The organism is Marinimicrobium sp. (assembly GCF_002695945.1).
GTDB lineage: Bacteria > Pseudomonadota > Gammaproteobacteria > Pseudomonadales > Cellvibrionaceae > Marinimicrobium > Marinimicrobium koreense.
In genome coordinates this window covers 1-115,343 of record NZ_NZQP01000050.1, presented here as the reverse complement: position 1 = coordinate 115,343, position 115,343 = coordinate 1, and the positions used below count along the sequence as shown (strand labels likewise).

62 protein-coding genes and 1 pseudogene (1 of these 63 running past the window's edge) are annotated in these 115,343 nt (G+C 59.5%); 25 read left to right on the top strand and 38 right to left on the bottom strand.

Annotation, left to right across the window (positions count from 1 at the left end):
* On the top strand, nt 1-2,323 hold the end of the coding sequence (uvrA, locus tag CMG77_RS15950) for an excinuclease ABC subunit UvrA (RefSeq protein ID WP_339619790.1). 3,320 nt of this gene lie to the left of the window's left edge; the window shows 2,323 of its 5,643 coding nt (coding positions 3,321-5,643); its start codon lies off the left edge, out of view; it ends in the stop codon at nt 2,321-2,323.
* 149 nt (nt 2,324-2,472) lie between these two features.
* Here the strand turns inward: uvrA and CMG77_RS11540 are convergent, their stop codons facing one another.
* The 6 genes from CMG77_RS11540 to CMG77_RS11515 form a co-directional block, all read right to left on the bottom strand.
* Nucleotides 2,473-2,799: a hypothetical protein gene (locus tag CMG77_RS11540; protein ID WP_286807480.1), complete on the bottom strand. Its 327-nt coding sequence runs from the start codon at nt 2,797-2,799 to the stop codon at nt 2,473-2,475.
* A gap of 24 nt (nt 2,800-2,823) precedes the next feature.
* Nucleotides 2,824-3,429 carry a hypothetical protein gene (locus CMG77_RS11535; protein ID WP_286807481.1) on the bottom strand — a complete coding sequence of 202 codons (606 nt, stop codon included), beginning with the start codon at nt 3,427-3,429 and terminating at the stop codon, nt 2,824-2,826.
* Nucleotides 3,430-3,725: 296 nt separating this feature from the next.
* The gene (locus tag CMG77_RS11530; protein WP_286807482.1) at nt 3,726-7,559 is read right to left on the bottom strand and encodes a DUF3427 domain-containing protein; all 3,834 of its coding nucleotides are present in this window, start codon (nt 7,557-7,559) and stop codon (nt 3,726-3,728) included.
* Nucleotides 7,560-7,761: 202 nt separating this feature from the next.
* Nucleotides 7,762-8,769, bottom strand: a complete 1,008-nt coding sequence (locus tag CMG77_RS11525) for a virulence RhuM family protein (RefSeq protein WP_286807483.1) — start codon at nt 8,767-8,769, stop codon at nt 7,762-7,764.
* Nucleotides 8,770-8,986: 217 nt separating this feature from the next.
* Nucleotides 8,987-9,274 (bottom strand): type II toxin-antitoxin system RelE/ParE family toxin, encoded by a 288-nt coding sequence (locus CMG77_RS11520; protein WP_286807485.1) that lies wholly within the window; start codon nt 9,272-9,274, stop codon nt 8,987-8,989.
* Complete coding sequence (locus tag CMG77_RS11515) at nt 9,237-9,560, bottom strand: type II toxin-antitoxin system RelB/DinJ family antitoxin (RefSeq protein WP_024462191.1); 324 nt, start codon at nt 9,558-9,560, stop codon at nt 9,237-9,239. The genes CMG77_RS11520 and CMG77_RS11515 overlap by 38 nt, the downstream gene beginning before the upstream one ends.
* A 286-nt stretch (nt 9,561-9,846) precedes the next feature.
* Here CMG77_RS11515 and CMG77_RS11510 point away from each other — a divergent pair, with 286 nt between their 5' ends.
* Together CMG77_RS11510 and CMG77_RS11505 are read left to right on the top strand one after the other, a co-directional pair.
* Nucleotides 9,847-11,298, top strand: a complete 1,452-nt coding sequence (locus tag CMG77_RS11510) for a UPF0149 family protein (protein WP_286876378.1) — start codon at nt 9,847-9,849, stop codon at nt 11,296-11,298.
* Nucleotides 11,299-11,369: 71 nt separating this feature from the next.
* Nucleotides 11,370-12,029 (top strand): DsbA family oxidoreductase, encoded by a 660-nt coding sequence (locus tag CMG77_RS11505; protein WP_286807489.1) that lies wholly within the window; start codon nt 11,370-11,372, stop codon nt 12,027-12,029.
* A gap of 18 nt (nt 12,030-12,047) precedes the next feature.
* Here the strand turns inward: CMG77_RS11505 and CMG77_RS11500 are convergent, their stop codons facing one another.
* The 4 genes from CMG77_RS11500 to CMG77_RS11485 all read right to left on the bottom strand — a co-directional run bounded on the left by CMG77_RS11500 (nt 12,048) and on the right by CMG77_RS11485 (nt 19,184).
* A complete protein-coding gene (locus CMG77_RS11500; RefSeq protein WP_286807491.1) occupies nt 12,048-12,920 on the bottom strand; it encodes an MOSC domain-containing protein in 873 nt (290 codons plus the stop codon).
* A 447-nt stretch (nt 12,921-13,367) separates the two neighbouring features.
* Nucleotides 13,368-16,937 (bottom strand): PVC-type heme-binding CxxCH protein, encoded by a 3,570-nt coding sequence (locus CMG77_RS11495; RefSeq protein ID WP_286904544.1) that lies wholly within the window; start codon nt 16,935-16,937, stop codon nt 13,368-13,370.
* 109 nt (nt 16,938-17,046) lie between these two features.
* Entirely contained in the window at nt 17,047-18,177 is a 1,131-nt protein-coding gene (locus CMG77_RS11490) for a Gfo/Idh/MocA family protein (RefSeq protein WP_024462186.1), read from the bottom strand.
* 155 nt (nt 18,178-18,332) lie between these two features.
* Nucleotides 18,333-19,184 (bottom strand): sugar phosphate isomerase/epimerase family protein, encoded by an 852-nt coding sequence (locus CMG77_RS11485; protein WP_286804475.1) that lies wholly within the window; start codon nt 19,182-19,184, stop codon nt 18,333-18,335.
* 102 nt (nt 19,185-19,286) lie between these two features.
* Between CMG77_RS11485 and CMG77_RS11480 the strand changes: the two genes are divergently transcribed.
* From CMG77_RS11480 to CMG77_RS11470, 3 genes are all read left to right on the top strand, one after another.
* Nucleotides 19,287-20,027, top strand: a complete 741-nt coding sequence (locus CMG77_RS11480) for an AraC family transcriptional regulator (RefSeq protein ID WP_170162940.1) — start codon at nt 19,287-19,289, stop codon at nt 20,025-20,027.
* A 159-nt stretch (nt 20,028-20,186) separates the two neighbouring features.
* Nucleotides 20,187-20,789, top strand: a complete 603-nt coding sequence (locus CMG77_RS11475) for an energy transducer TonB (RefSeq protein ID WP_123639153.1) — start codon at nt 20,187-20,189, stop codon at nt 20,787-20,789.
* A gap of 197 nt (nt 20,790-20,986) precedes the next feature.
* A complete protein-coding gene (locus tag CMG77_RS11470; protein WP_502691878.1) occupies nt 20,987-22,372 on the top strand; it encodes an exonuclease domain-containing protein in 1,386 nt (461 codons plus the stop codon).
* Nucleotides 22,373-22,400: 28 nt separating this feature from the next.
* Here CMG77_RS11470 and CMG77_RS11465 read toward each other — a convergent pair whose 3' ends face one another.
* From CMG77_RS11465 to CMG77_RS11455, 4 genes are all read right to left on the bottom strand, one after another.
* Complete coding sequence (locus CMG77_RS11465) at nt 22,401-23,342, bottom strand: GGDEF domain-containing protein (RefSeq protein WP_502691877.1); 942 nt, start codon at nt 23,340-23,342, stop codon at nt 22,401-22,403.
* 877 nt (nt 23,343-24,219) lie between these two features.
* On the bottom strand, nt 24,220-26,757 hold the full coding sequence (locus CMG77_RS16220; RefSeq protein ID WP_502691873.1) for a glycoside hydrolase family 95 protein: 2,538 nt from the start codon (nt 26,755-26,757) through the stop codon (nt 24,220-24,222).
* Nucleotides 26,758-26,905: 148 nt separating this feature from the next.
* Nucleotides 26,906-28,489 (bottom strand): glycoside hydrolase family 43 protein, encoded by a 1,584-nt coding sequence (locus tag CMG77_RS11460; protein ID WP_502691876.1) that lies wholly within the window; start codon nt 28,487-28,489, stop codon nt 26,906-26,908.
* Nucleotides 28,490-28,632: 143 nt separating this feature from the next.
* A complete protein-coding gene (locus CMG77_RS11455) occupies nt 28,633-32,046 on the bottom strand; it encodes a TonB-dependent receptor (protein ID WP_502691875.1) in 3,414 nt (1,137 codons plus the stop codon).
* A gap of 517 nt (nt 32,047-32,563) precedes the next feature.
* Here CMG77_RS11455 and CMG77_RS11450 point away from each other — a divergent pair.
* The 4 genes from CMG77_RS11450 (at nt 32,564) to nhaD (ending at nt 40,702) form a co-directional block, all read left to right on the top strand.
* Entirely contained in the window at nt 32,564-34,288 is a 1,725-nt protein-coding gene (locus CMG77_RS11450) for a glycoside hydrolase family 43 protein (RefSeq protein ID WP_286904537.1), read from the top strand.
* A 277-nt stretch (nt 34,289-34,565) separates the two neighbouring features.
* Nucleotides 34,566-36,227, top strand: coding sequence for an energy-dependent translational throttle protein EttA (gene ettA / locus CMG77_RS11445; protein ID WP_286904535.1), 1,662 nt, complete (start codon nt 34,566-34,568; stop codon nt 36,225-36,227).
* A gap of 1 nt (nt 36,228) precedes the next feature.
* Nucleotides 36,229-37,302, top strand: a complete 1,074-nt coding sequence (locus CMG77_RS11440) for a sulfite exporter TauE/SafE family protein (protein ID WP_286904534.1) — start codon at nt 36,229-36,231, stop codon at nt 37,300-37,302.
* A 1,948-nt stretch (nt 37,303-39,250) separates the two neighbouring features.
* Nucleotides 39,251-40,702 carry a sodium:proton antiporter NhaD gene (gene nhaD, locus CMG77_RS11435; RefSeq protein ID WP_353743484.1) on the top strand — a complete coding sequence of 484 codons (1,452 nt, stop codon included), beginning with the start codon at nt 39,251-39,253 and terminating at the stop codon, nt 40,700-40,702.
* Between the two features lie 68 nt (nt 40,703-40,770).
* Here nhaD and CMG77_RS11430 read toward each other — a convergent pair whose 3' ends face one another.
* Nucleotides 40,771-41,685 carry an ROK family protein gene (locus CMG77_RS11430; protein WP_286904533.1) on the bottom strand — a complete coding sequence of 305 codons (915 nt, stop codon included), beginning with the start codon at nt 41,683-41,685 and terminating at the stop codon, nt 40,771-40,773.
* Nucleotides 41,686-41,813: 128 nt separating this feature from the next.
* Between CMG77_RS11430 and CMG77_RS11425 the strand changes: the two genes are divergently transcribed.
* Together CMG77_RS11425 and CMG77_RS11420 are read left to right on the top strand one after the other, a co-directional pair.
* Nucleotides 41,814-42,191, top strand: coding sequence for a PilZ domain-containing protein (locus tag CMG77_RS11425; protein WP_123639165.1), 378 nt, complete (start codon nt 41,814-41,816; stop codon nt 42,189-42,191).
* A 27-nt stretch (nt 42,192-42,218) separates the two neighbouring features.
* The gene (locus CMG77_RS11420; RefSeq protein ID WP_286904531.1) at nt 42,219-42,599 is read left to right on the top strand and encodes a PilZ domain-containing protein; all 381 of its coding nucleotides are present in this window, start codon (nt 42,219-42,221) and stop codon (nt 42,597-42,599) included.
* Here the strand turns inward: CMG77_RS11420 and CMG77_RS11415 are convergent.
* The 4 genes from CMG77_RS11415 to radA all read right to left on the bottom strand — a co-directional run bounded on the left by CMG77_RS11415 (nt 42,544) and on the right by radA (nt 48,493).
* Nucleotides 42,544-43,557, bottom strand: a complete 1,014-nt coding sequence (locus tag CMG77_RS11415) for a DoxX family protein (protein ID WP_286804464.1) — start codon at nt 43,555-43,557, stop codon at nt 42,544-42,546. The two genes, CMG77_RS11420 and CMG77_RS11415, sit on opposite strands and share 56 nt — an antisense overlap.
* A gap of 199 nt (nt 43,558-43,756) precedes the next feature.
* Nucleotides 43,757-45,784 carry a BCCT family transporter gene (locus tag CMG77_RS11410; protein ID WP_286904530.1) on the bottom strand — a complete coding sequence of 676 codons (2,028 nt, stop codon included), beginning with the start codon at nt 45,782-45,784 and terminating at the stop codon, nt 43,757-43,759.
* 43 nt (nt 45,785-45,827) lie between these two features.
* Nucleotides 45,828-46,919, bottom strand: coding sequence for a porin (locus CMG77_RS11405; protein WP_286904529.1), 1,092 nt, complete (start codon nt 46,917-46,919; stop codon nt 45,828-45,830).
* Nucleotides 46,920-47,116: 197 nt separating this feature from the next.
* Nucleotides 47,117-48,493 (bottom strand): DNA repair protein RadA, encoded by a 1,377-nt coding sequence (gene radA / locus CMG77_RS11400; RefSeq protein ID WP_286904528.1) that lies wholly within the window; start codon nt 48,491-48,493, stop codon nt 47,117-47,119.
* A 243-nt stretch (nt 48,494-48,736) separates the two neighbouring features.
* Here radA and CMG77_RS11395 point away from each other — a divergent pair, with 243 nt between their 5' ends.
* Nucleotides 48,737-50,113: an MATE family efflux transporter gene (locus tag CMG77_RS11395; protein WP_286904527.1), complete on the top strand. Its 1,377-nt coding sequence runs from the start codon at nt 48,737-48,739 to the stop codon at nt 50,111-50,113.
* Between the two features lie 170 nt (nt 50,114-50,283).
* A complete protein-coding gene (locus tag CMG77_RS11390) occupies nt 50,284-51,894 on the top strand; it encodes a glycoside hydrolase family 28 protein (RefSeq protein WP_502691871.1) in 1,611 nt (536 codons plus the stop codon).
* Between the two features lie 96 nt (nt 51,895-51,990).
* Here the strand turns inward: CMG77_RS11390 and CMG77_RS11385 are convergent, their stop codons facing one another.
* The gene (locus CMG77_RS11385) at nt 51,991-52,779 is read right to left on the bottom strand and encodes a TatD family hydrolase (RefSeq protein WP_123639171.1); all 789 of its coding nucleotides are present in this window, start codon (nt 52,777-52,779) and stop codon (nt 51,991-51,993) included.
* A gap of 149 nt (nt 52,780-52,928) precedes the next feature.
* On the opposite strand from CMG77_RS11385, the gene CMG77_RS11380 reads away from it, so the two are divergent.
* On the top strand, nt 52,929-55,907 hold the full coding sequence (locus CMG77_RS11380) for an EAL domain-containing protein (RefSeq protein ID WP_286904523.1): 2,979 nt from the start codon (nt 52,929-52,931) through the stop codon (nt 55,905-55,907).
* An 18-nt stretch (nt 55,908-55,925) separates the two neighbouring features.
* Here CMG77_RS11380 and CMG77_RS11375 read toward each other — a convergent pair whose 3' ends face one another.
* From CMG77_RS11375 to CMG77_RS11330, 10 genes are all read right to left on the bottom strand, one after another.
* Nucleotides 55,926-59,471, bottom strand: coding sequence for a translocation/assembly module TamB domain-containing protein (locus CMG77_RS11375; RefSeq protein WP_286904521.1), 3,546 nt, complete (start codon nt 59,469-59,471; stop codon nt 55,926-55,928).
* Nucleotides 59,468-61,237, bottom strand: coding sequence for an autotransporter assembly complex protein TamA (locus tag CMG77_RS11370; protein ID WP_286805034.1), 1,770 nt, complete (start codon nt 61,235-61,237; stop codon nt 59,468-59,470). Before CMG77_RS11370 ends, CMG77_RS11375 begins: the two co-directional genes overlap by 4 nt.
* A 178-nt stretch (nt 61,238-61,415) precedes the next feature.
* On the bottom strand, nt 61,416-63,980 hold the full coding sequence (locus tag CMG77_RS11365; protein WP_286805035.1) for a glycoside hydrolase family 9 protein: 2,565 nt from the start codon (nt 63,978-63,980) through the stop codon (nt 61,416-61,418).
* A gap of 130 nt (nt 63,981-64,110) precedes the next feature.
* Entirely contained in the window at nt 64,111-65,979 is a 1,869-nt protein-coding gene (locus tag CMG77_RS11360; RefSeq protein ID WP_286805037.1) for a ShlB/FhaC/HecB family hemolysin secretion/activation protein, read from the bottom strand.
* A 47-nt stretch (nt 65,980-66,026) separates the two neighbouring features.
* Nucleotides 66,027-81,617, bottom strand: a complete 15,591-nt coding sequence (locus tag CMG77_RS11355; RefSeq protein WP_286805038.1) for a two-partner secretion domain-containing protein — start codon at nt 81,615-81,617, stop codon at nt 66,027-66,029.
* Nucleotides 81,618-81,690: 73 nt separating this feature from the next.
* Nucleotides 81,691-83,757, bottom strand: a complete 2,067-nt coding sequence (locus CMG77_RS11350) for a hypothetical protein (RefSeq protein WP_286805040.1) — start codon at nt 83,755-83,757, stop codon at nt 81,691-81,693.
* Between the two features lie 147 nt (nt 83,758-83,904).
* A complete protein-coding gene (locus tag CMG77_RS11345; protein WP_286805041.1) occupies nt 83,905-84,831 on the bottom strand; it encodes a hypothetical protein in 927 nt (308 codons plus the stop codon).
* A 61-nt stretch (nt 84,832-84,892) separates the two neighbouring features.
* Entirely contained in the window at nt 84,893-87,076 is a 2,184-nt protein-coding gene (locus tag CMG77_RS11340; protein ID WP_286805042.1) for a hypothetical protein, read from the bottom strand.
* Between the two features lie 80 nt (nt 87,077-87,156).
* Complete coding sequence (gene pbpC / locus CMG77_RS11335) at nt 87,157-89,505, bottom strand: penicillin-binding protein 1C (protein WP_286805043.1); 2,349 nt, start codon at nt 89,503-89,505, stop codon at nt 87,157-87,159.
* Nucleotides 89,506-89,512: 7 nt separating this feature from the next.
* The gene (locus CMG77_RS11330; protein WP_286805044.1) at nt 89,513-94,852 is read right to left on the bottom strand and encodes an MG2 domain-containing protein; all 5,340 of its coding nucleotides are present in this window, start codon (nt 94,850-94,852) and stop codon (nt 89,513-89,515) included.
* A 210-nt stretch (nt 94,853-95,062) separates the two neighbouring features.
* Here CMG77_RS11330 and CMG77_RS11325 point away from each other — a divergent pair, with 210 nt between their 5' ends.
* The 4 genes from CMG77_RS11325 (at nt 95,063) to CMG77_RS11310 (ending at nt 99,292) form a co-directional block, all read left to right on the top strand.
* Nucleotides 95,063-96,226 (top strand): TonB-dependent receptor plug domain-containing protein, encoded by a 1,164-nt coding sequence (locus CMG77_RS11325; protein ID WP_286904516.1) that lies wholly within the window; start codon nt 95,063-95,065, stop codon nt 96,224-96,226.
* A complete protein-coding gene (locus tag CMG77_RS11320; protein ID WP_286904514.1) occupies nt 96,123-97,037 on the top strand; it encodes a TonB-dependent receptor domain-containing protein in 915 nt (304 codons plus the stop codon). The genes CMG77_RS11325 and CMG77_RS11320 overlap by 104 nt, the downstream gene beginning before the upstream one ends.
* Before the next feature lie 322 nt (nt 97,038-97,359).
* Nucleotides 97,360-99,000, top strand: coding sequence for a PepSY-associated TM helix domain-containing protein (locus CMG77_RS11315; RefSeq protein ID WP_286904513.1), 1,641 nt, complete (start codon nt 97,360-97,362; stop codon nt 98,998-99,000).
* 1 nt (nt 99,001) lies between these two features.
* Nucleotides 99,002-99,292 (top strand): DUF3325 family protein, encoded by a 291-nt coding sequence (locus CMG77_RS11310; RefSeq protein WP_170162944.1) that lies wholly within the window; start codon nt 99,002-99,004, stop codon nt 99,290-99,292.
* 12 nt (nt 99,293-99,304) lie between these two features.
* Here CMG77_RS11310 and CMG77_RS11305 read toward each other — a convergent pair whose 3' ends face one another.
* The 8 genes and pseudogenes from CMG77_RS11305 to CMG77_RS11280 form a co-directional block, all read right to left on the bottom strand.
* Complete coding sequence (locus CMG77_RS11305; protein WP_502691874.1) at nt 99,305-100,135, bottom strand: sugar phosphate isomerase/epimerase family protein; 831 nt, start codon at nt 100,133-100,135, stop codon at nt 99,305-99,307.
* Nucleotides 100,135-101,400 (bottom strand): DUF6005 family protein, encoded by a 1,266-nt coding sequence (locus tag CMG77_RS11300; protein ID WP_286904509.1) that lies wholly within the window; start codon nt 101,398-101,400, stop codon nt 100,135-100,137. The genes CMG77_RS11305 and CMG77_RS11300 overlap by 1 nt, the downstream gene beginning before the upstream one ends.
* Nucleotide 101,401: 1 nt before the next feature.
* A complete protein-coding gene (locus CMG77_RS15930; protein WP_353743482.1) occupies nt 101,402-101,680 on the bottom strand; it encodes an AMP-binding enzyme in 279 nt (92 codons plus the stop codon).
* A gap of 40 nt (nt 101,681-101,720) precedes the next feature.
* Nucleotides 101,721-102,386, bottom strand: a pseudogene (locus tag CMG77_RS15925) (AMP-binding protein).
* A 280-nt stretch (nt 102,387-102,666) separates the two neighbouring features.
* Nucleotides 102,667-104,454, bottom strand: coding sequence for an IucA/IucC family protein (locus CMG77_RS11295; RefSeq protein WP_286904507.1), 1,788 nt, complete (start codon nt 104,452-104,454; stop codon nt 102,667-102,669).
* Entirely contained in the window at nt 104,447-106,264 is a 1,818-nt protein-coding gene (locus CMG77_RS11290) for an IucA/IucC family protein (RefSeq protein WP_286807170.1), read from the bottom strand. The genes CMG77_RS11295 and CMG77_RS11290 overlap by 8 nt, the downstream gene beginning before the upstream one ends.
* 109 nt (nt 106,265-106,373) lie before the next feature.
* A complete protein-coding gene (locus tag CMG77_RS11285; protein WP_286807169.1) occupies nt 106,374-107,714 on the bottom strand; it encodes an MATE family efflux transporter in 1,341 nt (446 codons plus the stop codon).
* Nucleotides 107,711-108,463 carry a response regulator transcription factor gene (locus tag CMG77_RS11280; protein ID WP_286807168.1) on the bottom strand — a complete coding sequence of 251 codons (753 nt, stop codon included), beginning with the start codon at nt 108,461-108,463 and terminating at the stop codon, nt 107,711-107,713. The genes CMG77_RS11285 and CMG77_RS11280 overlap by 4 nt, the downstream gene beginning before the upstream one ends.
* A gap of 416 nt (nt 108,464-108,879) precedes the next feature.
* Between CMG77_RS11280 and CMG77_RS11275 the strand changes: the two genes are divergently transcribed.
* From CMG77_RS11275 to CMG77_RS11250, 6 genes are all read left to right on the top strand, one after another.
* The gene (locus CMG77_RS11275) at nt 108,880-109,872 is read left to right on the top strand and encodes a retropepsin-like aspartic protease (protein WP_286876394.1); all 993 of its coding nucleotides are present in this window, start codon (nt 108,880-108,882) and stop codon (nt 109,870-109,872) included.
* 454 nt (nt 109,873-110,326) lie between these two features.
* Nucleotides 110,327-111,076 (top strand): bifunctional demethylmenaquinone methyltransferase/2-methoxy-6-polyprenyl-1,4-benzoquinol methylase UbiE, encoded by a 750-nt coding sequence (gene ubiE, locus CMG77_RS11270; RefSeq protein WP_286807166.1) that lies wholly within the window; start codon nt 110,327-110,329, stop codon nt 111,074-111,076.
* 1 nt (nt 111,077) lies between these two features.
* Entirely contained in the window at nt 111,078-111,701 is a 624-nt protein-coding gene (locus CMG77_RS11265) for a ubiquinone biosynthesis accessory factor UbiJ (RefSeq protein WP_286807165.1), read from the top strand.
* Between the two features lie 2 nt (nt 111,702-111,703).
* On the top strand, nt 111,704-113,368 hold the full coding sequence (gene ubiB / locus CMG77_RS11260; protein ID WP_286807164.1) for a ubiquinone biosynthesis regulatory protein kinase UbiB: 1,665 nt from the start codon (nt 111,704-111,706) through the stop codon (nt 113,366-113,368).
* A 125-nt stretch (nt 113,369-113,493) separates the two neighbouring features.
* The gene (locus CMG77_RS11255; RefSeq protein ID WP_286807163.1) at nt 113,494-114,468 is read left to right on the top strand and encodes a substrate-binding periplasmic protein; all 975 of its coding nucleotides are present in this window, start codon (nt 113,494-113,496) and stop codon (nt 114,466-114,468) included.
* A gap of 30 nt (nt 114,469-114,498) precedes the next feature.
* Nucleotides 114,499-115,343 (top strand): transporter substrate-binding domain-containing protein (locus CMG77_RS11250; protein WP_286904503.1); only part of this gene is annotated, 845 nt, incomplete at its 3' end.

The following is a 115,343-nucleotide window of genomic DNA, read 5'->3' as shown; positions in this document are numbered from 1 at the left end:
AAGCACCCTGGCGACCCTGACGGAAATCTACCACTACCTGCGGTTGCTCTACGTCAAGCTCGGTACCCAGCACTGCCCGGAGTGCGAAGTACCCATCGAACCGCAGACCCCAGCCGCCATTCTGGCGCGGGTGCAGAAAGATTACCGCAACCGGGAGGTCACGTTGCTCGCGCCCATGGTCGTCGCGCGCAAGGGCATATACCGCGAACTGGCCGAATGGGCCGCCGCCCGTGGTTACACCAGACTGCGTGTGGACGGCGAGTACCAACCCACCGACAACTGGCCCAAGCTGGACCGCTATCGCGAACACAACATCGAGCTACCGCTGACCGACGTGACCGTTTCCGCCAGGAACGAACGGGCCTTGATGGATGGCCTGGAGCAGGCACTGGATCTTGGGAACGGCATTGTGATTGTGGCGCCCGTCGACAAACGTACGGGCAAACAGGCCGCCAGTGAACGCCTGTTCTCCACCCAGCGCGCCTGCCCGAGCTGCGGCGACGGTTTCGATGAACTGGACCCGCGCCTGTTCTCCTACAACTCCAAACACGGCTGGTGCCAACGCTGCTACGGCACCGGGCAGATCATCAAGGGCTTTGACGAAGAACAGACCGGCGAGGAACGCACCTGGCTGCCGGACGACGAAGCGGGTACGGAAAAAATCTGCCCGGGCTGCAACGGCCAACGCCTGAACCCCACCGCCCTGGCCGTACGCTTCCGGGACCGCTCCATTGCCGAGCTGGCATCGCTACCCGTGGTCGCCGCCGAGCAGTGGTTCAAAACCCTCAAACTGAAAACCAATGAGCAGGCCATCGCCCGGGATCTGTTGGCCGAAATGCACAGCCGCCTCCAGTTCCTGCAGAAAGTCGGGCTCGACTACCTGAGCCTGGACCGCGCCGCACCCACCCTGAGCGGCGGCGAAGCCCAGCGCATCCGCCTGGCCGCACAGTTGGGCTCCAGCCTCCAGGGCGTGTGTTACGTACTGGACGAACCCACCATCGGCCTGCACACCCGGGACAACCGCAAACTGATCGAAACCCTGCGCGAGCTGCAACAACAGGGCAACACCGTGGTCGTGGTCGAGCACGACGAAGACACTATCCGCGAAGCCGACCACCTGATCGACATGGGCCCGCGCGCGGGCATCAACGGGGGCGAAGTCGTGGCCCACGGCAGCCTGAAACAGGTGATGGGCAACAAGCGCTCGCTCACCGGGCAGATGCTCTCCGAACCCCTGCGCCACCCCATGCCCGATTTGCGCAACGCTGAGATGCGCAAGCTCTGGGACAAGGAAAGTCTGCACATCGAGGGAGCAACTCAGAACAACCTGCGCAAGGTCAATGTGAGCGTGCCCCTGCGCCAACTGGTGACCATCACCGGCGTAAGCGGCAGCGGCAAAAGCACCCTGATACGCGGCGTACTCTACCCCAACCTCAAACAGGCCATCGCCCAGAAACGCAAAACCAAACAGACCTGGACCGGCGCCAGCCAAATCACCGGATGGGAAAACATTGACCGAATCCTGGAAGTCGATCAGACCCCCATCGGCAAAACCCCACGCTCCTGCCCCGCCACCTACATCGGCATCTGGGACACCATCCGCAAACTCTTTGCCGGCACCGTGGATGCGAGACTGCGCGGCTACACCCCCGCGCGCTTTTCCTTCAACGCCGGCGACGGCCGCTGCGAGGCCTGCGGCGGCCAGGGCGAACAGAAAATCGAAATGAACTTCCTGCCCGACGTACGTGTTCTCTGCGACGTGTGCCACGGCTGGCGTTTCAACGACGAAACCCTGAGCGTCACTTATAAGGGCAAACACATCGGCGACGTCCTCGCCATGAACATCGACGAGGCCGTCGAGTTCTTCGCCCCCATCAGCAAAGTCCACCACGCCCTGCGCCTACTGCAGGACGTGGGCCTGGGCTACCTGACCCTGGGCCAACAGAGCCCGACCCTGAGCGGCGGCGAAGCCCAGCGCATCAAACTGGTGGCCGAACTCAGCAAAGCCAACATGACCCCGGAAGACAACAAAGGAAGAAGATCAGCCCACAACCTCTACGTCCTCGACGAACCCACCGTCGGCCTGCATATGGCTGATGTGGATAAACTCCTGCACGTACTGCACCGGCTGGTGGATGCGGGCAATTCAGTGCTGGTGATCGAGCACAACCTGGATGTAATTGCCGAGGCGGATTGGGTGATTGATATGGGGCCTGAGGGTGGTAGCCAGGGTGGCAAGGTTATCGCTCAAGGTAAGCCCGACACTGTGATCAAACGAAAGAAGTCTTATACGGGGCAGTATTTAAGAGAAATACTGAACTAGAGCTAAAACAGGCAACGGCGGATGCGCTTCGCTTATCCGCCCTACCACGACTTCCCGTAGGGCGGATAAGCCTGCGCATCCGCCATCTTTCTTCAAACACCCAACAGCTCAGTACGGTGACCGTTGGGGCGTCAGCGAACTAAACATTCTTAGAGGCCTGACATATAAAAGTCAGTCCTCATAGACGCGGCGGACGCCTTCATGCAGGCAATATAATGTTTTCCACTGTTATCTTTCAATTTTCTGAGCACGGCTTGTCGTATCTGCTTCTGTCCCCACTTAATCACCGATCCACCGCCAAACGGCCTGGGCACTAAATCCATCATACTGTCACACGCCCGTGTTTTTTCAATCAGACGCCCCAGAACCTCTAGGGTCCTCACGGTAATCCGCCAGTTCTGTGTCTGCGCGCCGTAAAAATTTTGAAGGACATCCTTGGTATCTTGAACTTCGGATGCGGTGAGAGGTTCACTCATAGTGTTTCCTTACAGAGGTTGGTGTTAAAACGGTTTAATAGTTGAAAGCACGTCTTTGACGTCATCTCTCGTCAGACCGTAAAGGTCCAGCATTGTCCAGGACGTTGACTCCTTCCCGGACACAACATAGGCCTTGTGCTTCTTGTCTGTTTCAGAATAGAGGTAAATTGTAATATTATCGCCGGTGTAACGCACTGCTTCGTCACCGCTCATCGCATCTAGCTTTATTGACCGAATGACATGCCGCTCGGCCCGGCTAAGGCTGTTCGGTAGCGAACTGAACTTTTCCATTAACGACAGGTTTAGGAGCGAAGAAGCGGAAAGCTCACTGTCATTCAGGCCGAAATCGCTTAATGATAAGGTTGATGCGGCGATTTTCGTGTCGTCAGAGAAGATGATGAACAGCATATCCTGCTGATGAACAAGCTTCTTTGGTGTGCTACTGATATGGAACGATAAGTGACTATTGGTTACGACCTCTATTCCGTCCGAAGCACGGCTGGCCAGTGATTGTTCGGAGGCCTGTCGCTCGCACGCGGGCTGAGCACACTCAGTAATATAAGGCGACGGGGTCGTGGCACAAGCCTGCAGGAAAACGGCAAGGCCAATCACAAAAGAGGAATATTTCACTTGAATCTCCTTTCAATAGCTATGTGAACCTTAATTCGTCTTGAACGCGACTGTCAATTTCAAACATTGAGGCAACTGTCCATTTGTGAAGTCAATCACAAAAGTCCCCATGCCCCGCTAATGGCCCATCCCCCAAACCGAATATGCATAACGCCCGCCATAGCCCAGCCATACAGTGAGCGCGCCAGCTTGCGCGCGGTAAAATCTATCTCGCTCAACCCGCTCGGACTAGTCCCACCTGGGCCTAACCGAGCACACTTCTGGAAAACAAGAGCTCATTTCTTTTAACAGACTTGTCAATCTAATCGAAAAACGACACTCATAGGCGCACTTCCTTCGTGGCTCTCGTACGCTACCGGGCCGTGGTAAACGAAAGGTGCCGACTTACCATTCACAAGTTTATTCTTTCTAACAAACAAATGGACGGATAGACCCAACTTTTGGTGATGAATGAGTTCTTTACCCCTCTTTTTATCCGGGGTAGTAGAACGTTGGCTTTGCCAGTGAAAGTGGTTGTCGTCAACCCAATAATCTACATACCGATGATTATCGACCTTCCCCTGCTTGTTCAATGTGACCAGCAAAACATGAGCTTGTTTCTGCTCCAGGAACACATGACCGCTGTTCCAGTTTCCAGGGCTATAGCTCGCTCCGAACAACTCTGGAATCTCCTCTCGATAAAATGCTTCACCAACAGCTAATTCGACAGGATCCACAATCGCGATCAACCTAGCAAAGGTGCGCAACTCATCAGCCATTTCCGGTGTTACACGTATATCTTGATAGTCTGGGTTGGCCGCGCGCAAGGTGTATTCTCCTTGCTCATCTTTTAACACTTTCCGGAGTAAGTATTGTGTATCTCCGGCCTCATCTACGCGCTCAATAGCAAGGGTTTTACCTGTGATGCTACCCGCCTTCAATGGACTGACCTGCTCAAGTAGCAGATAATCGCCATCGCGGACGGGGTTCTTTCCACCATTCATGGACTCCCCAGAAGCACGGGCAATGAAATGCCGCGTCGGGTCCAGGCGTCCGTAAACATTAGGCAAATGCCGGTACTCTTCTGCATCGGCCCGACTGTTGCGGAAATGACCGCAGGCAATCTTCAACGTTGGAAAGTAAGGCAACTCAATACCTGATCGCTCCGGCAAGCTAGTTACTCGGCTCTCTGGTGCTTCCAATTTAACACTGGCCCGCGCCTCGTAAGAAGCCAGCCGGTAGTCCAGAAGCTCTTGAGCCATGAATTCAAGTTCGGGAATCACACTAGGGTCAACTGTGAACGCCGGGACAAAGCGATCGCCTTCTACCCGAAATATTGCGGGATTTTTGTTCGTCCAGTGATCAACGGGATTCTTCTTCCAGTATTTTTGCCATTCTTTCGAGCCACCGTCGGAATTCCGTACTGAATCGCTGATTTCGACAAATAAACGGGGACGGCGCTTCAGCGCTTCCCAGGACGACTTAGCAAGGTCTTCCAGTGTTGGGGGCTCATACCATCCACCCAACTGCTGGAAGGCTTCTAGCAAAATCATCTTGAAAGACTTGGCCATTGAGGTAGTTTCCAGCTCACCAAAGAAGTCCTTGTGCTGGTTAACTAAAGCAGACTCCTTTTCTGAGAGATCACCCATGGCCTCAAGCAGCCCAAACCAGCTGCCATGCTGCCTCCTCGTTTGGGTAAGGTTTCCGCCAAAATGGTAATACTCAGTAAGTGTCGGGCGGCGGCCCAGGGTGTCTCTTAATGACACGTAATCCTTATCCGGCCCTTTGGCATCCAGATCTTTCAGAAAATTGATGATCTTCAAGTCATAGTTAATGAAGCACCCATCGGGAAGAGCCAAGCGCTCATGCTCAGCTTTTCGCCCAAACTCAGCGAGTTGGCGGTGGTTCATTGCCTGCCCCATCAAGGCTTGTGGCTTATGTAGAAAGCTCTGGTGATTACCCACAAAATCAATAATCACTAGCTGGGATTTACCCGGGCTATGGCGCAAGCCCCGGCCAATCTGTTGCAGAAACAGGATTTTTGATTCGGTTGGGCGAAGCAAAAGCACTGTGTCGATTGCAGGCAAGTCGACCCCTTCGTTGAACAAGTCGACCGAAAAGACAATATCGAGATCACCTTGCTCGAGGTGCTCCAATGCCTCGCCACGCGACAGTTCCGATTCACCATGCACTGCGGCAGCCCGTTCACCGCTTTTAATGAATTGCTCGGCCATAAATTCAGCATGCTGGCGAGACACACAAAATGCCAGAGTTCGGCTCTGACGGTACTGCCGCCACTCCCGAAGGGCGTGCCTGGCTCGGCCCAGAGTCGCCAACTTATTGGCTAACAAGCGAGGATCAAACTTACCATTTCGCCAAGGTATTTCTGTGTAATCGACACCTTCGTCATAGATTCCATAATAGTGAAATGGAACGAGATGCTCACTCCGCACACCATCGAACAGGGGGTACTCAAAAACCAAATTATCATCACACAAAGATAGTATATCGGAGCGGTCAGTGCGATCAGGAGTGGCGGTCAGCCCTAGCAGAAACTGAGGTGCAAAATGGCTGAGCAGCCGATGATAAGTGGGCGCTGCCGCATGGTGAAACTCATCAATTACAATGTAATCAAAGTGTTGGGGCTTGAATTGCTCCAAATGCTCAACCCTACCCAACGTCTGCACTGAGGCACAAAGAATGTCAACGGTAGTGTCGCGCTGTTTCCCCATATAAAAGCCAACCCTGGCACTGGGTTTAATACGAAGATAAGTCTCTGCTGCTTGATTAAGAATCTCTTCCCGGTGAGCGACAAACAAGATTCGCCGAGCGCCCATCTGCACCGCATCGAAGGCGGACAGCCAAGTTTTACCCAACCCAGTCGCCAGCACCACTACGCCGCGGCCATAACCTTGCTGGCGGGTATCATCCAATGCGGCCAAAGCCTCCTTTTGAACGATAGTCGGTTTCGGCGGAGCTTCCTGTTCAATGCTACCTGGGGCGACGGATTGAGTGGGCGGCTGACGCCGAGCCTCGTACTCGTCAACCCAAGCATCGCTCAGCGGTTGCGTCTTCGCATTTGCAAACAGTTCTTCAAAGCGGCTTACAGCCTCCAAGTACCCGGTATCGGTCGGAAAACTCACTTCATAGTTCCACTCCAGGCCATCCTGTAGTGCCTGACGGCTCAGGTTGCTCGAGCCGATATATGCTTTTCCCCAGTGCCCATCACTCTCGGTGGTACCGGCGAACAGGTAAGCTTTCATATGAAAGCTGCTACCCTGGCTCTGGTATACCCGCACCTCTGCTCCCTGATCTTGCAGCAACAGTAGTTTGCGCAAAGCTTCCGGGTCCGTAATATCGAGGTAGTCACTGGTGAGAATTCGCAACTTTGATGGGTTCTTGACACGCTCTAATACGTTATTCAGATCTTTGAACAGCAGATTGAGACCGGTAGTTTTGATAAACGCCACGGCCATATCAATTCGATTGGCACGGTTGATGGCGCGGCAGAGCTTGGGCAGGAAATGATTGTTCTCTCCGCCGGTAGTGAGTTTGCTGTGTGGTGCAGGCTGCTTGGTAAGCAGAATGTTCAGCCACTGCTCGTTCCTATCCCGGCGCTGGTCATCAGTCCGCCATAAGCGGTGGCTTTCCAAATCCTCAATGTCTGATAGCCACTGTTTCGCCTCGACTTCGGTTGCGTCGGTGAAATGCCGCCCCTCGTGGCTGCGCTCACCATCACCGACCTTGAAGCTTATATAGAGATTACCGCCGGGCCTCAGAGCCCGCCAAAGTCGATCAATGGCGTCTGGAATCTGATCTGCTGGTAGATGCAGTAGACTGGCACATGCCCAGATGCCGTCGTAAACGGCTGCTTCTGTGACTTCAGAAAACTGTCGACACTCAACAGCCAAACCAGTTTTGTTCCGCGCTAGTTCAGCTATAGCTAGAGCACCATCAAAGGCGGATACGGTAAAACCCTTGCGGTGAAAGTGAAGCGCATCTCGCCCAGAGCCACAGCCCGCATCCAGAATATGCCCGCCCTTGGGTATCAGAGGTAGAAATTCGCTGTAGAGCGCGTCCATGTCTACACCGAATGTCGATGACACAAATTCTTCCGCGTGCTCTTGGTAGTATCCAATCGTATCGGGCATGAGAGTCTCAAAAGATCAACCAGCGCTCAGTTTTAGGTACTTTACAGGATGAAAGATTCGCGTGCCAACAAGGCTGCTCGGATTGGTACTTCAGCAAGACTCTTGTCCTGGCGTCCTCATGACAAAGGCAGGGTTGGGCTAAGACAACTGGCGGGGTAAATTGGTGTGACTATGCGCGAGCAATCCTTGGCTCAAAACCAGTTTATGGCTTCTTTCCCTTCTGTTTGACCTCTTGCTCCAATGCCTCCAAGGCCTTTAGATCCTCGGCATCGGCTTCCAGTGCTTCATTTTGTCGCCTTTGGGTATCGAATTGCTCGTATCGCTCGTGGACAACGTGCTTTGCCTGCTCCGCGCTCATGGCGCCCACGCCTTGCAGGACGGGCCTCTCGTTGAATTCCAGCAGGCGGTCGACGTTGTTGCGCCAGTAATCCAGCGTCAGGTCTTTCCGGCCTTTGGCCCGCAATTCAGCCTGCTCCAGGAAGATCACCACCAGCCGGTTAAGGGTATCCACTTCGTCAGCGGTCAGGTAGTTCTTGGCAATTGTGACGTCTGTTTTGCGGACCCGCGCGCCTTTCCAACTGGTCAGCGCCATATTGGGCTCATGCGGGTCGGCACGGTGTACCACCAGCTCGGCGGCGGTATGGCTGGTGACGGCGTAGAGCAGCTTGTTCTGGACTTCAGCGAAGAACTGCTGGGCTGCCTGGTCGCCGGGCTGATAGTCGCTGGAGAGGGTAAAGAGATCGCGAACCTTCTGGTAAAAGCGCTTCTCGGAGGCGCGGATGTCGCGGATGCGCGCCAGCAGCTCGTCGAAGTAGTCCCAGCCGCCGGGCTCCCTCAGGCGCTGGTCGTCCATGATGAAGCCCTTGACCAGGTACTCCTCCAGGTGTGCGGTGACCCATTGGCGGAACTGGGTGCCGCGGGGGGAGCGCACTCGGTAGCCAACCGCGAGGATCATGGGAAGGCTGTACCATTTGACCCGGTAATTCTTGCCGTCAGCGGCAGTTGTCAAGTTTTCCTTTACAACTGAATGCTCGGATAACTCCCCTTCTTTCAAGATGTTACGGACGTGCAAACTGACATTTTGTTTGGTCGTAGAAAACAAGTCGGCTATTTCCGCTTGAGTCAACCACGCCGTCTCACCCTCTACCCGCAGTTGGATCTCTGCCTGCCCGTCCTCCGTGCGGTAGATGATCAGTTCCCCCTGGCTCATTTACCGGCCTCGCGGTTTTGGCGGGGCGCGGAGTGAGGTGCAGCGAAAACGTCGAAATCGAGCGGGCAGGGTGTCAGTAAGGGCTGCATATCCATGTCTCTGAACGGCTTTTCTGTCTAGCCAGTACTTTACAGGATTGGATTTTACGGTACCAATGCTGAAATAGGAAAAGCATATTGAACACGGAGGGGGATTTTCAGCTTCGGCTTCTAACGCTCTACTCCGGGGTCGAAGGCCATTGTTGCGCGGCATGTAACACTCGCAATACACGCGGTGCAATCGCATCCTCTTGGTACACAACGACATAGTTCGCCAGTACGACCAACTCCCGGGTTCCTTCAACTCTGCCCAAGCGGCCCGATTGTGGGAAGTATGCTAGCTGGCCGACCTTGGTGTTAATGTCGTCCAAGACCTGCAGCGCAGCCACAGGGTTATCGTCTGATATGTAATCGACAATGTCCAAGAGATCAGCGCGAGCCAGCGCCGACCAGTGTATGTCGGTCATTACTCTGCTTCCTTTCAATTACAGCCCGGGCTTCATCAATAACCTGTTGATGAGAGTTTCCTGGACCAGTGTCCGCCAGTGCCTCCAAGACCTTCTCCCGAAACCAGAGGTCGTGAGCCTTTTCATCGGTCGTAAGGCCTGCGGGCAAGCCCCCTTCTTTGCAGACACGAGTCAATAGAATACGGACGGCGTCCGACACAGTCAGGCCGACATCGGCCAGTTTGTTCGCCGCATCCGCCTTGAGTTTGTCGTCCACCCTAACATGCAGCATCGATGTATGGGCCATAAGCGCGACCTCCAGAGGATAAATACACCCTATTTTGTATCTCAAACGAGATACAGTCAAGCCAGATTAGCCCGGTACTGTCCGGAATGTGAGCGAGTGCCGGGTTATGCGGATACGTATCATTGGCCGGTTATCGTCGGCATTCAGCTCAACACATGAGCCGATTAGTTTCGATATTCGGCTCAAAGGCCAGTTTCAACCATCGTTCCACCTCGCAGGCGCCGTAGCGATGGGGTAGCATTGCGGTTTGACGCTACACACCCACTCACTGACAAACCGATTCGTTATGCCAACTCCCAAAATGTTCGTCCATGTCGCCGCCACCAAAGCCTTGGAAAAATGGCTGGGCGGTACCTTTGACCGCCTGCCCAGCCCGGATGGCAAGCGGGTGGGTACCCAGCCGTTGATCACCAATGCCGACCTGATTAGCTGGCAGTGCCATGTAATCGAGAACCGGCCCGGTAGTGGGCTTTACACGGCCATTGCGGTGGAGGCACACAGCCGCTTCACGCTGCTGTTGCCTTACAGCCAACGCCCTTCGCCGGAGAAGTTCTGGGTGGATCTGGTGGAAGCCTGGGTGGGCAACCTGTTCGAGTTGATGGTCGAGGGCGGTTTTGTGGATGACGATCAGTTCGAACAGGTGGTGCAGAATTTCACCGAGCGCGCCGCCGGCATGGTGTATGTCCGCAATACGGACCCGAGCGTGAACGGCCATGTTACCGAGGCCGAGCAGTGGGTTCGGGAAACTCTGGCGCACGAGCAGTTGGCGCAGCTCGATCCGGAGCAGGCGTTTGCCCTGGGGCGCTACATCAGCGATCTGCCCAAAACCGCGAAGACCCCGGAGGGCAAAAAAGAGCGTTTCGACCCGGTGCCTCGGTTTATGGACGATGGCCTGTACCGCTTTGGCAGTGGCCTGGCGCCCCACCCCTTCGTCGATACACCCGAGGGCGAATTCCCCAATCCTTATGATGAGGCATGGGACTACGATTTGGACGGCGATCTGGCGGCCGAATTTGCCGCAGAGCTCGACGAGCTACCAACGGGGGACGTCTACAGGCCTGTGGATCGCGGGCTTCCGGCGAAGGATGTGGCGTTTTTGGCCCAAGTGTTGCGCGACTACGGTACGCCGGCGTCTCTGCCCAACATCAGCGCACTGGATGGGTTTCTGACATCCATTGCCTCAAGCCCGGAGCCGGTTATGCCCAGTCAGTGGATAGGCGCTCTCTGGGGCGGGCCGGAGCAAGAGCCAAACTGGTCCTCGGAGGGTGAATTCGAGCGTTTTTTTGGCCTGGTGTTTGAGTACATGAATAGCATCATCCATACCCTGATTGATCAACCCGATGAGTTCTACCCGGTATTCAACGAACCTCAAGAGGGTCAGGACGGGTATGGCGTGGAAGACTGGTGCACCGGTTACACCCGAGCCATTATGGCCGCCGGCGATGCGTGGGAAAGTCTACCGGAGGAGTACCTCTACTTTCTCGGCCTGATCAACGTGTTCGGAACAGGGGAGATGTTCGAACAAATTCAGCACGAAAGCCCCGAAAGCCTACCGACTTTGGCGAGCGCCGTGCCGGCCGCCGCTCGCCAGCTACATGCGTACAGCCTGGATTTGAGGAGCCACTATGATCCCGCGCCGCCCGTGCAACAGCCGATGCGCGCGGAACCCAAGGTGGGGCGCAATGACCCCTGCCCTTGCGGCAGCGGTAAGAAGTACAAGAAGTGTTGCCTGCATTGAGCCATCCAAGGCGCGGAGAATCCGCGTATCACCTTTGATACACTGGCACCACACTTGATCCGGAGTACCCCATGAAGCACCTACATATCGATATCGTATCCGACGTTGCCTGTCCCTGGTGTGCCATTGGCTATGCCCGGCTGGACCAGGCGAAGCGGGCGCTGGCCGAGGAGATCGAGTTTACCGAGCAGTGGCGTGCGTTTGAGCTGAATCCGGACGATGACGCCCAGCCAGAGCCGATACTGCCGGCACTGGCGCGCAAGTACGGTCGGCCGGAGGCGGAGATGCAGGCGGCCCAGGCGGAGATGATGGGCATTGCCAAGTCCTTGGGACTCAACTTTGAGAAAATGCAGGAGCGCTATACCTGCAATACCTTTGATGCGCACCGGCTGCTCAAGTGGGCGGCGCCCCAGGACAAAGCCACGTTTTTGAAAAAAGCCCTGTTTGAGGCGTATTTCGGCCGTGCCGAGGATGTTTCAAAACCCGGCGTATTGATCGGTTGCGCCAAGGCCGCAGGGCTGGATGCGGACGAGGCGCAACGGATCCTGGAGAGCGACGAGTTTGGGCAGGCGGTGATGGAGGAGGAACGCAGTTACCAGAACGCCGGGGTGACGGCGGTGCCGGCGTTTGTGGTCAATCAGCGTTATCTGATTTCCGGGGCGCAGGAGGCCGACACCCTGGTAGAAGCCTTTCGAACCATGGCGCAAGAAATGGACAGCAACACCCAGTAGCGCTCACATCAAGGCCCACTACTTGATTGGGCCGTTGTCAATAAACACGCGATCTCCCACGGTGATCTGACCACTGTCGGTGACATCGCCATAAATTCCGAGGTTTTGATCGGCCTCGCGGACAATCGTCCGCAGTATACTGGTATCCGAACCAAAGCCCTGCTGCGCTCGCACAACCGCGCCGCACCGGGGAGCGGGTTCGGAGCACTCTATTCGCGCACTACCTATTCTCAGTGCCTTTCCCAACCAGGCCTGTTCGGCCAACCCCGTCATGCCCGACGGCGTTTCAATCACCAGATTGGGTCGAAACCGTTCGACGTCCCAATCGGCTTGAGCATTCAGCTCCGCCAGGTGCGTCAGACTCGCGGTAGACACGATGTGAAACGGAGCGACCAGGAAAAAGCTTCCCCGCAGTGAAACATAGTTTTGTGTTTCCTCGGGGAGTTGGTCCAGCGCGGGCAAAGGCTCACCCGGCTCGCGCTCGAAGGTTGCCTTCAACTCCTCAAGCCAGGTGTGATCGTCGGCTTTGTATCGACGGTAAAAAGCCTCATCGTTGGCCGGGCGCAACCGCTGTAAACGGCTCTCGTGCCCGAGCAATGCCGAGAGACGTCGATCTGTTTGAGGATCGGTCGCGGACAGGCGGGAGCCGTCCGGGAACTGAATTTCGATGGGGCTGTCGAGCGTCTGCGGGTTTACGGTTTGGGCTCGGCACTGAAGGAGTTGTGGCCGGAATTTACAACTCTGAATTTCCTGCCGGGCCACGTCCTGCACCGCCATGACGCGATCCCCCGACACCCCCATTGGGCCCAGCTGGACCGACTCGACGCGCTCTCCCGCCATCCCCTTGATGGGATAACGCCAGATGGCTTTTACTCTACCGATATCGATCACGTCGTCTCCCGTTCGGCTGTCGTCAGAGGTCCCACACTGGAGCTGCACCGCAATAAGTCATACGCCGCCGGGTGGCGTACCATTTTGGCGCATTGCGAGCACAGGTCGATTCATCGTCGCCAGTGCCACTCAGCCTTCGCGTCGAGCCCTCTCATTATGGCAGGGACTAAGCAGGAACCAGGCCAACAACCTTCGGGATGCTGATATTGAGTGGAGTCGGATTACGCCCCTTGCGGGGCTAATTCGACCTACGGGCTATCGGCTTGGGTAACGGCGGATGCGCCTACGGCTTATCCGCCCTACGCAACCTCCGCACTATCCGTAGGGCGGATCGGTCCGACGGTTCGGAGCGAAGCGCACCCGCCATTGCCCAAGCCGATAGTCTCGTAGGGCGGATAAGGCCAAAGGCCGCATCCGCCGTAACCTACCCAGATATTCAGCGACAGGTTACTCTTCGCCATCCAGGGTTCGGATGTAGGTGACGACATCCTTCAGGGCCTGTTCGTCTGGCAGGGTGTTGGCGAAGGTGGCCATTTGTTGGCCGAGCGGGTCGCGTGGGTCGCTGCCGCGGGCGCCGGAGCGGTAGTTCTGCAATTGGTTCAGCAGGTACCAGTCCGCCTGGCCGGCGAGTGCTGGGGCGCCGAGTTCGCGATTGCCCTGCCCTTCGGCACCGTGGCATGAAGCACAGACGGCGTAATGCTGCTCACCGGCGCTCGCGTTGCCTTCGACGGTGGCAACGGTTTCCCGCTGCTCCAGCTCGCTCAGGTAGCGCGACAGATCAGCGATCGGACGAATGGGCTCTGACTCGCTTTTCAAAAACTCGAGCGCCGCACGCATCGACATACCGTTCGGGTCCCGGAAGTGGGTGCCGCGTACACCGGCGTGGAATTTCTGCAGCTGGGCCTGGGCGTACCAGTTCTCGATGCCTGCAATGGGGGGCGCCGCCTGAGCGCGATCGCCGCCGGCGTCGCCACCATGACAGCCTGCGCAGTGCTGCTGGTAAAGCGTCTCCCCTTTGGAGGCGCTACTCCACTGCCGGAAGCTCGGTTCGAAACCGTGTTTTTTATGATACTCGGCATAGGCCTCTTCTTCGACTTGCTCGAAGTTCAGGTCCAACCCGGGAGATCGCAGTTTGAGGGCCATCTGCGATTCGCTGTCCAGCTCATCAACCACGGTCTGAAAAGCGGCCAGTTCGGCATTGCTGGGCTCGGCGCCGCGGTCGCGCCAGAGATCCAGCACCGCCAGGCTCATCAACCCGAGACGTCCGGCGGGCAGCGCCGTCCACGCCTTCAGCGTGTCGGTCAGATCGTCCGCGTCCTCAACGAGAAAACGTTTGGCCAGCAAGTACTCGGGCGTGCGTTCGGGGCTTTCAAAGTTTTCCAGAAAGCGACCCGGTACGGTAATGTCCGGATCATTCAACGCTTGCCAGTATTGAGCGTCGTTATTCAGCGCCGCGAGACTGAACGCCTGAGCGCTCCACTCATCGACCGGCAACTCGGTGCGCAAACGCAACAACTGCTCACCCGCCTGCTCCGAAGGTGCCTGCTCGGCCAGGGCCAGCATTGCCCAAAGCCGAGCGCGCGGTTCTTCATCGTCAAGAGACTCGGCCGCCAGCGCCAGATCTGCCGGCGCGGCGTTTTCGACCAATGCCTGTACCGCATTTTTGCGGGTGGCGCCGGACGGGTGGCGCAAGGCGTTACGTACGGCCGTGTCCGACGCCTCGTCGGTGACGGTAAACGCACCCAGGCCGTGTAGCGTCCAGATGGCATGAATCGAAGCCACGTCCAGACCCAGCGAATCACGATCCGGGTTGCCGGTCAGTATGGCCCGCAGTGCCGGGATGGCATCGGTACGCTCTTCGGTGACCAACAGGCGTTGGGCGGTCATGCGCCAGAACATGTTGTCGTTGGACAGGGTATCCACCAATGTTTCAGTGTCGGCATCTCTCAGATCCAGCGGCTCATACTCGGGGGCGTCTTTGGCCACCAGCCGGTAGATCCGACCCCGCTCCCGGTCCCGCAGCGGGTTGACGTGGGCATTGCCCTTACCTTCTTCGGCATCAAAACCGGCGGATTCTTTGGAGGGAATCGGGTTGTGCTGGATGATGAAGTTGTACCAGTCGGCCACCCACAAGTGGCCGTCGGGGCCCACGTCCATCTGCACCGGCGAGAGCCACTCATCGGTACTGCTCAGAATCGAACCACGGTTTTTGGCTTTGTACCCGACGCTATCGGGTTGCGCGTCGATAAAAAACTGACCGAGCAGGTGCGCGGTGGGTTCGCCCATAAAGGCGCCGCGGTTCCAGAACTTTTCCGGGAAGGTTCGCGCCGTGTAGAGGCTCAGCCCGGAACCGGCAGTGTAACGGCCGTGGAAGTCCACTTGAAGGAAGTTATAGGTAGACGGGAAAATGTTGGGAAAGTCATAAGCCAATGCGGCCAACCCGGGAACCACGTCTTCATCTTTACCGTAAACGTAGCTGCGCCACAACGGCACGTGGAAAACCGGCGCATTATTGGCAGTGGAGCCGAACACTTCGAAGTCTTCACTGAACGACAGACCCCAGGTGTTGTTATTGAACTGGCCGATCGGCTCGATATCGGTGCCATCCAGATTCATCCGGTAGACGCCATTCTGGAAGGACTCACCGTTTTCATCTTCCGGCGCTTCAGAGTAGCCCACTGCGCCCCAAAGGCGATTGTCGTGGCCGTATTTCAGGTTCGATGGTCCGGCGTGAGTGTCCCGGGTGCCCCATCCGGTATTGAGGACTTCGCGGACATCGGCCTTGCCATCGCCGTCGGTGTCTTTCAGAAACAGGAAGTCCGGCGCCTGGGATACCACAAAACCGCCGTTGAGCGGGGTAATACTGGTGGGCACGCTCAGCTCGTCGGCAAACACTTCGCAGCCATTGGCCCGGCCGTCGCCGTCGGTATCGACACACATACTGATGCGGTCATTGCCTCGGCCGTTTTCCGCCTGATTGTTGGGGTAGTCGACGGACTCCAGCACGAACAGGCGACCCTGCTCATCCCAGGTAAAGGCGATGGGGTTGACGATATCCGGCTCACTGACAAACAACTGCAATTCAAAGCCTTCCGGCACCATGGTCAGGGCCATGGAGTCTTCCACGCTCAACGCTTTCTGGAATTTGGGGGCTGGCTCAATACGACGGTAGTTGGGAATGGTACCCGCTTCTTCATAGGCGGCTTCGGGCAAGGTTTCTACCAGCGCGCGGTTGGCTTCACGCTTCTCCTCGCCCACGGCCCAGAGGATGCCGCGAATCAGCAGGTCGTGAAATTCAGGCTGACCCCAGGTGCGTTCGTCGTGACCATAGGCGGTGTAGAACACCCGGCCTTCACCCTGCTCACGGGTCCAGGTCCAGGGCTCTTCCTCGCGCTGCATCAGCACGGTGCGGTTTTCTTCGTTGTGATCGGCGTGAACGTAGGTTTCATCCCAGGTTTCAAAGGTCTGGAAACCTTTCATGATCGGATGGTTTTCCTGACCCGGTGCAATGGTCGCGGTGAATTCACCGGCACCGTGACTCTTGAAGCGTCCACCGACCAGATCGACAAAGGCGTCGGAATGGCCGAAGCAGGCGCTGGCACTGTGGACGGGCAGGAACGCACCGCCCTCTTCCACGAAGCTCAGCAGTGCCGCTTCCCGCTCGGGGGACAGTTCGTTGTAGTTGGCGTACAACATGACCGCATCCACATCGGCCAGCCCTTCATCGCTCAACCGATCCAGATCTTCCACGTATTCCATGAAGATCTTTTCACGGCCCAGAGACTGATTGAACAGGGGCGCGTTGCGGTAGGACATGTGAATGCCATCGCCTTCGCGGTGGCCATGGCCAATGAACAAAAGATTGATCACGCCGTCTTGCGACGCCTCAGTATTGCTGGCGACCGATGCATCTCGATCGCCGCTTGAGCAGCCGATGGCCGGCAGCAACAACGCCGACAGGATGACCGTGCCCAGCCGGGACCGCCACGCGGCCCATTGTCGTTCTAATTTATTCATATTAATACCGCTATTTCACAAGTGTTGGTATCAGGCTGCCCGGCGCTTGACCGCCGCCGGGCTAGCCGGTCTCTATGGATTATTGTTTTTCTGGGTTCTCGATGCGGCGCTACTCCACCTCAAGCGCAAACGCCGGCATGGTCTTCACTTCGCCACCGGCCATTGCGGATTCGTGGGCCAGAATACCCACACAGGTAATATTGGCGGACTCCACCACGTTCGGGTATGCGTTATAGCCTTCGAGCACGGCGCGAATAAAGTTGTGCACCAGGTGCGGGTGAGAACCACCGTGCCCCCCACCCTGGGTGAAGCTCAGGTGTTCGTGCTCTTCATCGTACACGCCCTGGCCGGTGAAGGACTGAATTTCTTCCGGCAACAGGTGAGCGTAATCCGGCACCTTGACGCGCTCGGGCACTTCCGGCTCGGGCTTGCCCCGGGTGTGCATGACCGGGTCTTCGCCTTCAATCAGTGGCCACTCATAGGATTTCTCTGAACCGTACACATCGAAGCTCTCGCGATACTGGCGGGCGGTGTCGTACAGCGAGCGATAGATGCGGGCGCCCACGTCCGAGTCCTGCATCTGGATGTGGCAGGATTCGATGGCGAAGGGCGAGCCGTAAATGCCGGCAAACTCGTCACGGATTTTACCGGATCCGATGCACTGTACCTGGCTGGCCAGCTTGCGCTGCAAACCAAGCACCGGACCGACGCAATGGGTGGCGTAGTGCATGGGCGGCATACCTTCCCAATAGCTGGGCCAACCGTCCATATCCTGCTGGTGACTTGCCTGCAGGAACTGAATGCGACCCAAGTCGCCCCGGTCGTACATTTCCTTCACAAACAGATACTCGCGGCTGTAAACCACGGTTTCCATCATCATGTAAACCTTGCCACTGGCTTTGGTGGCTTTCACGATGCGCTCACAATCCTCTACGCTGGTGGCCATCGGAACCGTACAGGCCACGTGCTTGCCCGCTTCCAGGGCCATGATGCTGTGCTTGGCGTGATCGCCAATCGGGGTGTTGATGTGCACCGCGTCCACATTGGGGTCGGCCAGCATGTCTTCATAGGTGGTGTAGCGTCCGCCGGCGGGCACATCGAACTTGTCCGCCAGCTCGTTGAGGCTCGCTTCATTGCGCTGGCACAGGGCCACGACTTCGGCATTCGGGTGCGCCTGATAAATGGGGATGAACTCGGCACCAAAGCCCAGTCCGACCAGTCCTACTTTCAGCTTGCTCATAATCACTCTCCTGTCTAATGCTGTTACTCAGAATGTCGTTGCAAATTCGTCATGCGCCGAGTGGTTTCAACCTGAACCTTCAGGTGCGCTTCGCTTACCTGACCTACGCGGCGCGGATTGCTCGTTCTCTTTAACGTAGCGTCAGGTCATCAGAATCAGATGTGTGCCCACCAGTCGCGCAGGAAGGCGATCCCCCGGCGGGCGAATTCGTCCTGGCTGGGAGCAAAGCGGCGCCAGATGCATACCGCCTCGGCGAGACTGGACGCGTCCGGTGAAAAGCTCTCGATCGACAGCTTGCCGTCATAGCCCACGCTGCGCAGCCCCTCGCGCAGCCCGGCCCAGTCGCTGTTGCCCTCGCCGGGAACACCCCGGTGACTGTCGGACACCTGCACATGCACCAACTGGTCACCGCACTGACGGACCGCGTCGCGGAAATCGGTTTCTTCGATATTCATATGAAAGCTGTCCAGGGCGATGCCCAGATGCGGGCTGTGCACATCGGCCAGCATGCGCTGGGCGTCGGCCACAGTGCAGACCATATCGGTCTCGAACCGGTTGAGCGGCTCAAGGCCCAGCCGGACGCCGTGTTCACCGGCGGTGCGGGACAATTCTGTGAGGCTGGCGACGGACCGCTCCCACTCCGCCTGACGCAGCGCCTCGGTCGACAATCTTGGCTTGGCAACCGGGGCGTACAGGGGGCCGACCAGTACCTCCGATTCCAGGCCCTCGGCCAGTTTCAGGCAGGAACCGAAGTAATCGAGGGCTTTTCGCCGAATGGCCGGGTCTTCGGCGCTCAGGTCGCGCTCGCCCACCACCGCCGTACAGACCACCGCATCGAGGCCCAGATCACGCAGCACGGGCCGAAGTTCATCCACCGCATAGTGCTCGGGGTCTTCAACCGGAAACTCGACAAAGTCGAAGCCCAGACCGGCGATCTTCTCCAGAAGCTCCACCTGATCACTGGTAAAGGGCGATGTCCAAAGCCAGGTGCTGGCGCCAAATTGCATAGCGGTACTCCCCATTCATTAGATTTATTACTGGGACTCATGCTAGCGCTATTGAACAGCCGCGGCTTGTACCTTGTCGTAAAAAAATTGTATTATTTCGACATGAAAGAACTTGACCCCTGGCTTGCTCAGCTCGACCCCCGATACTCCGCAGGGCGGATTTTCGAGTTTATGCCCAGCGTGCTCTACTTCGTCAAAGACCGCGAAGGGCACATCATGACGGGCAACCAAGCCTTTGCCGAACGCTGCGGCTGCGCTTCCGCCGACGAGCTGTACGGTCGCCGGGATGACACTCTGTTTCCGCTGTATATGGTGGAAAAATTTCGGCGGGATGATGCGACCGTTTTTGCGACCGCCGAGCCGCTGCACGATCTGATTGAGCTTTTCCCGACCCGTGAGGGCCTACCGGAGTGGTGCGTCACCCACAAGGTGCCGCTGTTTGACCGTGAAGGCGGTGTGGTCGGGCTGTGCGGTATCGTGCAAAGCTACGAGCGCATGCACGATCACCCCGAGCTGCCGGTTTTTAAAGTGGTGGAACACATCCGCTCTCACTACGCCCAGCGCTTGAACATCCCCGAGATTGCCGAACAGTTCGGCTTCTCCCAGCGCCAGCTGGAGCGCCGCTTTATGGAGACCTTTGGGGCGAGCCCGCGGGAGTATATTATCCGACTGCGGATCCTGATCGCCTGCGAGCACCTGCGCACGAGCAAGGCCCCCATTTCCGATGTGGCGCTGGACTGCGGGTTTTACGATCACAGCAGCTTCATTCGCCACTTCAAACGGATGCTGGGCGCGACGCCGCTGGCTTATCGCAAGCACCACAATGGATCCGCCGCACTGTAATACGCGCACCGGATAGATACCGGATTTTTTATAGCGAATCAGTGGTTCAAACCTCGGGAATATTTCCAATTCGTCTTTGCTGGCGTAATAACCGCGAACTAGGCTTACAGTGAAAGTGGGAATGATTCTACTTTCTCATGGATCAAGGAGATCAAGCCTATGCGCGCTTCCCATGTCTATGCCCCACCCATGGCCCTGGTGACCACCTTCGGCCTGCTGTTACTGATGTACTCTCTGATCAACACCGACTTTGAACTGCCGGTAGTGACCGACCCACCAAAAATCGAACCGGTGGTCATGGCCAAGCCGGAGCCCATTGAAACCATCATCGAAGCACCCACCCGACCAGAGCCTCCCGCACTGGCGCCGGAGCCGATCGCCGAGCCGGTCGTGGAGACGCAGGTAACCTCGGTCACCGAGGTCAGCGTGGCGTTACCCTCGCTGTCTCGCACTGAAGCCCTGACGGTGTCCACCGGTGGTGATCTGATGGCCATCGTCAAGGTAGCACCACAGTATCCACGTCTGGCGGCAACTCGCGGTATCGAGGGGTTCGTGACCGTGGAATATACGGTCACCGCCACGGGAAGAACGGCCGATGTGGTGATTGTGGAAGCGGTCACCACCGAGGGCCAGACCACATCGGTATTTGATCGGGCGGCCATTGCTGCGGCGGAGCAGTTCAAGTATCAGCCACGAGTACAGGACGGTGTGGCGGTGGACGTACACGGTGTGCGTAACCGGTTTGTGTTTGAGCTCGATTGAGCGCCCGTTCTACGTTGCGAGCGGCATCACATAGGTGCCGCTCGCAACGATAGCCGCAACGGTTTATGGTCTAATTGCACCTCCTTGACGTAGTCAAGTGAGCCACTCGCTCACCGATTGGAGGCCGCTTGTCAGACCCGGTATCGAACACTCAACTTGCCACTCGCTTTCCCGGCCTGGATCGCCCCTTGGCGATCGTGGACATTGAAACCACCGGCGGCAGTGTGACCCGCGACCGCATTACCGAGATCGGTATCGTCGAGGTGGACAAAGACGGTGTGCGTGAGTGGAGCACCCTCATCAACCCGGGCATTGCCATCCCGTCGACCATTCAACGCTTTACCGGGATCACCGATGCGATGGTGGCCGACGCGCCGCGCTTTGAGCAGGTGGCGAAGGCCATATTTCAGCGCCTGGAAGGAAAGGTGTTTGTGGCGCACAACGTCCGCTTTGATTACGGCTTCCTGCACAATGCCTTTGCTTCGCTGGGCTTTCCGCTCTCGCTGGAGCTGCTCTGTACCGTTAAACTGTCCCGGGCACTGTATCCGGAACATCGTCGTCACAGTCTCGAGACAATCATCCAGCGCTTCGGGATTGAAACCGATGCCCGTCACCGCGCCCTGGCGGATGCCCGGGCGACCTATACATTTCTGTGCCGAGCCGCGACCGACCGATCACCCGAATCGTTTATGCAGGCCGTTCAGGTGCAGACGCGACGGCCCAGCATGCCACCTGGGCTGGACCCTACCTGCCTGGACCGGTTACCCAATGGACCCGGGGTGTATTACTTTTATGGCGAGAACAACAGCCTGCTGTATGTCGGCAAAAGCGTGGATGTACGCAAGCGGGTGATGTCCCACTTNACCGCCGANCGCNCCTCGGCCCGCGGCATGGCGATGTGTCAGCAGGTNCGGGANATTCAGGTGCAGNCCACCACNGGGGANNTGAGCGCGCTGTTGCTCGAAGCCAAGGAGATCAAGACCCGGCAGCCGCTGTTCAATCGTCGGCTGCGCAGAGTCAGCACGCTGTACACNCTGCAGNTGCNTGANGACNCTGAAGGCGTNCTGCGACCGGAGATCATCGAGGCACCNTCGGCCNCCCGNGATCGGCGTATGNACGGNCTGTTTCCGTCNAAAAAGAAAGCGCGCAACGCGCTGATTGATACCGGNAAACAATTCGGCTTATGCGATCACGTCATCATCACACCCGCNCCGCTGAATGGCNCCTGCATGGGNCGTCAACTGAAACACTGCAAGGGGCTGTGCACCGGGGACTGGTCAGCGGCGCANCACAATGTGAGCCTGATGGACGCGCTCGGCAGCCTCGCGCTGAAAGCCTGGCCCTACCCTGGACCCGCGGCGCTGATTGAATANCNGAATCCGGACGATGAAGNGTCNCCCTACACNCTNTTCCTGCTGGATAACTGGTGTGTTCTGGCAACGCTGACGGGACATGGCGAGCCGGATTGGGAGNCGCTNGNGGNNACNCCCACNGACATNGGNTTGCTGGATAAAGACATNTACCGCTATCTGCTCAAGGTTGTCTTCAAGCCACCTCGTGAAGTTCAGCTGNTGAGNCTGTGANACACTGGNCCGNAACTACCGCNGGATGTCAGTNAGTATCCGAGGTCTCAAATCCACCCAGGCTCACCACCACACGGTTACGACCNTCNTGCTTGGCTTNGTACAGTGCTTGATCCGCCTGTTTCAGCAAGTGATCNATCGATTCGCTCGGATGCCCGTAATAGGCTCCAAGACTCAGCGTTATCGCAACCCCGGTGGCTTTACTTTCTACCTCCGTGGTACGGCGAATGCGCTCGGCCAGCTCTTCCAGCGTCGGTGGGTCGCAGGGCGAGAGCAACACCAGGAACTCGTCGCCGCCCCAGCGGCCGACGACGTCGTANGGACGNACCGACGCCTTCANCCAGGTNGCNACNCGACGCANCACNTCNTCNCCTANNTGATGACCACGNTCATCGTTGATGATTTTAAAGTGATCAATGTCCAGCCAGATCAGACCATATCGATTGCCCTCGCGCTCGGCTCGGCTGATCACTTCCAGCAGCGCTTCATCCAACCCTCGNCGNTTCTTCAACCCTGTCAANGCGTCAACGCGAGCCTGGCGATGCAATTGCTCGGTGCGCTGGGCAACGGTCGCTTCAAGCTCGCCGGTATANCGTCTTACCCGNTCNGTCATNTTTTCGAAGTGGTCGGCCAGGCGACCGACTTCATTNTCCGGTTTGGGCAGGTAAGGTANCTCAAAACGCCCTTCCCGCACTTGTTCAACGGCNTTTTCCAGGCTGGCNATTGGGCGTAAAACCCGGGACTGAATNATGTAGTGAAACANNCCNAGTGCCACCACCAGGGTNACCAGGAATACCGCGATCAGCGGCCACAGGTAATGGCCCGGNACNAGGGTNTTCAAATCCANCAGNGTAATTTCAAACCACCCGATCGTCGGTAAAAAGGCGACGCCGGCAAGGTGTTCGGCGCCGTTGATGCGAACAAAACCACTTTCCACCGCGCCGGCGGTGTCCGGGCGCTTCTTGAGCATCTCCAACATGCCGAGAATACGCTGCTTGTCCTGNGGNGAATCGAACAGGCGATCGACCGTGTTTTTCTGTCCTTCCGGTTTGATGATGCTGGCAAAATCGATGTAATTGCGGTCCCGGTAAAGCTGAATGGCGCCGTTNTAGTCGACAAACAGGGTGGTAATTCCGTCTTGGCCAATGTCNACGATGTCCTGCAGGAANGCNTCGAGGTTAAGCCCNGTTCCCACCATGCCCAGNATATTGCCNTGATCGNCGCGAACCAGNACATCNATCCACAGNTTGGTCACCCCCAGNNCCACATCCGGNTTGACGTTGAGNTGGAAGTCCCGNCCCTCNTCAATCAACTGAAAGAACCAGGCATCNTCCNCGCTGTCCGGGTCCAGGACGTAGCGAAACTGNTTNNCCGCGAACTCATTNTNGGCNTTGTTGTAGTAGTAGTGACGATTCTCCANNAGCGCCAGAAANTAATTNTGGTCNCTCAGNTTGGTCCGGTAGGTTTCCANCTCCTCGAGCGCNTGCNGCTTGGAGTGACAGGGTCNTNGGGGTTCTGCGCCCATTGGATNANGGCCTGNGAGCTGGCCATCTGTTTNGCCAGGCCAATTTCCCGCTCCAGGGAGCTGAGCANNCGNGCACTGTCATAGCGAACCTGGATCTCGGCNACCTGCTGNCCCCANCGNTCCACAATGTCNNTGGACAGTGCCCGGTANNCCNACCAGGAACCCAGCGCNGCGAANACCATCAANGCCGTCGCCAGGCCCATAATCTTGCTTTTTAAGCTGAACATGTCGAATCCTTGCATTACCAAAAGGTAATATAGACCGGATACCCCCTATTTGGCCAGNATTCNTNNGCCATNCCATGGCTNNTGCNCNGCNATNNTCANCCCTTGAAACGGTANNCNTGACCCCGCTGGGTCTGTGTTTCCAGNAGNTNNCTGGGNGCAACNTCCACCGGCTGNACCGCCTCGGGTTGGTGAATGATGGGCGTTTTGATCACCGGGACCTGCAGNAGCGGATTGTCGNTNGGNGCGCCCTCNCGNACCGGCTCCANCGCGAAGTCACCGGCCGGNGTCAGGTCCGAGTGCACCCGCAANCGCAGGGGGCCNCCCAGGGTCGAGCGGACACTCAGTTCGCTGACGTTGCCCTCANGCCAGCNCATATCGATGATAAAGCCACCTCGGGTTACCAGCCCTTTGACGTNACCCTCCGGCCAGGCATCCGGNAGCGCCGGNAACAGGTGAATGGCGCCGTCGTGACTCTGNACCAGCATCTCCGCGATACCCGCGGTCACGCCGAAGTTGCCGTCGATCTGGTANGGCGGGTGGGCCGCAAACATATTGGCGTAGGTGCCGCCGGCCTCAAACTGGGCGCTGTCCTCGGTGACCAGCTTGATCTGATCGGTGAGCAGTTTGTAGGCGCGGTTGCCATCCTGCAGGCGCGCCCAGATACCCACTTTCCANCCCATGGACCAACCGGTGGACTCATCCCCGCGCATTTCCATGCTGGTGCGCACGGCACTGAACAGCTCCGGGGTGCGGTAGGGCGAGATCTGATTGCTCGGATGCAGGCCGTACAGGTGGGAGACATGGCGATGCTTGTCTTCGGGGCTGTCCCAGTCCTGCAACCATTCCTGCAGNTGCCCATGCTGGCCGATCTGCATGGGAGGCAACCGGTCGCGCAACTGTCTCAGCTCNGCNGCCANNTCNGCATCCTGCCCCAGCACCTCGGCCGCTTCCACAACCAGAGAGAANAGGTCGAAGACCANNTGNTTGTCCATGGTGACGCCGGCNTCGATGGCGGCCTGNACCCCGTCATCCCGGTGCAGATAATCGTTCTCCGGGGANTTACTGGGCACCAGAACCAGCCAGCCGGTATCCGGATCTTCCGTCAGTACGCTGGCGTAGAAGCGCGCCGCATCGCGCANAATCGGGTANTGCTCGGCGAGGAAATCCCGATTGCCGGTATGGTGGTANCGGTAGCCAATATGCTGGCTGAGCCAGGCGGCGCCGCCCANCCACTGNCCCCACATATAGGCTCCATCCACCTGNCCGGTNANGCGCCAGATATCNGTGTTGTGGTGCACCATCCAGCCNTCGGCGTCGTACANNTCCCGNGCNCTNTCNCGNCCNGTCANCGNNAGGTCCTTGAGCATGCCGAACAGCGGTTCGTGCAGCTCGGACAGGTTGGTGGACTCCGCCGGCCAGTAGTTCATTTCGGCNTTGATNTTGAGGGTGTACTTGCTGTCCCAGGGNGGCGTCAGTTGNTCATTCCAGATGCCCTGNAGGTTGGCCGGCTGGGTGCCGGGCTGGGANCTGCTGATCAGCAGGTAACGGCCGAACTGGAAGTAGAGCGCCGCCAGNTGNGGATCNTTCTGCTCACGGAAGTTCGCCAGGCGCTGGTCCGTGGGCTGATCCTCCGCNGGCGCNGGCCCGAGNTNCAGGGAGACGCGATCNAACTGATCCCGATAGGCNGCGATGTGGGCCGAGCGGAGCTCCTCGTAGGAGCGGCGCAGNCCGTCNGCCAGGTGTTGCTCNGCNCGGGCCGNCGGGTCCGCNGACACATCGTCATAGCGGACAAANTTGNTGGCCATGGCGGTGTAGACGGTCACNCGGTCGGCGCCGCGAATTCGCAAGCCCTGGCCGGNACTGTCCAGTGTNCCGCCNTCCAGAATNGGNTTGACCAGNGCGGTNAAGCGGATTTTTCCCTCCACNCCNTCGTGNTCACCNCCCTTGCCTTCCACTCGCAGGCGCTGNTTGTCCACGGAAACNCNGTGNTCCATGGGGCTGTTGAAGCCCAGATCCAGATCCAGTTTTCCGGNCTCNCTGGCGGTCCAGCGGGTCACGATGACGGGGGCGGACAGAGCGGCGAAGGTTTCCCGCTGGTAGGTCACGCCNTCNACCTGGTAGCGCACCTGNGCCAGAGACTGACCGATATCCAGCNNGCGNCGGTAGTCGTCNNCNTGNGCCGGGTGTTGCGGGTCGATNACCAGGTTNCCCACGGTCTGGTAGGGCATGCCGTCGTGGTGGGACTTGATGTGCTCGTCCGCGTAGGCCTGAGCCTCCTCGTGGCGGTTGGCGAGCACCAGTTCCGCGACTTTTTCCAGATGGGGCTTGAGCGAGGGCTTGACGTTATTCTGCGGGCCGCCGGCCCAGACGGTGTCCTCNTTCAGNTGCAACACGGCCTGATCCACCCCGCCAAANANCATGGCNCCNAGNCGNCCNTTNCCNAGNGGCANNGCTTCGGTCCAGGCCTCGGCGGGCCGGTCGTACCAGAAAGTCAGCGGCTGGGCGTCCACCGCCACCGTATCCGGGGAGGTGGTATCGGTGGGCTGACAGGCCGTCAGCAGTGACAGTGAGACNATCCCCAACCCTTGAAGTAAGGTCGGACGATGCAGGACGGACAACAGACGATTGAACATGGCAACTGACTCAGAGGTGGTTTGTTATTGGGGGTAAGGGAAGACTACCGCAAATCNCACAATTTTTCATATAGNAATACAGTTTTACTTNTAATNTATNNGGGCGNCCTTGGCCGCCCGGCNACTNANNCNGGGCGNCGCNAACGATTCACTCCACCCGGTAATAATCAAAGGCGGCCCGACCGCCAGTCTGCTCGGTGGCGTAGCTGAACAGGGCGAAGCGGTAGCCCATGAAATGGGGCAAGGTGTATTCCATCGTCAGGGGCTCGCCAATTCGGGTCCACTGCTCCTGATCCAGGCTGTACCAGAAGCTGGCCTGATCGCGTTGGTCCTCGAAGTCGGCCCGGATCTGGAGGTACACGGTGGACTGAGTGAGCGGAATGCGCGCCTGCACCTGTTCCNGCTCGGCGTTGCCGCTCACCATCACCAGCGCGCGACCGCTGTCAGTCTGCTCCACACCGACAAACCCGTAGTTGGCCTGCAGTGCGGCCAGACCAGCCCGGTCACCGGAGCGCAGTTCGGAGACATCCAGAGCAACCGTGGCCCGGGATTTGGGGCCGAAGGTCCGCTGGGTGAGTGTATTCCGGGTATCGAGCAGCCCGGAATCCACGCGCTGGTTGGTGAGGGTCAGATAGCCGGGTNGCCCNGTGACCGACCAGCCCCTGTCATTCGGGTTGTGATTCCACTGCCAGGCGAGCTTCAGATCGGCATCGGAGGCATAATCAAAGTCATCCGAGGCCACCAGATTATTCAGCCCATCACCCGTGGCGACGATGGGCAACCGTTCGGGCACTTTGCCGTCAATGCCGTACACCGGCCAGCCGTCCCGCCACTGCACGGGGACCAGATAGGGAATGCGCCCCACCGCACCAAAGTCGCGGAACAGAAACGCATACCAGTCGCCGTCCGGGGTATCGATCAGTCCGCCCTGGGCAATGCCCCGGTCTTCCAGCACGATGCGCCCTTCATAGGGCCCGGTGAGCTGCTCGGCCCGATACACCAACTGGGTGCGCATACCGCCGGCGGGCCAACTGATCAGGTTGAGGTAGTACATGCCGTCTTTGCGGGTCAGCTGCGCCCCTTCGGAGGGCACCCAGAATTCATCGCCCGCGATGGCTGAGGCTTTTTCAATGAGTGTGGTGCTCAAACCATCGGGTTTGACCGCGGTGGCCTCGGCATTGAGTTCGACCAGATGGATGTCATCGTTGCCATAGATCAGGAACACCCGGCCCTGATCAAACACCAGTGAAGCGTCGTGGAAGAGCTCATCAATAGTAGCCCGCTCCCAGTTACCGTTTTCAATATCGTCGGTGGAAAAAATATAGGTCTTGCCGGTGTGGTTGGCGAAAGTGCTGACGTAAAAGCGCCCCTGATGATAGCGAAGACTACTGGCCCAGGAGCCCTGGCCGTAGGATTGCTCGCCCTGGCTCAAGGTGGATTCGTTGCCGTCCGACAGGGTGTCATAGGCATAACCCAGCAGCTCCCAATCCACCAGATTGTGGGATTTCATGATGGGCAGGCCGGGATTCATGTGCATGGTGGTGCTGCTCATGTAATAGGTGTCGCCCACACGAATGACGGAAGGGTCCGGCACATCGGCCCAGATGAGCGGGTTGCTTGCTCGCTGATCCGGCGACGGCGATGAGGCACTTGCATCGTGCGCCCCCTGCTCCGCGCCGCGCTCTGACTGACCGANCGTACCGGGCTGCCCACTGCAGCCGGACAACAGCATNAAGGCGGCCATGCCCANGGGTTTTATCCAATTCACGTTATTGACCTCTTGTTGGTTANGTCGACTATAACAAAAAGGCCCCNGGGCGGGGTCAATCACCGCGTCCGGGGCAAGGCTCCTCGCAGGNGAGAGTTACGAACCCATCAATACCGCATGCGCAANCCCAGNGAGAGGCGACGATCACTCTTGAACCAGGCGGTGGGNACCTTGTGGTTCGGNTAGTCTTCGTGATCGGAACCGCGCACCTGTTGCAGCAGGTTGGTGGTGGTATCGAGGATGTTGCTGGCCTGCAGGCTCACNTCCAGCCCATCGGTCAGNCGGTAGCGAATGGAGGCATCCAGGAAACCCTGATCGCTCTGCCACACCGGCAGGTTGCAGCAATCGTTCGCGGTCACCAGATACTCCGAGCGCCAGTTNTACGCGGTGCGGAAGGCGAAGTCGCCTTTTTCNTACATCAGCACCAGGTTGTANGCGTCCTCGGACATNCCCTGCAGNGCATCGGTTTTCACGTAGCGTTCGGCATCGGCNTCCACCGCGCCGCCNGCNCCATCGTAGTTGGTGTTNTCNATNCCCTGGTTGTAGATTTTCGTGTAGTTGGCCTGAAACCCGATACCGTCCCANGGCGAGGGCAGGAAGTCCAGGAAGCGCTGGACGTTCGCCTCNTAGCCCCAGACACTGGCNCCNTCGCCGTTNACCGGACCGTTGATATACATATCCCGGGTGACNCCATTGTTGGTCACCGGNACCACGGTGGTGCCGTAGGTGATGTAGTTGTCNAAGTCCTTCTGGAACAGGTTGACGGTAAACATGCCGGCGCCNTCGAAGTAATACTCGAAGGTCGCNTCGTAGTTATCCGCCGTGATCGGCTCCAGNTACGGGTTNCCGGTATTGACCGAGTAACGGGGNCGAGCNCCGGTCAGACGACCCTGATCGTCATAACTGAGTTCCGGGCTGGGCGTNCAGTTGGGCACCGATTCCACCGNGTCGGTTTCCTGATTGTAGGTTTTGCACTGGGCGGAGTAACCCACATCNATNCCCGGCTCGTTGATGTTGGCNGCNTANCGGAACATGCTGAAGTCNGGTCTCGCCATGGCNTTGGAGTAGGCAAAACGGACAATCACNTTGTCTGTCACATCCAGCTTCAGGTTCGCACTGGGNAACAGGTGGTANTGGNTTTTGTCNCCNACNACNGGCGCAATGGTGCCGTCGTGAAANGCCAGNTCCTCNCGGGACCCTTCNATGTGCTCGGGCAGNTACACCTTGGCCGGGTTGTCNATGATGTTGCCGTTGCCATCATCCACCGTGTCGGGCATATCCGGCACCTGNTCGTTGTGCGCNTCGGCACCGATCAGGTAACAGCCNCTNGANTAAGGCGTNGACGGCGGCGCNGNGTTNGGCGCNTCGGGNTTNTCCTGATTGCCCTCGGTCAANTCGTAACACTCCAANTGACTGTCAGTGAAGGAGCCGTAATTNACNCTGCCNTCGCTGCGGGTGTTGGTTTCCACGTAGCGNACACCCACNTTGCCCGACACACCGANATCGGTATTGAACAGCGTGGCCGCCGGCCCTCCGTAGTTGACCATGAAGTAAGCGGCATGCACTTCTTCTTCCACCGTGAGCGTCTCGCCGGGCGTAAAGCAGGTGGAGTCGCCATTGGCATCCAGAANTTCCTGNCCCCGGGTGGGCCCNTCGGCGGAGCAGATNGGATAGAACTGACCGATNCCCAGGTTGCGGCGATCAAAGTACTCATTCACNNGNGCNGGATCACCCAGGACCTCCGGGTCGATATAGAGGAACTCGGTGGAGTCCATCACGCCGCCACCCATGTAATCCGTGGGGAAGGCCCGANAGGTCANNGANTCNTCGGGGTCNGGGTAGCCGCCAAAGAAGGTTTCCTGCCCGGCATAGGTGACCGAATCNATGGGGTCGGTTTTGTCGGCGTTGAAATAGGCCGCACTTTCCCAGCGACTGGTGATGCCACGGAANTTCCACGCTTCNCGCACCAGTTGCTCNCGGTTGACCGTGCGCGCACCGAAGGCGATCGACTCCACCCAGTCGGTGCCGTTCAGGTCGTACTCACCGTCCACCTTGAACGCCAGAGACTCCCCTTCACTGGCACTCTTGTGGTCCTGAACCCAGGCGTAATTCCAGGAGTTGGGGTTCTGCAGCCCACCCTCCGAGAAGTTCACATTCAGCGGGTCCCGATACTCAATGAACGGCAGGTCGCCTCTGAAGTCCGCGTACATGCCAGTGTAGCTCTGCAACGCGCCGGCGGTACCGTAGCTGTCCCGCGTGGCATCGACATATTGCAGGTCGAAGTTGGCGCGGAATTGGTGAGTGGGTGCCCACTTGATATTGATGGACGCATCCTGGGTCATGCTTTCGCTGTGAATCTGCCGGGAATTGGTTTCCATCCCCACGGCCCGCTGGTCATAGGGTTCCTCACAGTATTCTTCGAGATACTCCTGAGAGGTGCCCCAGCCACAGCCGGTGGGGTTCATCAAGGGGATGCCCTCTTCGTTCACCCCGAAGGCGGCCGCCTCCTCTTCACTGCCGCCCCACCAGCCCGGTCCGGCGGTGGGCTCACCGGCGAGNAAGCTGCGGTCNTCTCGAAACATGAANGTCTNNCCGGGCATGGGGTAGGTACCGTCNGGCCAGTCCGCGGGAATGACGTGGTCCGCCGGNTGCCCCCACAGGGCAAACAGGAAGTTCAGTGCACTGTACTCGGTGTTCANCTGCTCGTACTCCGAGCGATTGAACTGGAAGGTGGTCACGATTTCTTCATCGGGACTCTGCCACTGGGCGGCAAANGCACCNCCGGTGCGCTCCCGCTGGTACAGNTTGTCCCGGGCGGTGATAAAGGTGGGCACATAGGTCTCTTCCTGNGTGGGNCGGACNGTGCCGTCGGGCAGGGTTTCCTCGAAATAGCCCGGNTCNTGAATNCCCATNCGNCCNAGATAGATGCCCTCNCTGCGGGTNTCCAGNCGGGAGGTGGCAATCTGCCCCANCAGGCCGAANTCACCCAGCGCCGTTTCCCANCGGTTGCTGTACAGGCCAGAGACATTGGGGTCGAAGGAATCAGCCACCTCGCTGTAGTTGACCTCGGCGGAGCCGACCAGCATTTCGCCATCAAAGTCGAAGGGCACGCGGGTGTGCAGATCCACCACCCCGGCGATCCCGCCTTCGATCAGGTTGGCGCTCTGGTTTTTGTACACATCCACCCGGCTCATCAGCTCCGGCGATACGTCTTCCCAGCTTAGCCCCCGGGAGCTGTCGGCGGAAAAGGTATCCCGGCCGTTGAATTCCGAGCGCACATGGTCCAAGCCGCGGATCACCACGCCGGAGGGTTCTGCGGAGAAGTGCTGGGTGTCATTGTTTGCGGCGAAGCGGGACACGGTAATGCCGGGCAGCCGCTGCAGGGCCTCGGCCACCGACTTGTCCGGCAGGGCGCCGACGTCGACCGCCGTCACCGAGTCGACAATATTGGTTGACTCACGTTTGATGTCCCGTGCGGTCTCCAGTGAAAGCCGCGCACCTACCACTACCAGCTCCTCCATGGAGGGCTGGGCCGGCGCGGACTCCGCCAGGGACGGCTCGGTGTCCGCCCCGGAGGTCTCGTCGGTCTCTTCGTCTGATTCCTGCGCATAGCCCGGGTGTGCGACGACCGAAAGGCTCAACGCCAGCACACTCGCACCAAACAGTCTGAACAAGGGTCGTCTTTCAAAGGGAACTTCCATCGCTAGTACCTACCTTGCGTTTTATGGTTATCGTCTGGCCCTCAGGCCACCGCGCATACGGTAGAAAATTCCGCCAGCCACCCTGAGCCCCCGAAAGGGAAGGAATTGAGTGAGGCGACAAAAGGCGTTATAGTTATTCGTACCATATGTGATTATTATATTATTGTCAGATGGATAACCTTCACAGCCGCAAGTGGCTGAAATACTTGCACTTTGCAGAAATTATTAGCATTTCTGTCATATTTTTTAGGTCAAGACGCTAGATTACGCGCGGGATCGGGAGTCAGAACAGCCCACTGAAATCCGACTCTTCATCAGGATAACGAGGACTTATAGTATGAATAAATTGATAAAAGGCTCACTGTTGAGCGTGTTTGCCCTCCTGGTCGGCTGCGACTCCACCAGTGACGGCAATCCGGACGCGGCATCATCGTCCCCGGAGGCCAGCGCATCCGAGAGCACGGCCTCGGCCACAGCCGCCCAGTTCAGCCGGTTTACCTACGAGGGCCAGTCCCAGGAGCAGGTCGAGGTGGGCGAAGGCGAATTCCGCAACCCGATCATTTCCGGCTATGCCCCCGACCCCACCGTGGCGCGGGTAGGCGACGACTATTATGTCGTCACCTCGTCGTTCACCCACTTTCCGGGGCTGCCGATCTACCACTCCAAGGACCTGGTCAACTGGACCCAGATCGGCAACGCGATCGACCGGCCCGACCAGTTTGATTACAANGGTCTGGAAGTGTCCCGGGGGATTTTCGCNCCGGACATCTCCTTCCATGAAGGCACCTACTACCTGGCCTCCACCTGTGTGGATTGCGGCGGCAACTTTGTGATGACCGCCGACAGCCCNACCGGCCCCTGGTCNGACCCGCACTGGCTGGGCTTTGAGGGCATCGACCCCTCCATCCACTGGGACGACAGCGGCAAGGCCTACATCCTGAACAACGGCGCCCCCAATGAGGANCCCCGCTACGACGGCCACCGCGCCATCTGGATTCAGGAGTTTGACTGGCAGAACCTGACCATGGTCGGTGAGCGCAAGCAGNTGATCAACGGNGGGGTCGACATCTCCACNCAGCCGGTTTGGATNGAAGGGCCGCACATCATCCAGCGCAACGGCTACTACTACATTACCGCGGCGGAGGGCGGCACCAGCGTGCANCACTCCCAGACCATNTTCCGNTCCGACGACGTCTGGGGCCCNTACACNCCCGCCGAGCACAACCCGATCCTGACCCAGCGCGACCTGGACTTTGAGCGGGACAACCCGATCATCGCCGCCGGCCACGCCAAATTCGTACAGATTCCCAATGGCGACTGGTGGGCNACNTTCCTGGCGATCCGCTCCTACGACAANGANATGTTCAACATNGGCCGGGAGACCTTCCTGCTGCCGGTNCGCTGGGAAAACGATTGGCCNTACATTCTGCCNCNGGGCGAGCGCATTCCNTTTGCNNTGGANAAGCCGGAACTGCCCGANCANCCCACACCGAATCCGCNCCAGTCGGGTGACTTTGGCTATACCGATGANTTNGANGGNNACNAGTTGGCGCTGGGCTGGATGGGCGTTCGCGACCCGGACAGCGGNNTTTTCNATGANGTGAACAACGGCACGCTCAGCCTGAACTGTCAGAATGGCCTGGGCGANCTGNACTCGGTACCCGCCTTCCTGGGTCGGCGCCAGCANCACCACATTGCCGACCTGTCCACCACGGTGACCTTTGANCCCCANGCNGATCAGGACCGGGCCGGNNTNGCGGCGGTGCAGAACGATGANAANCTGATCTTCCTGGCCATCACCCAGNACNNCGGCGAAGACCAGGTNGCGCTGTACCGNCGNCAGGGTTCGACCGAAGACACCCTGGTGAATGCGGCCCCACTGNCNANCACCGAGAATGTGGTTCTGTCGATGGCNTTTGATGCCGGACAGATGAGTGCCCATTACGAGGTGAATGGCGAGCGTCACACCCTGGCCGAAGGGGTGGATGCCACCAACCTCAGCACCAATGTGGCCGGTGGTTTTGTGGGTACCCTGATCGGGCCCTACTGCACCCGTCAGTAATCTGTGTGAGTACCTTGTCGGATTACGCGCTGCGCGCTAATCCGACTTACTCGGGTTACCGAACCTACCTTGTCGGATTACGGCCTTTGGCCTAATCCGACCTACTGGATGGCTTGATATTCCATAGTCTGAGTAGGTCGGATTAGGCCGAAGGCCGTAATCCGACAGTCCCCTCCCCCCTCTTCTTGCTGATTGCACTCTTCCCGCGCTTTCGGTACCTTGCGCGTTTCTTTATAGTAACCAGCGAATTCCCCGTCTCAATGAGGTTGTAGCCCCCATGGCGCAGTACGTCTATAGCATGAATCGGGTTGGCAAGGTGGTGCCGCCCAAGAAAGAGATCCTGAAAGACATCTCCCTGTCCTTCTTCCCTGGCGCGAAAATCGGTGTTCTGGGCCTGAACGGCGCCGGTAAATCCACCCTGTTGCGGATCATGGCCGGGGTGGACAAGGACTATAACGGTGAGGCGCGGCCCATGCCGGGTATCTCCGTGGGCTACCTGCCCCAGGAGCCTCAACTGGACCCGGAAAAAAACGTACGCGGCAATGTGGAAGACGGCGTGCGCGAGGCGGTGGACGCCTTGGCTGAGCTGGACCAGATTTACGCCGCCTACGCCGAGCCGGACGCGGATTTCGATGCGTTGGCCAAGCGTCAGGGCGAGCTGGAAGACATCATCTCCGCCTGGGATGCCCACAACCTGGACCACAAGCTGGAAGTGGCCGCCGACGCCCTGCGCCTGCCGCCCTGGGATGCAGATGTAACCAAACTCTCCGGGGGTGAACGCCGCCGGGTGGCCCTGTGCCGCCTGCTGCTGTCCCGCCCGGACATGCTGCTGCTGGACGAGCCCACCAACCACCTGGACGCCGAGAGTGTCTACTGGCTGGAGCAGTTCCTGCAGCAGTTCCCCGGTACCGTGGTGGCCATCACCCACGACCGCTACTTCCTGGACAATGCCGCCGGCTGGATTCTGGAGCTGGACCGCGGCCACGGCATTCCCTATGAGGGCAACTACAGTGACTGGCTGGAGGCCAAAGAGAAGCGCCTGGAGCAGGAAGCCAAGTCTGAAGCCGCGCATCAGAAGGCCGTGAAGGCGGAATTGGAATGGGTACGTCAGAACCCCAAGGGCCGTCAGGCCAAGAACAAAGCCCGCCTGTCCCGCTTCGATGAGCTGCAGAGCCAGGAATTCCAGGCCCGCAACGAGACCAACGAAATCTACATTCCGCCGGGCGAGCGCCTGGGGGACAAAGTGATCGAACTGGAAAATGTCTCCAAGGGCTACGGCGACCGCCTGCTGATCGACAACCTGACCATGAGCGTTCCCAAAGGTGCCGTGGTCGGTATTGTCGGTGGTAACGGTGCCGGTAAGTCCACCCTGTTCCGGATGATCGCCGGTACCGAGCAGCCCGACAGCGGCAAGATCGAGCTGGGCGAGACTGTGCAGGTGGCCTACGTTGAACAGAGCCGGGAGAACCTGAAGGATGACCAGACCGTCTGGGAAGCCATCTCCGGTGGCCAGGACATTCTGCGCATCGGCAACTACGAAGTGAACTCGCGCTCCTATGTGGGCCGCTTCAACTTCAAGGGTTCGGACCAGCAGAAACGTGTGGGCGAACTCTCCGGTGGTGAGCGCGGCCGTCTGCACCTGGCCAACACCCTCAAGCAGGGCGCCAACGTGTTGCTGTTGGACGAACCCTCCAACGATCTGGACATTGAAACCCTGCGCGCGTTGGAGGAGGCCATTCTGGCGTTCCCCGGTTGTGTGATGGTGATCTCGCACGACCGCTGGTTCCTGGACCGGGTGGCCACCCACATTCTCGCCTACGAGGGTGACTCGGAGGTGGTGTTCTTTGAGGGCAACTACACCGAGTACCACGAGGACTTTGTGAAGCGTAAAGGTGAGAATGCGCAGCCGCGGCGGGTGAAGTACAAGCCGTTGAAATAAGATGAACATCAAAGCGCCGCCCAAGCGNCANNTNTGGGTCTGGTTTCTCTGGCTGGGGTTGTTTTACACCGCCTGGCTGTTTCTGGTNCAGATGGACGGCCACTGGCAGACGGCGAAGGATCACTGGCCCATGGCCCTGGCCATGGCGNTCGGCAGCTATGCGGCGGGCTCCACCCCCATGGGCGGGGGCACTGTCGGCTTTCCGGTGCTGGTGTTGCTGTTCGATATGCCCGCCACGCTCGGCCGGGATTTCAGCTTCGCCGTGCAGTCCATCGGCATGGTGAGCGCCACCATTTTCATCCTGGCGCGCCGCCAGCCACTGGCCTGGTCCATGCTCAAGGGCGCCGTGGTGGGNGGTCTGATTGGCACCCCGATTGGCATCATTTTCTTCGCCCCCCTGATTCCGGACCTGTGGATCAAGGTCACCTTCGCGGTGCTCTGGGGCAGCTTTGGCGTGCTGCACCTGTACCGGATTGGTGAAATTGCGGGCCATGTCGGCATGACCGAGTTCGACGAGCACTGGGATCACCGGGTCGGGTTTGTACTCGGGCTGGTTGCCTGCCTGCTGGCGGTGTCGGTCACCGGGGTGGGCNTTGATATGGTGCTCTATGCGGCGCTGGTATTGCTGTGCCGGGCGGACCTGAAGATCGCGATTCCCACCTCGGTGGTCATCATGGCTCTGGCCTCACTGTACGGGGTCCTTATCAAAAGTGTCACCAACAGCTGGCAACCCGGTGTGTTTGAGAACTGGCTTGCAGCGGCACCCGTCGTCGCCCTGGGCGCACCTCTGGGCGTGTTCATCGTCGATAAAATCGGCCGCAAGCCGATCCTGCTGGTGGTGGCAACCCTGTGTGTCGGGCAGTTTGTCTGGACCTGTTTTTCCGAGCAGGATGACCTGGGACTGGTGGGTATTGCACTGGCAGTGGGCGCCCTCGGGTTCTGCCTGTGGGTATTTGAGCGCCTGCGCAGCTGGGGATCAGTACTGGTCGCCGAAGCGCAGCGCAAAAATGAGGTGCGCCGGGCCGCCGAGGCGGGCGACGCCGAACCTGCGGCAGAAAAGGCCGAGTGCCCGTAGGCCTCGGTCAGTGGGGGCGTGACAACGCCTTGTCGACATCCACTCCCACGATCAACATACCCAGCAACTCGCCGGTATCGGGATCCTTCACCGGCTGACTGACATGTACCTGAAAGCGCCGGGTGGACTCATCGTATTCCACCGGTTCAAAATTCAGTTGTCCGGCGCTCAGCGCGANCGCCCGTTGAAACTTGGCTTCATCACCCTGCCAGTAATCCGAGGTCATATCACTGACGGCCACATTGAGGCCCTTCAAGTCGGTGAGAATCACCTCGGTGATGCGGCCGTCNGCGTCGACGGCCAGGGCGCGCAGTCGATCCGACAGCACCTGATCCAGCCAGGATTGAACCTCGCCATAAGCCCCCTCGCGGAAGGCCTCCTGCCAGGCCTGATCCATTTGTACCAACGCCTCTTGTNCCAGNTCNGNNTGNTGCCGATTCTGNGCTNTCAGNGCTGCGACCANNCCTGGGGTGCGCTGCCACTCGCTCAACAGGGGCGATAGCCAGCTNTGCAGCTCAGCCTGCTCCAGGGCCGACATGACAAANCCGCTNTCCGTGCANTCGATGATATGCCGGTTGAAGGCCTTCAGAAATTCCGGACGGGNNGTCAGAAACTCATCGCCAAAGTACACGCCCAGCGGCATGTAACGTAAAAACCGCTCCTGATACTGGTTTNNGTCGACCCCCAGCGCCTCGACNGCCGCNCTCATGTGGTCCCGGTCNGCGATAAACGCATCAATNCGGCCGCTCANGAGCANNTTGANCAACTGNGGNANNCTGTTGATCCGCATNTGNANCGGGTAGCCNTGCTGNTCCAGCCANACCGCNTGGTGACTGCCCAGAATGGCNCCNANCCGGANTCCNCCNNNGCGCNNTTNGNCCGGNGCNTNNGTGCCNGCNGNCCANTACCANTACCAGTTTTCCAGNAACAGNGGNGNCGACANNGTGGCGTANTTGTCNACTTCAGGNGTGTGAATCGCGGTAAAAAACCCATCNATCTTGCCCGTGGACACCTCCTGTCGGGCNCGTCNCCAGGGCATACGCTGAANCTCGGGGGTATANCCCANGTGGTCNAAAATACATTGAATGTGNTCGACGGAGCCGCCACCGCGATTGTAGAACTGCTCAAAGTCCGACACATTGGTGCCGAGCTGAACATTGGNGGCAAANACCGGCAGGGANGCNATCCANANNACNAANGCGCCCAACCGTNGAAAAACAATAGACATACTGNGGACTCCGAACAGAGCCCTCAGTATAGCAGGCNGTCANCAGNTGCAATGGATCAGGCGAAACGCNGGCGACGCTCNTGNGGAACCAGNTGNCACANATCCAGGCTGACCTTGGCTTCNGGCGCCAGCCGCTTGAGGACAAAGGCCGCCCACTGGACACGCCCGGAAAAGGTCAGTGGTAGCGANGCGTTCAACAGAACCGTGCGNTGCCCCCCGACCGGACACCGGTCAATNGCCACCCGCTGCTCCCCGGNACNATCNCGNTAGACCANNTCCANTTGCAGCGGNTGCATGGCNCCCGCCGGNGTTTTCAGCCAGACCGCCATATCAAACCAGCCCGTCCAGCTCCCCTGAACCAGTGCGGANCGNTGNGCACTGAACTGATGNGGAGCAATTTCCGNGACCAACCAGTCACGGGTTTCTTCGACNGGAGCGTCCGATNGGGTACGNGNTAANAGGGCCATGGGNGGATTGCCTCATTGAATACATCGNTGGACGTCAGCGTACACCNCATGANCNGGCAATGCTGTGACTGAGCAGACACTTTGATCGCCACNCACAGCACAAAAATGGTAATTCGGACTACTTCTNAANNNGTAGCAAACCCCAGAGNGGCGGGCTTTNGAGGGGATTTTNGAAAGACGTTATGGTANTATCNCGCCCGCGTTAANCCGCCCTCGGTNANTCNTTTCCGACTCTCACAACACGGAATTCACAATGCCCCAAACATTCGCGCTTACTTCGGTATTAGCGGGCGTTTTGCTCGCGCTATTCAGNCCNCAGACATTNGCNGCCGTCGGCAGNATGNATCTNACCGACAGCGGTGTCGGCTATGTNGCCCTGACCGTCTTCGTCATTGCCTANCTGCTGGTNATGGGCGAAGAAAAACTGCANCTGCGTAAATCCAANCCGGTNCTGGTGGCNGCCGGTATCATCTGGATGATGATTGGCTGGGTGTATGTGCAGGGCGGCATGTCCTCCGAGTCCGAGTCTGCTTTCCGTCATACCCTGCTGGAATTTGCTGAGTTGATGCTGTTCCTGCTGGTGGCCATGACCTACATCAACGCTCTGGAAGAGCGGCGCCTGTTCGATGTTCTCAGGGCTTGGATGGTGCGCAAAGGCTTCAACTACAAAACGCTGTTCTGGATGACCGGGATACTGTCTTTCCTGATCTCGCCCATTGCCGACAACCTGACCACGGCTCTGCTGATGTGTGCCGTGGTCACCAAAATGGCCCCGGACGACAACCGTTTCATCAATCTGTGCTGTATCAATATTGTCATCGCCGCCAACGCCGGCGGTGCCTTCAGCCCCTTCGGCGACATCACCACCCTGATGGTCTGGCAGGCCGGCATCGTCCAGTTCCAGGAGTTCTTCTCGCTGTTTATTCCCGCACTGGTGAATTACGGTATCCCGGCGCTGATCATGAGTTTCTTTGTCGAGAACCGCAAACCCCACGCGGTGGTGGAAGAGGTGGAGCTGAAGCGCGGCGCCCTGCGCATCATGACGCTGTTCCTGTTTACCGTCGCCACCGCCGTGGCCTGCCACACCTTCCTGCACCTGCCCCCGGTCGCCGGCATGATGATGGGCCTGGGCTATCTGCAGTTCTTCGGTTACTTCCTGCGCCGCACCCTGCCCGGCTCCCTCGCCCGCAAACGGGCGCTCGCCGAACGCGCGGGTGACGAGGCCGCCCTGCGTCGACTGGGGAGTGTGGTGCCTTTCGATGTGTTCAACCGGGTGGCCCGCGCGGAATGGGATACCCTGCTGTTTTTCTACGGCGTGGTGATGTGTGTGGGCGGCCTGGGCTTTATGGGCTACCTGGCGATGATGTCCGACATTCTCTACAACGGCTGGGGCCCGACTTTCGCCAACGTGACGCTGGGTGTCGCCTCGGCACTGATTGATAACATTCCGGTGATGTTCGCGGTGCTGACCATGGAGCCGGAAATGTCCCACGGCCAGTGGTTGCTGATCACCCTGACGGCGGGCACCGGCGGGAGCATGNTGTCGATCGGTTCCGCCGCCGGCGTGGCACTGATGGGGCAGGCCCGCGGTGCCTACACCTTCTTCGGCCACCTGAAGTGGACCCCGGTGATCGCCCTGGGTTACATCGCCAGTATTTTTGTCCACCTGTGGCTGAATGTTGAGAGCTTCAACCTGTTTGGGTAGAGAGCTTCAGCTTATTTGAATAAACCGCTTCAGCTTATCTGGATAAAGCGCGTCCGCCTGGTTACCCATCATGACACGACGGGGTTCAACCAGGCGGCCCCTCTCACACCACTGGAATCCCCGTGCACGGCCTGCACCACCGGCGTGTCGCACTCCCCTCCAAACACATAGCGCGGTAGCAACTCGGGCATTCGCTCGTAGATCACCGAAAGATTGGACACACCTCCTCCAAGCACGATCACGTCCGGGTCCANCACGTTGATCACCGCCGCCAGCCCGCGCGCCAATCCATCCAGATAGTGATTCACCACCGTCACCGCCGCACGCTCACCCGACCCGGCCCGTTCCGCAATGAGCTGCCCAGTGAGCGCCTCTCCGGTCATCCGCTCATAGGACAGACACAGCCCCGTCCCCGAGAGAAAAGTCTCCTGACAGCCAAAGCGGCCACAGTAACAGCGGCGGGACTGCAACTCGGTGTCCGATGTCCAGGGCAGCGGGTTGTGCCCCCACTCCCCGGCAACACCATTGGGCCCTACCACGGCCTGTCCACGCCAGGCCAGACCGGCGCCGCATCCAGTGCCCAGAATCGCCGCGAAGGTCCACTCGTATCCGGCAGCGGCACCATCGGTGGCCTCGGACACCGCCAGGCAGTTGGCATCATTGACCACTTTGACATCGCGCTCGAGCCGTCGGGACAGGTCCGCATGCAGCGGTTGCCCATTCAACCAGGTCGAGTTGGCATTTTTCACTTTCCCGGTCTTTCGGGAAACCGACCCGGGAATCCCCACCCCGACCGGCAACCCCTGCAGGTCGACCTGCGCCTCCGCTTGCGCCACCAGATCGGCTATGGCGGACAGCGTCGCCTGATAATCCCCCTTGACCGTGGGAATACGGGTGCGGAACAGCGTGTCACTGTCACCATTGAGAAGAATCACCTCGGTTTTGGTACCACCGAGATCAATACCGATTCGAAACTGCGTCATAACAGGGGCTCGTCGTTCATTATCGGGAGTCCGATTATAGGTAACCGGTATCATCCGGCGCAAACACCCCTTGTGGCCAATCAAAAAACGACTACACTTAGGGGATAACCCCGTCAGTGAGGNCCGGTATGCCGCAACATCAGGAGCGACGCCCGTTCAGCCGCATTCATTTCAATGCTCCCGCACAACTGACCATTGGCTCCGACACCTTTGAAGCCGAGGTGTTGGACCTGTCGTTGAAAGGCGCTTTGTTTGAATGGCCCGCCAGCCACTCGGTCCAAATCGACACCCCCATTTCCGTGGATATCCACCTGAGCGACCAGATCGATATTTTCATGCAGGGCCGTGTGGCCCATCAGGAATCGGGCCGGCTGGGCCTGGAGTGCCAATCCATTGATCTGGAGAGCATACAGCACTTGCGTCGTCTGATTGAGCTCAACATCGGAAATTCGGACGCCATGGAACGGGAGTTGTGCGAGCTCATCGCCCCCAGTCAACAACCCTGAACCCGTCGGTACTTCGAGGATGCCACCATGCCCGCTATGGCGCCCCCAGAACGTCGCGAGCACACTCGTCACCCGGTTCGAGCCATAGCCCGGGTGGCACANGCCAACCGTTGCTGCTCGGTCGAAGTGGTGGATATGTCATTCAACGGGGCACGCCTCAACCTTCAGGAGACGTTACCTCTGGACGAGGGGGAAGAAATCACACTGACCATCGAGCTGGAAGACTTTGATTCACCAGACGTATCCGACGTACTGGCGTACCAGTCCCGCAAACTGGTCCGTTTGCGCGGAACTCTGGTGCACTGCCAGGAAACCGATAGCGGANTGGCGGCGGGGGTGGAGTACCGCCCGCTCAGCGAGGTCGACCAGGTGCTTCTGACGCTCTTGCTGGCGCGCCCGGATGGCTGACGGAAGCCCCTGTTTTTTCACTGACCGGATGGTAAAACAGTAACAATATTCCACAGGCAAAGATCGGCAGGTGTCCGACCAGTTCGATCATCGCCATGCGGTACTCTCCGATCCAGAAAAAGTAACTGTTGGTGGCCACCATAAAAGCGAACAGAACGCCAATCGTCAGCCGGGTCACCCAGCCGCTCAGAAAAACCACCCCAATAAGCAACTCCACCACTCCGGCCGAGTAGACAAACAAACGGTCACTGTACGCCAGCCCCAACTCACTCATAAAATTGAGCGAGTAATGATCCAGAAGCGCGATGGCTCGCGCGGGATTATGCAGTTTTTCGGTAAAAGCCAGACTGATCAGTGAGGCACCGAGCAGACAGCGGACCAGAAAAATGCCCAGCGGCGTGGGCGTTTTATCAGCGAACAGTACCACCCACGCCAAGCCCAACAGCACCGGATATTCCATGACAAAGAGCGGATCGTGCAGACCGGCGATGACAAACAACATCACAATCAGAGAAGCACACAGCGCCCGACCCCGTTCGAGCAACAAGGCGCTATAAACCACCAGCTGCGCCGCCACCCCCAAGGTCAACAAGGGTTCGGCAACATGAAGGTGAGGCACCAGAAACGTTCCGGTCAGGGCGGCGCCGAGAAAATAGCCGGCGATCAGATAGTACACAAGCCGCAGCGGGCCTGTGGAGCGGCTGCAAAGGCAGCGCGGCGTCAGGGAATAGGCCCGGCTCAACAGGTCCACCGCTTTTGCCAGTAAGGTACCCACCGCAACCAGAACGCAGAGCACTACCACGGTGGTGCTGTCCGGCAACGCCGGCGCCGGCTCTGCCACGGGCTCCGAGAACCATTTGACATGTGCATGAGAAAGCGCTGGAAACACACCCAGACAACCACCGCCGACGGCGATGGCTGCCAGGTGGTGCCAGCGGATTATTGTTATTGTCGCCATGTATTTCACCCTGTCGATCACGACCGAAAATGTCCGGCGCATATTAGCGGCTAAACGCCGCAACGCCAGTCAGTCGTGACAATCCATGCCAGGAATTATCGACAATGTGGGGTGGTTAACAGGGAAGGAAAATTTTCACGCCGCCCCGATTCGGAANCGGCGTGAAAATCCTTGGGCCTTTAAAGGCCCGGGGCGAACACTAGCGAACGCTTTGCAGGAAGTGCATGTGTTTTTCGTACTGATCAATCACATCGGCAATGATCTGTTCGCGAGTCCAGCCCATGACATCGTAATCCTGTCCGCCTTCACGCAAATAGACCTCCGCCCGGTAGTAGCGAAGTTGCTCGCCGCGCTTGGTGCGAACATCGCTCATCACAAAGGTCGGCGGTGTATAGGGCCGGGCATGCACCGAATAGAAAAAGTCCATCTCCTCACCGTGAGAGACTTCGATCCAGCAGCGGTCATTGTCGTCCTGGACGACCCGGGCACTCAGGGACTGTTTTTCAAACTCTTTGCAGACCTCACCCAGGGCCGGGTGCACCGTATCATTGATGAAGGTCAGCACATCCTGGCGCTTCGGATGACGGATCACCCGGGCGAGGCGACGCTGCCAAGAGTCAGACTGTGAAGACACCCTGGGTGCCAACATGGCTTCTTTGAGGCTGGTACGTTTGAAAATTTCCAGCCGCAGTGCGCGCAACAGCCCCCAACACATCAAGAGCATGATGATGGTGAAGGGCAACGCGCTGGCAATGGTGGCCGTCTGGAGTGCACTCAGTCCCCCGGCGAGCAGAAGGGCTGCGGCAATGACACCCTCGGTGACCGACCAGAATATGCGCTGCCANACGGGTGAATCATCGTCGGTGCCACCGGAGGTCAGCATGTCGACCACCAGCGAACCGGAGTCCGANGAGGTGACAAAGAAAGTGACAACCAGAACGGTGGCAATCATCGAGGCAATAGTGGTCAGCGGCAGGTACTCAAAGAACTGGAACAGCGCGACCGACGAGTCGGCGGCGACGGCGTCCGACAGTTGGGTGATACCCTGCTCCATGATCATGTGAATACCGGTGTTGCCGAAAAAGGTCATCCACATGAAGGTAAAGCCGACCGGTACAAACAGCACGCCGGTNACAAANTCCCGAATGGTGCGTCCCCGCGAAACCCGGGCAATGAACATGCCGACAAAGGGCGACCAGGCGATCCACCAGCCCCAGTAGAAGAGCGTCCAACCGCCCAGCCAGCCTTTGGGTTCATAGGCGTTGAGGTTGAAGGTAGTGTCCACCAGGCGGGAAATATAGTAACCGGTGTTCTGCACAAAGGTTTGTAACAGATACAGCGTGGGGCCGGCGAAGAGTACAAAGAGCACCAGTATGACCGCAAGAATCAGGTTGAGCTCGGAGATCCGGCGGATGCCGCCATCCAGTCCCAACACCACTGAAATGGTGGCGAGCCCGGTGACCCCGGCGATCAACAGAATCTGTACACCGACGCTACTGGGCACATCGAACAGATAGTTGAGGCCGGAGTTGATCTGCATTACCCCCAGGCCCAGGGAGGTGGCAACACCAAACAGCGTGCCGAGCACTGCGAAGATGTCCACTGCGTGACCAATTGGCCCATAAATTCGCTCACCGATCAGCGGATACAACGCCGAGCGGATAGTCAACGGGAGATTCTGCCGGAAGGCAAAGTAGGCAAGCGACAATGCCACCACGGCATAAATTGCCCAGGCGTGCATACCCCAGTGAAAAAAGGTAATCCGCATTGCTTCCCGTGCAGCCTCCGCCGTGGCTTCATCCCCCACCGGCGGACTCATCAGGTGCATGACCGGCTCCGCCACACCAAAGAACATCAGGCCGATGCCCATACCGGCCGAGAACAGCATGGCAAACCAGGACATGTAGGTGTAATCCGGTTCGCTGTGATCGGGCCCCAGTTTGATTTTCCCGTAGCTCGACATCGCCAAGACCACGACAAAGATCAGAAATAGAGCCACAGCAAGCACATAAAACCAGCCGGCCGTGTTGACCACCCAATTCTGCACACTGGTAAACAGTTTGCCCGCCATTTCCGGCGCGATGATCGTGCCCAAAACAAACAGCAGACATAAGACGGCCGAGCCCACGAATACGGGCGGATTGATTTTTATCCAGCTCGGCAGAGCATCCTGGGCACCCTCGGGAATTGCGGATGCCCGCTCAGGTTTGGTGTTATCGTCAGCCATGGTAACCCCTAGCTTGAGAATGTGAATTTACAAATGAACGAACTTACAGGTAGAAATCCAACGAGACATACAGCGCATCGAAGTCGCCCTCGCCGACCTGGCCATTGCGGTCAACGAAACCGTCTTGCGTCAGGTATTCGACATACACCCAACCGGGGCCGTAGTCATAGCGTAATCCGGGCGCAATGGCATTGACCCGGCCAGCGGAGCTGCCCGCGGTGTCTGGGTTGGCATTGCTCAGGTCGATGTAATAGGACCAGGGGCCGACATCGTAGCCAAGCTCCACCGCCACGCGCTGGTTTTCAATGGTGCCCGGCAGGCCGGCATCGTCCCGGTAGAGCGACGGCAAATCCCGGGACATGGTGATGTAGGAGGCTTTGGCGTAGAAGGCGTCGAAGCGCCCCTGATAATGCAACACCGCAGCGTCATGGCTACCATCCACACCGTTGTTGCCAAGCCCGGTCAGATCCTGCAGCTTGCCGCTCTGCAGTGAAAGACCAATGGAGTGGTTTTCCACCCACTCGTACTCGACATTGCCGACCCAGGTCTGCACTTTCCGGAAAGTCGTTGAGCTACCCCAGTGGCCGTTATCATCCACGGTATCGGTGCTGGTGCCACCCCAGTCATCGGCCAGGTACAACGCCGCATCGTAGCGCCAGGCATCGCGTTCGCCGGAGAGTTTGAACCCGACGTCCATCTGATCGCCAAAGCCGGCCAGCAGCACGTCGCCGGGCCAGAAGTTGACGGTCTTCCAACCGAAAGGCACCTGACTCTTACCGACCTTGACCACATGATCATCATCCAACTGCCAGCCCACCCAGGCCTTGTGCAGCGTGAATTGATCGCCGGTGGAGTTGTTGGCCGGATCGGTGAAGCTGCCCGGGCCCAGGCGCATTTCCGCCGAGTAGAGCCAGCGCCCCTCGCCCGGCTCGGCGTTGCCGTCAGCGTACAGGATCAGGGCTTCACCTTCGAAGGCGCCCCAGGTGTCCTGGCTGGTATCGTCGTCCGGCAGGTAGGCGTAGGTGCCCCAGACGCCGGCCGAGAAGGTGTTTTCCGCGAGTGCGGTAGCGGGCAGAATCAGACTGGCCGCCGTGAGCGCAGTGGCCCCCAAGAATTGCGATGAACGCTTTGCCACGTGTCCTCCTTATGCAAGTGAAAATCGACACCGGGTGTCGATGCGAGGGAGAACCGGTATGCCTTTGAATCTTAGGTGTTCGGTGTCAGGTCACACCGGCTTNAGAAACTATAGTGTATAAATCAGTGCCGCGTGGTTCGGTGCCGCGNANNNGNNGGGTGNCANAAGGCCNCAGGCCGTCATCNACCGCNCAGGCNCTATTCNATCGCATCCAGTGCTTCGGCCAAAGAGCGCACAGCGATCACTTCCAGGCCNTCTTTTTTTTCGCGNGGCGCATTCCCCTTGGGCACNATCGCNTTTCTGAACCCGTGCTTGGCCGCCTCGCGCAGCCGCTCCTGGCCNCTGGGCACCGGGCGGATCTCCCCGGACAAGCCCACTTCACCGAANACCATCAGGTCNTCCGGCAGGGCGCGATCGCGGAAACTGGACACAATCGCCAACAANAGCGCCAGGTCCGCNCTGGTTTCCATCACCCGCACGCCGCCGACCACGTTCACAAACACATCCTGATCCGCCATCATGATGCCGCCGTGACGGTGCAACACAGCCAGCAGCATGGCCAGCCGGTTCTGATCCAGCCCCACCGCGACCCGGCGAGGGTTGCCGGTATGGCTGTCATCGACCAGCGCCTGAATTTCCACCAGCAGCGGACGGGTGCCCTCCCACATCACCATCACCACCGAGCCGGAGGCGATCTCATCGGCGCGCTGGAGAAAGATGGCCGAGGGGTTGTTCACCGCTTTCATGCCCTGTTCGGTCATGGCGAACACCCCCAGCTCGTTCACCGCCCCGAAGCGGTTTTTGTTGCCCCGCAGGGTGCGAAAGCGCGAGTCATTGTCGCCCTCCAGCAGAATGGAGCAGTCAATCATATGCTCCAGCACCTTGGGCCCGGCCAGGGAGCCGTCCTTGGTCACGTGCCCGACCAGAATCACCACGGTACCGGTCTGCTTGGCAAACCGGGTCAGGTAAGCCGCACTTTCCCGCACCTGGGAGACGGACCCGGGCGNGGACTGGATATCGCTCATATGCACCACCTGGATGGAGTCCACCACCATCACTTTGGGCGCAATCTTCTGGGCCGTGGCGCAAATGCTCTCGACGTTGGTCTCGCTCAGCATCTGCAGCTTGTCCGTGGGCACCCCCAGGCGCTGGGCGCGCATGGCCACCTGCTGCAGGGACTCCTCGCCGGTTACATACAGCGCCGGCATCTGCCCGGCCAGATGGCACAGGGTCTGCAGCAGCAGGGTACTCTTCCCTGCGCCCGGATGACCACCAATCAGCACCACCGAGCCGGCCACAAAACCACCGCCCAGNACCCGNTCGAACTCCCCGGCCCCGGANCTCAGGCGCGGCAGNTCTTCCAGGCTGATCTCGGCCAGGGTCTGCACTTCTCCCGCGGGCGCCCCCGCATAGCCCTCAAAGCGGGCGCTGCGGTTGCTCGGGGTGGGCCCGAGGCGCACTTCCGACAGGCTGTTCCAGGTGCCGCATTCGCTGCACTGGCCCTGCCATTTGGTGAAGTCGGCGCCGCACTCGTTGCACACGTAGGCGGTTTTGGTTTTGGATTTGCTGGCCAAGATTGAGCTCCGATTTGATGGATCATCGCGGATTGGGGAACGGCGGAGCGCAGCGGTATAGACCCGCGTAGGGCGGATAAGCGCGAAGCGCGCATCCGCCGCAATCCAACGTGATACCGACCGGCCACCGAATGCCGGCCTATTGTGGCGCCTGCCCATCCAAGGTCAAGGGCTTTTGCCAAACCGGCGTGCAACTCGGGTATAGTGATGCGCCCGTTGTNATGAATCAGGAATGCTGTCCCGATGGACGAACACCACCAGCCACTGCCCACNCGNCCCAGTGGTGGCCGCGTNGCCCAGATATTGACCGAGTGGAANACCCTGGCNCTGCTCGGNGGCCCCATTCTGGTCGCCCAACTGGCNCAGATGGCCAACGGCGTNATCGANACCATCATGGCNGGCCACTACAGCGCCGAGGATCTCGCGGCGGTGGGCATCGGCAGCAGCCTCTGGATGCCCCTGCTNCTGTTCTTCTACGGNGTGNTGAGNGCCCAACAGCCCACCATCTCCGGNCANCGGGGCGCNGGNCANCAGGACCAGATCATGCCGGTCACCTGGCAGGGNCTGTACATCGCNNTGGTGTCNATGGTGCTGATGGCCGGNCTGNTGCTCAGTGCCGGCCCCCTGATGCCGCTACTGGGGCTGGACGAGGTCACTTCGGCGGTCACCCAGGGCTATCTGCAGGCCTTTGTCTGGGGGGTGCCCGGGCTCCTGCTGATTACCTCACTGCGCGGNCTNACCGANGGNCTGGGNCANACNCGCGTGATCATGGTGATCTCGCTGATNTCGACCCTGATCAACCTGCCGCTCAACTACATCCTGATTTACGGCAAACTGGGCGCGCCGGAGCTNGGTGGCGTGGGTTGCGGNTGGGCCACGGCCATCTCCAACACCGCGGCGGCTCTGGTGATGCTTGGCTATCTGAATTTCAGCCGCTATTACCGNGCCTATCATCTGCTGGCNGACTGGGTGGCCCCCAGTTGGCGCCGCATTCGCTCACTGCTCAAACTGGGGCTGCCCATCGGGGCCAGCATGTTTGTGGAGGTGAGCATGTTCGGTGTNATCGCCCTGTTTCTGGCACCGCTGGGGGCCATTGTGGTGGCNGGTCACCAGATCGTGCTCAACATCACCTCGGTGCTCTTTATGGTGCCCCTGAGNCTGGGNATGGCGCTGACCCTGCGGGTGAGNTTTCTGGTCGGCGCCGGCACCCCGGGCACCGCCCGGCTGCTGGCGCGCAGTACGCTNCTTCTGGGGCTGACCATCGCCCTGATTCATATGCCCATCGTGCTACTGGGCCGGCATCTACTGGTATCCCTGTACACCAGCGATTCNGNGGTGATTGCGGTGGCCACACAGCTGCTGGTGTTTGCCGCCATNTTCCAGCTCGCGGATATTCTTCAGGTGACCGCCATCAGCGCGTTGCGCGGCTACAAGGACACCCGCCTGCCCNTGCTGATCATGCTGCTGTCCTTCTGGGGNATCTGTCTGCCCCTGGGCTATGTGCTGACCTTTACCGANTGGTTGGTNCCGGCNCAGGGAGCCGACGGTTTCTGGCTGGCGCTGATTGTCGGGCTGTCCTGCGCGGCGGCCATGNTGATCACTCGCNTGTGGCGTTTTTGACACAACTTAACCTCNGNCGANNCGNCCGNNCGGTCAACAGCNCCCATCAAAAGTGCTAATATCCCNNNTCCCGGNGGAAGTGAGAGCCTCCGGGNTCGCCCGCACAGGGNGTACGCTANGCCAATAACCAAAANCAGCCAACCATAGGGTTGTTTAACCGGGAGTAACCTATGCATTCATCAACAACAGAACATCAGCGGAGGCCACTGCGGCGTCTGCATACCTGGCTGGTAGCCGGTGTACTGGCCGCCATCAGCCTGCCNCTGGCNGCCCAGATGGGCCCNGTCCCNCANGANATTGCGCCNCTGAGNCCGCCNTTTGANATGCCTCANCTCGAGCGNCCCAGCTTTCCCGACCGGACGTTCAACATTCGCGACTTTGGCGCGCGCGAAATGTCCAATGATCGTCGGAACCAGATTACCGATGCCGTGCACCAGGCCATTGAAGCGGCCCACAGTGCTGGCGGCGGCCGGGTGCTGATCCCCAAAGGCAAGTGGCTCAGTGGCTCACTGCACCTCAAATCCAACATCAACCTGCACCTGGAAGAAGGGGCCGAGGTGCTGTTCAGCACCGATAAAGACGACTACCTGCCGGTGGTGCACCAACGGCACGAGGGCGTCGAAGCCTACAACTATGCACCGATGATTTATGCGGCCAACGTCAGAAACGTGGCCATCACTGGCAAAGGCCTTCTGAACGCTCAGGGCGACCACTGGTGGGAGTGGTTCGAAGAGTACGGCCCACCGCCTCGTGGTATCGCCACCCAGGTGCCCCTGTCACGCCGCGACTGGGGTAAGGGCGCCGAGAAAGAAGGCATGCGCCCGAGCTTTATGGTGTTCTGGGAGTCCGAGGATATTCTGGTAGAGGGCGTGAAGCTGCTCGACTCACCGATGTGGAATGTGCACCTGATTTACAGCGAGAACATCATTGTTCGCGACGTGCGCATTGATAGCCTGCGCGCCCCCAATGGCGACGGCGTGGTCGTGGACTCCTCGAAAAATGTCCTGATCGAGTACAACCACTTCCAGACCGGTGACGATGCGGTGGTGCTGAAATCCGGCTTCAATGAAGAGGCCCTGAAAATCAACATCCCCACGGAAAACGTCGTCGTTCGTCATTTCGAAGCGAAAAATGTGCGCACCGGCAGTGGTGGTGTGGTATTCGGTAGCGAAACCTCGGGTGGTATTCGCAATGTCTACGTGCACGACGCTTACTTTGACGGTGCGGATCGCGGCATCCGGTTCAAGACCGAGCGCGGCCGGGGCAATGTGATCGAGAACATTTTTGTGCGCGACGTGGTGATGAAGAACATCACCTATGAAGCGATCAATTTCAACAGCTTCTATACCGGCCCGGAGGCCATGGGCGTGGCTCCGACCGCCCGCAACATCCATATCAGTGACGTATCGATTGACGGTGTGCCCACCGCCATTTCACTGATTGGCCTGCCCGAAAAATGGGTGGAGGATGTGACCCTGACCAATGTCACGGTGAAGAATGCTGAAATGGGTGCGCGTATCGTGCGCATGAAAAACCTGAAGATGGAAAACGTCTCCATTGAGTCGGACTCCCTGGCCATGACCATTGATGATGCCTACGAGGTGCATCTCAATAACGTCAGCCTGAGTGATAATGTCAGCGGCGGCCCGCTGCGGGTTGAGGGCCGGTACTCCGGTGCGATTTTTATTGACGGCGGCAACATCAACGAAGATGAGGTCCAACTCGGCAGCGGTGTATCCGAAGAGGTGATCAATCCGGATACGCCGCCTCAGGTCTGGTAAGGTATTGTTGAGCGGCACCGCTGGGTGCCGTAGGTGAGCCTTTTGTTGCGGCGGGTGCGGCCTTTGGCCTTACCCGCCCTACGCGACCGGACGGACTCAGTTCCGGGGCAACTGGAAAAATTTCTCCGCGTTGTAAGCCGTTGTTTCCGCCAGGGCTTCAAACGATTCGTTGCGGCACTGTGCAATCTTCTCGATCACATAAGTCAGAAACGCCGGCTCGTTGCGATTGCCTTTGGGTTTTTTGGGCAGATTGTGAGGCGTCAGGTAGGGAGCATCGGTTTCCACCAACAGGCGATCGGCCGGAATCCGGCTCACCAGTTCGCGCAACTCGCCACCGCGCTTTTCATCACACACCCAACCGGTCACGCCGACATGGCAATCCAGTGACAGATAATCCTCCAACTCGTCCCCCGTACCGGTAAAGCAGTGCACTACGGCTCCCGGCAGTTGATCCCGGTAGCGACGAAGAATGGGCATAAACGCCGCGTGAGCATCCCGCTGATGCAGAAATACGGGTTTGCCGACGTCCGCCGCCAATGCCAATTGCGCTTCAAAGCAGGCCAACTGATCGGGGCGAGGGGAGAAATCACGGTTGAAGTCCAACCCACACTCCCCTATCGCCACCACCTGGGGCTGCTGTACCAGAGTCCGGAGCTGCTGCGCGGCCGCCTCATCCCAGGTTTTCGCCTCATGTGGGTGCACCCCGGCCGTCGCGAACAATCGCCGGCTATCCGACGCCGCCAGCGCCGCCGCGTCCCGGCTGCCCGCCACCGAGGTGCCGGTAATGATCAGCGCATTGATGCCCTGCGCCCAGGCGCTCTCCAGCACCTGCTCGCGGTCCTTGTTGAAACGGCCCGAGGTCAGATTCACTCCAATATCGATCATGATGACGCTCCCACTTGCAGAATCGGCGGCCATCATAGCAAAGCGTCGCTCAGCCTCTCGACTCGAATACTTGGCCAAACCGGCGCCGTTGCCGCTATACTCGCCAGTATGACCGACGCATCCCCCACCAGGGTTACCCACGGCTACCCATGAATTTTCGCTCCCTTGAACAGCGCCACCCCAAAACCCTCAGTTGGATTGTGGCACTGGTGACCCTGATTGCCAGCGGCGCGCTGACCATCGCCTGGATGAGCAAGGAGCGAGACTCCCTGATTCGCGAGCAGCGACTGCTCGCCAGCACCCTGGCGGCCAACCACGCCCGAATCATTGAGGCCAACCTGCGCCATTCGCTCTCGGCGGCCTACACCCTGGCCACCTACGTGCGCAACGTCCGCAATGTGGGGGAGCGGTTTCAGACCGTGACCGAGGACATGCTGCAACACTACCCGGATGTTCAGAGCCTGTCCCTGTCGCCGGGGGGCATCATTCGCTATGTGAGCCCGCTCGAGGACAACCGGGCGGCACTCGGCTTCAATCAGCTTGCCGATCCCGAGCAGGGACGGGAGAGTCGGCTGACCCTCGAAGACAACGAGTTGAGAGTGGCCGGCCCCTTGCGCCTGGTCCAGGGCATGGACGGCATAGTCGCTCGCTATCCCGTGACGGTTAATGGCGCGTTCTGGGGCTTTGCCAACGTGACCCTGAGGTTGGACCGCCTGCTTGAGGTCGCCCGGCTCGACGAGCTGGAGCGCCAGGGGTACCACTATGAGTTGAAACGCCTGGAGCCGCCCCCCGGTGAGCCCGCCAACATCTCGGGCAATGCGCCTCAACCGCTGAATCAGCCGGTGGAACAGCGCATCGAGGTGCCCAACAACCCCTGGGTACTCTCCATTGCCCCGGCCCGCGGTTGGCTTCAGGGTTCCTGGTACTTCATGGCCTGGGGGACTGTTCTGCTCCTCCCTCTGCTACTGGGCTACCTCGCCAAGGTTCTGCTCGAACTGCGCTGGCACAAGCGCCACCTGGAGCGCGAAGTGGCCAACCGCACCGACGAGCTGTTGACCAGTCTGGACCGCTACCGTTCGTTGATCGCCGCCTCCAATACCGGTGCCTGGGAATACTTCCACGCCGACGATTACCTGGAGTGCAGTCCGGAATANTTTTCCATGCTGGGNCGCTACCTGAGCGACTACCCNANGGACGGCCGCCCNAACCTGACNNAGGNCTGGGCCGAANTGATCCACCCCGAGGACCGCGCCAACGCCGTCGCNGTNTTCAAGGACTACATCGACCAGGGCGCCGAGGGCACCTACGAAAACCGCTTCCGGATGANNCACGCCGATGGCCACTGGGTGTGGGTNCTGTCCCGGGGGCAGTCCCTGCGCAACGAAGAGGGNGAGTTGCGGGGCATNACNGTNGGCACCCACATTGATATNANCCAGCAGGTNCAGAGCGANGCGCAGCTGGAGCTGGCGGCCAAGGTATTTGAGCGCNGCAGTGAAGGGGTGTTGATCACCGATGCCGAGCAGAAAATCGTCATGATCAATAACGCNTTNACCCGNATCACCGGCTACACCGAGGAAGAGGCNNTGGGNCANNCCCCNAAAATNCTCGCCTCCGGNCGTCACGATCANGCNTTCTACCNGGAAATGTGGCANGACATCACCCGCCGCGGNTTCTGGCAGGGCGANGTNTGGAACCGGCGCAAGAACGGNGAGATCTATCCGGAGTGGTTGAGCATCAGCCAGATCACCACCGACGATGGCGTGCCNACCTATTACATCGGTATTGTCAGTGACATCAGNCGGCTGAAAGAGGACCAGGAAGAGATNCACCGNCTGGCCTACTACGACCCNCTGACCAACCTGCCCAACCGCTCCCTNCTGGAAGAGCGCGCCNCCTTTGCCCTGAGNATCGCACAGCGCAACCACGATNCGCTGGCNCTGCTGTTTCTGGANCTGGACAACTTCAAGAACATCAACGACTCNCTGGGNCACAAGGCCGGCGANCGCCTGCTNCAGGCCTTTGCCGATCGNCTGCAGGGAATGGTGCGCGAGGAAGACACCTTCGCCCGCCCCGGCGGCGACGAGTTCATTCTGCTGCTGCCCGCCACCGATGCCAGCGGCGCCGCTCATGCCGCCCAGAAACTGTTATCGCTACTGAACCGCCCCTTCCGTATTGACGGCTACGATCTTTCGGTTACCAGCTCGGTGGGCATCGCCCTGTACCCCGAAGACGGCACCCATCTGAGTGAGCTGTACACCAATGCCGATATCGCCATGTACCGGGCCAAACAGAAGGGCCGCAACACCTACAGTTTTTTCACGCCCGAACTGCAGACCCATTACGTCCGGCTGATGCGAGTGGAAAATGCCTTGCGCCAGGCATTGGAGCACAATCAGTTCGAGCTGTACTACCAGCCTCAACAGGAATTGCACACCAGCACCATCATCGGTTTTGANGCGCTNCTGCGCTGGAACCACCCCGACCTGGGCCGGGTATCCCCGGCGGAATTCATTCCCATNGCCGAGAGCAGTGGNTTGATCGTGCCCATTGGNGAGTGGGTGNTGCGCGAGGCCACNCAGCANNTGAGACGCTGGATCGATGCCGGCATCGCNCCGCCGAAAATTGCCATCAACCTNTCNGCGGCCCANTTCCANCAGCCNAACCTGCCAGANATGGTNTTGAGCATTCTGGACGATGCNGCCCTGCCACCGGAATACCTGGAGCTGGAATTGACCGAGAGCATCACCATGGATGATCCCGAGCGGGCGGTCACCATGATCAACCGCCTCCATGGGGCCGGCATCAGCCTGTCCATTGATGACTTNGGTACCGGCTACTCNTCNCTGAGNTANCTGAAGCGGTTCAAGATCAGCAAGCTGAAAATCGATCAGTCGTTTGTCCGCGACATTACCAGTGACAACGACGACCGGGTGATCATCAGTACCATCATCACCCTGGCCCAGAGCCTGGGCNTGCGTGTCATCGCCGAAGGGGTGGAAACCCAGGCNCAGCGGGAATTTCTGCGCCGTCTCGGCTGTCACGACATACAGGGCTACCTGTTCAGCCGCCCGATCAACGCCGCCGATGCGGAGGCGTTTTTGCGCGAGACGGTGGCGTCCCTGCGCTAACGGTCCATGCAGCCAATTCTAGCGTTCGAATTTGTAGATCATGTCCACGCTCTGGGTGACCCCGGACTCAGCTTCCAACCGCAACTCTTCGGTAATCTCATAGCGCAGTCCCAGACTGTTGGTCTGGTCGAACAGCCCGACAACGTAGCGGACAAACAGTCGCGGCGTCAGGTATTTGCCAATGTGCAGCGAGCTCTCGGTGACGTCATCTTCGGGCTGAATCCGAAACTCGTCGAGGCTGAAGGTCTCGGCGATTTCGGCGGTGATGAAGCCACTGCGCTCAAGCCCCAGTCCGCCGATGGCATTGATCAGCATGGAAGCATCCGCCGAGGAGGAGCTGTTGAGGGACTTGCCGGTCAGCAGTATCGCCATGGCTTCACTGTCCGGCAGTGATGGGGTGGAAAATACGCGGCTGCGGGGCCTCTGCAAGGTGCCGCCAATTTCCAGGCCCGCGGTCACTTCATCCGCTTCGCGGGTAGCGCGAANGTCCAGCCCCGGATTGTCGTAGGGCCCCTGGAAGATCAAGCGGCCCCTTTCGATGTCCAGGTCCTGGCCATAGGCCTTATAGCGCCCCTCGGCCACTCCGACCTCACCCACGGTGAGCANCCCCCGTTCAGGGTTTTGCAGTACCTGCAGCTCACCGGACAGACGGGCGGTCAGGCCGAACCCCTCAAAACGCACGTCATCGCCCAGGGCCAGATTCAGGTCCACGAACAACTGGGGACCTGTCGGTTCATCGCCATTGCCATTGCGATCCTTCAGGACCACATCGTCCGACACCCGCGTCGCCGATTCCGGCAGGGATTTGAATTTCGCCAGCGCCTTGGGGATCACCGCATCGCCGCTGAGGTCAATGCGCTCGCGGTTCATGGTCAGTTGTAAATCCGGGCTCAGCAGTACCAGCAGCTCCCGGGTGTTGAGCGCCTGAAAGCGATCGCCGGTCAACTGAGCGGTTACCTGTCGATCCGCTCTCCACGGATTCTCGACCCTGCCCTCGAGCCGCAACTGTCCGTCGCCAGAGGTCACCTGCCCCTGCAGCGCCAACTGCTGCTCCATGGCGCGCGCCGAGAGCTGCAATCCCTGCAGGTTCAGCCCCACCGCCGGTACCTTGGCGGCGCCCTCGCGCAGAGTGATCTCACCGGTCAACAACGGCTGACTGACNCGTCCTCCCAGCGTCATATCCGCCGACAGACGGCCCGCCACATCCTGCAACTGTGGCACCAGAGCCTCAAGCGGCGTCAGGGAGTCNATNCCCGCCTGCAGGGTTCCCTCNAGAGNGCCNCTATCCGTGGCCCAGTCGGCCTTCGCCTGGATGCGCCCAATCTCGCCCCAGTCGCTCTCCAGCAATGCCTCGACTTTCTGATTCTGCCAGTCNGCCTCCAGACGGGTGGTCTGCCAGGGGTAGACCTCCTCATCATCTTCGCCGAACTGATAGCGCAAAGCCCCCTCTCGGGTTTCCAGTCTCAGCCGGGCATTGGCAGCCCCCGAGGCCGGCATCAGCAACTCCAGCCGGCCTTCCAGGGTGCCCTCAAGCGATACTTCGGGCTCCAGCCAACGCTGCGCCAGTCGAAGCGGCAATCCCTCAACCAGCGCCAGGGCACTGGCGCCGCCATCCGGTTGCCACTGTCCATCCAGGCAGATCCGCCCTTCCGGCGCCTCGGTGGCGGCAACCCCTTCCCGACGCTGCCAACGCGGCACCGGGCTCAGACAGAGCGACTGAACGACCACCTCGCGGGCCGACAGCACCAGAGGGGCCGGGCGATCGAGCTCCCACAGCAGGGGGTCGGGGGGCTCCAGATCCATGCGGGTCAAAGCCCCTTCCCAGCGCTCCTCACTGTAACCACCGGACAGGGATGCGGCGGCGCTGCCCCAATGTTCGGAAACCAGAGCCAGATCCAACTGGTGCTCTTGCACCCGTCCCCGGCCCTCCAGCGATATCGTTTCAAGCGACTGCCCCGCCAGCGTCAAATCCGAAGCGCTCAACTGTGCGTTGAAGTCACCACCGGTGCGCGCCAGGCTAAGGTCCAACTGGCCCACCTGATAGTCCGTCCAGGCCAGGGACTGACCGTTCAAGGTCACCTCGCCTTGGGGGTCTTTCATCGGTCCGCTCAGCGTCATGTCCGCATTCAGGCTTCCCTGAAGGGCGGGGTCCAGCTGCGAGAGAATGGGCGCCTGCACTTGCGCCTGAAGGTCGAGCTGCTCCCCCAGGGCCCCGTTCAGGACCATCTGATTGGCCCCGAGCGCCAGCCTGAGCTCCCGGGTCAGCAGTCGCCCCTGTTCCACATCGATATCGCCACGCAATAGCAACGCCATGGCGCGCAACTGGCCGGCGACATTGAGGTCGGTTACGGAGGCGCGCAGGTCGCCATCTACCTGCTGCCCCTCGCTATTGAACTGCCCCTCTATCTCTCCGGGCCAACCGGCGAGGGCTGGCACCGGCAGTTCGGCGGGATTTATTTTCTGGAACTCAACGCCCACATCCCATTCCAGTTGCGGCGCCCAGCGCAGTGTGCCGCTGGCATTCAGCCCTCCGTCGTGCAGGTCAATGGCCAGAGTTTCCAGAGCCACGTGTTCGAGACTGCCGAGCCCTTTGGCACGAGCGTTCACCGACGGAAGGCCCGGCCCCTGGCCAGAGAAGGCGACCTCCAGATGGTAATCGTTGAGCCAACCGGACAACTGCAGCCGTCCACCGGTTTCCAGCACCGGCCAGTCGGCGGGGAATAGTGTCGGTGGCAACAGCTGCTCCGGCCAGAGCGTATCCAGCACCAACTGTGGCTGGGTTTGTTCGTCATCCAGGTTGGGCCAGAAGCGAAGATCACTGGTCATGGTGGCCGGTGCGGTAAGACGGTGCTCGGCGGTGACGCTGGTCAGATCGCCCTCGATATCCGCTTCCCCCCGAAAGGTCATGGGCTGTTCGCCCAACTCCGGCAGGGTGTAGCGCCAGGCCAACGTCAGATTCGAGTCATAGGGGTAGCGCAGTGCTGTGCGACCGTTAAGTCTCACCTCGAACTCCGGCCCCACCGCGGCAAGATCCCACACACGCAGGTTGAAAGTTCCCAGACTGAGCGTGCCGCTGATGCCGTAGAGCTCGGTTACCTGTTCCTGCTGGTGGATGCGGATGTTGCGCAAGTCGACTCCACCCAATTCGATCCGCACCGGCAGCGCCAAGGTGGGCCACTCCCGAGGTCCGTCCGGTTCCGGGGCGGCCTCCTCCGCGGGGGGAGGCAAGTGTAATTCCACCGCACTGGCCCGCAGGGACTGCACCGACACGGCACTGTACAGCAACGCCAGGGGTTGCCAGCGGAAGGACAGATCTTCTATCCGATAATGTTGCTCCTCCAGCCGATATTCAACCCAGCCCAGGTCCAGCCCGGTAACCAGGTTGCCGCTCATCCGGTCAAAGGTCAGGGGCAACCGCTGGGCCACCTGATTCAGCGCCCAGCGGCTGCCGGGCTCGGTCGCCACGATCGCGGTGACCAGCGCCAACAGCAGAATCAATACCGCCAGGACGCTATAGAGCGTCCAGCGCAGGTATTTGAATGCCTTCCAGAACCAGGGCTTCATAGATCCGGCCCCATACTCAAATGCAGGCGCCAACCTTCATGGTCATCCAGCGCCCGGGCGAAATCCACCCGCACCGGGCCAATGGGGGAAATCCAGCGAACGCCCAACCCGACGCTGCGTTTGAAATCGAAATCCGAATTGTTGAACGCATTGCCCTGATCCACAAAGGCGGCGATCGCCCAGTTATTCATGATGCGGTAGTCGTATTCCACACTGGTGGTCAACAGGTGATTGCCCCCGACCACGACCGGTTCGTTATCGTCCTCGCTCAGCTCGACGGGGCCGATAGACTTGTAGTCGTAACCGCGCACGCTGGCATCACCACCGGCAAAGAAGCGTTGCGATACGGGCAGGTCATTGAACTCAGCCACTTCGGTGATACCCCCTTCGGCGCGCAGCAGCAACCGCCCCGGGCCAATGCCGTAGATTCCCTTGACCCGGGCGTAGAGCTGCACAAAACTCGTGTCGGAGCCCAGACTGGACGGCGACCCGGATATCCGCCCCAGAAAGCTCCAGCCCGAGAGCGGGTAGTTGTTGCCGTCGCTTCGGGTGCGGGACAGACTGAACGCCGGGATCAACAGGTCCGAGCGCTGCTCCGGCTGCCCCCCGACCTCGTAGTATTCCCGCTCATAGTTGAGCGAGTAGGTCTGCAGCCAGTCACTGTCCTCTTCGGAGCGGGTATAGCTGGCACCCACGGTGTTGATGGCGCTGAGGGTGTTGTCGGTTTTCTCGTTCTGGTAGCCGGTATACAGGCGCACCAGCTCATTGGCGGGCCGACTCATCGGAATGCTGTAGGCCGCCTCCACATTGGTGCCTACCTCAGACACTTTGATATCAGCGTTGAAGGCGTGGCCCCGGTTGTTCACATAGCGGTTTTCGTACCCCAGCAGCAGGCGCGGTCCGGTGTCTGTGGCATAACCGGCCCCAATCGAGTAGCCGTGACGCTTGCGCCCTTCCAGTTCGATCGACACCGGCACCGTCTGCCCGTCGAGCTCCTGAAGGAGAGGGTTGACCCGAACCGAGCGAAAGTAATCACTGGCATTGAGCCGGCTCTTCAGCTCGAGCATGGGCTCTGTGTCATAGGGCTCGCTCGACTGGAAGGTGTAATAACGCTCGATGAAGGAGGCATCGAGGATGTCGTGCTCAAGGCGAAGCTCGCCAAACTGATACCGGGGACCGGTGTGGTAGATCAGTTCCAGATCCGCGGTATTCGCGTCTTTATCGACAACCACTCGAGAGCGCTCAAAGCGTCCCTCGAAATAACCCCGCGCCGAGGCGAGCACGCCGAAGCGGCTCTTGAGCGATTCGTACCGGCCGTGGTCCAGAATATCCCCCACCCGCAGCCCCGGCTGATTGCGAATGGACTGAAACGCCCCGTCGTTTTCGCCCTCGCCCTTGATGACCACCTCCACCTGCGCCAGTCGGACCGGCTCACCGGGCTCCAGGGTCAGCGTCAGTGCCCAGCAGTCCTCGCCCCGGCTGAGTTCATGCTCGCTGCTCAGGTGGTAGTAACCCAGGGCCTGGGCCGCCGACTGCACCTGACGGCTCAACTCCCGCAGCCGAGCGCGCAAACGCCACAAGGGTGTGTCGCATGGCTCATCGGTGATGGTGATAAAGCTGCGCACATTGTCGCGCAGGCGATCACTGCCGCCTTCTATTCGGATGTCGGGCGATGCGGCCCAGAGGAGGGGGGCAAAGCAAAGCAGCAAGGCGCCCACAGTGGCACTGGCCAGAGTGGACATCGGGCGGGAGCAGAAAGTCAGCAAAACGTCAGTCCGGGCACAGGTCATCCATCGAAGGGGTACTTTAACGGTTTGACTGCAGGACTCAAAGCGGGTTGCGAAAAATCCGCGTTATTTTTTGTCAGCCGGGCACCAGGCGACGCCCCATGACGAAGAACGGCGCCTTGAAGGCGCCGCTCTCAATACGTGGCTGACGATTCAATCAGGGTTGAGCAAACATCGATCGCACCGCATTGGACAGAAACAGATAGCTACCGCCCACGGTGATCACGTACTCATTCTGACCCCAGAAGAACGGCCAGTTGTTTTTGTTTTCCGGGAAGTCCGGTGGCAACACCAGAATGCCCGGGATGATACCGCCGGGGATGAAGGAGAAGTCCGCCCGGTTGCTGCCGTACGCGACAGTGGCCGAATCCGGCCCCAGGCCCGACACGAACGAGTAGTTGGAAGCCGGGTGCTGACCGAACACGAAGTTCAGGCTGCGGTGCACCAGGTCCGCTTCGACAATGTCCGGGAAGGCCTGATTCAACCAGTAGTTGGCGATACCGAAGCTGATCACGGTACCGGCACCGGCCCAGCCGCCACGGGTGATAGGCACGCCGAAGGGATTCTCGGCTTCGAACTCGCCAATGCTGTCCCGATAGGCCTGGGTCAGCTCGCGCAGGTCGCGCTCGTAGGCCTCATCCATCAGCGGCAGCGCCGCCGCCAGCATGAAGGCGTTCTGGGCAAAGCGCTCGGAGACCTGCGGCAGCAGCGCGCGCACCGCGTCCGCGTATTTTTCCTCCTGAGTGCTGAGTAACAACTCCACGGCCGCCTTCAGCTGCTCTTCCTCAATCCGTCCGCCGGTGGTGTTGGCGTTGCGGAAAGTGTTGGGTTCACGGCCCTGCTCGTACTCCCAGACGTTTCGGGCGGTCTGCAGGCTCTCTTCGGCCAGCTCGTCGTTGTAGCCGCCCAGGGCCCGACTGGCGGCGGCCAATGCGGCGGCGGAGCCGTAGTTGAGCGCGGTGGTGTTGGTGGTGAAAGCCCAACGGTCATCAAACCGGCCACTGCGCATAGTGTCCGAGGGCATCACGTCCTCGGTGGGCGTCGGATCAATGGTGGATGGCTCGTACATCTCGCCCACACCGCGTTCGTCGGCATGCGGATCCAGCGCCGGGTCATAGACCTTGTTGTCGGTTTTGGTGGAACCGTCACCCAGGTGCGGATACTGGTACAGGTGCGAGGCGACAATGCCCGGAATGGCGTGCCCGATGGCCCGGTGCTGGGCAATCAGCGCCAGGGTGCCGTGCTCGATCTGCTGGAGAATGTCGGACTTGCCGTCGGGACGATGGATTTCCGCGTAGCGCTTGTCCTGCAGCACGGTGGTGTTATCCCGATCGATACCGAACTGCTCCCAGGTGTGCACCAGATGCTGCACGGTGAAGTACTGGGACTGGGTGCGGATATCGTAGTCACCGGCGTCGTACCAACCGCCGTAGTTCAGGCCCGGAATATGCTCGAAGGGCTCGAAGTCGGTATCGGTATTTTCATCGTGGGCAAAGAGGTCAAAGTGCTCGTAGTTGGGCGGTGCCTGCAGGGCATCGTCCAGGTGCGAGGCACCGTGCCAGACCCGGTAGGCTTCGCGCACTTTCATATGGTCCATCTGCACCGGGAAGAAGACATCCAGGGTCAACTGCCAGGTGTTCTCATGCACCTTATCGTCGATCGGGAAAGGCAGCGTGGTCTGGTCGCCATAGGCCAACTGGTAAAGGCCGGGCTCGGTGACATCGGAGAAATCGAAGGTCAGATACTGGTAGCGCAGGTAGTCGCCCCAGGTCTCCGGGGTACCCTGCTTGACCACCTCAGTATCGCCGCTGTCCTTGACCCGCAGCAGACGCGCCGAACCCTCGGGCTGAGCGTTGGCGTCCAGCTCAATGATGGCACGCTTGTTCTGCGCCGGATGATAGCCCAGTTGGGAATAACTGATGACCGGATCCCGGGTCCAGCCGGGGATGCCGTTGATATCCAGTTCCCACTCGGCCACCACACCGGATTCGCCGGCGGGCAGCAGGCTGCGCACCACGTACCAGCCGTTCTGGGCCTTGTTGCGACCGTCGTAGAGCATCAGTTCGCGCTCATCGCGCAGGTTACGGATACTTACGGTGCGTTTGGGGTCTTCCGGCGCCAGTACCAGGTGCTGCCCCTGAGCAAAGGGGGTGGACTCGGTGAGGCCATCTTTGACGATCATCGGGCCGGCGGGGTGGCGCGGGAAAGTGCCGGCCACGCCATCGGCCAGGTAACCCTTACCGAAATAGGCCGCCGGGACAAATTCCATGTTCAGGCCAGCCTTGCCTTCCAGAGCGGCGGGCAGCGGCTCATCCAGCAACACTCGCATCAGGACTTTATCGCCCTGCGCTTCGGTCACCACGGTGTATTCAAAGTCGTGCTCCGGGTAGGCCAACTGGGTTTCCACCCGCTGGCTGTCCCGAATGACCCGGCGCTCGACCAATTGGCCCATACCATCCCACTGTTCGGGGGTGGGCAGCAGGCGCACATCGCCGTTGGTGGCGGTGCGTTCACCGTGGTGGATGATTTCCACACCACTGGTTTTGGCGTCGAAGAACAGGCCGCCGGGTGGGTTGGCGAACGCCAAGACGTTGACGCCGGGGCGTTCGAAGTAATCACGCTCGTTGAGCGTCAGGGTGTCGCTGCCGGGCTGGGTCGCGCAGGCCGTGACCAGCGCGGCGGCGCATAGCCCGACCGCCACGGGTCTGAATAAGGACTTCACTCTCTTTATCATGGTTACCCCTCGTTATCGTGGAATCGCAGAAGGCCCTTATATTCAATATGACCATCTACTTGAGGGTAACCATACCCCAACCGACACCTTTTTTCGAATGTTAAGTGGTCTACGACATCTAAAAACTATACTGGAGATCGAAGTAGGCCCGGACGTCGTCCTCAATATCGCTATCATCCTCCAGCGCCGTATTGCGGGCCGCGAGGGGCTGGGCCAGGGTGAGCGAGCCGCGCACCCCGGCTACGTTGATCCGAAAACCGAGACCAATATTGCTGAACTCCCCCTCGGTGTCCTCATCCCCCTCCAGGATCGCATAGCGCTGCCCGTAGCCATAGTCGGCAAACAGCATGGGCTGCAGCGCGTCTTTCAGTGGCCCGAAACCGGGGAAAATCCAGTCGACACCGGTGTGTACACCGTCGTCCGCAAAATAGGCATTGAGGGCAAAAGCGCGCGCCTTGCGCGGGCCGGACAGAGAGAACTGATTCACCGACGAAAGCGCCTCTCCCGAGTACTGCAATGAGGTGCGGCTGATCACCCGGGTCCCCAGCTCGGTGAAGGGTAACCGCCAGAAGCCGAGCAGGGTATAGTCCAAATTCACCAGAGTCGGCGTCTGAGGCAACTGCTCATCCATCGGGTCCACCTTGCTGAATTCGCTTCGGGTAACGCTCAGGCCCCCTTGGTGCAGCAAGCGTCGCTCTTCATCCAGGCGATCGAAGCGGTACTCCAGCGTCAGATTGCGAACAACGCTGTGCCGCACCAACGCCGAGTTGACAAAGTCCATTTCCGAGCCGATTTCCGCCCAGCGCAAGTGTACCGACCGGTTCTTCAGACGGGTGCGACGCAGTTGATAGTCCAGCGCCGCGTCGAGCACCTCTGAACGACCTTCAATATTCAATGCATCAATATCATCGGAACTCGACTGTCCGACCACAAAGTCATTGCTGGAGGCGCCCACCGAAAACTTCAGGCGCGGAAAGTAGGCGGGCACCCGGTAGCGGAACATGCCATACAGGGAGTTATCCGGCTCGTAGGAGTTGAGCACCCCGACCTGCAGCTGATCGCCAATACCCAGTGGATTGTGCCAATAGACATCGCCGTACAATCGATACTCGCCGGAGGATTCCGAGCCGTGGTTATCGATGCGCAGGTTGGCATCGAGCCGACGCTCGTCGGTGACATTCAGGACCATGCGCGAATCGCCCACCTGTTGACCGGGCTCAAAGAAGCCGCGCGCCCGCACACCTGGCAAATCGTTGACAAAAAACAGGCGCTCTTCAATGACGCCCGCTTTTACCGGTTTATCCAGCACGCCATCGAACACCCGGGCCAGGGTACGGTCCCGATAGTGGTCATTGTTCTCCACCCGTACCTCGCCAAGATTGCCCATCAGCACGGTGAGGTTGACCACGCCGTCGCGCACCCGCTGTTCGGGAATATAGGCTTTGGCTAGAATGAAGCCCCGCTCGCGATAATACCGGGTGATGGTATCGGCGACGGTTTCAATCATGCCCAGAGTAATGCCCCGTTGCCGCCGCTGCTCACGCACATGGAACACCACGCGCTGTACTTCCAGCGGGCCGACGTGGCGATCCTTGGTGTCTTCTTCGATTTCCGCAATCAGATCCGATAGCGATGCCAGCTCATCGAGCGTATAGCCCGATTCCAGCATGGCATCCTCATCCATCATATCGAAGCGCAACGCTTCGACTTTCTCCATCACTTCGGCCCGGGTAATGCCCAGTTCCGGGTATTCCACCAGACCCTGCACGCGAAATTCGCGCACGTTCAGCCGGGGGCCTGCCTGGGGGTCGGGGCTGCGGTCACGCACGGGGGGCACATCCAGATCCAGACGCAGACTCTGCTCTTCCAGATCCGGCACCTCGGTGGTATCCGGCATTTCCAGAAAACTGCCCGCCAGGCATGGCGTGGTGGCGAAGCCCAGGCAGGCCAGACCCACCACTTTCAGAGCTGTTGATACGGCACTCATGAAACGTCCTTTAATCCCTGTTTTTTGGTCGTTATGATTGAACACACTCAGTACGCGGAATACCGTTCCTCGTCTTCCTCCTCATTGCCGTAGCGCTGATCCGGTGGCATAAGAATCGAGACTTCGTCGAAACTGTAGTTGCGTACTGCGGTGAAAATGGCGGGGTCAATGTCTTCCAGGCTTTCCACTTCTACCATCTGTTCACCGGCACTGGTCAGCTCCTGATTGCTGAACTGAATGGCCGAGTTGTTTTCGAATGTTTCCGGTATCTGGCCAAAACCCCAGACAGGCTGCCAGCTCCGAATACCCTGCAGAACCAGCGAGTCCTTGAAGTACATGACCAGCGGCCGGGCCACCGACCCGATATCGCCACTCACGACAAAAAGGCCTCGCCGGCCGACCAGGTCCGGCTTGTTCACATTGATGCCGCCCAGTCCCAGCAGGCTGCCCTCCGCGACCGTAAAACGAACGGTACCGACATAGTAGTTGGCATTCACCACGCCGCCGGCCTCAATGGCACCCTCGGCGGAACGATCAAATACCGGCCCCTCCCGGTTATCCAGGGTCACCGTCCCTTCGTTGAAAAACACAATATCGTCATTGTTGGCCAGGCGATCGATCCGCACGTCCCCGGTATTGCCCAGATCGATCCGGCCCCGGTTATTGGTGGCGTGCAGTTCACGGGTATCAAGCGCGATGGTCTGTCCGGCACCAATGCCCTCGATGGCCGCCAGTTCGATTCGCTGAGCAATCACGCCGGTCGTCTGCGCTTCCAGTGCGGATTCAATGCGCCGGCCACTGCGCAGCGCAATGGTGCCCTCAGGGTTGTCGAGGTAACTGATGGTCAGATTGTCGCCAGCGGCGTACTCAATGTTGCCGGATCGGGTTTCGGTGCGCGCCGAGCGGCTCATGGTCAACTCACCGCCGGCGTCCAACTGAATATCCGCCACCGCAGCCAATCGAGCATTCTGTTCAATAGCGTCCTTGGCGTTAATGCTCAGGGCGCCACCACTGATCACCTCGGCGTCCTGCGCGACCCGCTCACCGGCAAGCTGAATATCGTTTGCGGTAATTGAATGATTGATAGTCAGGCTACCGTTTTGTGCATCGAGATTCAGGCTTTCGGCGCTGAGCCGGTTTTCAACCGACAGGCCCCGACTACCAATCCGCACCTGACCGTCGCTGTCGATGCTATCCAGACGCAATACCTCACGACTGTCCAGCGTCAGATCCCCCACCTGGTCCGCACGCAGGCCCTGAATGCGGTTGTTCTCGTTCATGGCCTGCAGGTTTCCATCAACGGACAGATCCAGAAGGTCGACCGTCCAGGCACCATTACTCTGAGCAACATCACCGCGATTATTGAGCCCGAAAGTCTGTGCCTGCACGTCGCCCAACAACAACTCGCGTTGATGATGCAGCTCAATGTCCTGGGCGGCATCAAGATGAACGGTATTGCTGAAACGGTTGCCGCCATCCAGATAGATACCCGCCTGCTCGGACGCAAAGTGAGTGACACCCGCGACGGAAAGATCCGCGTCGCTGGTAAGATTGCCTCGAGCCGTCACCTGCGCACGCCCCAGGCTGCGCAGTTCTTTCAATACCAGGGCTTCGCTATTACGCAGCGCCAGGCCACCGGTGCCGACATCCGCCATCAGGGTTTCAATCCCGGTCTCGATTGGGCTCTCGACGGAGCCAAACTCGCTGACCGAGACCAGACGCAGCTCGCGTGCGGACAAGGCCTCGTCCGCACTCTGGGTTACCCGGGCGTTGCGAATTTCCAGGCGCCCGGGCACGGACAGGGCACCGACCAGATCCACCACATCGTCGGTATTGGCGGCGAGAGTGAGGTTGGTTTTGTTGGTGTAATTGAGCTGCGCCAGATCACTGACCTGGACGCGATTGTCTTCTATTACGACCCGATCCGGATTCAGGCGGGTGTTGATAGTCAACACATCGGCCAGCACATTGTCCTGCACCTGCGCCAGCTGCGAAAACTCGACACCGAAGACCTTGCCATTGCCGGCAGTGTAGCGAAGCTGTTCCTCACCACCAGTGCGCGTGCTGTAGGTCACCTGATAATTCGCATCACCGCCGGACACCCGCAACTCATCATCGCCTGCGCCGCCGCTCAGACGCTGATTGCCTTCGACACCGGTGGGCAGGTTCATCAGAAACTGGTCATTGCCGGAAGCACCGTCAATCAGGCCGGTCACGCCACCGCCGTCGAGACGGAACGTATCAACGCCCTCGCCTCCAATCAGGTCGGTAACGCCCTCGAAACTCAGGCGGGTGTTGAGCGTACCGGCGTTTTCGCCCCGATCAAGCCGCCAGCTGTTGTCGGCGTGCAGAGAAGTCAAGGTGGTTTTGGTATTGTTCCCGATGAAATGGGTGATGTTGCGCAGGTCTCCGCGGGCTTCCCCCACTGTCACAGCCACGAGCCGGTTGACCTCGGACATGTCCACGGTGTTGTCGCCGTCGCGACCATCGATATAGCCCTGCAACGACCCGCCCGACAGAAACTCGACGACATCGGTGCCATTACCGCCGATCAGATTGGCCACTCCCGTGAAATTGAGGTCACCGAGTGTGCCCCGATTCTCGCCGTCCAGCACCCAGAGGTTTTCGTCCGCGCGCCCGATCAGGGTATGACCGGCGGCCGTAGGTGCCGCCAGGGTATCGATATTGAACACCTGCAGATCAGCCGTCGGTGCGTCCTCTGAGGACGGAGATTCCACCGCCAACTTGAGTTTTCGATCGTCGGCCAGCTCAAACAGATCGAGGGTGTCTTCACCACCCGCGCCGTCAATTGCGCCGCTCACGGCTCCGATACCATGCAGTTCGAAACGATCCGTCTTGCTATTGCCGAGCAGGTCGACAAAGCCGGCGAAACGGATATCACCATTGAGCGAACCGCTGTCCTGACCATCGATCACCCAGGTGTTGGATCGGTCTTCGCCCTGAAGCCGGTGATTGATGTCGCGGTTGCCAACCAGGCTACCAACGCCGCTGACACGAACATCAGCGCCCTGGTTGTTGAGGTCCAGGGAGATCAGCAGCGGCTCGGCGGTGTTCTCGATATTGAGGATATTGTCTGCCAGAGCGCCGCGCCCCTCGATGCGACTGACCAGACCATCGCCCGAAAAAATGAAATTGTCAGTACCGTTTCCACCCACCAGATGATCGATACCCCGAAAGCTCAATTGTCCTTCGAGTTCACCCGCACCGCGCTCCTGTAAACGCCAGGTGTTTCCCTCGCCGGTACCGACCAGTTGATGGTCGCGATCCAGGCTGGCGGTCAACGAGTCGATATTGACCAACCGGGTTTCGTTGTTCTCGCGATCGCCCACCGTAAACCGGTGCGCCAGCTCCGCTTCCTGAGTGGATACCGTATTGAAATCGCCCCGCCCATTGATCTGACCGACCAGCTGGCCTTCGTTCTGCAGAACAAACGCATCCTGCCCGTCACCACCTTCCAGCACATTGAAGTCAATAAAATAGAACGGCTGGTGATTGTCGATGGCCACCTCTCCGTCGTTTACGCCATCGCTGTTAGGCAGATCGGCCAATCGCTGGATGGTCCAGGCCACTGAATCCGTCACTCCGCCTGCAACTTTCAAGGTACTGGTGGTGTCGCTGGCAACGGCGCCACTTTTTCCGACCACGCCCTCAATGCCGAGAATATCCGAATCGATATCGCCCACGGTGACCACGACATCGCCGGCCTGATTGGAATAGTCCACCAGATCGATACCATCGCCATCGCCGCCTTCAATAGTACCGTCCACATTGCCGGTGCCCAGCAATGCAAAGGTATCGCTATGGGTGCCGCCGGTCAGCTCAGTGAAACCCGTGAATGTGACACCCGCGTCACTCGCGCCGGATGCGGTTGGGGAGACCTGCCCGGCATTGAGCGCATTAACCACCCAGGAGTAGGCCGCATCGGAGGCACCGTACAGGCGATTGCCAGCGCCCTGGGCATCAACCTGTTCGATTCCGGCGACCTGAATGTCGACGTCGTTGAGGCCACCGAGTCCGACCGAGACGGGCCCATTGTCAGACAGGGCGGTAAGATCCAACGCATCGACGCCTCCCTCAGATTGAGCTCCGCCGCTTAGCTGTTCAAAGCTGGCCAACTGGCCGACCGTCAGTGCGCCGCCCGCTACGAACAGATCATTGCGAGCGCCGCCCTCCAGGGTTTCCATCCCGACAAACTCGGTACTGGTGCCACTGATGCCCTGTTCGGATACCGTGCCGCGCCTTGCCTCCGTCAATAACCAACGGTTATCCCGGTTGGGCCCTCTCAAGGTGTTGCCCTCACCACCGCCGACCAGCGTCTGGATTGCCTCGAATACAATTGATTCATTGAGCGTTCCACGGCCAGCACCGCTCAGAGCCCAGGCGTTATTGTGTTGATTTGCGCTGAGACGATTATTGCCACTGGCACCGCCTTTCAACACACCGCTGAAGTCGTTGCCGCTGTCGAGAATCGAGAAGTGATCCGCTTGGGTATTGCCCACAAGCGTGGCCATGCCTTCAAAGGCCATATAGTGTTGGCTTACCGTGGATTCCGCCCCCACCGAACCGCCATCCGAATGACTGATCAGCCAACGCGTCGCCACATTGTCGCCGGTCAGAGTATCGTGACCGGAACCAGCCAGTGAGTGAATGTTTTCAAAGCCACTGATCCTGCCATTCGCCGTTTCAATCTCGCCGTCATACTGACCGGTCAGCCGCCACTGGGCCGCCTGCTCGGCAGTTTCGCTATCGGAAAGTTGATACGCCAATCCATTGTCGCCGTTACCACCGTCGATGCCGGAGACCTGTGCCGCCGATGTCAGGGTAAAGCGATCATCGCCTTCACCGCCAAGAAGGTCGGACAGGCCCGTAAAGGACGCAACACGATCCTCAACCGAGCCCTGATCTTTCCCGCTGACCCGCCAGTAAACCGAGTCGTCACCTTCACTCGCTACCTCAAGGGTGTCATCGTTTCCGCCACCGTCGATGGCGCCGGTGATTAGTCCCCCGGTGTTCACCACAAAGGTATCCCTTGCAGAACCGCCCTTCAGATGTTGAACCCCCTCGAAGCGAAGCGAATCGTTACCCAGGTAGCCCGAGTCCGTGCCGGTGACCGTCCAGGTAGCCTCGCTGTCAACACCGTGAAGCACATTATGCCGGTCGTTGCGTGCGCTCAGCGTTTGAATGTTCTGTACCCTCAAAGCGGTGTCCGTCTCGCCTGACCCCGACGGCGTTGACTGCCAGAAGGCAAAACCATAATCAGAGCCAGTGGTATCGATCACATTGCGGCCAGTCCCGCGAGTGGCGCCGCCGTCCACTGAACCGGTGATCTCGCCGGAGCCGACAAACTCGAACCGGTTATTGCCGTCACTGCCCACCAGATGATTGAAGTCGATAAAACGGATTTCATTGTCGCCGCCGACATCAAAGATGCCGTCATTGATGCCATCGCTGGAGGCCAGCTCGTCAAGTTTCTGAACACTCCAGGTGTAATCGCCGTCACCCACCACGCGTAACGTACTGTTGGGTGACCCGTTATCGGTGTGATTGCCGATAATGCCGTTGATCCCCTCCATAGCCATGCTATCGCACCCGGACACACCGTCCAAAAGGGCGATGCAGATATCCCCGTCGCTACTGGAGTAATCCAGGAAGTTGGAGCCACTGCCACCGGTGACTCCGCCGGTCAGGTCTCCGCCTTCGAAGGCAAACACATTGTTCTCGCTGCCTTCCAGAAAAGCAAAGTCATGAAAGGCCAGGATGGTGTCGGTCCGCTCGTTGTTTTCGGGGAACACCTTACCGGTGTTAATGTCGGTAATAACCCACTGATAGGTACCCTCTTGAGGACCTTTCAGAATGTGTCCCTGATTCCCGCTATTGGCATCAGGGTTGGCTGTGAGGGTTTCGATATTGACGATGCTCACATCGACATCCAGGGCATCCCCCATTCCCACGGTGATCCGCTCGTTTGACGAACGTTGGCTCAGGTCGACACTGTCTCGATCATCCACTTGACCGACGGGCTCACCTCCGTTGAGCAGACCGGAGAACAGAGCTCCCGTGGCTGACGCCACAAACTGGTCGCCCTCTTGTCCACCAACCAATGTCGTCATGCCGACAAAGTCAGTGGCGGTTCCATCCACGGCGGGGCTGGCTGCATCTCCGCTCGCAGCAGAAACTACACCCTGATCCGAACCGGTCAGGAGCCAATAGTTATCTCGGTTCGGACCCTGCAGGGAGTTGTTCTCGCCATCACCGACCAATTCATCCATACCACTGAAATTCAGAACCTCATTGAGGCTGCCGGCCCCCGTGTCGGTCAGCACCCAGGTGTTGGCACCGCTGGAGGTCAGGGTATTGTTGCCGCTTCCACCCGAGAGAGTGCTCATGCCGGCAAAATCAAGCCGTTGCTCGTCACCCGACACCGACGTTTCCAGGGTGCCCTCATGCGCGCCGGAAATGATCCACTCGCTGGGGTTACCGGTGCCTTGCAGAGTATCCGCGCCCGAACCCGTCAGCACACTGATGGCGGTAAAGTTGATGCCGTCTTCCGCTTCACCCAAGGTAACCGAACCATTGTTAGGCCCACTAAAAGCCCAGGTCGCAGCGTTCACGTCGTTAGGCTCGACATCGTAGGTGAGCGTGTTGGTACCGGCGCCGGCGGCGATGCTTTGCACCCAGGCCTGAGCGCCGGTCAAGGTAACGCGATCATCCCCCTGACCTCCGGCCAAAACCTCGATACCCGTGAAGGTACCAGCCCGATCGGCACTGCCTGCGGCAAAACCGTCCACCGTCCAGTCGATTGCTTCGCCATCGGCGCTGCCAATGGTCAGAGTATCTGTGCCTACGCCACCATTAACGCCGCCGGTTACGGAGCCGGTCTGCCCGCCATTTCGTACCAAGATGAACTCATCTTGATTCGAGCCACCCCAAAGGGTCTGGATGCCCGTGAAGCTGACCGTCTGACCCTCGGCTACCAGACGACCACCATTGGCCCGATCAATTATCCAGTCACTTTGGAGGTCCGGGCCGATCAACAGATTCTCACGATCAGTGTGGGCCCGAATGGTTTCCATACCCTTGAGCCATAAGGGTGAACCACTGGTGCCGTCTGGAGCCTGCTCCCTGAGCCGAAACGCCACGGCGGCACCAGATTGCCGGGTATCAACGATGTCACTGCCGGCCCGGCCATCAACATAGCCGGTCAGTCTTCCTCCACTTTCAAACAGGAAGGTATCCACACTGGCACCACCCACCAGCTGATTGAAGTCAATGAATTCGACGTCGTCCCCGTCGTATTCGAAGGCCCCGTCATTGATCCCATCAGCACGGCTGTGTCCATTATTGTGAATTCGCCAGACGTAATCCTCATTGCCATTGGCCCGCAACTGACTGTTGAAGCCAGAGCTGCTGTTACCGATCACCCCATCGATGTTATCCAACAGAGGACCATCGCAGGCTTCACTGCCCGCAAGCAGGTTGACGCACAGGTCTCCGATCGCCAGTGAATAATCCAGCCAAGTATCGCCGCTACCACCGGTTATTCCGCCCACGGCATCTCCGCCGTCAAAGCGGAAGTCGCTGTCCTCTCCACCCACCAGATAAGCGAAGCCGGAAAAATCCAGTACGCGATCAGCGCTGTTATTGGGCTGGGACTCGCCCGAAGTGGGCTGAACAGTGCCGGCATTTTCGCCGGTCAGAGTCCACAGGTAATAGCCCGACAGGGGCCCCAGAAGCTGATTGCCGGTACCACCGGCAACGTCATTGCCAGCCTCGGCCGCCGTCAAGGTTTCGATATTGCGGATGGTGATATCGTCGTCAGTCCGGGCCGCCCAACCTGACGCCTGGTTGTCCGGTGTCAGCATCCCCACGGTGACGGCTTGCGTCAGGCCTTCAAGATTCAGCGTGTCATTAGCGCCAGCACCACCATCAATCACTCCCTCAAAGAGGGTATCGCCTGAAGCAGTAAAGGTATCGGCACTGACGCCGCCGACCAGGGCTGCCATACCATCAAACTGAATGGCATCATCGGGATCACCAACGGGGGCCAGAGTGCCCGAACCAGCGCCTTCCAACGTCCACACATTGGTGACGTCAGGTGCGGCAAGTACATCTCCACCACCACCGGACAGCGTACCGAATGATATGAACTGATTGATTCGATCGACCACAGAACCGGTCGCGCCATTATCGCCAAAGTGCGTGACGGTCCAGAGATTATCATCACTGGCCAGACTGAGCGTGTTACTCGCCGTGAGGCCTCCATCCAGAGTGCCGTAAAACGCAGTTCCGGCCATAAGTGTGAAGCTGTCCTCGGCTGACCCGCCCACCAGCGAAGCCATACCCGACAGTGTCAGATTCTTAAGACCCTCCGCTTCGACTTCGTTCAGGTTCCATTGGTTATCCGCCAAGGTCATACCCGCGGTAAGCTCCCAGTCGGTACCCTGGTCGCGTCCGTAAAAAGTGTCCGCTCCCGCTCCTTCCAGTGTTTGAATACCACGAAAGGCTTCGACCCGGGTATCACCCCCTTCCTGTACGGCCGCCCTATCGGCCGCCGAGTGGTCCAGGTACCAGTGATTGGTCCCGCCATTGACCGATAGAGTGTTGCCTGCATCAGACCCGCCGTCGATCTCACCGGCGAAAAAGGCACTCTCGAGCAGCATGAACCGATCCGCACCCGCACCACCGGTAACCTTGCTCATGCCAGTCAGCGTTATCAGGGCGTTATTGGTGGTATCCGGTTCATAGAGGTTCCACTGACTGTCAGCACCATAGACCCAATCGGTGGCCTCATTGCGGCCCTGGACCTGATCCTCGCCCGTACCTTCCAGTCGTTGTATACGACTGAAACTCTCGAGTCGTAAATTGGCTGTCGTATCACGCTCGACCACCGCACTCTCAGTACGACCGTCGAGATACCAAATATTGGGATTGCCATTGATGGTCAGGCTGTTGATGCTGGCCGAACCAGCCGCTTGCCCACCGCCATCGATTGCGCCGGTGTAGACCGCATCCGCCGAGAGGGTGAACCGGTCATTGCCGGTACCACCGATCACTTTGCTCACTCCGTCAAAAGTGACCAACGGATTCGTGCTTGTGTTCGGGTCATAGAGCGTCCATTGAGAATCGGCGCCGTAGATCCAGTCGGTAGCGTTATTACGCCCCTGAAGGTGATCGTCACCCGAGCCCTTCAGCACCTGGATGCCGCTGAAGGCAGTGAGGCGTAGATTTTCTTCGTTCCCGAGTTCAACCACCGCATCGTCAGTGCGGCCATCCAGATACCAGAGGCTGGGGTCACCCTTGATTGTCAGAGTATTGGTGCTTTCCGCCGGCTCGCCACCATCGATCTGGCCGGCGTAGACCGCACCGCTCTGCAAGGTAAATTTATCATCACCACGGCCACCGACAACCTTGCTCATACCGCTAAAGGCAATCAGTGGGTTGGTGTTGGTGTCCGGTTCAAAGAGCGTCCAGTGATCATCGGCACCGTAGCTCCAATCAGTAGCGTCGTTGCGGCCCTGAACTTGGTCATCCCCCGAACCTTGCAACATCTGGATACCGCTGAAGGCGTTGAGGCGTCGACTTTCTTCGTTCCCGAGTTCAACCACGGCATCGTCAGTGCGGCCATCCAGATACCAAAGGCTGGGGTCGCCGTCGATGGTCAGGGTGTTGGTGCTGGCCGAACCGTCCGTCTGTGCACCGCCATCGATATCACCGGCGTAGGCGGTACCGGTCTGCAACGTAAATCGATCGTCGCCACTGCCGCCGATGACTTGACTCATGCCAGTAAAAGCAATCAGCGGGTTGGTGTCTGTGCCCGGCTCAAAGAGCGTCCACCGAGCCTCGGAGTCATACACCCAGTCGGTGGCCGCATTGCGCCCCTGAACCTGGTCGTCACCCGAGCCCTCCAGGGTCTGAATACGGCGGAAGGCATCGAGTCGCGCGTGTTCGTCGTTACCACGCTCGACTACTGCGTCTTCAGTGCGGCCATCCAAATGCCAAAGGCTGGGGTTGCCGTTGATGGCGAGCGTGTTGGTACTGGTCGAGCCATCGGCCTGGGCACCACCGTCAATTTCACCGGTGTAGGTCGCGCCATTCTGCAAGGTAAAGTGGTCATCACCGGTACCGCCAGTGACGTTGTTCATACCGCTCAGAGTCAGATAACCATCAGCCTCGGCCTCTGAGCTGGAAAGCGACCAACGGTTGTCCGTGGACAAAGTCCAATAGGTGGTTTGATCATGCCCGTAAAACTGATCCGAACCTGACCCTGTGAGCGTCTGAAAATCGCTGAACGCACCGACCCGGACGTTCTCATCCTGGGAGACGGCCGCCTGGGTTTCGCCGTCGTGATCCCAACGCCAGACGTTACCCGCGCCAGCGACGGTCAATGTATTTCCGCTCTCCGACCCGCCATCTATGGTGCCCGAGATCGACCCTGTACTGGTCAGCGTAAACTCGTCATCCCCGTAACCACCTTGCAGGTTGCCAAAGTTGGTGAACGTGAGATCACCAGCAAACAACCCGCTTTCGCCCTCGCCTGCAGCATGAGAGATAGTGCCACCGTTCGCCTGATCGATCGTCCAGACGTTGCTTCCATAAGCCAGGCCCAGCGTCGAGTCCCCGCCATTGCCGGTGACTTCGTTAATACCCTTGAGGTTCCAGGTAAAATCGGTGGTTCCGAAACCGATGTTCAGCGCTTCACCTTCCACACCTTCCCACGCCGAGAAGTCGAGGTTGTTGGCACCCGCTCCACCGTCCAGCACACCGGACAAGGATGCGTCTCCCTGAACCAGAAACTGATCGCTGCCGTCGCTACCGGTCAGGTTTTGAATATCAGAGAAGGTCGTTACCAGCGTCGACGCATCTCTGGGCTCGCTCTCACCAAACTCCCGGATGACCGGCCCACCGCTGTTCTCACCATTCAGCGTCCAACTTACTGTGTCGCCAACATTGCTGACCGCCCTGAGCTCATTGTCACCTTCACCACCCTGAATGTCGGCGATGGAGCCGCCCACCTCAACGGTGAAAATGTCCTTCTGGCCTCGACCCACCAAGGTCGCCATACCGGAAAAGTTCACCACATCCTGAGCGGCACCCGATTCAAGGTGCCGCTGAACACGACCGCCGCCGGCACTGACCACCGACCAGGCATTGTCCTGATCCCGGCCGGCCAATGTGTCAGCACCAGAACCTTCCAGAGTCTGAATACCAGAGAAAGTGATATCCGTGGATGCTTCTGAAGCCGACGTCAGGCGATTGCCGGCATCGTCGCTCGACAGACTCCAACTATGGGCGTCTTCGGTGTAGGCCGAAAGAGTATTATTGTCACCACCACCGCCGCTAATGGTGTAAACCGCATCGCTGTGCGATACCGTGAAGTGATCCACCCCACTGCCACCGGTCAGCGAAGCAAAACCGTTGAAAGCAAAATGAGGGTCTTGGTCTTCGTTGAACGTGATAGAACTATCACTTTCAGAGCCATCGCGCAGAACCCACCGATTGTCCGTGTTGGTGAGTACCAGCGACTGTTCATTAAAACCGACCGCGTTGACCTGAATCTGGTCCGCGACCGGGGCCGAGCCTCCACCGAACTGAACATCACCGTAGCTGTTGATGGTCAATTCAGTAAGACTAGCCGTACCCGACGCGCCAATGGCACCGTCGAAGGTGGTCGTGCCGGTATGCAAGGTCAAGAGTGAGCCCGGATTCTCAGCATCCAGCGTCCCGGTGATGGTAAAGTCACCGGCTTGAATATCTGAATCTTCAGCCAGACCGTCAGCGTCGATTGGACCGGCGTCTGTGCGGATCACAAGACTCGGAGCGGCGATCGAAACATTACCATTCAGGTCTATGTTTCCTCCGGCACCATGGGAAACATTTACTTCGTTCTCGTCATGGGCTGATAGAGCACCACCGGACGCTAATAGATCACCCGTCAGTATAATCTCGCTAGCTGGCGTAACCGTAATGTCACCAGCATCACCACCGTTGGCCGGGTTTGACCTAGTAGTGAAGCTTGCTGAGTATGAGTGCCCGTCTCCGCCACTCGCATCGACCTCTGCGAGCGCTATGTTGCCGCCAGTCGACGTAATTTCAACTTCACCACCGACCCCACCGTTCTCCCCGTCACCGAACCGGCTATCATCATAACCGGATCCGCCTTGGGTCATCAGTCTGCCATCAAGCGTGACATCACCTGCAGCGCTAAGCTGAATAAAACCACCATTATACCCGGGACCTCCACTCGTCCGGGATCCGGCAGAAGCATTAATCTCCGACCCACTCTCCAATAGTAGGGATCCGGCGGAATCAATGGTAATATTTGAGCCGTTCTGTCCCTCTTGCTGGGTGCTGATAGTGCCCAGCGTCAGATCGCTAACGCTACCCACATTAATTGACCCACGACTTACCACGGACAGGGTTCCGCCAATATCGGCATCATTCAGCCGAAAATCCGCATCATGAAATAGATCAACATCACCAGGCGTGACGACCTGTACGGAATGATCAGCCCCCAATCCATGGAGTTGATTACCCGACTCTGAAAAGTCAAGATTGACTACGGCACTTTCATTAGTGAACCCAAACAGAAAGTCGCCGGCGACTTCCAGGCGGGAACCGGCATTCTGCTCTATAGAAAAACTACCGGCTTGTGTTTCTTCGAAATCCATCTTTATCGTAAGATTTCCCACACAGGTTCCAACGGCGCAGTCCCCGTCAGTCACAATGGTTCCCAGTGACAGTGCCTGAGAAACCGTCAGGTCTACATTACCTCCGTTTGACCGACGCGCATTCCCGTTCTGAACTCCAGTTCTATCCTCTTCGAGGCTATTAGCTCGATCAGTATTGATCTGAACAGTATCCGAAAATTGGATACTGTTAGCTTTCAGGTCAACATTTCCACCAGAGGTAAAGACCGACTTATTCAGGTAAATGGTGTCGCCGGCGGTCCAATCGATATTTAGCGAATCGCGCGCATCACCCCAAGAATCGCCCATGGCGGTGTCATTCTGCAAAGAACTTCCGTCCGACAAAGGGCTAGCAAGTTCGTTGGCATCAACGTAGATACTCCCCTCTGAATTTACATAAAATTCAGTTTGACCTAAGCTTTCCCCGTTTCCCCCTTCCCAGGTGCTTTCTCCTGTGTGATTAAAATTAAGCTGAGCACCCAGAGTAAAGTCTCCACCGTTATCCACGTGAATGGTCCCGATGTAGCTGGGGCCTCCAGCTGAGTCAGAAACACCCACATTGTATCGGCGATTTACCTCACCAAGTGCAACACCGTCCCTTGCATAAATATAGATATCTCCCGACTTCCGACCAATCGTGTCATCCCCATCGATCGGAGAAAGGGCCTCAGTCCCGGTGTTAATCACACCCTCTGTCTGGCCGTTCTCACCATTCTCGTCGTAAAAGAAGTTGGAAAAGGACAGGGGCCTTGCGTCGGGGCTACCCTCCTCAACAGCATCGCCCACCTGGAACCTTCCACCTTCTGTAACCGCATCTGCTCTGAGCTCGATATTGCCTGTGGCATTGAGCAGGACATCGGATCCACCGGAGTTCAGGTTTCCGGTAATTGTAAGGTCACCGACAGGATCTCCGCTCAGACCTTGAACATCGAGGGAGCTGTCGCCTGCGTGAACCTGGATATTTCCAGCTTCCGATATAAGGTTCGCGCCGACATTAATGTTATTTCGGGATCTTAGAGTGATGGAGGAACCTGAAATTTCGCCACCGCTCATTAAGTTAATGGTGTCCGTCGCGCTTAGAAGGACCTCTTCCGAGGAGTCTATCGATGTTCCAGCGGACAGAGTAATAGTTCTATTGCCCACTTCGCCCTGACATATCGCGTCACCGCAGGTGGGATGCCCAGCGATTGCCTCAAAGCTACCTTGCCCCAAAAATATGGTCTTAGCTAACCCGATATTTCCACCAGAGTGAAACTTGAGCCATGTACCAGATGACGTCCCGTCAGCGTTTAGAGCGCTAGAAACTAAGATACTTTCAGTCGCTTCAAGAGTGACGTTCGAACCGCTTTCCAAGAGCGCCTCTACAACCCTCGGGTCAATCTGAAACTCTTCCCCACCATCCTCAAAACTGATTCCATAACTTCCCGCACCACCCTCCACTAAAGAGTCGTTTCCGCTATCAACTATCTCTATCACTTCCGGATCTAAAAGTAGCGTCCCTGCCCCGCGCGCTCCCGATAAGTCAGCCGTTCCGGAGAACGCCAGCTGCTTCTTACCTGACACCTCTGCAAAGCCACCCAGGCCATCCGATGCGCCGGCAGCTTCAATATAACCACCAAACCGCGTACTCTCATCAGCCCATACGATAATGAGGCCGCCGTCGCCACTAGCAGTGGCGCTCGCCTTTAGCTCGGCTTCCGCTTGCACAATCGTTTTTTCTGCATTGGGCAGCCAGGGGTTTTCGCCCCGATAGTCGCCCCCGAGGTAAATATGCCCACCGCCTTCCGCTCCTGAAGCGTCCACCGACGCAGTGGTCTCAGCGCCTACATATCGGCCCAGCGCCATGACCTCACCGCCATGCCCCCCAGTGGAGGACTTTGCCTGGGTTTCGCTACCGCGTTTCAGTAAGGTCGTGCTCCGGGCGTTGAGCTCAATACGGCCGCCATCGCCATTCTCGGCATTGGCTTCGACCAGGCCACTCTGGGTGACATTCTCGCCCAACAGGACCGCACTACCGGCGTGCTGGGAGTGCCCAACCCGAATCTCACCCGTATTGACCAGGTTCGCCCCTTCGCCCAGCGTAAAGCTGCCATCATCGTGCATAACCACACTGCGTGCGTCCGACAGCGAGCCGGTATTGACGGCCTGGGAGAATACGTCCCGGCTGGCAGAGGCAGTCAGCAGTACTCGGCCACCCTTGGCTTCAATGGAACCCTCATTCACTACTGCGGGATCTACACCCAACTCATCCTGAAGAATGGACTCGGTTACCCGTATACCCATCAGGCCGTCACTGTCGAAGGTCAGCACCGCCTCTTTGCCGGCGGCCAGTGTTACCGACCCCAGCTCAGCGCGAATCAGCCCTTCGTTAGTGACGGTTTTACCCAGCAGCCCTATCGAACCACCTAGTGATGCCTGCAGCGTTCCCTGGTTGATGACCGCGCCTTCGGCCCCGTCCAGCTCGGAAAAGGCAAAGTCACCGTTCATAAAATCATCGACGCCGATATCGAGACCGCTGGCCAGCAGGCCACCCACATTGACCTGAGCCGACTCACCGAACACTATTCCTCGGGGGTTGACCAGCACCACATGGCCGTTGGCATTAATACGCCCACGTATGTCCGAGGCCGATTCACTCAGTATGCGGTTAAGCGCCACCGAATCCGCTCCTGGCTGCAGAAAGCTCACCACCTCGTCGGCATCCAGATCAAAGCTGTCCCAGTCGATCGCAATGCGGTCCGAGTACTGCTCAATCAGCATCTGCTTCTGTGCCGCCGATATCTGGCCTGAGCCTCCGGTAATGCGCCCCCCTTCCGGGCCAGCCGCGGCCGGCTGAGACAGTACCAAAGGAGAACAGGCCAGCATGGCCATATAGAGCTTGCGCTTGGAGAAGGACAGCAGGGTGTTGGCGCGGGACGAGGGAAGCGTCATGGTAACAATCCTTATCAGACGTAAGGCCCGAGAGATCGGCTCGGACCTTTTTCATTTTAATAGCTTACGGAAATTATTCGGAATAGCGGGTTATAACGACAAACTCGTTTGTGTTTAGATCGTACGCAAATACCACTTTATGATAATCCTGAGCGACAAAGAGATAGTTATCTTCTTCCATGTAGTGAGCACCATCAGATAGTCGAGCATCAAATTCATCGCTTTCATCGTAGGGATGAACGACAACCCACTCATCGGCCGAAGTGCCTCTTTTCATAATCCCGCGAGATGTCTCGAAAATGTATAGTTTCTCCTCTTCGTCCATAAGCACAAAATCATTTACAGCCTTGATAACATGGTCTGACGGGTAGTCCAGAGGAACCCCCTCTCGATTACCATTCGTCAGGTCCACCTTATACAGATCAAGTCCACCATAAATGTAAGCCTGGCTCTCATCTTCTGTAATTACGAGTCCTCGAGCTGATCCGAAATCCGGCCCATCGCCGACACCAGCCTCATAATCTGAGATGACTGTACTTTCTCCAGAGACGAGATCGACCCTCAAAAGTCGCTTGTAATCGCCCCCTGAAAGTATATAAATATTCTTGGTATCTAATGGAGACAAAACAATATCGCGAACTTGATCGAAATCTGACGTACTGCTTTCAGAATCTGTCCGTAGGATCTCTTCGGCCAACCCTGTTTCAAGATCAACCTCGTAAATAGTATCACCAACAATGTCACGAGCGACTAATAACCGACTATTCTCAGTATCAAGGGCGCCAATACCAAGGGCCCATAAGTTTAGAGCCTCGTTTTCGCCGTCATTTGAGACAAAAACAGAGCGAGCTCCAGTGCTCAAGTCCACTGCCAATGCAACACGGTACTCAGCTACCCCTTCATCTTGATCACTACCCAACAAAAGAAGACGGTTACGAGCCTCGTCATAAACCATGTCTCCAATGTCAAACTGTCCCTGCTCATCATCCGGAAACGGCGCCGTATATTCCTGCCCAACCACCGTCACTTCCACCGGCTCTTCCAGCTCATTGCCCGCTTCGTCTTTGACTTGTAGTGATACCCGGTTTTCGCCGGGAGCCAGGGTGATGCTCTGCTGCCATTCAGCAAAGCCGGATTCCTCGTCGGTTTCCAGGGTGTAGGGAACGGTGCTGTCCCCGTGGTGAACGGTCAGGGTGACTTCGGCAACATCGCTGAGCTCATCGGAGGCTCGCCCTCGGATGGTCAGGGTTTCGGCGCCGCTGGCGCTCATGGGGGGCGGGAACGCAATTTCACCGACCGGAGGCTCTTCATCCGGGGCGGTGGTCAACGCCCACTCGACGGTTTCGGTTCCGATGGTGATCGCCACCTCCCGAGTTTGGTCAGGACCGCTAAGCGTTACTGCACGCAGTGAGATAGCATCTCCCGGCTGAAGCTCTCCCGCTTCGGTGGTGAACTCTCCACCGTTGACCCGGTACTCACCACCGGTGATATTGACGGCCACGGGGGTGTTAATCCCGCTGATCTCGACCTCTTCACTGGTTACCTCTGTTTCGGGATCCAGACCTTCCTGGGGGGCAAAGCCAAAGGCATTCGGTGTCGTATCTTCGGCTTCGGTGGTAACGGTAAAGGTGCCGCTAATCCCACCAATCGTCAGCATGGCAGACGCTTCGGTGCTGAAATTCCCGGAGGCCGTCACTTGAACCCTGACTTCGTCATCCAGGTCCACCTCGCCGTCGGCGTCGGTATAAGCGCCACCCTCGATACTGTATTGACCGCCGGTAACCGAAATCGTGGTAACGGCATCAATACCGCTGACGGTGACGGTATTGCTGGTCAGTGTGGCACCAGGCTCTACATCAAATTGAGGCTCGAACGAGAAAGGGGCGGGCTCAAGGTCAGCGGGTTGGCTCGAGCTACTGGAGCTTGATACTGAACTGGAAGTTGAGCTGGAACTGGAACTGACAGAGGACTCAGACGAGCTTGAGCTTGTCTGCGGCACGCTGGAAGACGAGGGTGAATTAGACGATTGGCTGCTGGACGAACCGGGCTCCGGGCCGCCCCCACTACTGCCGCCACAGGCGGTCAAACCAAGAGTCATCAGAGAAGCCAGGGTAAGCTGGCGCAGTAAAGCGAGGGGCATGACGTGCACTCCTTGTGTTCCGTGTCAGACTTCAAAGGGCGGCATTATGCCAGTCCTTTATCCATTTTTGTGTGATGCAGTTAAAGTTGGCGCAAAACACCTCAAGATTAACAGAAAGAATACGGAAAATACCGAAAGTGATTGGTTCTATCGGGCTATAATCCAATTACCATTTTCGCGTCGAAACACAAGACCATACCTCACAGATCCGGGATCATCAACGAAGTTGAAGGCAATTGCTGGACCATCATCTGACCGAACTAACGCAACCAGCTTTCCATTTGGTTCGTGGATCAATCCAAATTTCTCATTGTCTGATCTAACAATTTTCAAATCGGGGTTACTTAGCGACTTTTTAAGGCTCGCTCTCAGCTCTTCCGCCGTCGTTCCATCCTGTAAGTAAAAAGCCCTGTCAGTTTCGGAGTTCCTCTCCTCGAACATTGTCATTATAACGTCGATATCCCCCTCAATGAGGGCATCCTCAATCCTCTTATATTCTTCGTAAAGCTCATCCCTGTCCCGGTAATACGTCTCGTCTGAAACTGCAAAGTAATCAGGAAGATCATCACTTAAAAAGAACTTCCACAAAGGCAAGCTGTTAGGGATGTCTACCGTCCTTGTAAGTGTAGGGCCGGCCATTTCCTCTTCTGGCTGCTCTATATCCAAAGGATGTATAACAATATTTCCGTGGGAATTTTCGATGAACTCATTCTCTGGGTCGACCTGACGACTCCCAGGACCGCCGTTTAGGGCCACGAGATCAGTTTCGCTCCCATCAAACACAATATCTGTTATCTTGTGACTGACGCTCAAATCTTCATCCGGCTTAACAACCAAGCTCACTGAGAGCCTCGCAGACTCTGGATACTCAGATCCCGTTTCAGGCGCAAAAAGCCCAAGGGAAAAAGTGTTTTTTTCAGGGTGAATATAATTGTTAACGGGAAGCTCAACTTTCGACTGGCCCATCAAGCTATTCACCTGATGGACCTTCACACCATTTATATTCACGAAAGATTCGACATTATTACTCTCTACTAACAAGTAAAATAGCGGTTTTTTTTCAAGCACACTCATTCCATCACCTTTACCGTCAGAACAGGATGAAGATAAAAAAATACATAACACCAGAACCAGCTTAGAATGGAGCTTCATTAAGGGAATACTCCTTTTTTTCTCTAGGAAATCTGGCCTCTGGCAATATTTCCCTGAGCCTTTTCATTTCTTTCTCTTTCAAATTTTCGTTCTGTGCTTTCTTGTAACGACCTCTCCTTCTCTGGTCATCCTCATTCTCAGCGTTTTTCGAATCCACCGTTCCTTTGGCTACCTCCGCATAGTAGGTGTAGTAGAGCGCCGCACCCGTAAACAGCACACTTCCACCAATCGCGGGCTCACCTTCTTTTACGGTTGACGTAAGCTCGAACACAGCGCCAATACCTTTAGATTCAGATCCCGCGCTCTTGAGGGACATTACCATGCCCGCCCTGACCTCGACATAGAATATTTTTGCTTTCGCCTCGATTCTGGCTTCTACGCCAACCAACAGACTCAGAGCACTTTTATTGGTCGTCGTTACTCCGTCTTTGGCCAACCAGCGTTTTCCTGCGTTCTTTTCCCAGGATAAGCTGCCTGAAAGCTCACCGGAAATAAGCAAGTCCAGTGCGACTACAGCGCCTGCGCTGAGCTGCTCTGTTCCTATCCCTTGTTGCGCGCGCTCTCGAATCTCCTTAAGAATCGTGGAGTGGGGCCCCTGCAGGCTGATTATGGTATCGAGAATATCGACACACACATCAGCTTTAAGCAGAGGCGCCATGGACAACGATATACTTCCCGATACCGCGATATCGTTTCGCTGTTCAACCTCTTTAAGCTCAACACCCCCTTTGAGCTCTACGGTCGGCCAAGTCAGTTCAACCTTGTTTCGATTGGACTCATTCCGGTTTTTCCCTCTGCGGGTGTACTTTTCGATGCTTTCGGTCACGGTGTCCATCATTGACCGGATCTCAGGGAAGCAGTCGTCCACCGTCAACTTTTTGTCCGATCCGAGCTCCCAATGGTGAGTATTCACCTGACCGGACACTTTCCCGGAGAGTGCCCAGTCTCCGGTTGAGCCTTCATTACTATCAAGGCTTTTAGACGTACTACTCTGAGAGTATCCAGCCTTAACGCCGCCCTCCCACTTCACTGTTGGAAACGCATGTACAATTCCCTCTACCTGCTCGATTTCTGAGCAGCCGGAGGAGTGGAAACGGTAGGTGTTGAAGTCGATATCACCCGGTAACAGATAACGGCGCAGGAAGTCGCTGAAGGTTTCCACCGGCTGGTCGTTGCTTGGCGGCAGCACCGCGATTTCTTTGCCACTTTGTTTGATGACACTGTCGCCGTCCGGGCCGCTCAGATTGATTGAGGGGCATGCATTTTTGCCGTGACCGCAGGCGCCGGCGAAATCGACGGTGATTTTGTCGGGGCGGTCATCCTGGGTAATGACCTGCAGCACTTTTTGCGTGCCGTTCATATTGGGCTCGCCGTTGAGCACGTCGAGCATGTAACCGCGCGAGCCGTAGTGGGCGCAGCGCAGCATGAACTTTTGCAGCTCGCAAACGGGGATTTCTTCGACGGGGTCATCGTTTTGTGCGCCATCGCCACGGTCGTCGGCGTGGGGGCCCAGGGTGGCGAGAGCGTTTCCGGCCGTGGCTTCCAGCAGCTCTTCTACCAGATTGGTGTCGCCTCCGGGTTTACCGGCGCCGGTCTGTATTGGCTCCTCCACTACCACCAGCTCACCTTCGTGCAGCGCCTGGGCAATGGACTGAAGCGGGGCCTGTGCTTGCCATTGGCCAGCCGGGAGCAATTTTCCGGTGGCTTTGAGTTGTTGGGCGCTGGGATTGAGGCTCTGCACAAAGGCTTTAGCGTCGCTCAGGCTGACAAAAGACCGGGCGGGATGGTCGCTCTTGGTAGCGTTTGCGGCCGGCATCAGTGCCCAGGCGCTGTCCTGGTTATTGCGGAAGCGGGTCAGGCCACTCAGGCTGTTGAGCATGGCCGGGTTGGCGCTGGGGTAGATCTGAACCCGTCCCTCGGCAATCCAGTCCGCCACGCGCCGGCGGGCATCGCAGGGGTCGGCGGGCGGAGTGGGGTCACCGAGGCTGACCAACAATTGCAGCCAGAAATCTGAGGCGCAATCCAGGCCGATCAGAAATTGATGCGCATAGAAGTTGTCGCCAAACCACATCGGTCGCGAGGTCGGGCGAGGCCCCTGGCTGGGGTGATAAAAGCGGTAATATCGACCAAGCAGGTCGTTCAGGTAAGGCACACTTGCAGGTAGCATGACTCAGCCACTCCTTGTAATCCCTGTCATTTGCAGCGCGAATTATGCCACAACGTCTATCGCGAATGTGTGACTCAGTTCTAGCCCTCGCCGCCCAGAACCCGAAACCAACGCTCCAGTTGGTAGCCATCCCCATCCACCAGACGTAATTTGTGCCAACCCGGGTCAAGTGAGACCGCCTGCTCGTGAAACAGTCGGGTTTTCCCCAGATAACGATCATCCAGATGCCAGAACAGTTCTCCCTCGGGATGGCGATGGACGGCCTGGAGAACAGTGCGCCCGCGCCGCCCGCTCAGTTCGAGTGGGATATACACCTGGCTGCCCTCACGGGGATAGAGCAGGTCCATAGGTTGGTCATCGGCGTAGTGGTGAACGGCGGCCAGACAGTCCGACCGCCAGGGGGGAACCGACCGGTAATCATTGTGATGCAGGCGCCAGAAGTGCGCCTGGAGCGGTGGCAGGGTGAACCAGTCGGCCGAGACCATGGCGCTGACCCGCTCACAACCGGCGTGCACCCGATACTGACCGGTGGCATCGAGTTGGACCCGCTGGTAGTGCGGGGTGACCTGCTGAAAGTGGCTGTGCCGGGGAATATCAATTTCGCGCGACTCGCACTGGCCACCGGCGAGATAGCCATCGGTGATGCACACGGACACGGTTTTCAGAGCCCGGGTCGGCCGGTCAAACCAGCGATGATTGCCCAGTTGGGCAAACACTTCGAACAGTACCGGCGCGGCACTTTTCTGGCCGCTCAGCGCTGGCGCTGGTTCACCGCCGGCATTGCCGGCCCAGACGCCCACGGTGTAGCGGCCGTTGCTGCCGATGGCCCAAGCATCGCGCAGGCCATAACTGGTGCCGGTTTTCCAGGCGATGGCCTGACTGCCGCTGAAGTCCCGCCAGAGCGCATCGGTGCCGGGCCGGACAACATTGAGCAGTGCCTGCAAAGTCAGCCAGGCGGCACCCTGCCCCAGGCCGGGATCGCCCTTTGCCTCTCCGTGTTCGCCATGGATCCGCTGTGCTTCGGCGGGCCAGGTGCCCGCACGGGCCATGGAAGTCATTCGGGCATAGAGGTTGGTCAGCTCCCACAGAGTGCCTTCGGCACCACCCAGAATCAGACTCAATCCATAGTCTTCCGCCGGGCGATGCAGAGTGCTCACCCCCAACTCCTGAAGACGATGATGCAGACGTTCGATGCCGTAGTCTTTAAGCATATGCACCGCCGGCACATTGAGCGAGCGGGCCAGCGCCCGATGGGCCGGCACCGCGCCGCGGTATTGGCGATCGTAATTTTCCGGGCGGTAGCCGCCGAAATAGGCGGGAATGTCCGGCACCAGAGTGGTGGGCAACAGCTCGCCCTCTTCCAGCATCAGGCCGTAGAGCAAAGGTTTGAGAATGCTGCCGGTGGAGCGCGGTCGCTGGATAATATCCACCGCCGGTGCGTGGCTGTCTCCGGCGGCCTGGTTGCCCACATAGGCCAGGGTGCGCATCCGTTCATGATCCAGCACCAGAATCGACAGGTTGTGGACGCCGTCCCGAGCCAGGCGACGCCCCTGCTGCTCGGCAATCTGCTGGGTACGTCGCTGCAGGTCGGCATTCAGGGTCGTGTGGAACACTGCCTGAGAAGGGGCCTCGGAGGCCAAGGTAGTCAGCAAGTGAGGCGCCAGATGAGGCAAAGGTCGGGGTCGTTCGGGGAGCGGCTCGCGTAGCGCCAACGTCAGATCCAGTTTACTCAGGGCGCCAGCCTCGGTCAGACGGTGCAGCAAATGATCCCGCTTTTGACGCAGACGCTCGCGATCGCGTCCGGGGTGGATCAAAGCCGGGCTGTTGGGCAGCACGGCCAGGGTGGCCGCTTCCGCCCAGGACAGCTGCTCCGGTTCACGTCCGAAGTAACGCCAGGCGGCGGCCCGCAGGCCGACGATGTTGCCACCAAAAGGGGCGTGACTGGCATAGAAATTCAGCAGCTCATCCTTGCTGAAATGCCACTCCAGGTGCAGAGCGCTCAGAGCCTCCAGCGCTTTATTGGGCAGAGTGCGGGGCGGGTCGTCGCGCAGCATTCGCGCCAGTTGCATGGTGAGGGTACTGCCGCCGCTGGTGACCCGACCGGCTTTGATATTGCCCCAACCGGCCCGGGCGATGGCCAGGGGGTCGATGCCCGGGTGGAGGCGAAAACGCCGGTCTTCGAACAGCAACAGTGCCTGCTCGTATTTGTCCGGCAGGTGGGTAACCGGGGCAAAGCGCCATTGCTGGTCGCCGGCAATCCGGGCTCCGAGCAGTTCGCCATTGTCGGCGAGTATCAGACGGGCGTAGTCGCGATTTTGTAAGCTCGACGGCAGCGGCCAGTACTGCAGGAGCAGCGAGGCAACCAGCATCCCCCCGGCCACCCCCAGCAGCCAGGGCCGACGTATCCACTTGCCGAAGGTCTTACTCACCGCCGCCTCAGTCCGACTTGATCACGCGGACCCACTGCCCGGCGGTACCCGCCCGAATCCGTTCGTTATACATGGCTTCGGTGCGCCACCCCGGCAGGTAGAAGTCCCCCGCGTAGGAGGCGTTGAGCAGGATCTTCAGGGTGACCCGCTCCTGGCGATCGTCCTGATAGCGCCAGCGCCACCGGTAGTCCCGCCAGAGGCTGAAGTAGCCCAACACCCGGTCGTCACGAATATCCAGATAGTCAAACCCCTCGGGCGCATCGCCGCCTTCCAGCCGCTCATTGCGGATCTGCCAGCCGCTGGGCATTACCAGGCTCAGGGCAATATCCTCCAACCGCGCGCGGCCCAGTTCACCGAAGTCGGCTGAGACACTCACTTCCGCCATAAAGTCGGTGCCCTGAGGCAGTTCAGTGACCTCCAGGGTTTCGCCTTCCAGCATGGCGAAGCGCACGTCCAGATTCAGTCCCTCCGCTTCCGGCTGCTCATCCGTGGCGGCGGGGGTGCCTCGATTGCTGAGCAGCACCCGCAGGTTCTGATCACTGTCGTTGCGCACCCCGGCCTGGGTATTCATCAATGACTGCCGATACCAGTGGCTCTGACTTTCCAAAGACTGCCAGTCGCCCTCGGTATCCAGCGCGAAGCGCAGGGGTTCCTCGGCGTCCACGTCGCCGGCGAAGTTTGCCAGGGCGGTGAGGGCCCAGGCCACCGATTGAGTGCTGTACCAATCGGACTCAGAGAGCCGCTCGGCGATCTGTTCCGCCTGTTGCCAGGCCGCTTCCTGCTCACCGGCCTGGACCAGCAACTTCAGGCCGATGGCCCGGTCGCGCAGGCTGGAGCCATAGGTATAGCCGGGCTCGTCATAGTCCGGCACGCGCTCGACCTCGGGCATCAGTTCCCGCCCGGCATCCTTGAGCCCGAGCTGATAGTAAGCACTCGCCAGCAGACGCCGTGCGGTCACCTGCTGATCGCTGTTCAGTTGGGTCAATCGCTCTCGCAACCGGTTCATGGCCGGGGTTTCCGCCGAGCCCGCCAGGGCCAGCACGTAAAGGCGATAGGCCTGCACCTGGGTCCGGTAGTCTTCGCCCTGATTGAAGCGACGGGCCTGCTGGCGCTCGTGGTCCAGCCAGCGCTGCAAGCCGTCAGCCTCGACGCCATAGCCGCGCCGCTGGGCTTCCACCAGGAAGTGCCCCGCGTAGAGCGAAGCCCAGTCATTGGCGTAGGTCGCACCGGGCCAGTAACTGAAAGCACCGTTGGCCAGCTGGAAGCGGGCCAGCCGCTCGATGGCGGCCTGCAAGTTGCTCTCCCGCTCGCGTTCCTGGTCATCGGACAGGGATACCAATCGATCCAGGTAGAGCTGTGGGAAAGCCGCCGAGGTCACCTGCTCCAGACAGCCGTGGGGGTAGTTGAGCAGGTAACCCAGGCGCTGCTCGAGATTGATCGGCGGCAACCGGCTGATCTCGATGCTGGCCTCATTGGTGCCCGCCATGCCGTGGGCTTCCAGAGAGGAACGCCACTGCTCGCCCGGCGCCAGGACAACCTGCTCCCGACGTACCGACGGCGGGTTGGCCGCACGGGATTCAATATGAATGGTCTGGCTGGCTGCCTCTTCACCGCTGCGAGCGGTCACCGTCACCTGCCCTTGCCCGACCTGATCGTTGACCTTGAGGGTCAGCTCGGTGATGGCGTCCTGTTGCCCGTCCAGGCTGAGCTCCGCCGTGCTCTGCGCGATAGTGAACAGGTCACTGGCGCTGGCCTCGATGGTCACCTGATCAATGGCTTCGTCGTTCGTAAACACTTGCACCGGCAGGGAGATGGTCTCCCCCGGCCCGACCACCCGGGGCAGTGTCGCCAACAGACTGAGCGGCTGGGTGACGGTGACGCTCTGTTCGGCCTTGCCATAGGCGCCCTGCTGGCCCGCCACTACCATGGCGCGTACTTCGCCCAGATAGGGTGGCAGCGTGATCTCGTGGGTTTGAGTCTCGCCCGCGGCCAGAGTAAAGGGGCCAAGGAACTGCACCACTGGCGGAAAACGGCGCTCCCGGGGGTTGGCATCGACCTCATCGTCGGCATCGCTACCACCGATGGCCAGCACTCTCTGCAGGGAAGCACCGTAGGCACCCACCACCTGGTCGAACAGGTCCCAGGTATAGACACCCAGGGCTTCGCGACGATAGAAATGATCGTGAGGATCGGGCGCCTTGAAGCCGGTGATGCCCAGTAGGCCCTCATCCACGAGGGCCAGGGTGTAGGTCATGGCCCGGTCGTTGGTCTCGCTGACCTCAACCGCAAAGGTGGACTCCGGGCGCACCTGTTCCGGGGCTTCAATCTCGGGTTCCAACCGGGTGTCGGGATCTTCCACCGCCAGGGGCACCAGACCATACAGACGCATGGGGGCATCACTGGCCCGCTCCTGGTGGGGCAGCAACAGGCTCAAGTGTACATAGACATTGGGCGCCATTTCGGCGGTGACCGGAATCTCGATATCGGTCTGCCCCGGCTCCAGGTCCAGCCAGCGCCGTTCCAGTACCCGCCGACCGTTTTCCAGGCTGAGCAGCACACGGCCACGCTCAACCTCCGGCAAACGGACCCGTGCAATCTCGCCCACCTGGTATTCATCCTGATCGGTGGAGAGCATCAGTTGGGTGGCGCTGGCGGGGTTCACTGCGTTGCTGCGGCTCCAACCCAGATACAACGGCTCCCCGGCGCAGTGACCGCTGTTTTCGTCGCACACCCGCAGCAGGTAGCGGCCCCAATCGTAGTGGTCCTTCTTCAGGGTCCAACGGGCCAGGCCGTTGGCGTCGGTGGTGAGCGAGTCTTCACTTAAGGGCGCGCGATTCTCACTGGCCACAAAGCTGGCCAGGTCGTCACTGCCGCGATCCCACCACCAGCGCCAATCCACTTTATAGAGGGTGAGTTTCAGGTCGCGGTCAGCCAGTGGTTTGCCTTCGCTGGAGAGACTCTGAAAACTGACTTCATGATCCTGATTGCGGGCGATGGCTCCGTTGTAACCGCTGCCGTCGGGTACGTGAATGCCCACCCACTGTTCGAATGGCAGATAATCGAACCGGCGCAGCGCCGTGCTGAACGCCCCGCCCGGTTCGAACACGCGGTTGATGAATACGGCGGATAACTGACCCGGCGGTGGCGAGGCCACCGGAAGGTTCACGGGGAAGCGCGCTTCACCACTTTCATCCAGCTCTCCTTCAAACACCCTCTGAGTGGCCCCGGAAAACTCCCGGGCCGGGTCGTCAAAGGTGAACTGGCTGTAGCCGTCGAAGCGGGTGGTTTTGGGAATCAACCGGACTTCGGTATCCGCTTTCAGCCCGGCGGCGCTGGCACCGTGCAGCCACTGGGCGGACAGCTCGGCCTCGGCCGGCATGGCATCCAGACGCAACGGGGTCTCGGCAAAGCTCAAATCCATTTTCAGCCGATTGGGCATGATGGTTTCGATCTTGAGCACTTTGTCGAAATAGCGGTTGCCCAGATGCACCACCGCCCGCCAATTACCCGTGGGCGCGGACTCCTCGGTACTCAGCGTAAAGCGGTAGAAGCCGTCCACCGGGTTGCGGGCGATTTCGCTGGTGACTTTCTTTCCTTGAGGATCAAACAGATCCAGGGTCACCGGATGATCCTCGGGCCAGCGGTCGTCGCGATCTTCGAGAATAAAGGTCAGATGGATGTCATCCCCCGGCCGCCAGACGTCCCGCTCGCCATAAATAAAGCCTTTCAAGCCATCGCGCACCGGCTCGCCATCCACATCAAACTGATTGGTGGGCAGTGCTTCGTTGCGCGCCAAGCGCAGATAGCCGGTTTTTCCCTCGCGCTCGGCCACCAGATAGAACGGCTGCCCGTCAGTGCGGATCGAGGCCATACCATATTCATCGGTGCGACCTTCCCCAATGGGTTGCTGCTGGAAGTTGTAAACGCGAACCTGCGCATCCGGCAAAGGCTCGGCATCGAGCAGGCCGGTGGCAATCACTTCCAACTGATCATCACCACCCAGCTTGGCCATCAGGCCCATGCTGGATACCTGAAAGGCACGTTGGGCCTGCACCTGATCGCTATAGCGGTAGTAACTTTTGTGACAGGGATTGTTGCGTTCGCTGTACACCCAGTAACCGCGAGATTCGTAGTACTGCCGATACCAGGCTGGCTTGGAATCATTCTGGTAGGACCAGTCGCCCTCGTGACTTTCCGGTTCCGGATCTTCTGCCTGCTCGGGACGAGGCACATCACAGGGGTAGAGGGAGTTGCTGCGGTCCACACTCAAGGACAGTTGAATCATGCCCTCCGGATGCTCTGCCATCAGCTCAGTCAGATCCAGGTTGTAGCGTTGCCAACCGTCGCTGGCGGGCTCGGGCAGGCGATAGGTTTTGCGCCACAAGTAGCGACCGGTGGCACCGTCCGGCCCTGCATCGGAGAGTCCATGATTCTGCAGATACTGCCCCATGTTGCCTTCGAACACTTTGAAGGCGGTGACCTGCACCGAGTCGATATTCGCCGCTTCAAACGGAACAGACAATTGGCGCGCGGGCGGCAGAATACTGCTGCTGCCCAGGAAGCGTACGCCGGGGGTGACCAGGTTCAGGCGCAACGACTGCTCGAAGCCTTCGGACAAACGCTGGCCTCGCGCACTGCGCACCAGGTCAGTGACGGTCAGCATAACGCTTTCGTCGGTCTGCTTACTCGGGTAGAGCCGCAGGCGGCTGCCGTCCACTCGAGCGCGGACCTCCTTGCCACCAAGCTGCACCAACCCGCTCAGGTTCTGCTCACGATCCAGCGGCTGGGAAAAGCTCACCTCCACATAGGTTTGCCCACCGTGCACCACTTGCGCGCCGGTAACCACGAAGGTGTCACGGGCGGGAATCGTCAGGGTTCGCTGGCCTTTCTGTGACGACCCGATACTCGAGCCGTCCCAGGCGAGCACCAGCGTCTGTTCCCGATCGGTCTGAGGCAAGGCGTCCAAATGGAAACCGAAGCGCACCGGCTTGGCGGTCTCCTGCCACTGTACCGGCACCGATTCTCCTTCAAGCTCCGCCGTCAGAACCGATTCCACAGCGTTCCGATCCGCACCGTCCGGCACATAGAGCTCACCGGACAGGGATAGCTCGTCGGCCCTTTCCGATGGCGCCAAACCGCCCACCGTCAGCTCAAAACTACCCTGTTCGCCAGAATCCGGGGCCGCCGAGGAAGCGCTTTCAGACGAGGAGGAGGAAGATGACGCGGGCGGATCTTCGCCCGGGCTGCAGCCCAGCAGCACCGACAGCGCGGCACTGATCAAGATCCAGCGTATCCGTGTGACCGAATTGAAGAGTGTCACGCCAGCGGGCAAGAAAGGCTTGTCCATAAGAGTCCCTGATGATTTGTAGGTTGGAGAGGCTGCAGTCAGTTTACCCGACAGTCGCGTCATAATCCCAGACGCCCGTTTTCATCAAGAGTTCTACGTCCGGACAACAAACAGATCAAGAAAACGTAACAACTGTAACAATCGTTTACAGCGCCACACACGTTAATGATAATGCTTCTTTTTTAGATTTATTGAAAAGGAAGCTCCCTCATGATCGCACCCAATGCCTCCCGTCTGAGTCCACTCGCCCTGGCCATTGCCCTGGCGCCGCTGGGTGCCGTCGCACAAAACGTCACGCCCGACGCCGACCCACAGCAGCACAACCGCACCCTGATCAGCGAAGAACTGGTGGTCGTTGGCCAGCCGCTGGACAGCCTGATGAACAGTGACGATATCGAGCGCAAACAGGCCAATGACCTGGACGATATTTTCTCCGGCGTGTCCTCTGTGCTGGTGGGTGGCTCCGTGGGCGCCGCCCAGAAGATTTATGTGCGCAACCTCGGCGAAGACACCCTGAACATCATGGTGGACGGCGCCACCCAGTCCGGGGTGACCTATCACCACACCGGCCGGATTTCCGTCGAGCCCGAACTGCTCAAGCAGGTGCGGGTACAGGTGGGCGCCGGCGATGCCACCAATGGCCCCGGCGCCCTGGGGGGCGCCATCCGGTTTGAGACCAAGGACCCCGAGGATCTGCTCGGTTCCGACAATTTCGGCGCCCTGCTGAAAACCGGCTACTTCTCCAATACCGAAGGCACCAAAAACAGCGCCACGGTCTATGGCCGCTTTAACGATACCCTCAGCGCCATGGCCAGTTATGTGGACGCCGACCAGGACAATATGGAAGACGCCAAGGGCAATGAGTTGCCCGGCACCAACTCCGATCAGGGCCTCGGCTTCGTCAAACTGGTGGGCGATCTGGGNGCGGGCCACAGGCTGAGCCTGAGTCACGANCGCCTGACCGAGGAGGGNGAAAAGCTGACCCGCCCNGAGTGGGGCCAAGGCCCCAACAACCCGCTGCGCGANCTGGAGTTNGAGCGCGAAACCAGCACNCTGAAATANCAGTGGGANGCNCCGGGCAATNAGGCGCTGTTGGTGGANGCCAATGTNTACGCCACCGAGTTCAACATCTACCGCCCCTGGGACAACTACACCAGCACCGTGGACACTCAGGGCTTTACCCTGGGCAACACCAGCAAGCTGGCCGGTCACAGCGTGGAGTANGGNGTGGANTATCGGGACGATGANGTGACCGCNGGNGAGGCGGACGATGCCAACCCCTTTACCGAAACCAGTGANGTNCTGGGNCTGTTTGTGCAGGATCGCTACCAGGCCACCGATCAGATTGCTGCTGAGTTTNGGNACCCGCTATGANGANTTTGAAGCGGTGGATAANGAAGGCAACGAATTTANCGAAGAAGGTTTCAGCCCCAACCTGGGTTTCTCCTTTGNGGCGACCCGTCGACTCACCNTCAGCGGNGGCTACGCCGAAGCCCTGCGCGGNGTGGANACCAATGACGGNTTCAAANTGTTTGGCACCACCAATGACCCGGACCTGAAAGCCGAGCGCGCCAAAAACCTGGAGTTNGGTGCGGACTACGAACTCGGACGCTTNNTNTTCTCCGCNGGGGTNCACGATGTCACCATTGAAGATGCCATCGGTAACGCGGTGCCCTGGTCCCGTCACTATGAAAACCTGGGCGATCTGGAATCCGAGGGTTATACCCTGGGCCTGACCTACAGTGGCCAGCGGCTGTTCTCCAAGTGGACCTTCCTGGACACCACCGCCGAAATTGATGGCGAGCAGGTCACCCGCTACTCCTACGGCTACCTGGGCACCTCCACCGGTGACACCCTGTCGATCGATACCTCCTACCAGATCACCGACGGACTGGACGCTGGCTGGATNGCCACNNTGGTCGAGGGCATGGANGACATTTATGTCGTCGCGGCGGATGCGACNNTCGATAAACCCGGCTACGGCGTGCACGATTTTTATCTGCACTGGGAGCCGCGNGTCTCCGAAAACCTGAGCATGACACTCACGGTGAAAAACGCCTTCAACAAACAGTACCTGGACCACGGCAGTATCGAGGACTTCACTCACGTTCCCGATTACGACGGCATNGTCGGNTACCCGGCGCCGGGTCGNGACNTTCGNCTGAGNCTGGCTNTGCGGTTCTGATCAGGGAGNAAANCGATATGGCCCGATCCACCGCTCACACGCCCTTNNTGCTGGACGTNCTCTCCCGNAGCCTGGCGGCNCTGCTCGGCGGTTACGNNCTGAGCGTGGCGCTGCCNGTGCTGGTGGGTTTGCTNNTNCCGNNGGAGCGNGGCCCGGCGACGGTGACGGCCCTGCTCCTGAGNTTTCTGGTGTACACCGGNGCCTTTCTCTGGGCNTTCGGNGTNCGCAGCCACNGGCGCGCCTGGAGCGGTCTGCTGNTCCCGGCGCTGCTCTGCGGNGGGCTCGCTACCCTCTGGTTGACCCTGNTGNGTGACCCGGCNTTATGAAATCCGCGTTTCGCGCCTCAATGGCCTGGTTACATCGATGGGCAGGCATTATTTTCAGTGCCCTGATGTATTTTATTTTCGTCACCGGCACCACCGGATTTTTCCATTTCGAAATGGACCGCTGGATGGAGCCGGAACGCCCGCTGGCGATGCACTGGACCGACGACGGTTTTCCTTCAGCCGACACCCATCATTACACGGCCTATACCAACCAGGGCGAATTAACCCTGTCCACCCGGACGTTGATTGAACTCGGCACCGAACGCCTGCAACAACAGGCGCATCCCGAATCGGTCTGGTGGGGTATCATTCTGCCNACCGCGCGCAACGGCAATTTNTGGGTGGAGTGGCAGCCGCCTCGCGGCCCCAACGGAGAGCGGACGGAACGGGAAGCGGAGTATCTGGATTTTCACAACGGTGAGCCGCTTTGGATACAACCCCGAGACACCGGGGGCGGTATGGCCCTCTATCGATTGCACTGGCGCCTGCATTATCTGCCGGACACCGCGGCCTATTGGATCGTCGGACTGTGCACCCTGTTGATGCTGGTCGGTCTGGTTTCTGGAGTNATCATTCATCGACGCATTTTCCGGGAGTTTTTCACCCTGCGGTTGTTTCGCCGCGCCCGCTCCTGGCTGGACCTGCACAACCTGAGCAGCGTTCTGGCCCTGCCGTTTCAGATCATGATCGTCTACAGTGGCCTGGTATTTTTTGCCGTCACTTTTATGGAGCCCATCGTCACCTCCCGCTACGGTGATGAAGGCACCCGGACCTTTTACAAGGAAGCCTACCCGGAGGCCGAGNCGGACGCGAAAACCGGAGAGAAAGCGGACAGCGTGGCCATTGCGCCCTTGCTGGAGCAGGCTCAGGCGGAGACCGGCCAACGAATCGAACAGNTTTACCTGCTCCACCCGGGTGATAAAAATGCCCGGCTATCGNTTTATCTGCCAGAACCCTCACCGGGACACTATGAAGGCAAACCCCACAAACTGTTGTATCGGGCCAGCACCGGTGAACGACTCGACGGGGGCGAACAACAGTACGGTGGTGCCGCCTCGGTGGAAAAAACGCTGATCGCGTTGCACGAGGGGCTGTTTGCCGACTGGCCACTGCGCTGGCTGTACATTCTGTGCAGTCTATTGGGCATTATCATGATCGCCACCGGTGCCCTGTACTTTGTGAAAAAACGCACCGCCAGCCGCCCCAATGAGTACGCCAGGGTGGAGCGTTTTTACGCGGCGGTTATTCTCGGTTTGCCACTGGCAATATCCGTTTATTTTTGGAGTAATCGACTGATATCCACCGACGTTGCAACGCGGGCCGACTGGGAAATGCACAGCCTGTTTCTGGCGTGGCTGGTCAGCGGTGTCTTCGCCTGGCTTCGACCCAGAACCGCAATCTGGCGGGAACTATTGGTTCTGAATGCCCTGGGCTGGGGTCTGTTGCCTGTGGTCAACGCATTGACCACCGACCGCCACCTGGGTATCAGCCTGGCCGTGGGCGACTGGGTGCTCGCCGGTTTTGACCTGACCGCCCTCGCTCTGGCGGCGAGCTTTGCCCTGATGGCGGGGTGCGGCTATCGCCAGATTTCGGCCAGCATACGCGTCGGTCATGCGACCGCCATTCGGGAGGCCTGAAATGACTGGCGTGGTGATCACACTGTTTGTCTCGCAACTGTTGCTGGCCCTGTCCCTGCCCTCTCACTTGCGCACCCTGAACCCCGTCCTGGCCCGAAACCCGGCCCGGTTCCGGCGCCTGGCATTGGCGTTGCGCGGCGTCGGTTACCCGCTCCTGGCCGGCTCGACCGCGCCCGCCGTAGTTCACTGGGGAGCCGCGCTGGGGCTCACCTACTGGTTCGGCCTGTTTGCGCTCACGGGGCTGAGTGCGGCACTTGGGCTGGAGTTTCTCAATCGCCGCCACGCCCGCTGATTGGTTCGACACTCAGGCATGGCATAACCGCTCCGTCTGCAGGCGCAGAATCTGCTGGCTATCCCGGGCAATCACCTCGAAGGGGGCGGGCCCGAACCACTCCAGGGAGGCCGAGTGCACCCGCCCGTCGGGCAGGCTGTTCAGAAAATGGGCNAAGTCACAGGCGCCCTCGAACAGCGGCACCATTCCGGCTCGGCTGCCCGCCGCAGAATAGACATTGTCAGGGGCGAATTCCGGCAGGTACTGACGGTGACGGATGTTCTTCAGGTGCAAGTGCTGCACCTGAGGGGCGAGCGTCCGCCAGGCGCGCACCGGGTCTTCCCCGGCCTCCCAGATATGCAGTACGTCCAGATTCACTTTCAGGGCCGGATGATCCACCGCCGCCAGCAGCTCCCCGGTCGCCTCGGTGGTATCGGCCCCGGTATTCGGGTGGGTTTCCAGTAGCAGGGTCATGCCCGCCTCTTCCGCCCGCAGGCAATAATCGCGCAGGCGGCAGACCAGGGCGTGCCAATCGGCGGCCGTGCATTCGGCACTGGCTTTTTTCCCGGCGAATACCCGGATTTTGCGGGTGTTCCAGTGACGGGCCAGGGTGCACAGCTCGCGCAGCTTTTCCCGTCCCTGGGGATAGGGCCCGGCAAAGGGCAGGTAGTCACTGAGCATACTCACCCCCAAGCCCATGGCCTCGAGCCAATCGCCGTTCAGCGCCGGCTGGTGCTTCAGACCCCGGGCGTGGGCCGCCCAGAGTTCGATGCCGTCCAGCCCGGCCCCGGCGGCAAAGGTGGCCAGCTCCGGCAGGGAGACCAACTGGTGGCGAAAACTGATGGTACACAGGGACAGGTGCATCATAGGGCCGCTACCTCCCGGGACACCGATCCGCGGATCGACGACTGTTTGCGCCAGTCGTTAAAGGCGTGAAACAGGGCGCGCTTGATCCGGTATTCCCGCTGATGCTGTTCGGCGATCCGGCGCGAAAGCCGGGCGAAATCGTCCCTCGTCCGGGTGTGCGCGACTTTGTTGGCCCGATACAGAACGGCGTCGTAGCCTTTGACCAATGCCTCGATCTCATCGCACCAGTGCTCGAACTCGTCCGCCGGGCGCTCCAGCGCCCGCCAGAAATAGGCCAGGCCGTGTTCGTAGGCGTACTTGCGAATGGCCAGCACCGGCAGCTCCGCCAGGGCCGAACCCAAACGATCCAATGGCTGCTCGCCCGCCTCGGGCAGATGACGGCGCACCACCTGTTCCACCGCCTGGGTCAGGGTGTTGACGGTGGGCTGGAAGCAGACCTCGAAATACGCCGCCACCGCTTCCGGCTCCGGCGCGTGCAAATGGCAGGTATCCAGGCAGACACCACCGGCCACGGCGGGTGACTCCACCGCGTGCAACACCCTCCGACGATCCAGGCTGCCCTCCCAGCGAAAGTCCGGGTCCCACATCCAGAGCCGGTCCGGATCGGCGTCGTTTTCCAGCAGAACATAGTGCGGAAAAGGGTTGAGCTGGAAGCGGTTTTCCCGCTCGGGGAGCCGGTACAGGTCCAGCATCACCATCAGATGCTCCCGAGGTTTGCGCTGCGCCAGGCGGGTTTCCANGGTGGCAATATTGTGGGCCTTGCTCAGTGCCGGGTCATACCAGGGGGAGACCTCCGCCCCGTACAGACGCTCGAACCAGGTCAGGAAAAACCCGTGGTCCACCGCCTCGTCGTGGTAGCGCAGTCGCGCCTGATCGTCGACAAACACCTCCGCGTCCCAGACGCCAAAATACAGCGGGCGGTGGTCAAGCCCCCTCGCCTTGATCGGGTGGCACAGGCAACTGACCACACAGTGCACTTTGACATCCAGTTCCGGCTCGCCGACCGTGTCGTTGGCCGCCGTCGGTCGCACCAGCACTTCCAGATCGCTCACCCGTTCCAGATCGCCGGCGCTCAGTGCTTCCTCCGGCAGTGCATAGCCGCACTCGTTTTCCAGCAGCACCAGCAGTTGCATCAGCTCCACCGAATCGAGCCCGAGCTGGTACGTCAGGTGACTGTCCGGCGAGAGATCCTCGCAGGGTATTCGAGGCAGGTATCGGGTCATCAGGTCGCGCAGTTGACGAACAAAGGTTTCACTGGCCATCTCAAGCCACCCCCTGTGCGGCGTCGGCGGCAAACTGCNCGGCCAGTTGCCGACGGCTGACNTTGCCGTTGGGCAGACGNGGTATCCGCTCGCGGTGGTAAAACCGGCTGGGCCATTGATGGCTCGCCAGNTGCTGGCGACAGAAGGCTCGCAGGTCGGCATCACCCAAGGGCGAGGCCCCGGTGTAGACCGCCGCCACCCGCTCCCCCGCCAGNGGGTCGGGNTGNTTGAANACCACCNCCTCGCGGATNCCNGCGTGGCGCATCAGNNNGTTTTCCACCTCNTGGGGATAGACGTTGAAACCGGCGGNGATGATGGTGTCATCCANACGNCCGCAGAANCGCAGGCGCCCCTGNTNNTCCAGATAGCCGGCGTCGCCGGTGGCGATGCGTCGCCCCTGCTGAACGACCANNACCTCNTCGGGNNCNTCCGGGNCNGNNCCCGCCTGCAACTGNGCANTGCCCCAGNGGCATGCCCATNATGTCCGCCCGCTCCGGNTGCCNGGCCANCGCCACGCAGCCNGCNTCGGAGCANCCNTACTGCTGCCAGAGNTTNTCGGTTTTGCCGCGCACCTCNTCGAACCAGGCTTCGGGCATGACGCTGCCNGAGGTCATCACNCCGTNNAGNGNCTCGCCCGGNGGCCAGAGCATCATCAGNGTGCGGATAAAGGTGGGCGAGCTGTACAGCAGNGGCCGGGATTCCGCGCGCAACANNTTCAGCAGGTACTTGGGATTCCAGCCGGTGACGATGCGCGGNNCCACNCCCCGGTCCAGGGCCGCGAGCACGCCGCAGATCAGNCCNTAGGAATGNCTGATGGANCAGGCCACCACNGGNACNACCTCNGGGGGCAGNTCGAGCGCCTGATGGTAATGGGTGATTTCGGTNTCGATNTCNGACCAGGTGCGCTCAATGGGTTTGGCTTCACCGGTGGTGCCNGAGCTGAACTGAATCAGGGTGCCNTCCNGANCCGACNNCGTGACNCTCAAGCGGGACAAGCTGNTCCGCNCTCTGCCAGATCANGCCGTCGCAGTGCAGCGCCCGGGCNTTCTCCAGNGCNGTNGCCCGGGGCGTGTCCGCNGGTANCGGCGCGATGGACAGGTTNTGTTGNCGGGCNTAGAGCACCAGGGCCAGCCANTCGACCGAATCGTGGGTACAAACGGCCAGNCGNCGACCGGANANNGNCGNGAGNGCCCNGGTCAACNGNCGCCAGCGCGCCTNGATANTGNCCCGGTCATAGGGNCGATCATTGAGATAAAACAGCATGGCTCACGCCTCCTTCCGAGCGNTTTCCGATAGTGGGTTGAACACGCGATGGTGGTATTCGGGCNGCACGCCGCAGAGTTTTTTGCGCANCAGGGATTCCACCTGAACCATGGGTGCCCGATAGCCCAGAGCCCGAAGGCGNGCCGGATCGCAGTGGCCACCGCCGGCGTAACGCGCCAGGCAGGCANGCACCAATTTCCAGAAACGGGGTTCGGGTAATCGGTAATGGGTCTCGCACAGGGCGGCGAGCTCCGAGAGCTGGAAAACGAACAGGGTATCCATCACCAGTTCGCGCAGGGCCTCCACCGAGTCCATCCAGTAGTACTCATTGGGCCGGGCATCGGCGTACCGTGCNTGGCGGCGGAACGCTGGTGCCGCGTCCGGGGTGGCGAGAAAGTTTTCCACGTACTCCACNCTCTCGTGAAANTCCCGGGCCGCCAGCCANTGNGGCCAGCCGTCACGATGGACCAGCAACAGGTTCTGGCCGTGGGCTTCCAGCGCGATGCCGTGACGGGCCAGCAAGTGCCAGACCGGCAGGATCAGGGTGTCGAACAGGCGGGTCAGCCAGGGCTCCAGGCCATAGGCGTTTACCCAGGGGTCGATAAAGGGTTTGCCATCGGACTCCATCAGCGCCAGGGCCTGGGCCGGCACGGCCCGCTCGCCGGGGGCCAACCGGGACGGCAGGCTTTCGCGCCAGAGCGCACCCAACTGACAGATACCCGGCTCAGACGGGCTCAACAAACCGGTCTCCTCCACCCGCAAACCCGCGTATTCCCGCAGGATCACCAGAGGTTGCTGTTGAAAGAAGACATCACCCGCCACCGTTTCGGCCAGCCAGTCAGACAGAACCGGGCCGGAGTCGATACCATGGCTCAGCAGGTGACGCCGCGAGGAGGTGAGCACGATATCCAGGGGCAGCTTGAGATCACCCCGTTCCGGCCGGGAATCATTCATCAGGGTGCGCATGGATTGGCTGACTCGGTAGTCATCTCCGGGCTGCCCCAGGTCGACCAAAAGGGGACGGAAGCCCTGAGTGCGCGGCACTATCCGGTGCTGCCACTGCCAGGGGTGTACCGGTACAAACACCCGCTGTTCCGGATCCACGCCCCGAGCCCGGCAGCGGGCGCGTAGCGCCTGAAACAGCGCCGGTCCCAGCTCACGAAAAGCGAAAGTATCCGGGTCCTGAGCCGCGCCGGCGCCGAGAACCCGCTCGCGGGGAACGGCAATCCAGTGCGGGCGCACCGGGNCGGCGGCTTCGGGGCTGTAGCGTTGGTAGTCGGCTTCACTCAGGCCGATGCGCGCTTTGAAACAGGGATGGTAGGGATGCCCCTCGCGAAGGGCGCCCTCCAGCGCAACCAATGGCAGCTCCCGACGCACTGCCAGCGGTGGCAACTCNCGCGCATTCCACTGACACCAGATCCGGGTCTGATTCAANTCCCGGGTCAACGCCTGTTTGCGCTCGGCGTCGCCGGGCAGGCAGGCCAACAATTGACGCAGTACCTCCTCCAGCTCCGGCCGGCGGGCGACAGGTTGGATCCGGGTCAATTCCGCCAGCTGCAACCGGATGCGCCCAAAGCCGCGCACCCGCCCCGGGCAGGTGTAATCCGCGTTTCCCAGGCTGAAGTACAGGGTATCCCAAGTCGACGCGGTCTCCCGGGCTGGAACGACAATGTAGTCGAGCAGTCCCTCGAACAGGGCGGCCTCCAGCGTTTGCCGTAGAATCCTCGGCAGAGCATCAACGGCCACCGACGACGCCTGTTGTGGAACGCTGAGCGCCAGAGCTTCAGACATGGACCGCCTCCTCAAGAGGGCGCTCGATCCGCGCGGCTACACAGAGCGGATTGTCGATGGTGGTATAGGCGGCCAACTCCATATCGGCCTCCAGCTCGTCGATATCCTCCACCCGGGTCAACAGGTTGGCTTTCGCCGGCAACTGAGTCTGGGTCAACCAGCGCTCAATCAGGACCCGACCATTGCCGGATAGTGTCAGACGCAGCGCCTCCAGCTTGTCCCGCACCCGCTCGATCAGCTCGGCCTCCGCCAGCAGGCCATCGGCGCCCAGCCGATTCACCACGGCGAACACCTGATTGACCAGCAGGTAATAACCGAAGCGGTCCAGAATGGCATCCGTGGGGTAAAACAGATCGCTGTCGGCATCCAATGTCGGCTGCCATTGCAGGAGCTTGGGCTTTTGTTGCTCGTCCAGATAGAAGCCCTGGTTGTCCCGGTAGTAGTAGGTCTCCGGGTAGCCGTCGGCCAGCCGTAGCAGGCTGTTCTGCTGATGGGCTTCCAGGGCGATGCCATGGTGGTCGAACAACACCAGGCAGGGCTCCACTGCGCAGTGCCAGTAGGCATCAAACCAATCCCGGGCGACCGCACCCGGCGCCCGGCCCTCCTCCAGCGCCAGCCGCTCGATCAGTTCCGAGAGCACGGCGCGGCGCTGGCGGGGGTGCCAGGGTTCCTGCACCAACGCCGCCAGACACAGCACCGATTGATCACGCCCGACACCAAAGGGGTTTTCCCGCACGATGGCCTCAAAGCCGCTATCGCCCCCCTCAGGGTCGCGCAGCGTCAGGTAGGCCGGGTCAGCAATCACCTGAAAACGGGGAAAGCGCCGGGAGAATTGCAGGTTGTGCAGCAGACCGGCCATCAGCACCCCCGCGCGCAGCTCCCGCACCTTGTTCTGCCGAAGGGAGTTGGTGATTTTCACGGGCAGGGAGAGCTTGTACATCCAGGGCGCGTCCCGGTGGTAGACGGTGCGCACCGAGGAGGTGGCCGTGAAGGTGTGCCCGAGCGGGCCCAGGTAGCGCAGCCGACCGGCCTCCTGCCAGGCCTGAACCCGGGGCTGGGCGAGCAACCAGTGGGCCTGCAGCGGGTGGACGGGAATCAACACCTCGTCCGGGCCGATCGACACCGAATGGTCGCTCTGCATCAGCGCTTCACTTACGAGGCTCTCAGCGGACTGGGGCAACAGGGACTGCTGTTCGACCCAGTCCTGGTGCACGGCCACATAATGCAACTGAAACTGGCCCTCCAGCTCCGGCGTGATCAGGGGATGCTGCCAGTCAAGAATGCCCTGCCGGCTCTTCGGGGTGGGGTGCAACCAGTGGCCCAGCACCAGGCTCTGCTCCGCGCGGCAAAAGCTCAAGGGCGCCCGGTAGGGCTGCGACCAACGGGTTTCCAGATAACGCAAGGTGTTCTGCAGGCTATCGGTCAACCGGTGGGTCAGCTCCAGTTGCCGACGCTTGAGCCCGGCGCCGGGCTGGGCGTTGCGCTCGTGGAACAACTCCTTGACCAGCAGCAGGAGCGTGCTCCAGAACCCCTCCTGTCGCCGTTGTGCGCCCTGCTGGCAGAAGACAGCCTCGATGCGCTGGCGCCCGACCCGGGAGCGATAACTCACCAGCAGCCACAGGGTAAGCTCCTGCCGCGGCAGGGTCAGCTGTAGCAGGGACTTACCGGTCAGCAGCGTCTGCGGCAGAAGGGCCCGGGTCTGGGGCGTATCCGGGCTCAGCCAGCGCCCGCCATCCACTTCCCGCAGATAACAATTGACGAATGCCTGAAAGCTGGCGTACTCGGCCAGGTGTCGCGCAAAATCGGCCATAACAGAGTCCTCGTTGCCAATCCGATGAGGGAGGAGTTACGGCCGATTATATGCGAACAATTCTCAATGTCATTTGGTTTTACAATTGTTACGGTTTCTGGCAGCTCAATCATTGCCGCAGTGGAAGAAGGCGCCGAAACGTGGTTTTGTCCGTCAACATTCCCAGCGCCAACCCCAGGGTCAGCAGCTCTGCCAGCGGCAGAGCCCACAGGAATGACACCTGGTCGCGCCAGGGGAAGAGCAGCGCCAGAAACACCAGAGGAAGGACCAGGCTACGCGCCAACGCGAGTAGCGCCGAGCGGCGCGGCTGCCGGCAACCGGTGAACCAGGCGGACAACACCAGGTTGAGCCCGGTCAACAGAAGCACCGGGGCGATCACCGGCCAGAAGCGGGCGGCATAATTTGCCGCTGGCCCCTCGAAGAACCAGTTGCTCAAGGCCGGCCCTCCCAGGAAGACCAACGTCCACAACAGCAGCCCCTGGGTGGCCGCCAATCCCAGCCCGTAGTCCCGGAAGCGCCGGGCCCGGACCGGCTGCCCCGCGCCCAGGTTCTGGCTGGCCAGCACATGCACCACTTCGGCCACCGCGCAGGCGAGCATGACATTGAGCAACAGGGCATAGTGAATCAGGGCAAAGCCGGACACGGCCGCCACACCGCCGGTCAGTGCCAGCAGCCAGTGCAACACGAACAGCACCACCCCCGCCGACACCTCGTTCAGAAACTCGGAAAAGCCGTTGCCGCAGAAAGCGCGCAAGCGTCGCCAGGAGAGCCAGCCCGGCCGCAGGCGCAACGGCGTACGACCACTGTGCAGCAGGTGTAACAGCACCAGGCACTGGGTCAGTTGGGCCGCCACCGTGGCGCCAGCGGCGGCGCGCAAGCCCCAGCCCAGGACCGCCAGCCCAAGCACATCCAGCAGGATGTTCACCAGCGCGCCGAGCACCAGGGCACGACTGGCCCGTTGGGGCTCGCCCGCCACCCGCAGAAAATAGTAAAGCACCACTGCCACACTCTGGGGCGCCTGGCCGAGCAGCACCAGTTGGAAATAGGGTTTCACCAGCGGCTGCAGCCGCTCCGGCACGGCCAGCCAGTGCAACAGATAGTCGCCAAACGTCAGGCCGAGCAGCGTCACGGCAACCCCAAGCACCAGCGCCAGACACACACAGGCCGAGAACACCCGGCTGGCCGCGTCTCGTCGGCCCGCGCCCAGGTAGTGACCGGCCACCACGCTGGCGCCAATGGCCAGCATCAGCACGCTGCCAAACAGTAGAATCCAGAGCGGAATCAGCAGATTGACCGCCGCCAGCGCATCGGCACCCAGCCATTTACCCACCATCAGTCCGTCCACCACCGCCGCGCTGGTCAGGGCCAGCAAGCCCAGAGTGGAGGAGCCCACATAGCGCAGGAAGGTGGGCAGGGCCGGTGCGTCGAGGGCCGCCTCGCCCCGGCTCATCCTTGCACCGCCCGATCAAGACCCGCTGACGCTCGGCTGGACAATAGCGACAGCCGGTAGCCCTGTCCGCGCACCGTCTCCACCGCATCGGGCGGCATACCCGTCGCGATCAGTTTGCGACGGACCCGGCTCAGGTGCATATCGATGCTGCGGTCGTCCCGGCAATAGGATTTATTCAGCACCCAGCGGTGCAGCTCGGATTTCTTCAACAGGGTGTTGTGGTGCTCCGCCAGACACCACAGGAGTTTGAACTGGATGGCGGTCACCCGCAGGGGGCGGTCGTCGTAGCGAACCGACGCATCCTCGCGACTGAGGGACAAAGGCCCCACCACCAGTCTCTCCCGGCCCGGGTCGGCCGGCATCGGTGGGCGCTTCCGGCGCAACAGTGCCTCGGCCCGCAACTGCAGCTCCAACAGATCCGCCGACTTGGCGACAAAGTCATCGGCGCCGCGCCGAAAGGCGTCGATACACAGCGCGGGCTCATCGGCCAGAGCAATGACGGGCGTCGCCTGCCATTGACGCAACTCGGCCAGGAGCTCCCAGGGGTCGAGCGCCGAGACATCGACGTCGAGCAACAGCAGGTCGGCCTCGGTGTTGAGCACGCAGTCCAGCGCCTCACGACCGGCCCGGCAGACCACCAGCGACCAGCCCCGCGCGCGCAAGGTCGCATGTACCCGCGCCTGTAAGGTCGAGGTTTGCCCTACCCACAGCACCCTGATCTCGGATGGTCGATTCGCCCACGTTTCCATTGTGCCTCCATCGCTCTTTGTCAATAATGCGAATCATACTCATTATTAAATAAAGAGCAATAGAAGCCGGTCACAAATTTGGTTACCCTTAGCCTTCACCCGACCCCGGTATCCTTATGAGCACTCAGCCTCCATTTCGACCGCTGCTGCTGGCGAGCCTACTTCTGGCCACCGGGCTGGCGGGCGGTTGGTGGCTGCGCGGAGCACTGGCGCCCGTTCCGGTCGAGGCGACCAGCCTTGCAGAACCGAGCAAGTCCGCATCGGGTTCGCCCCTCGTCAGGCCACTCTCATCACCGCCAGTGCGAGACTCATCCGTTACCTCGCCCTCCCTCAATACGCTTGAGGCGGCGACACTTCCGGACGATCCAGTTTCTGCCAACGAAGCGCCTCCCCAGCCCGCCGACTGGGCTGAGGAGATGCACGCACTTCTGGACCAGCAGGCGTTCAATGCCGCCATGGGGCTCTACCAGGAGGCGGAGCGGCAGGATTCGGCCCTGGCGGGTCGGCTGCGGGAGTTGGTGCTGGAGTATCTGGAGGACTATCTGCGCGCGGGCGATGACTACGCGCTGACCGCGTTGGCCGACGCCTTTTTGTCGGTGCACTACGATGATATTGACGTGTTGCTTCTGCTCGCCCGCCACCAACTCCAGTCCGACTACTGGGCCGAAGCGGCGCGCACCTTCCAGCTCACCTTCGCCTACAGCGCCACCCAGCCCGGACAACGCAGCCGCGTGAGTCAGGCGTTTGAACAATTTGTCCGGCAGGTGGACGATCAACTGGTGGGCGCGCAGCGTTGGCAGAGCCTGCTGGGCTTTTACGAGACCCTGGAACAGCTGGACCTGGGGGGTGCCGAGCAGCGCCTGCGTCTGGGCGAGCTGCACCTGCACCACGGCGACACCACCTATGGCCGGAGCCTGCTGGAAGCGCTGACGTCCCACTCCACCCTGGGCGCCCGCGCCACGGCCCTGCTCAACCACACCACACCGCCCCCGGTGGCCGAGCGGCGCCCGCCCCCACCGGTGGGCAGCATTGAGCTGGACACCATCGGCAGCCATTACCTGCTACCGCTCGGGCTGGATAGCCGGGAAGAGGTACGCTTGGTAATTGATACCGGGGCCAGTCTGACGACATTAACTCAGCGCAGTTTTGATCGAATCAGCGCTTCGGTACGTTTTACCGAGTTAGGGCCGCAGATGTTCAATACCGCCAGCGGCACCACCCGGGGGATGGTGTATCGGGTGGACAGTGTCCAGATTGGTGATCACCGACTGAGGGATGTGCCCGTGGCAGTGTTGGATTTCAATACGCCCGATAATGTGGATGGGCTGCTTGGCATGAATGTTTTGAGCCAGTTTCGATTTGAGGTGGATCAGGACGACGAGGTTTTGTTGTTGCAGCCGCGGCAATAGTCGCTCGGCAATGATTGCCATATTTGACTTGATGGTTACGGCGGGTGCGCTTCGCTTACCCGCCCTACGGAGGTTTATGCCGCTGCGCTCGGCCGTAGGGCGGGTAAGCCGAAGGCGCACCCGCCGTAACAGACGGTACTGCACACAACGGGCGCTCCAATACAACGTCCCGACCCGATGGCAACGGCGGATGCGGGCTTTGCCCTTATCCGCCCTACGCCACTAGCACCAAAAACAACTTTCCGCTTGGCACTGAGGGACGGGGAGGGGTAGACCTTCTCAAGACCGTAAGCGGAGGGACTCCGCGCGTCGAGCCCCCAGGGATGGGTTCACGGCGTGTCTTGAGAAGGTCTACCCCTTCCCGGCCCGGTCGTAATGCTCCCGCCGAACATACTGCAGGGCCCGCTTAGCGTGTACAATGTTGGCCCTGTGAATTCCGATGATGGACGAGCTCATGAGTAAGAAGAGAACCACCGATTTTGGCTACGAGCAGGTGGCCGTTGAGGAAAAAGCCGGCCGAGTGGCGAATGTGTTTCACTCCGTCGCGGCCCGTTATGACCTGATGAACGACCTCATGTCCGGCGGCGTCCACCGGTTGTGGAAGCGGTTTACCATCGAACTGGCGGCGGCCCGTCCAGGACAGACCATCCTCGACATTGCCGGCGGTACCGGAGACCTGAGCTACGCCTTTGCCAAAAAAGTCGGGCCGGACGGCCTGGTGGTGCTCGCCGACATCAACGAATCCATGCTCAACGTGGGTCGCGATCGGCTGACCGACCGGGGCATCGCCGGCAACCTGCAATACGCCCAGGCCGACGCCCAGTACCTGCCTTTCCCGGACAACACCTTCGACTGCATCACCATCGCCTTTGGTCTGCGCAATGTCACCGACAAGGACCTGGCACTGCGCTCCATGTTGCGGGTGCTCAAACCCGGTGGGCGGCTGTTGGTGCTGGAGTTCTCCAAACCGCAGAACCCGCTGCTGGAAAAAGCCTACGACACCTACTCGTTCAAGCTGCTGCCCTTCATGGGCAAAGTGGTCGCCAACGATGCCGACAGCTATCGCTACCTGGCCGAGTCCATCCGCATGCATCCCGACCAGGAAACCCTGAAGGGCATGATGGATGCCGCCGGCTTTGTGAACACCGAGTACCACAACATGACCGGTGGCGTGGTGGCCCTGCACAAAGGCATCAAGCCCTGATATGGATGCCACGCTGACCACCGCTGCCCTGACGGCCGCCGAAACCATTGTCCAGCGCGCCCTGCGCTATGACCCCGCCAGCCGGCTCGCACTCAGCAAGCTCGAAGGGCAAGTGCTGGCGCTGAACTTTACGCAACCCGAGTGGACGGTGTACGTCCTTCCCGGAGAAGGCCTGAGTTTCAGCAGTCACTGGGAAGGCGATATTCAAACGCGACTGACCGGCCCACTGAAAAACTTTATCGGTCTGGCGCGCGGCGAACAGACCAGTCTGGCGGGCTCCGGTGTGCAGTTGGAAGGCAGCCCCCATCTGGTTCAGTCACTGCAACGTATTCTCGGGCAACTGGATATTGACTGGGAAGAAGCCCTGAGTGAAGTGCTCGGCGATGTACTCGGTCATCAGGGCGCGGAACTGCTGCGCTCGGGAGGCCGTTGGCTAAAGGCGCGAGACAGCCAGGCCCGTCGACTGCTGGGCGAGTTCATTACCCAGGAGGCGGGGCTGGTTCCCGGTCGCGCCGAGCTGGACAATTTCTATCGGGAAGTGGACGAGCTGGCCTTGGCGCTGGAGCGCACCGAAGCGAGAATTCAACACTTGCAGACTCTTTTGCACCGAACCACTAAGGACTAAGCGTGTTAGTCGTACTCCGTCGCCTGCTCACCATCAGTTTCGTCATCTGGCGCTACCGCCTGGATCTGTTGATTCCGCCCGGTCAGTTGCCCTGGTATGTGCGGCTGTTCCTGCTGCCGTGCAAACTCAAACCTGCCGGCAAGATGACCCGGGGGGAACGACTGCGCCGGGCGCTGGAAGACTTGGGCCCGATTTTCATCAAGTTTGGTCAGCTGCTCTCAACCCGTCCTGATCTGGTTCCGCCGGACATGATGGACGATCTGAATCGACTGCAGGACAAGGTGCCGCCGTTCGACAAGTCCGAATTTCGTGCTCTGGTTGAGCGGGGCCTGGGGGAAAGCGTCGATACCGTGTTTGCCAGCTACGAGCAGGAGCCGCTGGCTTCGGCGTCGGTGGCCCAGGTGCACGGCGCCACCCTGCACAATGGCCAACGTGTGGTCATTAAAATTGTCCGCCCCGGTATCGAGCGGATCATCGAGCAGGACGTTCGTCTGCTGATGATGATCGCCCGACTGGTGGAGCGTTACAGCATCGACGGCAAACGCCTGCACCCGGTGGATGTGGTACGCGACTACCGCAATACCATTTTCGATGAGCTGGATCTGCAACGCGAAGCGGCCAATGCCTCCCAGCTTCGGCGCAATTTCGATGGCTCTGCGCTCCTGTATGTCCCGGAAATCTACTGGGACTACACCCGCAATAACGTGCTGGTGATGGAGCGCATTCACGGCATTCCCGTGACCCATATTGATGAACTTCACACCCAGGGCACGGACATGAAAGCGCTGGCCGAACGCGGTGTGGAGATATTTTTCAAGCAGGTATTCGAGCACAATTTTTTCCACGCGGACATGCATCCGGGCAACATTTTTGTCGCCACTGAAAACCCGGAATACCCCAAGTACATTGCCGTGGACATGGCCATTGTCGGCTCCCTGACCCGGGAAGATCAGTACTACCTGGCGCGCAACCTGCTCGCCATGTTCCGGCGCGACTACCGGCAGGTCGCCGAGCTGCACGTGCAAAGCGGCTGGGTCCCCGAGGGCACCCGGGTCGAGGAACTCGAAGCCGCGGTGCGCACCGTGTGCGAGCCCATTTTTGAAAAACCGCTGAAAGACATTTCGTTCGGGCACCTGTTGATGAGTCTGTTCCGCACCGCGCGTCGGTTCGATATGGAAGTCCAGCCGCAACTGGTGTTGTTGCAGAAAACCCTGCTCAATATTGAAGGGCTGGGCCGCCAGCTCTATCCGGACCTGGATCTTTGGGTCACCGCCCACCCCTTCCTCGAGCGCTGGCTGAAAGATCGCTTCCACCCCAAAGCACTGTGGGGACAATTCCAGCGCTACGCGCCGGAGTGGATGGAAAAATTTCCGCAGGTACCGGAACTGATTTTCGGTGGCCTGCAACAACTGCAGAGCCTCAGCAAGGTATCCCACCACCTGGAAGCCCAGACCCAGGAGCTGCAGCGCCAGCAACAGAACCGGCGCCGCGGACGTCGGCGTACCGTGATTGCCACCCTGGCACTGATCGGCTCCGGTATTACCGCCTGGCCCCATTTAGGCGGCCCCCTCACCGCCTGGGCCGAGCGCATTGACTGGGGGCAAATTCCCCCGGAGAGCTGGGCCTTGTTGACCCTCGGTTTGGCGGTCTTGATCCTGCGTAAATAAAGGTTGATTATTGCGCCACTTCTTGTGGCTTTTCTCCCGGCGATAGGCTACTGTTGATTAGAGCTGACAAAACGAAGGGGCACCCATAGCCCCCGTCAACACAACGTCGTGACCGAGAGTGAGACATGCCTGATTTTTGCGCAACCGGCCGCGCCTGCGCGTCCCGCTGGTTGTCCCTGCCTGCCCTTTGGCTGACCGCAACCCTCGCCCCATTGGCCAGTGAAGCCGCCTGTACGCTGCGCGATGGCGAGGATGTACCGAGCGTCCTGTTACCACTGCGCCATGAAGCAAGGCACGACCACCGCAGTTACTATGAAGACTTGCTGCAACTGGCCCTGGATAAAACCGAAACCGAGTACGGTCCCTGCCGGGTGACCGTTCCGGAAGGCTACAAACCGCAAGTGCGCCGCTACCTCGACCTTGAACGTAAAACCGGCGCCGACATCATTGATGCCACGGCAACGCCGGAACGCAGCGAGCGCTTTCGGGAGGTACCGGTACCGCTGCTGAAGGGATTGATGGGTTACCGACTGTTTTTTATCCGGGAATCAGATAAAGAAGCCTTCTCCAACATCCAATCCCTGGATGACCTGCGCACATTTCGGGCCGGACAGGGGGAAAACTGGTTTGATGCCACGCTGCTGAAAGCCCACGACATCCCTGTGGTCACCGCACCGAAATACGAATCCCTGTTTCGTATGCTGCAAGCGGAGCGGTTCGATTTTTTCCCCCGCGGCGCTCAGGAAATTCTCGATGAGCAGGCCAATTTTGATACCGAGGGTTTGATCATTGAACAGGATTTACTGTTGGCCTATCCCTCTCCGGTTTATTTTTACGTTCACAAAGACAATGTCGCGCTGGCGGACCGGGTGGAAACCGGCTTGCGACGAGCCATGGACGATGGCTCCTTCGATCAGTTTTTCAATGACCACCCCATAATTCGCGAAGTGTTTACCGAGCTGAACCTGTTTGAGCGAACCACCCTCTACCTGTGTCACCCCCACCACCGGGATCCGGCTTTGCTTCAGCGGCCCGATGCCTGGATTCGGCCCTGGCCAAAACGCTTGTGTGATAATGCGAGTATTCCTACACTTGATTAGTCCGATTTCCTTGTGGAGCCATCATTCACCGTGAGCCAGCCTTTGCCACCGTTACATCAGGAGGCTTCCCTCTCTGACCAGGGCTGCCCAGGCACGTCGCAAAGCCGGTGGTTTTTTCAGGCGCTGGCGGCTCTCATAACGAGCCTGCCCTTTCTCCTTCTCAGTGTCCCGGCCAGCGCCGCCTGCCAACTGAGCCCCGGCACGACCACGGATCAACTGGTACTCCCGCTACGTGAAGAAGTCCGCCACGACCACTACAACTACTTCGCCCAGCTGCTACAACTGGCGCTGGATAAAACCGCCCAGGATCATGGTCCCTGTGAAGTCATTCTGTCTGAACAGGCCAAACCCCAGGCGCGCCTGTATCAGGAACTGTCCCGCCAGGAAAACATTCACATCATTGACGCCACGGTCATGCCCGAGCGTGACGAGCGCTTCCGGGCCATTCCCTTTCCCCTGCTGAAAGGTCTGATGGGGTACCGCATTGCGTTTATCCGGGCCGATGATCAACCCCGGTTTAACCAGGTGGAAACCCTGGAAGACTTGCGCGCATTTCGGGCCGGACAAGGGGAGCGTTGGTTCGATGTGCAGGTACTGCGGATGCACGGGATTCCCGTCACCACCACCAGTAAATACGAGTCCCTGTTCCGGATGCTGCGGGCGGGGCGTTTTGATTTCTTTCCGCGCGGGGCACAGGAGGTGATGAGTGAAGCGGAGAGTTTTGACATCAGCGGCCTGACTGTTGAGTCGAGCCTGGTTCTGGCCTACCCCTGGCCGGTGTACTTTTACGTCAACAGAGAGCATACCCTGCTGGCCGAACGGGTCGAGGAAGGTCTGAAGCGCGCGCGAGCCGACGGCTCATTCGATGAATTTTT

Excerpts from the sequence above, each read along its gene's own strand:
- ubiE (WP_286807166.1), top strand. The coding sequence starts at position 110,327 with ATGAGTAAGAAGAGAACCACCGATTTTGGCTACGAGCAGGTGGCCGTT.
- CMG77_RS11385 (WP_123639171.1), bottom strand. The coding sequence starts at position 52,779 with ATGATCGATATTGGAGTGAATCTGACCTCGGGCCGTTTCAACAAGGAC.
- ettA (WP_286904535.1), top strand. The coding sequence starts at position 34,566 with ATGGCGCAGTACGTCTATAGCATGAATCGGGTTGGCAAGGTGGTGCCG.
- CMG77_RS11265 (WP_286807165.1), top strand. The coding sequence starts at position 111,078 with ATGGATGCCACGCTGACCACCGCTGCCCTGACGGCCGCCGAAACCATT.
- CMG77_RS11495 (WP_286904544.1), bottom strand. The coding sequence starts at position 16,937 with ATGAATAAATTAGAACGACAATGGGCCGCGTGGCGGTCCCGGCTGGGC.
- CMG77_RS11525 (WP_286807483.1), bottom strand. The coding sequence starts at position 8,769 with ATGAGCCAGGGGGAACTGATCATCTACCGCACGGAGGACGGGCAGGCA.
- CMG77_RS11355 (WP_286805038.1), bottom strand. The coding sequence starts at position 81,617 with ATGACGCTTCCCTCGTCCCGCGCCAACACCCTGCTGTCCTTCTCCAAG.
- CMG77_RS11490 (WP_024462186.1), bottom strand. The coding sequence starts at position 18,177 with ATGAGCAAGCTGAAAGTAGGACTGGTCGGACTGGGCTTTGGTGCCGAG.
- CMG77_RS11415 (WP_286804464.1), bottom strand. The coding sequence starts at position 43,557 with ATGGCGACAATAACAATAATCCGCTGGCACCACCTGGCAGCCATCGCC.
- CMG77_RS11530 (WP_286807482.1), bottom strand. The coding sequence starts at position 7,559 with ATGCCCGATACGATTGGATACTACCAAGAGCACGCGGAAGAATTTGTG.
- CMG77_RS11425 (WP_123639165.1), top strand. The coding sequence starts at position 41,814 with ATGCCGCAACATCAGGAGCGACGCCCGTTCAGCCGCATTCATTTCAAT.
- CMG77_RS11255 (WP_286807163.1), top strand. The coding sequence starts at position 113,494 with ATGCCTGATTTTTGCGCAACCGGCCGCGCCTGCGCGTCCCGCTGGTTG.
- CMG77_RS11280 (WP_286807168.1), bottom strand. The coding sequence starts at position 108,463 with ATGGAAACGTGGGCGAATCGACCATCCGAGATCAGGGTGCTGTGGGTA.
- CMG77_RS11275 (WP_286876394.1), top strand. The coding sequence starts at position 108,880 with ATGCACGCACTTCTGGACCAGCAGGCGTTCAATGCCGCCATGGGGCTC.
- CMG77_RS11345 (WP_286805041.1), bottom strand. The coding sequence starts at position 84,831 with ATGAGTGTGCTTGAAAAAAAACCGCTATTTTACTTGTTAGTAGAGAGT.
- CMG77_RS11340 (WP_286805042.1), bottom strand. The coding sequence starts at position 87,076 with ATGCTACCTGCAAGTGTGCCTTACCTGAACGACCTGCTTGGTCGATAT.
- CMG77_RS11475 (WP_123639153.1), top strand. The coding sequence starts at position 20,187 with ATGCGCGCTTCCCATGTCTATGCCCCACCCATGGCCCTGGTGACCACC.
- CMG77_RS11290 (WP_286807170.1), bottom strand. The coding sequence starts at position 106,264 with ATGGCCGATTTTGCGCGACACCTGGCCGAGTACGCCAGCTTTCAGGCA.
- CMG77_RS11540 (WP_286807480.1), bottom strand. The coding sequence starts at position 2,799 with ATGAGTGAACCTCTCACCGCATCCGAAGTTCAAGATACCAAGGATGTC.
- CMG77_RS11520 (WP_286807485.1), bottom strand. The coding sequence starts at position 9,274 with ATGACCGACATACACTGGTCGGCGCTGGCTCGCGCTGATCTCTTGGAC.
- CMG77_RS11330 (WP_286805044.1), bottom strand. The coding sequence starts at position 94,852 with ATGGACAAGCCTTTCTTGCCCGCTGGCGTGACACTCTTCAATTCGGTC.
- CMG77_RS11485 (WP_286804475.1), bottom strand. The coding sequence starts at position 19,184 with ATGCAATTTGGCGCCAGCACCTGGCTTTGGACATCGCCCTTTACCAGT.
- CMG77_RS11285 (WP_286807169.1), bottom strand. The coding sequence starts at position 107,714 with ATGAGCCGGGGCGAGGCGGCCCTCGACGCACCGGCCCTGCCCACCTTC.
- CMG77_RS11350 (WP_286805040.1), bottom strand. The coding sequence starts at position 83,757 with ATGCCCCTCGCTTTACTGCGCCAGCTTACCCTGGCTTCTCTGATGACT.
- CMG77_RS11480 (WP_170162940.1), top strand. The coding sequence starts at position 19,287 with ATGAAAGAACTTGACCCCTGGCTTGCTCAGCTCGACCCCCGATACTCC.
- CMG77_RS11510 (WP_286876378.1), top strand. The coding sequence starts at position 9,847 with ATGCCAACTCCCAAAATGTTCGTCCATGTCGCCGCCACCAAAGCCTTG.
- CMG77_RS11505 (WP_286807489.1), top strand. The coding sequence starts at position 11,370 with ATGAAGCACCTACATATCGATATCGTATCCGACGTTGCCTGTCCCTGG.
- CMG77_RS11515 (WP_024462191.1), bottom strand. The coding sequence starts at position 9,560 with ATGGCCCATACATCGATGCTGCATGTTAGGGTGGACGACAAACTCAAG.
- CMG77_RS11310 (WP_170162944.1), top strand. The coding sequence starts at position 99,002 with ATGACTGGCGTGGTGATCACACTGTTTGTCTCGCAACTGTTGCTGGCC.
- CMG77_RS11360 (WP_286805037.1), bottom strand. The coding sequence starts at position 65,979 with ATGAGTGCCGTATCAACAGCTCTGAAAGTGGTGGGTCTGGCCTGCCTG.